This is a genomic window from Acidimicrobiales bacterium (assembly GCA_035546775.1).
GTDB lineage: Bacteria > Actinomycetota > Acidimicrobiia > Acidimicrobiales > JACCXE01 > JACCXE01.
Map to the genome: position 1 here is coordinate 1 of DASZWD010000020.1, position 88952 is coordinate 88952.

The window sequence follows — 88952 nt, forward strand, 5'->3', positions numbered from 1 at the left end:
GTGCTCGACATTGCCGCCGCGGTCGCCGCCGTCGAGCAACTGTCGGCGCACCCCGAGCCGGCCGCGCCGACGCTCACGGCGGACGAGGACGCGCTCGGGGAACCGGCGTCGGACGCCGACGCTGTCGTGCTCGCCGCGACCGCCGCTGGCACGGCGCCGTCGGGAACGCACGAAGAAGCCGACGCAGGCGAAGCCGACGAAGACGAAGCGCCCGAGGCGCCCCGCTTCGAGCCCGCCGACCTGCGCGCCCGCATCCACGAGTTCGCCACGGAGTCCGACGAAGCCGAGCCCGAGCCCGAGCCCGAGCCGGAGTTGGCACTGCACGCGGAGACGGAGACCGAGCCGGTCGAAGCGGAGCCGGTCGAAGCCGAGCCGCTGGAAGCCGAAGCGGACGAAGCCGACGCGGAGCCGCCCACCTGGCAACGCAACCTCGGCGACACCGCGCTGCCCTACTTCCTCGTCGAGAACGACACCCCCGAACCGGAGGAGCCGGTCCTGCCGGCGGTCACCGCCACCTCGAGCGTCGAGGACCTCCGCGCGACCCTCGTGCGCCCGATGCCCAAGGCAGCGGCGGAGCCGAAGCCGCCGGCGTCGATCGCCCGCACCCTCGCCGAGATTCCCGTCCTGCTCGTCGTCGCCGCGGTTATCGCGTTCTTGGTCAAGACGTTCCTGGCGCAGGCGTATTACATCCCGTCGGGTTCGATGCTGCCGCAGCTGCAGATCAACGACCGCGTCGTCGTCACCAAACTGGCCTACAAGGCACATGACCCGCGGCGCGGCGACATCATCGTGTTCGACGACCCGCGCCCGGGTGCGTCGAACGGCAACGGTGACGAAGGGTTGCTGCGCAAGGTCGGCGAAGGCATCGGCATCGTCCAGCCGTCCACCGACGAGTTCATCAAGCGCGTCATCGGCTTGCCGGGCGAGACCGTCGAAGGCAAGCACGGACACGTCTACATCAACGGGCATCGCCTTATCGAGCCCTATCTGAAGCCGAGCGTGGTCACGTCCGACTTCGCCCCGGTCAAGGTCCAGCAAGGCAAGTTGTGGGTGATGGGCGACAACCGCACCGGCTCGGCCGACAGTCGGGTGTTCGGCCAGATCAAGATCAACACGATCGTCGGCCGCGCCATGGTGAAGGTGTGGCCGTTCGACCACATCTCGTTCCTGTAGGTCGCGTTACACCGCCGTCGTACACTCCGTAACGATGAGTAGCTCACCCGAAGATCTCGAACGGTACGAAACCGAGATCGAGCTGCAGCTGTTCCAGGAGTACCGAGCGGTGCTCCCGATGTTCAAGTACGTCGTGGAGACGGAACGGCGCTTCTATCTGGCCAACGAGGTCAAGCTCACACCGATGGGCGAGGGCGATCGCGGCTGGATCGAAGTCGAACTCTCCGACGCCTGGGTGTGGGACATGTACCGCCCGGCCCGCTTCGTATCGTCGGTGCGCGTGGTCACCTTCAAAGACGTCAACGTCGAGGAGCTTCCCGAAAAGGAGCTGTAGTGAGTCACGGCGGCATCGCGCTGGGCAAGCGCGGCGAGCGCCTGGCGACTGCGTGGTACGAGGCCAACGGCTTCACCGTGGTGGCGCGCAACTGGCGCTGCGACATCGGTGAGATCGACCTCGTCGCCACGCGCGGCGCCCAGGTCGTCATCGCGGAGGTGAAGACACGGGCGAGCGACCGCTTCGGAGTGCCGGCGGCCGCCGTCGGAATCGCCAAGCAACGCAAGCTGCGCCAACTGGCGACCACGTGGCTGGCGACTCGCGGCGAGTACTACGACGAAGTGCGTTTCGACGTGGTGTCGATCATCGGGAACGCCGTCGAGGTGATCCCGGCCGCCTTCTAGTGCGTTGGTGCCAACACGCCTTGTGCCAGTGGCGGCGCTGCTCCGGCACGTCGAGCGGTACCACCACGAAATGAGCGACGCCGACGGCGATGTCCTGGTTGCAGCCGGGGCAGAGGTACTGCTTGCGCGCCTGGAAGGGGTGGACGAGGGCGACTTCGAGGTTGTCGTCGTCCTCGTCGCTCAACCCAGCAGCGCCCACAGCACGAGCAGGATCACCACGACGAAGGCCGCGATCACCATCGCGTAATCCGACGTGCGGCGCTTCTGCGCCCGGAAGGGGTTGAGGCCCATACCTCCAAGTATCGTCCGAGCGCATGGAGACCATCGAAGTCGCGCGGGCGGACGGGATCGTCACGGTGACGATGAACCGGCCGGAACGCAAGAACGCCGTCGTCACCCAGATGTGGCATGAGCTCACCGCCACCTTTCGCGAGGTGAGCGCGTCGAAGGACGACCGCGTGCTCGTGCTGACCGGCGCCGGCGGCGACTTTTGCTCCGGCGCCGACCTGTCGCCCGGCGCCGGGGGCGCCGACGAGTCGACCGGCCTCGACGGGATGCGCCTCGCCACGGAGTGCTGCCTGGCGCTGCACCGCGTCATCAAGCCGACGATCGCCAAGGTGCCCGGCGTCGCCGTCGGTGTCGGCTGCAACCTGGCGCTCGGCTGCGACCTGATCGTCGCCGGTGAGTCGGCGCGCTTCTCGGAGATTTTCGTGCGCCGCGGCCTGGCTATCGACGGCGGCGGCTCGTGGCTGCTGCCGCGCCTCATCGGCCTGCACAAGGCCAAGGAGCTGGCGTTCTTCGGCGACGTCATCAGCTCGGCCGAGGCCGAGCGCATCGGCATCGTCAACCACGTCGTGCCCGACGACCAGCTCGACAAGTTCGTCGGCGAGTGGGCAACGCGCCTGTCGCATCTGCCGCCGATCCAGCTCTCCGCGATCAAGAACCAGCTCAACAGCTCGTTCCTGAACACGATGGACAAGGCGCTCGAAGACGAGGGGTGGGCGCAGTCGGTCAACATGAAGACCGACGATTTCCGCGAGGCGGTGCGGGCGTTCCTGCAAAAGGACACGCCGGTTTTCAAGGGCCGCTAAGGCGTTACACCGTCTCGCTACTGTGCGGGACGTATCGCGGTTTCGGCCGTCCTAGGTAGTCCGCCTCCCGTGAGGAGTCGGCCGTGCTTGCCGCAATCCCATCAGCGACGCTGCTCGGCGTCGACGGTCTTCCCGTGCGCGTCGAAGTGCACGTATCGGTCGGGCTTCCCGGCTTCACCATCGTCGGTCTTCCCGACACGGCGTGTCGCGAGTCGCGCGACCGCGTACGTGCCGCGGTGCTGTCGTCGGGGTTCTCGTGGCCCCAAAAGCGCATCACCGTCAACCTCGCGCCGTCGGGGCTACGCAAGACGGGCGCGGGCCTCGACCTGGCGATCGCCGTCGGTGTGCTGGCGGCATCGGGCGACGTTCCCCTCGAAGCGCTCGACGGTATCGGCTTCATCGGCGAGCTCGGCCTCGACGGGCGGGTGCGCCGTGTACCCGGCGTGGTGTGCATGGCGCCCGCGCTGGCCGGCCCAGTCGTGGTCGTGGCCCACGAAGCGGCCGCCGAAGCCTCGGTCCTGCCCGACCGCCCAGTGCGCAGCGTGGGGCACCTGCGCGAACTCGTCGACGCATTGCGCGGCGACGCGCCGTGGCCCGATGCGCCGCCCGCTCGGGCAGCGCGCTTCTGCGTGCCCATCCCCGACATGGCCGACATCCGCGGCCAACAGCTTGGGCGCCACGCCATCGAGGTCGCGGCCGCCGGTGGGCATCACACGTTGCTCCTCGGCCCGCCGGGCGCCGGCAAGACGATGCTGGCGCGTCGTCTCATCGGGTTGTTGCCGCCCCTCACCACCGAGCAAGCCCTCGAAACCACGCGGGCGCATTCGGCCGCAGGGCTGGAGCTGCCGCCCGAGGGGTTGATCACCCGCCCACCATTTCGCGCGCCGCACCACAGCGCGTCGACGGCCGGCATCGTCGGAGGCGGCGGGGCGCGTCTGCGGCCGGGCGAGATCAGCTGCGCCACCGGTGGTGTGCTGTTCATGGACGAACTGGCCGAATTCTCGACGTCCGTGCTCGAAGCGCTGCGCCAGCCGCTCGAAGAGGGCGTCATCCGCGTAACGCGCGCCGCAGGCTCGGTCACGTTTCCCGCCCGGTTCTTGTTGATCGCCGCGATGAACCCGTGCCCGTGCGGTGCCGGCGGCGTACTCGACGCCTGCCGATGCAACGAGCAGGCGTTGACGCGGTATCAGCGTCGCCTGTCGGGGCCGCTGATCGATCGATTCGACATTCGCTTGGCGATTCACCGCCCAGAGCCCAAACAGCTGATCGCCGACGAGAAAGGTGAACCCACCGCGAGCGTTGCGGCACGCGTGGCCGCGGTGCGGGCGTTGGCGTACGCCCGCAGCGGCGGCACCAACGCGGAGTTGACCGACGACGGCCTGGCGCGATTCGCCGCGCTGCACCCCGATGCCAAGCGACTCCTCGAGTTCCGCCTACGCGCCGGTTCCCTCAGCGCCCGCGGTCTCACGCGCATTCGGCGCGTGGCGCGCACGCTGGCCGACCTCGACGGTCGCGAGGGCCAACTCAACGAGGAAGACGTCGCCACGGCGCTCGAAATGCGCCATGACTTCACCGAACTGCGGTCGCTGTCATGAGCGACGACGTGTGGTCGCGCGATGACCCGCGGTTGCCCGGCGCACTGGCCGCCGATCCCGATCCACCGCAGCAGTTGTACGTGCGCGGCGACCCCTCCGCCCTCGAGCTGCGGCGCGTCGCCATCGTCGGCACCCGCAACTGCACGGCGTACGGGCGCACGTTCGCGCGCCGTCTCGGCACGGAGTTGGCCGAGGCCGGTGTGGCCGTCGTGTCAGGGTTGGCCATCGGCATCGACGGCGCCGCGCACGAAGGTGTGCTCGACGCGCGGGGTGTCCCCATCGGCGTCGTTGCCACCGGCCTCGACGTCGTCTATCCGCGTCGCCATCGTTCGTTGTGGGACCGCGTCGCCCGCAGCGGCCTACTCGTGTCCGAAGAACCACCGCACACGCGGCCAACGCAGTGGGGCTTCCCGCGCCGCAACCGCATCATCGCCGCGCTCTCCGAAATAGTCGTGGTCGTCGAGTCGTCGGCAAAGGGGGGTTCGATGCACACCGTCGACGCCGCGCTGGCGCGGGGCATCAACGTGATGGCGGTGCCGGGCCCGGTGGGTGCGGTCACCTCCGACGGGACGAACCGCCTGCTCGTCGACGGCGTACCGCCCGTGACGTGTACCGACGACGTCCTGCTGGCGCTCGGACTCGAGACCTCACGCCGCTCATTCGAGTTGCCCGCGCCGCGCCGGAGTCGGCTGTCGGCGCGGGCGCGCGCGGTGCTCGACGTCCTCGACTTCGTGCCGATGCCGACCGATGCCCTGATCGAGGCTTCGGGGTTCACCCGTGGTGAGGTGCTGGTCGCGCTGCAGGAACTGGCGGCGGCGCGCCAAGCCGAAGGTGGGGGAGGGTGGTGGCACCGCATGCCGACGCGCCGGTAATTGCCTCTTTCGGCGGCCGGGAGTGATCGCTACGTTCGGCCAACCGCTTCCCCCTCGGTCTTCCCGTGACCAAGGAGCATGCCCGTGCGCCGCTTTGCTGCGGCGCTGGCGATGGCTGCGGCCATCGCCGTCCTCGCTGGGTTCGCGCCCCCAGCCTCCGCCGCGCCCGTCACGTATGTGGCACCGGTCAGCGGCCCTGTAACCGATCCCTTCCGCCCTCCGTCGACGCAATACGGCGCCGGCAACCGCGGCCTCGAATACAAGACCAACCCCGGCGACGGCGCCCGCGCGTCGGCCCCCGGTCGCGTCACCTTCGCCGGCCAGGTCGGCGGACAGCTGCACGTCGTCATCCAACACAGCGACGGCGTGCGTACCAGCTACTCGTTCCTGCGCTCGATCACGGTGCGGGTCGGTCAGGTGCTGCGCCAAGGCGACGCGCTCGGCACGACCAACGACACGTTTCATTTCGGCGCGCGTATCGGCGACGCCTACGTCGACCCTGCGATCTTGATCGCCAGCGGCCCGGCGCGCGTGCATCTCGTACCGGACGGCGAGTTCAGCGAACAAGGCGCCCATCGCGACGGGTGGGCGCTGGCACAGTCCGTCGTCGACCACTTCGGCGCCGTCAGCGCCAGCGCCTACGACTGGATGAAGCCCGGCGTCGCGGTGGGATCCACGACCGTCACGCAGATGGCCGACGCGCTCGAGAGCGTGGGGCGCGCCGCCGTCGCCGCAGCCGGCTCCGCGTCGGGCTCGGCGCGCGACGCGCTGGCGCGCTTCGGCCATCAAATCGTCGCCGTTGCCGGCCAGGTCCGCGCCGGGACGTTCGATCTGATGCACGACTCGGCGCAACCTCTCATCGGTCTCCTCGACCGAGTCGTGAACCTCGGAGAGTGGGCCGGACCCTTCGCCGCGCTCGCCGCCGCGCTCGCCGACATCATCGAGGCGTGGGCGCAGCCGTGCACGCCTACCGACGTCGACCCGCCCCCGATCGTCGCGCCGCAGAACCGGATCGCGGTGTTCGTCGCCGGGCTGGGCTCGCACTCGAGTGGTCCCCACGCGCCCGAGAACCTGTCGCGCGAGCTGGACTCGACTGCACTGGGCTACTGGCCGCAGAACGTCTACGACTTCTCGTACCGCGGCGGTCGCGACCCGGCGCCGTACAAGCCGCGTGACACGACGCAGCCGCTGGAGAACGACGCCCGTCACCTGCGCGACCTGCTCGACCAGATCGCGAAAGACCACCCCGGGGCACAGGTCGATCTCATCGCCCACAGCCAAGGCGGGCTGATCGTGCGTGAAGCCCTGGCACACGACTACGACGGGCCCGGCCACGAAATGCCCACGATCGACCACGTGGTAACGCTGGCGACGCCGCACCACGGCGCCGATGGCGCCACGGCTGCCGCCTGGATGCGGTGGTCGGTCGAGGGTCGGGCCATTCGGCGACTGGCGCACCATGGCTTTAAAGGGTTCGACGTCACCGGACCGGGCGTGGCCGAGCTTTCGGAAACATCGGACTTCATCAAGCGGATCAACGCCCGGCCGTTGCGCGACGACGTGCAGTACACGTCGATCGCGTCGGCGGCGGACCTCACCGTGCCAGCGGTGCGGGCGCGGTTGGCGAACGCGACCAACGTCATTGTGGACGCCCGGCCGTCGTCGCCCGTCACCGGCAGTCACAGCAGCATCAAGCAGTCGCCGGCGGCGCGGCGCGAAGTCGAACTCGCAATCGCCGATCGCCCGCCGACGTGTCAGCCCGCCGTCGCCACGGCGACTCGCGCCTTTACCGGCGCCGCCATTGCCACCGGCGAAGACATTGCCGGCTTCGGCGCCAGCGGAATCGTCCCGTGAAGAAAGGACCCGCCATGCGTCTCGTGCGCACTATTGCGATCGGCATCACGTTGGTGTTCGTCGCGCTCGTCACCGCCGCGTTCGCCCTGCAACGGTCGGCACCGCGGCCACGGGTGCGCCCGGTGGTCGCGGCGCGCAGCATTCATCCCGCCGTCGAAGAGCGCTGGCGCGTATCGATCGACGGCGACGTCGTCGGTCTGCCCGCCACCGACCAAGCCGGGGTCGTCGTCACCGCGGGCGAGTCGCAGGTGCTCGCCGTGTCTCGCGACGGCGTGGTCGACTGGCGCGCCGCGCTTCCGGGTGCGTTGGCGGACGCACCACGCCTCGACGGCGATGCAGTGTTCGTAGCGGCCGCGCGTGCTGTGGCCGCGTTCGCCCGTTCCGACGGTCGCCCGTTGTGGTCGGTGGCGACGACGGCGAGCGACGACGAGAACCGGGCCAACCGACCGGCGGTCGTCGGCGACACCGTGGTGGTCACGACTGCTGATGGGCTTGCACTCGGCCTCGACCGCTCGACGGGCGCGGAACGGTGGCGCACGGTGCTGCCGACGGCGATCACCTCCGAACCGGCTGCCGGCGCGACCGCCGGCGGCGACCCCGTGGTGGTCGTCGTCGGCGTCGGCGAGTGGTGGGGGATCGATCCGATCACGGGCTCGACTCTGTGGAGCGGCGACCTGGGGGTGTACGGCACGTCGTCACCGGTCGTGTATCCCGAGGGCCTCGACTTGGTCGCCGCGGTTGCCTCGAACGAGCGAATGGTCGCGGTCGACGCTCACACGGGTACGCCGCGATGGTCGTCGCCCGCCGAACAGAGCGAGTTGTTCCAGGTGCCGGTCATCGCGGACAACGGCAACGAACTGCTCGTCCCCGACCACTGGGGTCGCCTGCGCGCCTATAGCCCTGACGACGGCCACCGCACGTGGGCGGTGAAAGGGGCTGACACCGCCGCCGAATTCGGCGCACCGGTGTGGCTGTCCGACCAATTCGTGGCCTTGCCGCTCGACGGCCACGGCCCGCGGCTGGCGTCGCCCCGCGGCGCGTTCCGCCTGCGGCCGCCCGCTGACGGTTGGGGGGTCGCCGACCTGCCGGGGGCGGGGCTCGTGGTGACGACGGCCGGCGCGAAAGGCCCGAACTACGTGCTGCTTTATTCGGTCCGCTACCATTGAAGGCCGCTCAATCGTTGGGCGTATCCATAAACCATCACCTGCCGCACGCGCACATTCGGTCACCGACGGTCAACACGATTGGCTCGGTGCGACGCCTGCGGATCGTCAACCGAACAAGGAGCACACAAACGTGGCTGTTGTCACCATGAAGCAACTGCTGGAGGCCGGAGTCCACTTCGGTCACCAGACCCGGCGCTGGAACCCGAAGATGAAGCGGTTCATCCTCGGCGAGCGCAACGGCATCTACCTGATCGACCTCAACCAGACGCTCGAGCGCACGGCGGTCGCCTACGAGTTCGTGCGTGACCTCGTGTCGGAGAACGGCACGATCCTCTTCGTCGGCACCAAGAAGCAGACGCAGGACCCCGTCGCCCGCTACGCCTCGGAATGCGGCATGCCCTACATCAACGAGCGCTGGCTCGGCGGCATGCTCACCAACTTCCAGACGATCCTGGCCCGGGTCAAGAAGATGCAGGACTACGAGCGCATGCTCGCGGCCGGCGACTTCGACAACATGCCGAAGAAGGAAGCTCTCATCCTGCGCCGTGAGCTCGTCAAGCTGCAGCGCAACCTCGGCGGCATCCGTGGCCTTTCCCGGCTCCCCGACGCCATCTTCGTCATCGACACGAAGAAGGAGCACCTCGCCGTCACCGAGGCCAACAAGCTCAAGTTGCCGGTTGTCGCCGTGGTCGACACCAACTGCGACCCCGACGTCATCCAGTACGTCATCCCCGGCAACGACGACGCCATCCGCGCCGGCAACCTGCTGTGCCGCGTGATCGCCGAGGCCGTCGAGGAAGGCCGCTTCATCGCCAGCCGCCGCGCCCGCGCCGCCGCCGATGCGGCCGGCCCCTCCGTGGTCGAGCGCAGCGAAGAAGAAGAGGCTCGGCGCGCGCAGCAGCAGGCCGAAGCCCGTCGCCAGGCGGCTCTCCAGGCCCAGGAGCGCGAGGCCCGCCTCGCCGCGCAAACGGCGCAGCCCGACGCGGCGCCGGCCGCGGCGCCCACCGAATCCGAAGCAGACGTGAACGCAGACAAAGGACCCGATCCCTCGTAATGGCTATTTCCGCGAAAGAAGTGCAGGCGCTGCGCCAGGCCACCGGCGCCGGGATGATGGACGCCAAGCGCGCCCTCGAAGAAAGCAACGGCGACCACGAAGCGGCCGCCCTGTGGCTGCGTGAGCGTGGCCTCGGCAAAGCCGCAGAGCGCTCCGACCGCGAGAACGCGGAGGGCGCCATCGCCATGGCCCGCAACGGCAACGTCGCTGCCCTCGTACAGCTCAAGTGCGAGACCGACTTCGTCGCCAAGTCGCCGGACTTCGTGAACCTCGCCAACGATCTGGCCCAGGCCGTCGTCGACAAGGGCGAAGGGGCGACCACCGATCTCGGCGACGCCATCGACGACCTGAAGGTGACGCTGAAGGAGAACATCGAGCTCGGCCAGGTCGTGCGCTTCGAGGCGCCCGAAGGCCACGTGCTCGACACCTACCTTCACATCCAGAACGGTCGCGGTGTCAACGGCATCCTCATCGAGCTCGACGGCGGTACCACCGAACTCGCCCACGACATCGCCCTCACCGCGGCGTTCAGCCGCCCGGGTGCCGTCACGCGCGACGAGGTCGACGCGGCGCTCGTCGCCGCCGAACGCGAGCAGCTCGAGAAGGAAACGCTGAACGAGGGCAAGCCGGAGAACGCCGTCGCCAAGATCGTCGAGGGCAAGCTCACCGGCTGGTTCAAGCGCATGCCCGGGGGCGTCTTGATGGACCAGCCCTTTGCCAAGGAGCCGAAGCAGTCGATCGCCCAGACGCTGGGCGACGTCAAGATCGTTCGGTTCGCCCAAGTCCTGATCGGCGAGTAAACACATAACCGTGGCCCCAGCCGAGCGAAGCGAGGCGTCCCAGAGTGATGGACCACGGTGGGACCGGGTCGTTCTCAAGCTTTCAGGTGAGGCGTTCGCCTCCTCGTCATCCGTCGACACGATCGACATGGACATCGTCGACCGCATCGCCGGTGAGTTGGCCGACGCGCGCGAGGAACTCGGGATCGAGATCGCCGTCGTCGTCGGCGGCGGCAACATCTGGCGCGGCGCCATCGGCGCCGGCGAGGGGATGGACCGCGCCCAGGCCGACTACATGGGCATGCTGGCCACGGTCATCAACGCCCTGGCGCTTCAGGATGCCCTGGAGCGCAAGGGGGCTGAGGTGCGGGTCCAGTCGGCCATCGGCATGGACCAGATCGCGGAGCCGTATATCCGGCGCCGCGCCATCCGGCACCTCGAAAAGGGCCGCATCGTCATTTTCGCCGCCGGGATGGGCAATCCGTTCTTCACCACGGACACGCCCGCGGCGCTGCGCGCCGTCGAGATCGAGGCGGGGGTGCTGCTCAAGGGCACCCACGGCGGCGTCGACGGGGTCTATTCGGCCGATCCGCGCCGCAACCCCGACGCCGTGAAACTCGACGAAGTGTCCTTCATGGAGGTCGTCAACCAGGACCTTCGCGCCATGGATCTGACCGCGATCACCTTCTGCAAGGACAACGACCTGCCCATCCTGGTCTTCGACGTGATGACCCCCGGCAACGTGCGTCGCGCTCTTGTGGGTGACTCCATAGGTACGCTCATTACCAATGGAGGATGATTCGCTCATCGGCCTCACGCTGGCCGAATGCAAGGACAAGATGGCCCATACGGTCACGCACGCCAGTCACGACTTCGCGACGGTGCGCACCGGGCGGGCGTCTTCGACCATGGTCGAGAACCTCCGGGTCGACTACTACGGGTCGCCGACGCCGCTGCAGCAGCTCGCCAACTTCAGCGTGCCCGAGCCGCGGCTGCTCGTGATCTCGCCCTTCGACAAGGGCGCGCTCAAGGAGATCGAGAAGGCGATCACCAACTCTGACCTGGGCATCCAGCCCAGCAGCGACGGCAGCGTCATCCGGCTCACGTTCCCGGAACTGACCCAGGAGCGACGCAAGGAAATGGTGAAGCTGGTCCACGCCAAGGCCGAGGACGCCCGGGTGGCGGTGCGCAACGAGCGCCGCGCCGCCCGCAAAGCCCTCGAGAACCTGGAAAAGGACGGCGACATCACGAGCGACGAACTCGATCGAGCCGAGAAAGACCTCGAGAAGATCACGCAGCAGGCGGTCGCCGACATCGACCGTCTGCTCGCGACCAAAGAGCAGGAACTGCTCGAGGTCTGATCGCCCGACAGAGGGGGAGCGATGGACGAGTGGGATGACAACTTCGACGAAGAGGGCGACGCTCCTCGGCCGCGCGCCGAGGGCGTGCGCATTCTCGGTGCCGAGGAGGCGGCGGCCGCCGTGTCGGCCCAGCGCGCCGGCGACGCCGCTCCGCCTCCCGAACCGCTGAAGTTCGCCCGGGCCAGTGAACCGTCGCCGGCACCACCGGTCGAGACCCCGCTGTTCCCCCGTGACGACAACGATCCGACGCTGAGTGCCGTGCCGACGCCGGCGGCGCCGCCGAACCTGCCTCACTGGACGGAGCCGCCTACCGGCGAGGTGCCGGCGGTGCTGAGTGGCCGCTTCGGGGAAAGCGACGCCGACCTCGACCTCACCGAGGCCACCGACGACGACGATCTCGCCGCCTGGTCGGCGCTTTCCGGCGGTGCGCCGCGGTGGCGCGACCAGCACGACGATTGGGACGACGCCGGCTACGACGACGCGTCCGTCCTCGCGGGCGGCGACCGCCCGCTCGGCGCGCTCGACGAGAGCCGGACCGGCTCGATGTTCGACTTCGACGACGATGACGACGCCGACTCGTTCGGCAACTTGGGCGTCGACGACGAGATCGCTCCCATCCCGCTCAAGCCCGCCGGTGTCGGCGGAGGCGGCGGGGGAGGCGGCCTGCCGCCCCGGCCTCGCCCGCCGCGCCCGACCCGTGCGGGCCCGGCCGGTCGGCGCATGGCGCCGGGTCCCGCGGCCGGCGCGCCCCGCGACCTGCAAGCGGCGCTGTTGCTTGCCGGTGGCCTCGGCGCCGTCGCTCTGATCCTGTTCAAGCTCGGCCCGGCGTGGTCGATGATCCTGGCCACCGCCGTCGTCTTGATGGCGTCCGCCGAGCTCTACGACGTGTTCCGCCGCGCCGGCTACCAGCCGGCAACGCTCGTCGGCCTCGTGGGCACGCTGGGGATCATGATTGGTGCGTACCAGAAGGGCGAGACCGCCCTGCCGCTGGCGCTGGTGCTCGTCACCGCGGCCACGTTCGCCTGGTACCTGATACGCGTGGTGCACGCGCGTCCGATGGTGAATGTCGCCACGACGCTCCTCGCCTTCGTATGGACCGGTGTGCTCGGCAGTTACGCCGCGCTGCTGCTCGGCGTGGGCAAGGGGCACGACCACACCGGCGTTGCGCTGGTACTCGGCGTCGTGATCGCGGTGGTCGCCAACGACACCGGGGCGTACTTCGTCGGCAGCCGCATGGGCAGCCGGCCCTTGGCGCCCGAGATCAGCCCCAACAAGACGGTGGAGGGCGTCATCGGCGGAGCGGTGATCTCGATCGTCGTGACGGTGCTCATCCTCGCCTACGTCCCCCACGTGCATCCCTGGGACGGCGGCAAGGCGCTGTGGCTGGCGGTCGTCGTGTCGCTCGTCGCCCCGCTGGGCGACCTCGCCGAATCCATGATCAAGCGCGACCTCGGCATCAAGGACATGGGCCACCTGCTGCCGGGTCACGGCGGCGTGCTCGACCGCTTCGACGCGCTGCTCTTCTGCCTGCCGGCGGCGTACTACCTGCTGCGCGTCATCGCGTAGCGATGCAAAGACGCATCGCCTGACCATGGACGTAGCCGTACTCGGCTCGACCGGGTCGATCGGCACGCAGACCCTTGACGTCGTCGAGCGCAATCCGGACCTGTTCCGGGTCGTGGCCCTCGGGGCTCATCGCTCGGTGGGCGCGCTCGTCGAACAAGCGGCGCGCTACCAACCGGCCGTCGTCGTGTGCGACGCGTCGGTCGCCGACGAGGTGCGGGCCAACGTGTCGGCGCGCGTGCTCGTCGGCACCGAGGGTTTGGCGGAGGCTGCCGCGTCGGCCGACGTCGTGCTCAACGCCGTCGTCGGCTTCGCTGGCCTGCCGGTGACACTCGCCGCCCTCGAAGCCGGCAAGCGCCTGGCGCTGGCCAACAAGGAGTCGCTGATCGCGGCCGGTCCCGTCGTGCAGAAGGCGCGGCGGACGCCCGGTGCCGAACTTGTCCCCGTCGACTCCGAACACGGCGCCATCCATCAGTGCCTCCGCGCCGGACAAGCAACCGAAGTGGCCAAGCTCGTCCTCACCGCCAGCGGCGGACCCTTCCGCGGCCGCACGCCGGCCGAGCTCGAAGCCGTCACTATCGACGACGCCCTGGCGCACCCCACGTGGAACATGGGTCCCAAGATCACGGTTGACTCGTCCACGCTGATGAACAAGGGCCTGGAAGTGATCGAAGCGCACGAGCTGTTCGGCATCGGGTACGACCAGATCGACGTGGTGGTCCACCCCCAGTCGATCGTGCACTCGATGGTGACCTTCCGCGACGGATCGACGATCGCCCAACTCTCGGATCCCGACATGCGCCTGCCGATTGGCTATGCGATGGGGATGCCGGACCGCTTGCCGACGCCGTTCGGTGCGCTCGACTGGAGCGTCACCCGCCGCCTCGACTTCGAAGCGCCCGACCGCGACGCCTTTCCCGCACTCGGTCTCGCCTACGAAGCGGGACGCCGCGGTGGTGTCGCCCCGACCTGGCTGAGCGCCGCGAACGAAGAGGCCGTTGATGCCTTTTTGCACGGTCAGATCCCATGGGTGGCGATCTGTGCAGTCATACAGGAGGTCCTCGCGGCGGCACCGAACCATTCGCCCAGTACCGTTTCTGACGTGCTGGACGCCGACGCTGAGGCTCGGCAACTGGCACGCCGAGCTATCCAGGCGAGGAAAAACCAATGACAGCCACGCACAGCCGGCCCGAATCCGATGTCGACACGACGAATCCACCGTCAAACGGCGTCGACGCGCAGGGGCTGATGCGTCTCGGCATCATCGTGGCGCTGCTGACGGCGCTGAGCATCGCGCTGCACATCGGCGGCGGCGTGCTGGTGGTAGTCGCCATCCTGGCGATGATCATGATGCACGAGTTCGGTCACTTCATTACGGCGCGCTGGGCCGGCATGAAGGTCACCGACTTCTTCGTCGGCTTCGGCCCCGTGCTGTGGTCAGTGCAGAAGGGCGAGACCCGCTACGGCGTGCGGGCGCTGCCCGCGGGCGGCTACGTCCGAGTCATCGGCATGAACAACCTCGAAGAGGTGGCGCCCGAAGACGAGTCGCGCACCTACCGGGCCAAGAGCTACTTCCAGCGTGTCCGCTTCGCCGTCGCCGGCTCAGTCACCCACTTCCTCATGGCTTACCTGCTGATGGTGGCGCTGCTCGCCGGCGTCGGCGTCGCGGCCACCACGACCACGCTCGACCGCGTGATTCACCGCAACACCGACGGCTCGTTCTCACCCGCCTACGCGGTGGGCATGCGCGCCGGCGACAAGATCGTGGCGCTCAACGGCACCCCGATGTCGAGCACCGACTTCGACAAGGTCGCCAAGGTGATCCAGAACTCGGCGGGTCGCTCGATCGACGTGACCGTCGACCGCGCCGGGCGCCGCGTCAACTTCATCGTCACCCCGACCGACACCCGCACGGCTGCGGAGATCGCGCAGGGCGCGCCGGCCGTGGGCCACATCGGCATCGAGGCCAAGGAAGCGACCGTCCGCAAGCCGCTGCCGGTCGCCATGTGGCACGGCGCCACCGAGGTCGAGCACGTCACCGTCGACTCGGCCAAGGCCCTTGTCGGGATGTTCAGCAAGTCGAACGTCAAGAACTACGGCAAGCAGCTGACCGAGACCGGTCCGGCTGACCCGAAGAAAGACGGCAACCGTCTGCTCAGCCCCGTCGGCCTCGCTCGCATCGCCAACGCCTCGGCGAAGGAAGGCGTCGGCTCGACGCTGTTCCTGCTCATCGCCATCAACGTGTTCGTCGGCATCTTCAACATGCTGCCGCTGCCGCCCTTCGACGGTGGCCACGTCGCCGTGGCGACCTATGAGGAGATTGCGTCGCGCATCAAGGGCCGCCGCCACACGATGGACATGAACAAGATGCTGCCCGTCGCCTACGTCGTGGTGGTGGCGCTCGCACTGCTGAGCCTCAGCGCGCTGTGGCTCGACATCGTGCACCCGTTCAAGCTGGGATAATCCACTCCATATGGAGTTCAACGGCACGGCGGCCGCGCGCCGCAGCACGCGTCAGGTCAACGTCGGCGGTGTGCTGGTCGGTGGGGGAGCACCGATCAGCGTGCAGTCGATGACGATCACCAAGACCGCCGACGTCGAAGGGACGCTCCAGCAGATCTACGCCCTGGCGGCCGCGGGCGCCGACATCGTGCGCTGCACCTGCAACGAGGTCGAGGCGGCCGAGGGCCTGGCGCAGATCGTGCCTCGCTCGCCGGTGCCGCTGGTGGCCGACATCCACCACCAGTACAAGATGGCGCTTGCCGCCCTCGACGCTGGTGTGGCGTGCCTGCGGTTGAACCCCGGCAACATCCGTAACCCCGAGCACATCAAGACCGTCGCTCGCGAAGCGAAGGACCGCGGCGTGCCGATCCGCATCGGCGTCAACGCCGGATCGCTCGACAAGGACCTGTACGACAAGTACGGCGGCGCCACACCTGAAGCGCTCGTCGAGTCGGCGCAGCTCGAGATGCGGTACTTCGACGAGGTCGACTTCCACGACGTGAAGATCTCGGTCAAGGCGAGCAACGTGCCGTTGATGATCGAGTCGTACCGTCAGCTTGCAGACGTCACCGATGCGCCGCTGCACCTCGGCGTGACCGAGGCCGGTCCGCCACCCGCCGGGTTGATCAAGGGCACCGCCGGTATCGCCACGCTGCTCGCCGAGGGTATCGGCGACACGATCCGCTACTCACTGACGGCGGATCCGGTCGAAGAGGCCCGCGCCGGCCGCCAGCTCCTCGAAGCGATGGGGTTGCGCGAGCGCAAGAATGTCGACCTCATTGCGTGCCCGTCATGCGGCCGCGCCGAGATCGACGTGTACAAGGTGGCCGGCGACGCGCTGGCGGCGTTCGGCGATCGCGAGATCCCGCTCCAGGTGGCGGTGATGGGTTGCGTCGTCAACGGTCCGGGTGAGGCGCGCGACGCCGACATCGGCATCGCGGCTGGGCGCAACAAGGGGCACCTGTTCGTGAAGGGCGTCAACGTCGCCGTGGTGCCCGAGGCTGAGATGGTCGACGCGCTCGTCGAGTGGGCCGAATACATCGTCGAGCACGGCGCCGACGCGGCGATCGCCAAAGCCGACGTCGCCAAGGCGACGCGCGAAGCCGAACGCGACCGCGCCGCGTTGCTCGACGACAAGGGCGCCGACGCGAACAACAGCGCGCAGCGGATCGATTTGATCCGCAAAGACACCGCCTGACCGATTCCGATGTGGCACTTGTCATGGCGTACGCGTGAACGCGGTGATTGACTGAACCTCGCGGCGCGGGCACAACCGAAGGGGGAGGGATTCATGCGAACGACGCGTGTGTTGCCGATTGCCGTTGCTCTATTCGCCTGGCTGGCGCTGTCCGCGGTGGTGGCGCCTCGGGCGTCGGCCGACTCGGTGCTCTACGACCAGTTTCCCGTCGACCCCGCAGGCAACGCGGCGATCTCGGTCGACAGCCCCACCGACGCTTTCGACTCTGAAGGTGCCGCCGACTTCGTCGTGCCGAGCGGTCAGACCTGGAACCTGTCGCGCGTGGTCGCGGCGCAATTCGACAGCACCACCGCGGGCGTCGACACGATCCGCGTACGGATCTATACCGACGCCGCCGGCACGCCGGGTAGCGTGCTGTTCGACCAGACCGACGCCAGCACCGGCACCGGGACGCCGCAGGGGACCGAGACAATCACGCTGAACCCCGTGATCGCGTTGTCGGCGGGCACCTACTGGTTGTCGCTCCAGGCGATCGCGACCCAACCCTCCTGGTACTGGGGCTCGGCGGACATCACCGCCGGCAGCCTCGGGATGTGGCGCAACCCACCTGACGGGTTCGGCACCGGGTGCACCAACTTCAGCGCGACGTCGGGTTGCCTCAGCGTGGGCGACAATTCCCTGCGCGACTACGAGTTCCAACTCGTGGGGACGGCGGGCACGGGTGCGTTGTGCGACGGGCTGACGCCGACGATCACCGGGAGCGGCACGATCAACGGGACGTCGGGCGCCGACGTGATCTTGGGATCGAGCGGTCCGGATGACATCAGTGGTGGTGGTGGTGCTGACACGATCTGCGCGGGCGACGGTGACGACGTCGTCCACGGTGGTGGTGGTGCGGACCGGATCGACGGCGGCGCGGGCAAGGATCAGGTGTTCGGTCAGGCGGGTGACGACGTGATCTCGGGTGGCGGCGACAACGACACGTTGAAGGGTCAGGACGGCGCGGATCAGATCGCGGGGGGTCAGGGCAACGACAAGATTGCCGGGGGCACGGGTGACGACTTCTTGTCGGGCGGCGACGGCAACGACCACCTCTTCGGCAACGACGGTACCGACTCGGCCAACGGCAGCGCCGGCAACGACACGATGATCGGGGGCGCGGGCGACGACGACCTGCACGGCAACGCCGGTGATGACTCGCTCGACGGCGGGAGCGGGAGCGACACCTGCAAGGGCGGCGGCGGGACCGACACGCTTTCGGAGTGCGACAACTAGCCACCTAATCTCGGCCGCATGGCCGCTCCCGTACTCACGCCTCAGGGCGAGGACTTTCCCCGCTGGTATCAGGACGTCATCACCAAGGCGGAGCTGGCCGACAACGGGCCGGTGCGCGGCACGATGGTCATCCGCCCGACGGCGTACGCGATCTGGGAGCGCCTGCAGTCCGAAATGGACGCCCGCATCAAGGCCGTCGGGGTCGACAACGCCTACTTCCCGCTGTTCATCCCCGAGAGCTACCTGCGCCGTGAAGCCGAGCACGTCGAGGGGTTCTCGCCCGAACTGGCCGTGGTCACCCACGGCGGCGGGAAGGAGCTCGAAGAGCCCGTCGTGGTGCGCCCGACGAGCGAGACGATCATCAACTCGTACTTCTCGAAGTGGGTGCAGAGCTACCGCGACCTGCCGCTGCTGATCAACCAGTGGGCCAACGTCGTGCGCTGGGAGCTGCGGCCGCGGCTGTTCCTGCGCACGACCGAGTTCCTTTGGCAAGAGGGGCACACGTGCCACGCCACCGAGGCCGACGCGCACGATTTCGCGTTGCGCATCCTCAACGAGGTCTACGAAGCCACGGTGCGCGACGTGCTGGCCATTCCCGTCCTCCTGGGGCGCAAGACCGAACGCGAGCGCTTCGCCGGTGCCACCTACACGTGGGCGATGGAAGCGATGATGGGCGACGGCAAGGCGTTGCAAATGGGTACGTCGCACGAACTGGGCCAGAACTTCGGACGCGCCTTCGACACGACCTTCCAGACTTCGGAGGGGAACACCGACTTCGTGTGGCAGACGTCGTGGGGTTCCTCGACGCGCATGCTCGGCGGCTTGATCATGACCCACGGCGACGATCGCGGGTTGCGGCTGCCGCCGTCGGTGGCGCCGACGCAGTGCGTGGTCGTCGTCGTGCGCGACGAGAACGGCGCCGGCGATGCGGCCCGCGCCCTCGTGGCCGAGTTGGCCGACATGCGGGTGAAGCTCGACGACCGCGTGGACGTCGCCTTCGGTCGTCGCGCCGTCGACCACGAGTTGAAGGGCATTCCGGTCCGGGTGGAAGTCGGACCGCGCGATCTCGCCGACGGCAACGTCACCGTCGTGCGGCGCGACACCGGGGACAAGACGACCGTCGCCGTTGCCGGCGCCGCCGCCGCCGTGCGCGACGCGCTCGGCGCCGTCCAGGCGTCGCTGTTCGCCGCCGCGCAGGAACGGCTCGCGGCGCGCACCGTGGAGGTCTCGTCGATTGCCGAAGCGATCGAAGCGGCCCAGACGGGCTTCGCCGTGCTGCCCGGCGCGCTGGCCGACGAGGCCGGCGAAGACGCCCTCAACGCCGCGTCCGTGTCGATTCGCTGCCTGCGCCGCGCTGACGGAACGCTGCCGGATACCACGGACAACGTCGAAGACCTCGTAGCCATCGTCGCGCGGGCGTACTAACGTCCTTCTCGCGGGTGGGGCACAACTCGCAAGGGGGCGGCGATGCGGCAGGCGCGCACGTTTCTCATGGTCATCCTCGCGGTGACCTCGGTTCTGGTCGCGATCGGCGCCGACACGCCCAAAGCCGCCGCCGACAGCTGCAGCGACTGCGGCGAGAGCGACACTGACCTGCTCTTCATCTACAACAACAGCAACGTAACGTCGGCTCCCTACGGCCAGCCCGTCATCCTCGACGCGATCGTGAGCGACGTCAGCGGATCGTGCGACATCGGCGACTGCAATACGCCGTCGGGCAAGGTGTACTTCTTCGACAACGGCGACACGGGTTACTTCGCGCTCGCGCCCGCCGATCCCGATGACTACACGCCTGACGACTCGACGGATACGAACGCCGGTTTCGAAGCGACAGTGGCCAACCTGGCGGTCGGTACGCACTCGATCCGCGCCCTGTACCAGAGCCCGATCGAAAGCCTCGAGAATCCGCATCACTTCGACAACAGCGAGGACACGAAGTCGCTCGAGATCACGCAGGCGAGCAGTTCGATCTCTGGATCCGTGAGCGCCAGCTCGTCGGCCTACGGCAGCGGACTCCTCTTCGGCGCCCACGTCGCCCCGAACCCGGCGGTCGACCCGTCAGCGTCGCTGCCGACGGGCAACGTCGAACTCGTCGACGTCACCGGCGGCGGAAACACCACCCTCCAGACCAAGGCCATCAACGCGTCCGGCGACGTGTCCTTCACCGAGTCGAGCCTCAGCGTCGGCGTGCACAAGATCGTCATGGTCTACGACGGCGACACGAACTACAACGCCCACTCGACGGACCAGTTCACCCAGACCGTGACGCAGGCCAACACGACGACCGGCGTCGCCGTCACGCCGAATCCCTCCACGTACAACACCTCGGTAACGATGACCGCCACCGTGTCGCCCACCAACGCGACCGGCAGCGTGACCTTCACCGTCGACGGCGCCTCGACGTTCACCGCGACCGTCAGCGGCGGCACCGCGACGGCGATGCACGCCGGCTTCGGTGCGGGCCCCCACTCGATCTCGGCCGCGTACTCCGGCGACACCAACTACGTCGGCAGCACGGGCACGAGCAGCTTCACCGTCGACAAGGCCGGCACCATGACGGGCCTCTCTTCGTCGCCGAACCCCTCGGTCTTCGGGCAACCCGTCACGATCACTGGCACCGTGTCGCCGTCGACGGCACCCGGGTCGGTGCTGTTCTCCGACGGCGCCTCGTCGCTCGGCTCCGGCACGCTGAGCAGCGGCACGGCCAGCGTGACGACGAGCGCGCTGTCTGTCGGCTCGCACACGCTCAACGGGCACTATGCCGGCGACGACAATTACGAGTCGAGTGACGCGTCACCGATCACGCAGGTGGTCAACAAGGCGGACACCACCACCGTGCTCACCGGTCCTGCGCACGCCGTCGACTTCGGCGGTAACGCCAAGCTCACGGTGGCGGTGGGCGCGGTGGCACCCGGAGCGGGCACGCCGAGCGGAACCGTCACGCTGCGGGAGGGACCGGCAGTGCTCGGTACCTCATCGCTCCACAGCGGCGCCGGCGCCTTCACCGTGGCCAACCTGCTGCCCGGAAGTCACTCGATGATCGCCACCTACAGCGGCGATGGGAACTTCAACGGGAGCACTTCGTCGCCCGTCGTTGTGAGCGTCACCTGCAAGACGAACAAGACCAGCCCGAGCGGCAGCTTCACCGCCGGTAGCGGTTCGACGTGCGTCACCGGCGACGTCAACGGGTCGATCAACCTCTCTTCGGGGGCGCGGCTGTTCATTTCCCACGCCACCGTGACCGGCGACATCGTCGGGTCCAGCGCGTCGCAACTGGCGCTGTGCGGCGTGACGATGCGCGGCAACCTGAACCTGGCGAACACCAAGGGCCCGATCGTGATCGGCGACGCCGTCAACAACCGCTGCGCCGGCAACACGATCAGCGGCATCGTGAGCATCATGAGCACCGCCAAGGGCCTCATCGTCGGCGACAACACGCTGGCGAAGGACCTCAACCTCAACAGCAACCACAAGGGCACGGCGGTGGAGAACAACCTGATCACGGGCCAGTTGTCGTGCAGCAGCAACCAGCCGAAACCGACGAACAACGGCCGCCCGAATCACGCCGGTGCCCGCTATGGGCAGTGCGTGACTCTCTAAGGCGCGTCGAGTTGCTTCTGGGTGGTGATCGTCGTCGTCGGTGACGTGTTGCCGGCGGCGTCCGCCTGCGACACCTTGGTCGTCAGTGTGCCGCGGTTGATCTTCGACACGTCGAGCTTCGTGTCGTACGTGCTCGCCACACACTTCTGCGTCCGAACCTGATTCTGCTGGCGGTTCGACCCGCTGACCTCGACAGTCACCTTGGCGTCGGTCTCGCACGTGCCGCGTACGTGAATCGCCTGCGCCTGGGCCAGGGTCCGGATCGGATCGGGGGTGAACGCCGCCGAGGGGGCGGTGGGCACGACCGTGTCCTTCTTGAGTGCGAACTCGGTGAAGCCCATCACCGCGCCCGACTTGTTCTTCTCCGTGGCGCGGAACAGGACCTTGGCGCCATCCTTGAAGCCCGATGCGTCTGCCGTGGTGCGCAGGAACCCACTGGCTGCGGGACAAGCAAACGCAGGACCGTTGTTGGCGGCGTTCGGCTTCTTGCTGTCGTAAAGCGTGATGCTCACGTCGGTTCCGGTGCTGCACGAGACGGCCAGCGGGATTTGCGTCTGGTTCGCCGCGTTGATGGCGTCCGCACCCGGCGAGACGAAACGATGGGTGCTCTTGGTCGTGGTGACGACGCGGTCCGGGCCCGCCGTTCCCGACGCGTCGAGGAAGTGCGCGGAGACGGTGATAGTGCCGGGGACGAGCGTGCGCAGGTCGAAGCTGCGGTCGTAGCCCCCAGTGTTGGGGCAGGCGAAGAGTTGCGGCACCGCGTTGGTCGCCGGATCGTCGTCGTTGACGGCTAGCGACACCTGGTATGGCGCCACGCAGGTTCCTGCGATGTGCACGGCCGAGTCCGTCCCGTCGCTCGGGATCGTCGTCGGGTTGATTGTGGGCGCGTCCGGCTGCGGAATGCTCGCCGTCGCCTTCGTCGCCGTGTCCTTCTCAACCACGCCGGTGTTGCCAGCGGGGTCGACCTGGCGGGCCTTCAGTTCGACTCTCTCGTCGTTGAACGCCGAGGCGTTGAACGTGCCGGAGAACGTGCCGTCGTCGCCGCACACGATGTAGGCGACGGACTTCGAGTGCTGGTGCTGATCGACCGCCTTGATCGCGGTGATGGTGTTGCCCGCCACGCACGTGCCCGTGAACGGAACCGTCGCCTGATTCGCCGGCGTGATGACGCTCGGTGTGATGTCGATCGAGCCCTCCGCGTCGGTCGGCGCGACAGTGTCCTTCAAGGGGCGGTTCGGATCGGTCGCCGGAGTTCCGCGGTTGCCGGCGGCGTCGAACTCGACGGCGGCGATGGTGATGAGGTCGCCCTCGGCCATGTCGCGGGCGTCGAAGGAGAGGTGGAAGCTGTTCGACGCGCACGTGAAGGAAACGAAGCTCTCGTGGCCGTGAGCGTCTCCAATGGCCACGTTGACGGGGTTGCCCGTCGTGCACGTGCCGATGTAGGGCACGGCGGCCTGGTTCGAGGCGGCGTTGATGTAAGCCGGGACGATGTTCACCGTCGTGCCTGTGGGCCCGAGGGTGTCCTTGATCGCCGTGTCGGTGTCGGGGGAGTGGGCGACGTTGGCCGCGTCGGTCTGTACCGCGGCGGCCGTGATCGTCGCGTCGTCGGACAACGTGGACGCGTCGAACGTCGCCGAGTAGGCACCCCCGACGCAGGTGAACTGGGGCACTGTCACGGTGTGGTCGTGGAGGTCGGACACGGTGATGTCGACCCTGTTCCCGGTGACGCAGGTACCCGTGTACGGGACCGCGGCCTGGTTGGCGGCGTTGATGTATGCCGGCGTGATGTCGATGCTGCCCTCCGCGTCCGGCGGTGTCGTGGTCTTCTGCGCGGTGTCGGCCCCCGGAGTGCTGGTGTTGCCAGCGCCATCGGTCTGCGTAACCGCCGCAGCGATCGTGCCGTCGGCGAGCGCCGACGCGTCGATGGTGATGCTGTACCCGCCGGCTACGCAGGTCTGCGAACCCGTCACGTCGTTCGTCGCCGAGGATGCATCCACGACGAGAAGAGACACGGTGTCGCCCGTCTCGCAGGTGCCGTCGATCGACACCGCGGTCGCGTTGTCAGCGGTGACGGGATCGGTCGTGATCGTGACGGTGGGCGCGCCGGGCACGACGGCGTCCTTGCTGGTGGTGTCCGTTCCAGCCGGGCCGGTGTTACCCGCGGTGTCGGTCTGGGTGACCGACGCGGTGATCGTGCCGTCGTCCAGCGATTGCAGGTCCAGCGTGAACGACGCGAGGCCGCCGCCGGGGCACGTCATGGACGCCGTGACGTCATTGGTGCTCGCGTTCGTGTCCGCCGCGGTGAGGTTCAGGGTCGCGCCCGACTCGCAACTGGCGGTCACGCCAACGGCGCTGGCGTTGCCTGCGTTGATTGGTGCGGTCGTGATCGTGACGGTCGACGCCGCCGGTCCGGCCACGTCGCCGAAGGTGAGGTCGACGAAGGTTGCGCCGTACACGGGTTTCCAGCCGCGTCCGTCGGCGAAGGGAGTCTGGGTCACGGTGGCGAACGTGCCCGTGACCGACGAGCCCGTCGCGATCCGAATGGTCGTGCCCACTGCCGGTTCGACGTCGGGCTGTGCCGCGATGTCGAGCGTTCCGCCGATTGCGATCGTCGACGTCGAACTCAGTTGGTCGAAGTCGGACGTGGTATCCCAGATGTGCTCGACCCACGATCCCGCGCTCGCGCCGGTCTGGTCGAAGGGCGCGGACTGTGCGAGGCGTTGGGCGCCCGTGCCGGGTTCGAAGTGGCCGTGGTTCACTATCGGCATCACGGAGCTGCGATGCGCGGGACCGGTGACGACGATGAACCTTCCGTTGTTGGTGAGGGTGAAGTTGGTGTTCAGCAGGGCGTCGTAAATGCCCGACGACCGCAGCGCCAACTCACCGTTGTTGGTGAACGGCGCGGTCGCGTTCAGCTTTGCCGGATCGCCGTTGTTGCCTTCGATCGTAAGCACTTCGAGCGGGTCGATGTCCCCGGTGAAGGTGAGGTTGTAGTGCGAAGTGAACAGCCCGGAGCCGACGAGACCGGGCGTCATCGTGAGCGTGGCATTCTCGAGCAGGACCGGGTTGCTGCCGGTCACCGAGCCTGCGCCCTGCACGAAGGTGCCGGCCCCGCTGACCAGAGTCTGCCCACTGGTGAACTGGCGGATCTCGCCTGAAGCGTTGTTCAGCGTGTCGCCGACATGGACGGTGAGCGTGGCGCCGTCGCGCACAAAGATCTGACCGCTCGCTCCCGTGTTGGTGATCGTGTGGCCCGTGAAGTCGGTCTGCGCGGAGCGGGCGATGTCCAGGCGGCCGGGGTTGACGATGTCGGCGGCGAGTTGCAGGTTGCCCGTGCCGCCGCCGACGGACTCGCTGCCGACGCCGGTCACCGAACCGGTGGTGATGATCGAACCGAAGCCCGAGCCGTAGTCGGCGTTGGTGATCTTGGCTCCGTTGATCGTGCGCAGCCGGGCGTCGTAGATGTTTTCGGCGACCAAGTCGATCGTGCCGTTGTTAACCAGGTCGGCTCCGATGGTGAGGTTCGCCGGGTTGCCGTTGTTCGCCGCGAGCACGACCACGTCGTCGGGACGGAGGTCGCCCGACAGGTTCACGTCGTAGCGGGCCAGCACGTCGGTCTTGGTGCGCGTGCCGCCGCCGACGAATTGCAGGTTGCCGGCGTTGAGTTCGATGGGGAAGCGCGTGAAGGTGCGATCGGTCTCGCCGCCTTGCTTGAGCGTGCCGCCGTTGATGACGAAGTGGAGCTTGTCGTGCACGCGGATGAGGCCGTCGCTGTTGTCGAACGTGTCCGGGGCAAACATCGTGAAGGTCGCACCGCTGGCGACGTCGAACACGCCGGTTGCTGTGTTCGTGATCGTGCGGCCCAGGCCTTCCGTCCTTGCATCGCGCGCGATTGAAATGGTGCCGGAGTTCTTGATGTTGGCGTTCAGGTTCTCCGCGCTCGAACTGGACGGGGCGGGTGACGCCGTGATGGTGCCCGTGTTGGTCAACACTGCGGCGGTCGCAGTCTTCAGCGTGGCGCCGTAGATGCCATCGGGGAGCAGGCGAATCAGGCCCGCGCTCGACGAGTCGGCGTTGAGCGTCAGCGTCGTGGGATTGAAGGTGCCCGGTCGGATGTCGAGCACGGCACTCGGATTCGAGATGTCGAGCGCGTTGACGAAGTAGTCACCGGAGGGGATCGTCACGATCACCGCGGCGGGGATGCACGCGTTCGTCACCCCCGTCGGCACGCCGTTGTTCCAATTCCCGGCGTCGGTCCAGATGCCGTTGGCCGTCGATGTCCAGGTCGTGTCGCACGGGATGGAAGCGTCGGCCGAGCTGTGGGTGGTCCACCACCCCGCCAACGCCAACCCGGCGACGAGCGCCGCCCGAACGAATGCGCGCCGCGCGAAAGGATGAATTGACCTTTGCCCCGTCATGCATTCGAGGGTAGGGAGCGGAAGTGTCGGGAGTCTGTCCCCTAAACGGGACATTGCTGTCCCATTACGATGCATCTCGTGCCAACCTACATCGAGGCCTGGCAGCCCTCGGGGCCGGAGCGTGCGTCGCTTGACGGCGAGCGACTGTCGATCGGCAAGAGCCCGGCGAACGATCTCGTCGTGCGCGATGCCACGGCGTCGCGGTTGCACGCCGTCATCGAGCGCCTCGGCCCAGGCTGGGTGATCCGCGACCTCGGCAGCCGCAACGGCACCTTCGTAAACGGCGAGCGCATCGTGGCCGATCGCGCCCTGCGCGGTGGGGATGAGATCCGCGTGGGCGCGGCGCGGCTGATCCTGCGCACCGACAATGTGGCGGTCGGCGAGTCGTCCACCGCCGTGGTGAATCCCGCGCCCAACCTCACCGCACGCGAGCGCGAGGTGCTGCGCGCCTTGTGCCGCCCGCTCCTCGCCGGCGACCTCCTTACTGCACCGGCGCCGGCGCGGGTCGTGGCCGACGAGTTGTTCCTGTCCGAAGAGGCGGTGAAGAAGCACTTGCAGCGGCTGTACGTGAAGTTCGGCATTGAAGGCGGATCGCCGGCCGAGCGGCGCACCCGGCTGGCAAACGAGGCGTTCCGGCGCGGCGCCGTCGGCATGGGGGATCTCGACCGTTGAGCTTGGTGGCGGGCCGGTACGCGCTTCTCGAACAACTCGGTGCCGGTGGACAGGGAACGGTCTTTCGCGCCGACGACACGCACACCGGTGAAGCGGTGGCACTCAAGCGACTCGACGGTCCGAGCGTCGCGCCCGTCGTGCCGCCGCATCCCGGCGTCGTTGCTCGGCGCGGCGACGCGGTGCACGACGGTGCTTCATGGGCGGTCATGGACTGGATCGACGGCCGCAGTGCCGCGACGGACCTACGTGCGAACGGCCCATTGTTGGCCGACGAGGTTCTGCGCCTGCTCGCGGCGGTCGCCGACGCGCTCGAGCATCTGCACGCTCACGGTGTCGTTCACGGTGACGTGAAGCCGGCGAACATCGTCGTGCGCCGCGACGGCGCGCCCGTGCTCGTCGACCTCACGGCGCCGCGGCCTGGCCACGGCACCGACGGCTACCGCGCGCCGGAGGTCGCCGCGGGCGCCCTGCCGGGCGCTTCCGCCGACACCTATGGTCTCGCGGCGACCGCCGTCGCGCTGCTGACCGGCGACCCGCCGGCGGGCGCCGGCGCCGCGCTGAACTCGATCTCTCCCGTGTGGCGGCGCGGTCTCGCGACGGATCCGGCTCGGCGGCCGCGACCCACCGAACTCGTGGCCGCCGTCGCGGAAAGCACACCGTCCAACCTGCCCCCACCGCTGACGGACGGCGACCGGCCCGACGAATTGGCGCGCCTGTTGGAGCTGCTCGCAGCGCACCGGTTGGTGTCGGTGACGGGACTGGCGGGCGTTGGCAAGGCGCGGCTCGTCGTAGAGGCCGGTAACCATCTGCGGCATCGCTACCCCGGCGGAGTGTGGCGCGTGCGCGTCGATGACGGACTGGTCCCCGCGTCGGTACGCGCGCTCTCCATGCCGGCGACGGCGGCGCTGGAGGACATAGCAGTGCGCCTCGGTGCTCTGCCCACGCTGTTCATCGTCGACGGCGCTGCGACGGCGGCGGAGGTCGACGAACTGCTGGCGGCGTGTAAAGGCATCGCGATGGTGCGCGCTGGCAAGGAGCCGCTGGGAATTGTGAACGAGGCCGTCGTTCCTTTGGTGCCCCGAGGCGAGGTTGTCCGCTTCGCGCTCTCCAAGGACGACCGGGCCGCGCTCGTGCGTTTGTCGACGTTCCGTGCGCCGTTCGACTCCGCCTTGGCCTGCGAGTTGGCATGCGTCGACGGTCCGCAGCTCTCCGATTTCGTGGCGCGCGGGCTGATCGAGGCGCTGGCGTCGGACACGTTCAGTGTCGCGTTCGAAGTCGGAGACGAAGACCTTGCGGTGCTGGCGGCCCTTCGCGCCTGGACGGCGAGGCGACTCGGGCACGGTGACATCCGGGCGTTCGAGCAAGCCCGTCCGCTGGTGGGTCGCGCCGTCGTGACGGGTGACGACGAATGGCTCGCCGAAGTGATCGCTGGATACGCCGACGAGGGGGTCTGCCGCGGTTTCGGAACGGAGGTTTACGCGGTACTCGACGCCGTTCGTGCCGCGCCCGGGACGTTCCCGCAGGCGTTCCGGCCTGCGTGTTTCGCCGAGGTGAGCAACCGCCACCTTCATCTCGAGGACATCACGGAGTGGGCGGCCCGCACCGGCGACGACGGAATTGCGGCGATCTGTGCGCTGCGCCATCTGGCGCGCCTCGACGACGACGAGTACACCGCGACGGAACTGCGCGGCCTGATCGCGACGTTTGTGGAAGTCGGCGACGAGTACACCGAAGCAGTGGCATGGGCTGACCTCGGCATCACGCTCGCCGGCCGGGGCGACACGGAAGGAGGCGTCGCCGCGTTGCGCCGATCGGCCCATCTCGCGCAGGCTGCGCCCAACCCCTGGACAGCGGGTATGGCGCACAACGCGCTGTCGACGCTCGTCGGCGTCGACCTGCGAGCGCCGGCGGCCGCGGCCGAGCACGCGCGCGAAGCGCTGGCGTGGTTCGAGCGCGCCGGCCATGCGATGCGCGTCTCCCAGGCGCGGGCCAACCTTGCGCTGTACACGTTTGACCTGGGTGCGCACGACGAAGCTCTTGACATCGCCGAGCGCGCCCTCGTCGACGCCGCCGCTTTAGGCGCACCCAGGTACGTCGTGGTCCCGCTGACGGTGATCGCCCTTGCCCATGCGAGCACGGATCCGGAGCGGACGCTGATGCTCATCGCCGCCGCGGACAACCTCGACCCTGGTCTCGGGACACGTCCACCCGACCGGGAACGTCTTGGTGCGGCGCGCATCGCTGCTCGCGCTGCGCTGGGTTCGGCGGCGGACGAAGTCGAGGCGCGGGGCGCGGCGCTCGATCTGCCGGCAGCGGTAGAGATAGCCCTTGCGCCCTAAAACGCTCTATAATCGAACGCCGCAGTTCAAAACGTTCGACACCGGTTGAGCGTGGACTCCTTTGGGGTCCACGCTCTTTTATTGCACCTTGAAAGGAGAGGGGATGGAGTTCGCCGACACCGTGCGCACGCTCGTCGAACCGGCCCTCGCCGCCAAGGGCTACGAAGTGTTCGACGTGGAATTCGGTGGCGGTCGCCTCGTCGTAACCGTCACTCGGCCCGGCCAGGCCCTCGACCTCGAGGCCCTCACCGAGGCCAACCACGTCGTGTCGGACCTGCTCGACGAGCACGACCCGATCCCGGCCGACCACTACCTGCTCGAGGTGTCGAGCCCGGGGCTCGAACGGGCCCTGCGCACGCCCGCGCACTTCCACGGCGCCCTCGGCGAGACGGTCAGCATCAAGACGAAGCCACACGTCGAAGGGGAACGTCGGCACCAGGGCCTGCTCGAGGCCGCCGACGACACCGGCGTGTCGGTTGGCGGCCGCAGGTTCAGTTACGCCGACATCGAGAAGGCCCGGACCGTGTTCGTCTGGGGCCCCGCACCGAAGCCCACGACCAAGAAGAAGAAAGTCGCCTCCACATGAACGCTGATTTCCTCGACGCTCTGCAATTGCTCGCCCGCGAAAAGGGCATCTCGGTCGACACGCTGCTCGACGCGCTGGCGAACGCCCTGGTCGCCGCCTACAAGCGGCTCGACACCGCGGCGGAAGAAGCCGTCGTCACCATCGATCCCGACACCGGCGAGATCAAGGTGTACGGCCAGGAACTCGACGAGGACGGCAACGTCGTGCGCGAGTGGGACGACACGCCTGAGGACTTCGGCCGCATCGCGGCGCAGACGGCGAAGCAGGTCGTGCTCCAGCGCATCCGTGAAGCCGAGCGCGACATGAAGTACGAGGAGTACGCCGGGCGCGAGGGCGACATCGTCACCGGCATCATCCAGCAGTCCGACAACCGCTACACGCTCCTCGACTTGGGCAAGGTCGAGGCGCTGATGCCGCAGGCCGAGCAGGTGCCCTACGAGCGCTACGAGCACGGCAGCCGCCTCAAGGCCTACATCGTCGAAGTGCGCAAGACCACCAAGGGTCCCCAGATCGTCGTGTCGCGCACCCACCCCGGTCTGATCAAGCGCCTGTTCGAGCTCGAAGTGCCCGAGATCGCCGGCGGCGTCGTCGAGATCAAGGCCGCGGCGCGCGAGCCGGGGCATCGCACCAAGATCGCCGTGTGGTCGAACGACCCCAACGTCGACCCCGTTGGTGCGTGCGTCGGCGCTCGGGGTGCCCGCGTGCGCATGGTCACCAACGAGCTGCGCGGGGAGAAGGTCGACATCGTGCCGTTCAGCGAGGACCAGCAGGAGTTCGTCATGCGCGCCCTCCAGCCGGCCAAGGTAAAGGAAGTCCGCCTCGACGAGGAGACGGGCACGGCCACCGTCATCGTCCACGACTTCCAGCTCAGCCTCGCCATCGGCAAAGAAGGCCAGAACGCCCGTCTGGCGGCGCGTCTGACGGGCTGGCGCATCGACATCAAGTCCGAAACCCAGATCGCCGAGGAAGAAGCCGGGTACGGCGGCGAGGAATGGGCCGAAGGCGAGTGGGTCACCGACCCGGATACGGGCGAAATGGTCTGGAAGTCCGCCGAGGGTGACGTGGTCTCGGCCGCCGAGTACGCCGCGGCGGAGGAAGCCGTCGAGGAAGACGAGATCAAAGAGCTGATGGAAGAGCCGGCCGCCGTCGAACTGTCGGGGGCGACTGAAAGCGAGGCCGACGCATAACGCCGCGGCGGACCTGCATCGGCTGTGGACGAGTCGATGCGCCGGGCCCGCTCGCCCGGATCGTGGCCACGCCTGCGGGCGAGGTGCGCTGGAGCGAGGTGTCGGCCGGGCGAGGTGCGTGGCTGTGCGTTGACTCGCCGGACTGCATCGAAATAGCCAAACGGCGCAAAGCGTTCACAAGGGCGCTGCGCACCGAAATCACGGGCGATCCGGCAATACAACTCAAGGCACCTGGCGAAGTTATGAGAAGCTAGAAGGCCGCATTTACAAGAAGGAACGATTTGCCTCAGAAGAAGATTCGAGTGCACGAGCTCGCCAAAGAGCTCGGGATGACGAACCAAGAGACACTCGATTTGGCGATCGCGCTCGGAATCGGGGTCAAGACCCACTCCTCGAGCATCGAAGACGCCCAGGCCGACCGCGTCCGTCGTCGCGCCGATGCCGACGGCCTACGCCGCGAGGTCCAGCCCGAAGAGCCGGCGCCCGTCAAGAAGACCTCCGCCAAGAAGGCCGCCGCGGCGAAGAAAGCTGCGCCCAAGGAAGAGGCGGCTCCGGTCGAGCCGGCCGCCGAGGCGCCTGCCCCGGTCGAGCCCGCGCCGGCCCCCGCACCCGCCGCCGTCGAGCCGGCCGAGGAGCCGCTGGCGCCGGCTGCTGCTGCGCCGCCGGCTCCCGAGCCATCGACGCGGGTCACCACCGGCCGCGTCGTCACGTCACGCCCCGCGAGCGAAGTCATCGCGCCGCGTCCGGCGCCGGTCGAACCGCCGCGTCCGCCAGCCACGCCGCGGCCGTCGGGTCCCGGCAGCCTCGATGGCCCGCCACGCCCGCGTCCAGTGGCCCCGGCCCAGCAGCCGGCCGCGGCTGCGCCGGCGCCGGCCCCGATCGCGCCGCCTGAAGGCGACACCCCACTTGCGCCCGCGGCTTCCGCGGCGCCTGCCGGCGCGCCGACTGCGCCCGCCACGCCGCGCCCGCCGATGTCGTCGAGCGGCAAGCCGATCCCGCCGCCTCCCGGTCCGCCCCGTTCGGCCAGTGGCAAGCCGATCCCGCCGCCTCCGGGCGTGCGGCGTCCGCTCGGCGCCGGCGGTCCCGGTGGTGGCCCTGGTGGGCCCCGCACGGGCGCACCTGGCCGTGGCGGTCCCGGGATGGGTGCCGGCCGTCCCGGTGGCCCTGGTGGCGCCCGCACCGGTGGTCCCGGTGGTGGCGGCGGTGGCTATCGCGGTGGTCCCGGTGGTGGCGGGGGTGGCGGCGGCTTCGGCGCCGGCTTCGGCACCCGTGGTGGCCCCCAAGCCGGCGGCCCCGGTGGCCGTCCCGGTGGCGGTGGCCCCGGTCAACGTGGGCGTCAGGGAGGCGCGCGTCGCCGTCGGCGTCGTCGCGATATGGAGGAGCTCGGGCCCAGCGCGGTAACGAGTTACACGCCGTCCAACGCGCCGGTCCCCGAAGGCGAAGTCATCATCGAGCGCGGCTCGTCGGCCCAGGAGGTCGGTCCCAAGCTGAACCGCACCGCCGGCGACGTCGTCCGCTTCCTGTTCCAGCAGGGCGAGATGGTCACGGCCACGCAGTCGCTCAGCGACGACGCCATCGAGTTGTTCGCCGTCGAACTCGGCGCCACCATCCGTCTCGTCGACCCCGGTCTCGAGCGCGAGGCGGAACTGACGGCCAAGTACTTCGACGACGAGGACGAGGACGAGGCTGATCTGCGGCCGCGCCCGCCGATCATCACGGTCATGGGTCACGTCGACCACGGCAAGACGCTGCTGCTCGACCGCATCCGCAACGCCAACGTCGTCGCCGGTGAGGCCGGTGGCATCACGCAGCACATCGGTGCGTACCAGACGGAGAAAGACGGCCGTCTGATCACCTTCATCGACACGCCGGGCCACGAAGCCTTCACGGCCATGCGCGCCCGCGGCGCGGACGTCACCGACATCGTCATCCTGATCGTCGCCGCCGACGACGGCGTCATGCCGACCACCATCGAGGCCATCGACCACGCCAAGGCGGCCGAGGTGCCGATCGTGGTGGCCATCAACAAGATCGACCGCGAGAACGCCAACCCCGATCGCGTCATGCAGCAGCTGTCCGAGCAAGGCCTCACGCCCGAAGCCTGGGGCGGCGACACCATCGTCGTGCAGATCTCGGCGCTGCAGAGCCTCGGCATCGACGACCTGCTCGAGCAGATCCTGCTCGTGGCCGACGTGCAGCTGGCCGACGAACTCGTGGCCAATCCCGAAGGCGCCTGCCGCGGCGTGGTGCTGGAGGCCAACCTCGACACCGGACGCGGCCCGGTCGCGACCGTCATCGTCGAGAACGGCACGCTGCGGGTGGGCGACACGCTGCTCGCGGGCGCAGCGTGGGGCCGCGTGCGCGCCCTCGTCGACGACAAGGGCGACAACGTGAAGGAGGCGTTGCCGTCGACGCCGGTGCAGGTGCTCGGTCTCAACGACGTGCCCGCGGCGGGCGACGACTTCCGCGTCGCCGACGACAAGGCGGCCAAGATTCTCGCCGAGCATCGCGAGCAGCGACAGCGCTTCGCCGGCCTCGCATCCAGTGCGGCGGCGACGGGTGGCGGCGCCAAGCTCGAGGACATCTTCGAGCAGATCCAGCGCGGCGAGACCGCCACGCTCAACGTCATCCTCAAGGCCGACGTGCACGGCTCGATGGAGGCGGTCACGGCGTCGCTGCGCAAGCTCGAACGCGACGAAGTGAAGCTCGCTTTCGTGCGCCGCGCCGTCGGCGGCATCACCGAATCCGACATCACGCTGGCGGCCACGTCCGGTGCCACGATCATCGGCTTCAACGTGCGTCCGGACCGCAAGGCCCGTGAACTCGCCGAGAACCTCGGCGTGGAGATGCGTCTCTACGAGATCATCTACAAGCTGCTCGAGGATCTCGAAGCCGCCATGGTCGGCATGCTCAAGCCGGAGTACGAGGAAGTCGTCACCGGCGAAGCCGAGGTCCGCGAAGTCTTCTCGACGCCGCGGGGCAAGGTGGCCGGTTGCTACGTCCAGTCGGGCGTCATCACCCGCAACTCGAAGGTGCGCTACCTGCGCGAGGGCACGATCATCTGGAAGGGCACGCTGCCGTCGCTGCGGCGCTTCAAGGACGACGTGCGCGAAGTGCAGGCCGGCTTCGAATGCGGCATGTTGCTCTCCGACTTCTCCGACCTTCAGGTCGGCGACGTCATCGAGACGTTTGAGGAGCGGGAGATTCCTCGCTCGTAGGCCGCGGGTCGAGGCGGCGGATGCCAAGTCCGCTCGCCACGGCGATACCGACTCCCAATCCGAACGACGCCGCCACGATCGGCCGCGCCACCGCGGCTGACAGGGCGAAGGGCACCTGTGAGCGCGAGAGCACGCTGAAGTCGGCGAGACCGCCGACCACGGCGACGATGAGGCCGCAGAACACCGCGGCGAAGAAGCCGTCGACACGCTTGCGCGCCAGCAACCACACGCCGAGCGCGCCCACGGCCCACGCCGGGATCGACACGATCGACGACGCAAACGTCTGGGCGATGTGCACGCCGAGCCCGCCGGCGTTGGCGAAGCCGATGGCGAGCGAGTGCACGATGTCGATGACGACGAGCGCGGCGGTCGCGAGCAGCACCGGCACGAACGGTGCAACGAGCAGCGACACCCCTATGACGACGACGAGCAGCACCAGTGCCAACAGCAACATCGGCGCCGGCGACGGCCCGGGCACCCACACCAGCGAACCGTGGGCGATGGCCGTCGTCGTCAGGTCGGTGACTTTGATCTGCCAGTCGTCCTGAACCACATGGCGTTCCCCCGGGTGTTGCCGGATCGGCAGCGGATTGATGCCGCCCATGAAGTGGATGCGATGGTCGTGCCAGCGCGCCACCTGCCCGCTCGCCACCTTGTGCCACACCGGCTGCTTGCGCGGATCGACGTCGGCAGGTGGGTTCGTGGTGCCCTGACGTGTCTTGTTGATGTAGGTGGCAGGGGAGTTGAGGTTCTGGAAGACGCCGCGCTTGTCGATGCGCAGGTACTGCTCGTCGACGTAGCCGAGCACGTAGATCGTCTTGGTGCCGGTGTAGCGCACCTCCACGCGGCTTCCGGCCTCGATGACCTTGATGTGCAGGCCCGGCAGCGTCGGCGACACGCGCGTGAGCGTCGTCTTGTAGTTGGTGGCGCCCGTGCCCGCGACGGTGTGGGCGAACGCCGGTGACGCCCCTGCCATCAGGAAAGACGCGGCGATCACTACGGTCACGATGATGCGGCGCATGCGAGTCATCCTCGCGCTCCTGGCCACGCTCACGGTGGTCACCATCGGCGCGGGCGCGCCGCGCGCCGACGCCCACTTCTGTTCGATCCCGGCGACGATCAAGGTCGGGCAGGACACGATGGTCAACATCGGGGTGGCCGCGGAGGAGGTGGCCGTCGAGGCAGTCGACATCCAGATCCCTGCCGGGTTCGCCCTGAAGGAGCCCGTCGGTTACCTCGGCTACACCGGCACCGTGGTGGGCAACTACGCCCACTTCGTCGGTGGGGAGATCGAGCCGTACACCTGCCACTACTTCGGCTTCTCGGGTCATGCCACCAAGCGGGGCCGTCTGGTCGCCGACATCATCACCACCGACAAGAACGGAACGAAGACCCGGTACTTCGACACGCGCACGATCTCGCAGTTCCCGGCCGAAGTTATCTACGCCGGCGTCGACCCCGCCGATTACGCGCCGAAGGTGCCGACGTCGTCCGGTGGGGTCAGCATCTGGGTGGCGCTGGCGGTGGCCGTCGGTGCCGGCGTGCTCGTCGTCGGCGGCGCCGTGCTCGTCAACCGTCGCCGCGCATGAGGCGTCTTGTCGCCGGGCTGTGGTTCGGCCTGGCACTGGCGGTGTTGGTTCAGACCGCGCCCACTCGTGGCAGCGCCCGGCCGCTGCCGGCCGTCGGCAAACCGTTCGTCCGGATGGAGTTACGCGACAGGGAGGTGATCGTCGCCGCCGCCCGCCGCTTCTTCGGGCCGCGCTACGGCGGCGCCTGGGTCACCGAAACGTCGCTCCACATCGGAGTCGTCGCCGCGCGCCCCGTCGACGGCTGGCGACTGCGGGGCCACGTGCACTCGAGCGCGGTCGTCGTCGACGCCACACCCCTGAATTACACCGCCCTCTCACGGCGCATCGACGGCGTCCGGGCGCTGCTTCCGGACAGTCCCAACTCGTTCGTCTTCTGGGAACCGGTCGACGAGCTCGACGTCGTCACGCCCTCAGCTGACGGCATGTTGCGCGCCCAGATCCGGGCCCAGGCGGCGCCCTTGCGGGTGCGGCTTATCGTCTCGGGCGCCTAGATGCTTCACAATGGAGGGGTGGCAGCGCGGGAGAACACTCGGCGGTACCCGCGAACGGCGCGGGTGGACCGGCTCGTGCAGGCCGTGGTCGCCGACTCGTTGGAGCGCAATGACGACGAGCGCCTGGGCATGGTCACGGTCACCGGGGTGCACGTCGACCCCGACCTGCGCCACGCCGTCGTGTTCTATGCCACCCGCGGCGCGGCGGACGACGACGTCGAGGAGGCGCTCGAAGAAGCGCGGATCGGCGTGCAGCGCGACATCGGCCGCGAGGTACGGATGAAGCGGACGCCCCAGCTCCGATTCGAGCGCGATCCGGCGATGGATGCAGGATGGCGGATCGAAGAGATCTTGCGGCAGCAGCGGGAAGGACGCGGTGACCAGTAGCGACCTCGACCGGGCAGCGGCGGCGATCCACGCCGCCGACTCCGTGGCGCTGGCGTGTCACGTCGCGCCCGACGGCGATGCCCTCGGCTCCATGCTCGGCCTCCACCATCTCTGCCTCGCCCACGGCAAGCCCTCGATCGCGTCGTGGCCCGCGCCGTTCGTGGTGGCGCCCCACTACGCCTACCTGCCCGGCCTCGAGATCGCTACGCCGCCCGAGGAGTTCCCCACCGCCCCCGACGTGATGATCACCTTCGACTGCGGCTCGCTCGCCCGCCTCGCCGAGTTGGGCGCCTCCGCAGTCAAGGCGCGTGAGCTGATCGTGCTCGACCACCACTTGTCGAACGACCGCTACGGCACCATCAACGTCATCGACATCGACGCCGCGGCAACCGCAGTCGTGGTGCGCCGCCTCGCCGAGCGATTGGGGTGGGCGCTGACGCGCGACGCGGCGATGTGCCTTTACACCGGCCTCGTCACCGACACCGGACGCTTCCAGTACCAGTCGACCACCCCCGAGGTCTTCGCCCTCGCCGAAGAGCTGGCGCGCTTCGACCTGCCGATCCCGGCGCTGTCGCGCCAGCTGTTCGAGGAGCATCGCCTGGCGTATCTGAAGCTCGCCGGCGCCTGCTTGGCGCGCGCCGAGCTCGACGAGCGCGACGGGTTCGTGATGGCGTGGGTCACCGCTGACGAACTGCACGACAGCGACGTCACCATCGAGGAGACCGAAGGCCTCATCGACCTCGTCCGCCGCACGAAAGAAGCCGAGGTGAGCGCGGTGCTGAAGGAAACGCCCGAAGGCATTCGCGTGTCGCTGCGCTCGGTCACCGAAGTCGACGTGTCGGCCGTCGCGGCCGGGTTCGGCGGTGGCGGGCACCGTTACGCGGCGGGCTTCACGTCGACGGCGTCGCTCGAGTCGGTCAAGGCCGCGCTGCGCGAAGCGGTGGCGGTCGCCGTCAAGGCTGTCGCTAAGGGCCAGTGATCGACGGATTCGTCGTCATCGACAAGCCGGCGGGGTGGACGAGCCACGACGTGGTGGCGCGCAGCCGCAAGGTCTTCGGGCAGAAGCGCGTCGGCCACGCCGGCACACTCGATCCCGACGCCACCGGTGTGCTCCTCGTCGGTCTCGGCCGCGCCACGCGTCTGTTGAAGTTCGTCGGTGACCTCGAGAAGGCCTACGTCGGCGAAGTCGTGTTCGGTGCGACGACGACCACGCTCGACGCCAGCGGTGAGGTCACCGCCACTTTCGACATGAGCGGGTTGACCCTCGACAACGTGCGCGCCGCCGCGACCGGCTTCGTAGGTGACATCGAGCAAATCCCGCCGATGGTGTCGGCCGTGCAGATCGACGGGCAACGGCTGCACAACCTCGCCCGCCAGGGTGTCGAGGTCGAGCGCAAGCCGCGCCCGGTCACCGTGCACTCCTTCGACGTGCGCGACTTCGTGGAACCGGGCGTCGTGCTCGTAGACGTCGTGTGCTCGACCGGCACGTATATCCGCACGCTGGCCGACGACTTGGGCCGCGCCCTCGGCGGGGGTGCGCATCTGCGCAACCTGCGCCGGCGGGCGGTGGGCTCGTTCTCGGCCGACGACGCCGTCCCGCTCGACGCGCTGTCACCCGACCACGCCCGCCCGATGGCTGACCTCGTCGTGCACCTGCCGACGATCGTCGTCGACGACGACGGTCTCGACGCCGTGGCGCACGGTCGGGCGCTGTTCGACGACACCTTCCTTGGCCTGGTCGCCGATCGCGTCGGCGTGCTCGACGCCGCGGGCCAACTCGTCGCCGTGTACCAGCCCGTCGACGAACGCCTCGTGCCCGATGTCGTGCTTGTAGGCAGTTAGCGTCTCGGTCGTGGACGTCGTAACCGAGCCGGGGGCCGCTCGCGCCATCGTCGGTGACCGCGGGTCAGTCGTCACGATCGGCGCGTACGACGGCGTGCACCTCGGACACCGCGCCGTGATCGACGAGGTCCGCCACCTGGCCGAGACGCGGGGCGCGCTCAGCGCCATGGTCACCTTCGATCGGCATCCGGCGACGGTGGTGCGGCCCGAGTCGGCGCCGTGCCGGTTGACGTCGCTCGAGCAGCGCCTCGAGTTGCTGGAGACGACCGGTCTCGACCTCGTGCTCGTCATCCGGTTCGACGAGGAGCGCTCGCACGAGACGGCCGAGGCGTTCGTCAACGAAGTGCTGCTCGACGGTTTGCGCGCCCGCGCGATCGTGGTCGGTCACGACTTTCACTTCGGCGCCAAGCGCGCCGGCAACGTCGAGATGTTGCAGCGCCTCGGCGCGGTGCACGACTTCGACGTGCTCGGTATGCGCCTCGTCGCCACCGGTGACGCCGCGGTGTCCTCGACCCGCATTCGCGGCTTGCTGCACGACGGCGAGGTCGTGCGCGCCGCCGCCCTGCTCGGCCGGCCCCACGAAGTGCGCGGCACGGTGATGCACGGCGACGCCCGTGGGCGCGAACTCGGCTTTCCGACGGCGAACGTGGCGGTGCCCGATGGCGTGTGCCTGCCGGCCGACGGCATCTACGCCGCGCTGTACACGACGCCCGACGGTGTCGCCCGTCCTGCGGCGGTATCCCTCGGTCGGCGCCCGACGTTCTACGTCGACGCCAAGGCGTCGCTGCTGGAGGCCTACGTCCTCGACTTCGACGGCGACCTGTACGACCAGCCGGCGGCGGTCGCGTTCGTCGAGCGCCTCCGCGGGGAGCAGCGGTTCGACCACGTCGACGACCTGATCAAGCAGATGCACGCCGACGTCGCCGCCACCCGAGCCGCGCTGGGCTTCTGAGCGCGTCTACGCAAACGCGGGGTAGGGCGGCAACACGTCGCAACCGGGCCAGCGCGCACGCATCGCGCGGGCTATCGCGGTCGCCAGCGTGGCGATCGAGGGGTACGTGTCGGCGTAGCCGGCAAGCATGGCGATGCGGTCGTGCACGTACTGGCGGCCGCGGGCGGGCGCCGTGATGCCGGCGGGCGCCATCGGCCGATCGGTCTCGGCCAGCCACTGCAACACGTGTGCCATCTGGAACACGTAGGCCACGACCGCCGCGCCCGTCGCGGCGCGGAACGCGTCCGCCTCGGGCGGGTCGAGCACGGCCATGAACGCGTCCTCCATCTGTTCGGTCGTGCCGCCGGGGAGCGCGGCGACACACCAGCACGTGCAGAACGGTGCGCGGGTGTAGGCGGCTTCGCTCGCCGCGTGGCGCCACCCCGCGCCCTCGAAGTCGAACAGCTTCATGGTGCCGTCGGCGAAGAGCCGGTTGTTGTCGGGACAGGCGTCGCTCGGGCCGAAGGCGAACCACGGCGTGTGCGCGCTGAGTGCGTCTTCGATCGCCGCGATGTCGCCGTCGACGTCGCCGGCGCACCCGAGCTCGCCGGCGAATGCGAGCAGCGCGTCCACGTTGCCGGCCAAGCTCAACCGCTCTGGTCGCGCGCCCTCGCTCAGCGACGGCTTGAGCGCCGCGGCCAGCGTTCGGGCCCAGAGCCGCAGTGCGTCGTGGGCGCGCGCCGGGTCGTCGCCCAGCAGCACGTCGGCCAGCGACTCGCCGGGACCGAAGTCCTCCATCACGACCACCCGCGGCCCGACCGCCACGAGCCCGGGTCGGAAGGCCTGAGGCAGCGTGCGCAGCGCTTCGACTTCGTTGCGGAAGCGTTCGACGGTTGCGTGCCGCTTGGCGATGTAGGTCTCGCCGTCGATCGCGACCCGGGCCAGCGCGGCGCGCCCGCTGTTGGTGAGGTCCTCGACCAGCACGGCGCCGGGCAGGACCTCGGCCACCTCGGCGAGCAGCTCGTCAGTCGTCATAGCGGCCCCGGCGTCCCGCCTTGATCTGCGACGTCCGGCGCTTGGCATCGAGACGGCGTTCCTTCGACGCCTTGGTCGCCCGGGTCGCCACCCGCGGCTTTTCGACCCGCAGCGCGCCCGCCAGCCGCTCGGCCAGGCGGGCGAGTGCGATCTCCTTGTTCCGCAGCTGGGAACGCTCGTCGCTCGCCACCACCCGCACGACCGGACCGAGCTTCTCCAGCAACCGGGCCTTCTGGCGGGGACCGAGGGCGGTGGAATTGGCCACGTCAAAGGTGACTTCGACCCGGGAATTCGAGGTGTTCACGTGCTGCCCGCCCGGTCCCGACGACCGCGACACGCTGATCCGCAGCTCGTGATCAGGGAGAATGCAGCTGCCGGAGACCCGCAACATGCTGCAAAAGGTACTGACCTGCTATCTTTGAACCCCGGTTACCGGACGCACGCGTCCGCTTCCCGTCGATCGAGAAATTCAAGGAAGCCCTGCTCCATGCCCACCACCGCTGAGGTCATCGCCCAATATGGCAAGCACGAGAAGGACTCGGGTACGCCCGAGGTCCAGATCGCGTTGCTCGAAGGACGCATCAAGCACCTCACGGAGCACCTGCGCACCCACAAAGGTGACCATCACACCCGCCGTGGTCTGATGCAGCTGATCGGTAAGCAGAAGCGCATCAAGGCGTACCTTGAGAAGACCGACATCGAGCGGTACCGAGCGATCGTGGCCGCCCTCGGCCACCGCCGATAACCGAAGCACTACTGCGAGCGCCCACCTAGGGCGCTCGTTGCACAACTGGCGACCAGCAGAAGCCAGCTGCCAGTTGCCGTTCCCCGAACACGTGGTTCGGAGGATGCCAACTGGGAACTGGCTCACCGTGTCGCCTCACACATAGAGGAGACAACCCAACGTGGGTTCCAAATTCGTTTCAGTGTCGGCGCCGATTTCGGGCACCGACAAGACGTTGTCGTTCGAGACGGGCAAGCTGGCGCAGCAGTCACAGGGCGCCGTCGTAGCCAAGATCGGCGAGACCACGGTGCTGTGCACCGCCAACGCCGCCAAGTCGGTCCGTGAGGGCACCGACTTCTTTCCGCTGACCGTCAACGTCGAAGAGCGCATGTACGCCGCCGGCAAGATCCCCGGCAGCTTCTTCCGCCGTGAAGGCCGTCCGACGGACAACGCCATCCTGACGTGCCGCCTCATCGACCGTCCGCTGCGCCCGTCGTTCCCCGACGGCTTCCGCAACGACGTCGACGTCGTCGCCACCATCATCGGCAACGACCAGGAGAACCCGCACGACGTGCTGGCGATCAACGCCGCGTCCGCCGCGCTGCGCATCTCGGGCATCCCGTTCGAGCACGCCATCGGCGCGGTGCGCATGGGCTTCAGCCAGGAAGGCGAGTGGCTCCCGCACGTGTCCTACGACGACGGCGACGAGTGCACCTTCGAGATCGTGGTGGCCGGTCGGATCGTCGGTGACGACGTCGCCATCATGATGGTCGAGGCCGGCGGCACCGAGAAGGCGTGGGACTACTACCAGGCCGGCGCCCCCAAGGTCACCGAAGAGCGCATCGCCGAGGGCCTCGAACAGGCCAAGACGTGGATCCGCGAGTCGTGCCTGCTGCAGGATGAACTGGTCAAGCAGGTCGGCGAGGTCGAGCCGCTGCAGTTCACCGTCGGCGTCGACTACGAGGACGACGTGTACGAGCGCGTTGCCGCCATCGCGTCCGACGACATCGCCAAGGCGTGCACCATCATCCAGAAGGCCGAGCGCAACGATGCCCTTGACGCCATCGCCGCCAGCGCGCAGGAGACCCTCGCCGAGGAGTTCCCCGACCGCGGCAAGGAGATCAAGGCTGCGGTTCGCTCGCTGACCAAGAAGGCGGTGCGCGCCCGCATCGTCAACGACGGCGTGCGCATGGACGGCCGCGGTCCGGCGGACCTGCGCCCGATCTCAGCCGAGGTCGGCCTCATCCCCACGGCGCACGGCACTGGCCTGTTCCAGCGTGGTGAGACCCAGGTTCTCAACGTCCTCACCCTGGGCATGCCGAAGATGGACCAGATGCTCGACAACATCGCCGGCGAAGACAAGAAGCGCTACATGCACCACTACAACATGCCGCCCTTCGCCAACGGCGAGACGGGCCGCATGGGTTCGCCCAAGCGCCGCGAGATCGGCCACGGCCTGCTCGCCGAGCGCGCCCTGCTCCCGGTCGTGCCCCACGTCGAAGAGTTCCCGTACGCGCTGCGCCTGGTGTCCGAAGTGCTGGCGTCGAACGGCTCGACGTCGATGGCGTCGGTGTGCTCGTCGACGCTGTCGCTGATGGACGGCGGCGTGCCGATCAAGGCGCCCGTCGCCGGCATCGCCATGGGCCTCGTCTACGCCGAGGGCAAGTACACGCCGCTGACCGACATCCTCGGCGCCGAAGACGCCTTCGGTGACATGGACTTCAAGGTCGCCGGCACCGCCGACTTCGTCACCGCGCTTCAGCTCGACACCAAGATCGACGGCCTGCCCGCCGAGGTGCTCGCCCAAGCACTCACCCAGGCCCGCGACGCCCGCCTCAAGATCCTCGAGATCATGGCCAGCGCCATCGCCGAGCCGCGTGAGGAAGTGGCCGACAGTGCCCCGAAGATCGTCAGCTTCGAGATCCCGATCGACAAGATCGGCGAGGTCATCGGCCCCAAGGGCAAGGTCATCAACGCCATCCAGCAGGAAACCGGCGCCGACATCGGCGTCGACGACGACGGCATGGTGGGCACGGTCACCATCGGCTCGACCGACGGTGGCGCCGTCGCCGAGGCCCGTCGCCGCATCGAGCTGATCCTCGACCCGCCCCGGGCGCACGTGGGTGAGACGTACAAGGGCCGCGTGGTGAACATCACCAAGTTCGGCGCGTTCGTCAACATTCTCCCGGGCCGCGACGGCCTGCTGCACATCAGCAAGCTCGGCCAGGGCAAGCGCATCGACAAGGTCGAAGACGTCGTCGATCTCGGTGACGAGGTCGAGGTGCGTGTCGACGACATCGACCAGCAGGGCAAGGTCAGCCTGTCGATCGCCGGCGACGCGCCGGCGGCCAAAGAAGGCGGCGCGTCGACTGAGGCGTCGTCGGAAGGTGGCGCCGTCGCCACGGCCAGTTTCGAGGAATTCCTCGACGAAGAGCTGGGCGATTCGCTCGGTGATCTCGGCCCCGCCGAGGAGCGTGCGCCGCGCAGCGAGGGGGACCGCGGTCCGCGTCGCAACCCGCGTCGCGGTGGCGGACGCCGCTAGCGCGCTTGCTGAACTCCACCCGTCTTGACTCGGGCCTAACCGTCGTTACCGAGCGCGTCCCTGCGGCGCGCTCGGTGGCGTACGGGGCCTGGGTGGGCACCGGTTCGCGCGACGAGTCCGCCGAACTTGCCGGGGCGTCGCATTTCCTCGAGCACCTGCTGTTCAAGGGGACGGCGACTCGTTCGACCGCCGACATCGCCGAGGCGATCGACGCCATGGGCGGTGACATGAACGCCTTCACGTCGCGCGAGCACACCGGCTTTCACGTCAAGTGCCTCGACGACGACGGCGCCGAAGCCCTCGACATCCTCGTCGACATCATGGCGGCGCCGGTGATCGCGCCGGCCGACGTAGAAGTCGAGCGGGGCGTGATCGTCGAGGAGATTCTCGAACGCGACGACGAACCCGCCGATTGGGTGCACGATTTCGTTCTCCAGTCGACGTATCCGCACAACGCTCTGGGCAATGACGTCCTCGGCTCGCAAGAGTCCATCGAGGTGATGCCCCGCGACGCCATCGCCGAGTTTTTCGCCACCAACTACACGCCGGCGAACATCGTCGTCGCCGCGGCCGGCGCCGTCGACCACGACGCGGTGTGCGCCGCCGGTGAGGCGATCGCCGCGGCGCGGGCCGCAGCGCCCGCAGGCAAGGCGCGGCCGACGCCAGCGCGCCCGGCGGCCGCGGTGGCCGTCGACGTGCAGGACACCGAACAGGTGCATCTGTGCATCGCGCTGCCCACCGTCGACCAGCACAGCGACGACCGTTACGCCCTCGCCGTCGTCGACCAGCTGCTCGGCGGAGGGTTGTCGTCGCGGCTGTTCCAGGAGGTGCGCGAGAAGCGGGGCCTGGCGTACACGATCTACAGCTACCGGTCGCTGTTCAGCGACGCCGGCCTGCTCGTTATCTGCGCGGGCACCGCGCCGGCGAAGGTGTGCGACACGCTCGACATCATCGGCACGGAGTTGGCGCGCGTCGCCCACGACGGTGTCGCCGCCCGCGAGCTCGACATCGCCCGGCGCCACCTCGTCGGGGCGTTCCACCTCGGTCTCGAAGACACGGGGTCGCGCATGGCGAGCATCGCGTCGTCGCAACTGGCGCTCGGGCGCGTCGACGAGGTCGACGTGGCGGCGCAGCGCATTCGCGACGTGACGGCCGAAGACGTGACGCGCGTCGTCCAGGACCTCGCCGCTGCACCCCGCGTCGTGGCCGTCGTCGGCCCGGTGAGTGAAACCGAGATCTCCGAACACGTCGCTCGCTGGTAAAAACAGCGGATGGCAGATCCCATTCGCGTTGGCGTGTTCGGGGCCGCAGGTCGCATGGGTCGCACCATCTGCGCCGCCGTAGCCGCTGACGGCGCGCTCGAACTGGTGGCGGGCGTCGACCCGTACGCCGAGGGCGAGTCGGTGCAGGGCATCACGGTGGCCAAGGAGGCGCACGCCTTCGCCGACGCCGGCGTGCAGGTGGCCATCGACTTCACGGTGATCGACGCGGCCCGCGTCAACGCCGCGTGGTGCGCCACGCACGCCACCCACGCGGTGATCGGCACCAGCGGCTTCGGTGACAAGGACATCGACGACTTGCGCCACTTGTTCACCGGCGACGGGGCGCCCAATTGCATCGTCGCCGCCAACTTCGCCGTGGGCGCGGTCCTCGACGGCTACCTGGCGGCCAAAGCGGCGCCGTTCTTCGACACAGTCGAGATCATCGAGATGCACCACGACGGCAAAAAGGACGCACCGTCGGGCACCGCCATCGACACCGCGCAGCGCATCGCAGCGGCGCAGGGGGAGTGGGCGGCGGACCCGACGACCATCGAACACATCGCGGGCGCCCGCGGCGCCAAGGGCGCGGCCGGCATCCCGATTCACTCCGTGCGCATGCGCGGCATGATCGCCTCGCAAGAGGTGATCTTCGGCACCACCGGCCAGTCGCTCACGATCCGCCATGACACCTTCGACCGCACGTCGTTCATGCCGGGCGTGCTGATGGCGACGAAGGCGGTCGTCGACCGCCCGGGGCTCACCGTGGGTCTCGCCGACCTGATGGGGCTGAGCTGATGCGCGCCGTCACCGCCTACGCGACCGCGGCTCCCGGCGCGCCGTTCGAGAAGACGACCATCGAGCGCCGCGACCTCGGCGCCCACGACGTATCGGTCGCCATCAAGTACGCCGGCATCTGCCACTCCGACATCCACACCGCGCGGGGCGAATGGGGTGAGACGATCTACCCGCTGGTGCCGGGCCACGAGATCACCGGCGTCGTCGACGCCGTCGGTTCCGCGGTCACGCGGCACAAGGTCGGCGACCGCGTCGGTGTCGGTGTCATCGTCGACTCGTGCCGCGAGTGCGCGTCGTGCGTCACCGATCGTGAGCAGTACTGCGAGGTCGGCGCCACCGAGACCTACGGCGCCATCGGCCGCGACGGGCGGGTCACTCACGGCGGCTACTCGACGCACGTCGTCGTCGACCAGGACTTCGTGTTTCGCATCCCCGACGCGCTCGCCCTCGACGCCGCCGCGCCGCTGCTGTGCGCCGGAATCACGCTGTACTCGCCGCTGCGGCACTGGGGCGCGGGAAACGGTAAGTCGGTGGCCATTGTGGGCATGGGTGGGCTCGGTCACCTCGGGGTGCAGCTGGCCCACGCGATGGGGGCGGAGGTGACGGTGCTGTCGCACAGCCTCGCCAAGCAGGACGACGGCGCGCGGCTCGGTGCCAGCGCGTACTACGCCACCAGTGACGCAGCGACCTTCGACGCGTTGCGGGGCCGCTTCGACCTGATCGTGAGCACGGTGTCGGTGCCGATCGACCTCGAGGAGTACCTGTCGCTCCTGCGGGTGGACGGGGCCTTCGTGCTCGTCGGGCTGCCGCCGGAGAAGATGGAGTTCAAGGCCGGGTGGGTGGCAACCGACCGCCGCACCCTCGCCGGTTCCTGCATCGGTGGTCTCGCCGAGACCCAGGAGATGCTCGACTTCTGCGCGCGGCACGGCGTTGCCGCCCTCGTCGAGACGATCCCGGCGTCACAGATCGACGAGGCATGGGACCGCGTCGTCGCCAGCGACGTGCGCTACCGCTTCGTCATCGACGCGTCGACGATGTAACTACGCCGTGATCGTCCAGTGGCGCGTGGCGGCGGGGCCGGCGGTGCCGTTGGCCGTGGCGCGCACCGCGAAGGTGTGGTCGCCGATCGCCTGGTCCTCGTAGACGACCGGACTCGAACACGGCGTGAAGGCGGTGCTGTCGAGGGCGCATTCGAACGTCGCTCCCTTGACGTCGGCGGTAAACGCGAAGCCCGACACCTCGTTGGTGGTCGTGCCCGACGGGCCGGCCGTGATCGTGGTCGTCGGCATGCCCGAGGCGCGCACGGCGCCGCCGCTCGGTGCGCTGCTCGACTGCGTCCAGGTCTGGGTGAGGATGGGCGACAGGTTGCCGGCGGCGTCGTAGGCGCGCGAGCGCAGCACGTGCGGCCCGTCGGCGAGCGAGTACAGGATCATGAACGTCGGGTCGCCGTCGAAGTACGGCCCGCCGTCGACGGAGAACACCCACTTCACGGTTTCGTTCGCACTGACCTTCACGAAGGGGTCCGGACCCATCGTCCCCGCCGGCGACGTGCCGCTGATCGTCGGCGCGGTGCGGTCGATGACCCACTGGTAGTTGGTCGTCGCGGCGTTACCGACGGCGTCGACGGCGGTGACGCCGAGAACGTGCGTGCCGTTGGCCAGGGTGCCGGTGGTGAGTGTGCCGCTGTCGCACGGCGACTGAGCCCCGGTGTCGATCCGGCACATCACCGGTGCGCCGACCGGTTCACCGAAGCCGAAGGCGAACGACGCCGTTTGCTGCTTGGTTTGCCGCGCCGGCGCGCTCGTGAACGCCGCCGTGGGTCCGGCGTTGTCGACGCGGAACCACGCCTCGCTCGGTGGGCTCGTCTGCACCCCGCCCGGCCCGGTGCCGCGCACGCGGAAGATCCAACGACCGTCGCGCAGGTTGCTGTAGGCGTATCCGGTGTCGGGCGAGCACGGCTTCCAGGCGCCGACGCCCGTCGCGCTGAGTTGGCACTCGACGTTGGTGGTGGCCACGGCCGGCCGGAACCGGATCGTGCCCGAGCGCTGGCGGCTGGCAGCGGGCACGCCGCTGATGCCATACGACGGCCCGACGCGGTGGATCGAGAACGTGCGCGTTTCCGGCGTCGGGTCGGCCGTGCCGTTCGGGGCGACGGCGGCCACGCGGAACGTGTAGTCACCGTCGGCGAGCGGGCCGGCGGCGAAGCCGGCGGCGGGGCACGGGCCGTCAGACACGACGACGGCGTCGCGCAGCAAGCTGCAGGTGAAGGTCGCGGTGCGTGTGTCGGCGAAGTAGGTGAAGCCGACGGTGCGCACCGCCACCAACGACCCGTTCGGTCCCGTGGTGGCGCGCAGCAGCGTCGTGTTGGGTGTGTGGGGTGCCGTGCGCTGTTGTAGTTCGGTGTCGAGCCGCGCCTGTTCGGCCGCCCACGTCGGGTTGCCGGCCAGGTTGTGCAGTTCGTTCGGATCCGCGCTGAGGTCGTACAGCTCGCGCTCACCGGTCGCGTAGGCCACGTACTTCATTCGGCTCTCGACGACACCCAAGAACGACGGGGGCGCGAACGCACCGAGGCTCCAGTACAGCGGGCGCGTCACGCCGCACGGGTAGCTCGGGCCCTCGCAGTGCTCGATGATCGCGGCGCTGCGTACCGTGGCGGCGTCGCCGCGCACGAGCGGCATCAGCGACGTTCCGTCGACGTTCCACTGAATGCCCGCCTCGTCGGCGAAGGTCGGGGCGAAGTCGATGTTCTGCACGAGGGCGTGCGACGTCGTGCCGACGAGCGACGCCTTCATCTGCGCCGGGTAGCGGATCGCCATCGGCGTGCGCACCGCCTCCTCGTAGGCAACCTCCTTGAAGTGGCCGCGGTGCTCGCCGTAGAGGTAGCCGTTGTCCGACACGTAGACCACGAGCGTGTTGTTCGCCCGCGCGCCGAGGCCGGCGAGCAGCGTCTTGACCGAGTCGTCGAGGCCGCGCACGGCGCGGGTCATCGACACGAAGTCGTTGTCGAGCCGAGCGGTGAGGCCGGCGTCGAAGGGCGGGATGCGCGTGTAGTTCGGCTTGTTCGCCGCTGTGGTGTCCTCGTTCCATGACGGGCCCCGCGGCGGCGTCACCGGCAGGGTGGCGTAGCGCGGGTCGTTCGCCGGCATGTGGGGCGACGTCGGCGTGTACATGGCGAAGAACGGCTTGTCCGCCGGCGTGGACCCGATGAAGTCGGTCAGGTAGTCGGCGAGGATTTCTGGGGCGACGCCGGTGCGGTTCGTCCACGTGCCGTTGACGTTGAGCTTCGGGTCGACGAGCGAGTACGACGAGCCGCCGTTGCCCTGACACACCCACAGGTCGAACTCGGGCTTGGGGCTGGCGCACGCGTGGCTGTTGAGGTACTTGCCGGCGATGGCCGTGCGGTAGCCCGCCTGGTGGAGGGCGTCGACGATCGTCGGGCGGGTCATGTCGAGTTCGTTGCTATCGACGCCCGTGTTCTGTTCGAACAATCCGGTGAGGAGCTCGCTGCGCGACGGGCAGCACAGGCTCGAGGCGACGTAGTGGCGGTCGAACAACTCGCCCCGGTCGACGATCTGGCTGAACACCGTCGGCATGAGCGACCGGTTGAACGTCGAGTTGGCCTGGTCGTCAGCGACGATCATGAGGATGTTCGGCTTCGGCGGCGTCAGTGCGGCCGAGTGCGCCGGCGCGGTCGACAGCGCAACCGCGAGCGTGGTAACGAGCGCCAGCACCGTCGCGAGATGCAGGAAGCGCCTCACTCGTTCTCGTTGGCTTCGATCGACGCTTCGAGCTCGTCGGCCATGGCGCTGACGCCGCGCATCTCGGCCGGTTCCGTCCCCTTCTTGCGGTTCATCGCCCACTGGAGCGCGAACAGCGCGATGGAGATCGCGACCAGCGGCCACTGGTAGTGGTGGATGAAGCGCAGCACCGGGTCGAGCACCGGCTTGAACAGGTTCGCCGTCTTGCGGATGAAGATCAGTCGGGCGACGGTGCCGGTCACGTTGAGGGTGACGAACCACGGGATGTTCATGCCCGATGCGCCCGCCAGTAAGCACACGTAGGCGTTGGGCGCCAGGAACACGATGACCGGCCCGGCGCGCGTGAACCACTTCTTGATGAACGGCACGGTCCCGCTGTTGCCGGTGTTGCGTTCGATCCAGTCGAGGGCGCCGTCGCCGAACCAGCGGCCGAGGAGGAAGTAGAGCGGGTCGGTGAGCACCAGGCGGAAGAACGACACGCCGTAGAACACGACGGGGTTCACGCGGTTCGACGCCAGGATCAGGTAGCGGTTGATCGGGTTGAAGAAGATCACGACGACCGGGTGGCTGTTGATCAACGCCGGCGAGGCGAATCCGACGATGGTGCCCGACGCCCAGAACGCCACGATCGGGACGAGCAGGATCGTCAGTTTCTTCCGACGAGCGCGGCGCTCCTCGTCGGTGCGCACCGGCTCGGTCATCGCGTGATCGTACGATGCCTCCATGCGGGCTCGCGAGCGCGGCGTGTCGACCGAGCGCTTGCTCCAGGCGACCTTCGCCTGCGTGGCGCGCTACGGGATCGCCAAGACGACGATCGAAGACGTCGCCCGCGAGGCCGGGATCAGCCGCGCCACCGTCTACCGCCAGTTCCCCGGCGGCAAGGACCAGCTCATCAGCGAGACGATCCGGTGGGAGACAGCCCGGTTCTTCGCCGAGTTGGCCGAAGCCATCGACCACGCGCCGGATTTCGAGACGACATTGGAGGAGGCGATCGTGTTCGCCCGCGCCGCGCTGGCCCAACACGCCGTGTTCCAGAAGGTGCTCGAAACCGAACCCGACCTCCTGCTGCCGCGGATGAGCGTGGACGACTCGCTGGTGCGGGCCATGGTCGCCACCTTCCTGAAGACCCACCTGGCGCCCGAGGCCGAGCGCCTGGCCGACGGCGTGACCGTCGACCAGGTCGCCGACCACGTTTCGCGGCTGCTTTTGTCGTTCTTCAACGCCGAGGGGAGCTGGGACCTCACCGACCGCGATCAAGTGAATCGCCTGGTCAGAACGCAGCTTTTGGCCGGAGTGTTCCGATAAGACGCTGAGACACCATTGACAGTGAGACAGATCTGTCGTTATCGTCTCACGTGATGCCCGTCATCGATTTGCGCGCCAGGGAAGAAGTGACGGGTGACGACCGCATCGTGGATGCGACGCTGCGCTGCGTCGCGCGTTGGGGCTTGGCCAAGACCACGCTCGAAGACGTCGCCCGCGAGGCCGGCATCAGCCGGGCGACGCTGTATCGCACCGTGCCCGGCGGCAAGGACAACCTCATGGCGCTGGTGTCGGCCGTCGAGCTGAACCGCTTCTTCGGCGAACTGCACGCAGCTGTCCAGTCGGCCACCACGCTCGAAGACACGATCGTGACCGGCGTGGTCACCGCGGCACGCCACCTTCAGCACCACGGCGCCCTCAAGTTCATGATCGAGCACGAACCCGAACAGATCCTGCCCCAGTTCGCCTTCGGCAACCTCGACCGCCTGCTCGCCAACGTGCGCACGTTTGCCGCGCCCTATCTCGAGCCGTGGCTCGGCGCCGACGCCGGCCGCGGCGCCGAATGGCTGACGCGCATCGTGTTGTCCTACGCCTGCGCGCCGTCGGCCGAGTTCGACCTCACCGACGAGGCGTCCGCCCGCCGCCTCGTGCGCACCTTCGTCATGCCCAGTCTCTCGTCGTCATCCTCAACAAAGGAATCCGTGTCCCATGTCAGTCACTGAAAACCCAATCTCCGAGAACGCCGCCATCATCGGCCGCGAGGACATCAACGACCTCGAAGCCATCCTCTCGGTCACCAACACCGAGCGCGACGCCATCATCAGCAACGTCGCCTCGAACTACGACTCGATCTTCACGTGGGACTACGAGAAGGGCCACCGCCCGAAGCTCGACCGTCTCTACGAGAAGGCGAAGACGTCGATGTGGAACGGTCAGACCGACCTGCCGTGGGAGACGCCCGTCGACCAGGAAGAGGTAGCCCGCAACAACGCGGCGGCCAACAGCACCGGCCTGAGCCAGAACATGGACCTCGCGGGCACGCCGTTCGAGAAGTGGGGCGACAAGGAATTTCTGCAGGTCGCCATCGAGTCGCAGAACTGGACGCTCAGCCAGTTCATGCACGGCGAGCAGGGCGCGCTGATCTGCACGGCCCGCATCGTCGAGTCGGTGCCGTGGATCGACGCCAAGTACTACGCGTCGACGCAGGTGATGGACGAGGCCCGCCACGTCGAGGTCTTCGCCAAGTACCTCGACGAGAAGCTGTCGGGGCACTACCCGATCAACGCCCACCTGAAGATGCTCCTCGACGACATCATCCAGGACAGCCGCTGGGACATGACCTATCTCGGCATGCAGATCATGGTCGAGGGCCTCGCCCTCGCCGCCTTCGGCTTCATCCACCAGCTCACCACCGAGCCGCTGCTCAAGCAGCTGCTGCGCTACGTCATGAGCGACGAGGCGCGCCACGTCGCGTTCGGCGTGCTGTCGCTGCAGGACTACTACCAGGAGCTCACGGCCGCTGAGCTGCGCGAGCGCCAGGAGTTCGCCTTCGAGGCTGCCGTGCGCATGCGCGACCGCTTCCTCCAGCAGGAAGTGTGGGAGCGCATGGGCATCCCGGTGAAGGACGCCGTGCAGCTCGTCATGCAGGCGCCGGAGCGGCAGGGCTTCCAGTCGATGCTGTTCTCCAAGATCGTGCCGAACTGCAAGAAGCTCGGCCTGCTCGACGCCGGCGCCGACAAGGGCAAGCCGGGCTGGCTGCGCGAGAAGTTCACCGAGCTCGGCGTCATCGCCTTCGAGGACTGGGCCGACACCGGCGAGGAGTACGAGATGTTCGCCCTCGCCAACGGCGAAACGCAGGGCTCGTCCAAGACCGCGTAGTTCCCCCCACTACGCCCCAACTGGGCGCGTCAGCTCGTGGTTTTCACGGGTTGACGCGCCCAGTTCGCGTTCGGGGCGAGGTTCGGTGTCAGTTGAAGACGATGACGTCGCGGGCGATCTCGCCGGTCTTCATGGCTTCGAAGCCGTCGTTGATCTCGTCGAGGCTGATGCGGGCCGACACCAGTTCGTCGAGCATGAGCCGGCCGTCCATGTAGAGGTCGACGTAGCGCGGCATGTCGAAGCGGAAGCGGTTCGAGCCCATGTTCGAGCCCTGGATCTTCTTTTCGGCGAGGAAGTCGAAGCCGTTGAGTTCGACCGACTGGCCGATCGGGATCATGCCGACGACCGTGGCGGTGCCGCCCTGCGCCAGCATCTGCCACGCCTGCTCGGCGGTCGCCTTGAGCCCGATCGCTTCGAAGGAGAACTCGACGCCGCCGCCGGTCAATGCCTGCACCTGCGACACCGCGTCGCCGTTCGACGCGTTGACGAGGTCGGTGGCACCGAACTGCTCGGCCATCTTCAGCTTCGTCTCGTTCATGTCGACGGCGATGATGCGCGACGCACCCGCGATGCGGGCGCCTTGCACGATGTTGAGCCCGACGCCGCCGCAGCCGATGACCGCGACCGTCGCCATGGCGGGCACCGCCGCGGTGCGGAACACGGCGCCGAGGCCGGTCGTGACCGAGCAGCCGATGAGGGCGGCGCGGTCGAGCGGCATGTCCTTGCGGATCTTCACCAGCGCGTTCTCGTGGATCAGCATGTTCTCGGCGAAGCTCGACAGGTGCAGGAACTGATGGCACGGCGAGCCGTCGGGCATCGAGAGGCGCTGCGGGCCGGTGAAGTCGCGGGTCAGGCCTTCTTTCGTGCAGCGGTTCGGGAAGCCGGACAGGCAGTACTCGCACTTGCCGCAGAAGACCGACAGGCACGTGATGACGTGATCGCCCGGCTGCACGTAGGTCACGCCGGGTCCGACAGCCTCGACCACGCCGGCGGACTCGTGACCGAGCACCGTGGGAGTCGGATACGGGTAGGCGCCCGTCATGAAGTGGAGGTCGCTGTGGCACAGCCCGGCGGCCGCGGTGCGCACCAGCACCTCGCCGGGGCCGGGTTCGCCGATGGTGACCTCGTCGATGTCGAGTTGTCCGGGAATCGTCTTGAGAACGGCAGCACGCATGGGTCGACTCTTGCACTTCTGACCACGCGGTGCCCGTAGTCTGCGCAGGTGGCTGTCGCATCCGATCCGGCGTTTCTCGCTCTGCACTTGGTGCGCGTGCGCGGCGTGACGCAGAGCGCGGAAATCGCGGCGGCGACGGGCCTCGACGAAGCGACCGTCGACGCCGCTATGCGGCGTCACCAGGCGGACGAGTTTGTGACGTTGCGCACCGGCGCCCTCGCCGGGTGGGCGCTCACAGCCTTCGGCCGCGACGAAGACGCGCAGCGCGCCGCCACCGAACTCGACGGGGCCGGACTCCGAACGACGGTCGACGCGCTGTACCGCCGCTTCCTCGTGCTCAACCCGCAGTTGTTGCGGCTGTGTACCGACTGGCAGCTGTTCCCGCCCGTCGACAACGCGACGCCGCCCGAGCGCAACCGGCACGAAGATGCCGACTACGACGCCGAGGTGCTGGCCCGTCTCGCCAAAGTCGATAGCGCCGCGCAGCCGATCTGCGCTGAACTGGGCGATGCCCTCGCACGCTTCGGCAACTACGGACGCCGGCTCGCCGCAGCGCGCGCCCGCGTCGAAGCCGGCGAGCACGACTGGATGACGAAACCGATGATCGACAGTTACCACTCCGTGTGGTTCGAACTGCACGAAGATCTTCTCGCCACGCTCGGCATCGAGCGGGGGAGCGAACCGGCACAGGTGGAGGAACAAGCGTCGTGAGGAATGCAGGCCGGTGGGGACAGATCCTTACCGCAATGGTCACGCCGATGCACGCGGACGGATCCGTCGACTACGACGGCGTCGCCACGCTGGCGCGGTACTTGCAGGACAACGGCAACGACGGACTCGTCGTCACCGGCACGACGGGTGAGTCGCCCGTGCTCACCGACACCGAACGCGTCGAGGTGTGGCGCGCCGCCATCGAGGCGGTCACGATCCCGGTCATCGCCGGGTCGGGCACCAACGACACCGCCCACTCCGTCGAGATGACCAAGGAGGCCAAGCGCGTCGGCGCCGCCGCGGTGCTGGCGGTGACGCCGTATTACAACCGGCCCTCGCAGTCGGGCCTCTACGGCCATTTCAAGGCGATCGCCGAGTGCACCGACCTGCCGGTGATGCTCTACGACATCCCGATTCGCTCGGGCCGCAAGATCGCCAACGAGACCTTCCTCAAGCTGATCGCCGACTGCTCCACCATCGTGGCCAACAAGGACGCGGCGAAGGACCCGTCGTCGACCGCGATGCTGCTGCGCGACGCGCCCGACTACTTCGAGGTGTACTCGGGTGACTCGTCGCTCACGCTGCCGTTCCTGGCGGTCGGTGCCTGCGGCGTCGTGGGCGTCGCCAGCCACTGGACCGCCGCGGCGCAAAAGGAGATGATCGAGGCGTTCTCCAAGGGCGACGTCGACCGCGCCCGCGAGCTCAACGCCGCGCTCGCCGCGTCCTACGACTTCGAAGGCAGCGACGCGTATCCCAACCCGGTGCCGACCAAAACGGTGATGCGACGGCTGGGTTTGCCCGTCGGCCAGTGCCGGCTGCCGATGGGTCCGGGGTCGCCCGAACTCGACGCCGCGGCCGACGCGTTGCTGGCATCGCTCGGGTCGATGGCCGCGCCCAAGTACAAATAAGGGATGGCAGCACCGGTTCGAGTCATCTTTCTGGGCGGACTCGGGGAGATCGGGCGCAACTGCGCCGTGGTCGAAGTCGACAACCGGCTGCTGCTCATCGACTGCGGGCTCATGTTCCCGAGCCTCGACATGCCCGGTGTCGACCTCGTACTGCCGGACTTCACCTTCCTGCGCGAGAACGCCGACCGGGTCGAAGCGTGCGTGCTCACCCACGGCCACGAGGACCACGTCGGCGCGCTGCACTTCCTGCTGCGTGACCTGTCGTTCCCGCTCTACGGCTCGGCGCTCACGCTGGGCCTGGCCCGCAACCGCATCGACGAAGCCGGCCTCACGAAGCGCACCGACTTCCGGCCGGTCAACTCCGACGGCGACCGGGTGCAGATCGGCCCCTTCGACGTCGAGTTCATCCCCGTCACCCACTCGGTGCCCCACGCCTTCGCCATCGCGCTCCACACGCCCCAGGGGATCATCCTGCACTCGGGCGATTGGAAGCTCGACCTCACGCCGGTCGACGGGCGCACCACCAACATCGCTCGCATCGGCGCGCTGGCATCCGAGCACGGCATCCGCCTGCTGCTGGGTGACTCCACCAACGCCGAGAGCGCCGGCCACACCGTGTCGGAAACCGTGATCGGCGAGGCGCTGCGCGACCTGTTTCGCGACAACGAGGACAAGCGCGTGATCGTTACGTGCTTCGCCTCCCACATCCATCGCATCCAGCAGGTGATGGACGCGGCGGTCAAGCACGGGCGCACGATTGCCACCCTCGGCCGCTCGATGGGCAAGAACGTGGCGCTGGCCCGCAGCCTCGGCTTGCTCGACGTGCCCGACAACGCGGTGGTCGACATCGACGATCTCGGCGACCTGCCGCCCGAGAAGGTGTGCGTCGTGTCGACGGGGTCGCAGGGCGAGCCGCTGAGCGCCCTGGCGTTGATGGCGGCGGGCGAGAACCGGCGCATCAAGGTGGGTGAGGGCGACGTCGTGATCCTGTCGAGCCACGCCATCCCCGGCAACGAGAGCAACGTCGGCAAGGTGATCGACGGCCTGCACCGCCTCGGCTGCGACGTGGTGCACTCCGGTATCGCCCAGGTGCACGTGTCGGGCCACGCCAAGGGCGAGGAACTCAAGACGCTGCTCACGCTGGCCCAGCCCGAGTTCTTCATCCCCGTGCACGGCGAGTTCCGCCACCTGACGCACCACGCGCGCTTGGCCAAGATGCTCGGCATGTCGGACAACCACGTGCTGCTGTGCGAGGACGGCGATGTGATCGAGTTGTCCGACGACGGCATCGACTTCGCCGACACCGTGCCCGCCGGGTACCTCTACGTCGACGGCATCGTCGGCGACGTGGGCGAGTTCGTGCTGCGCGACCGCAAGGTACTGGCCGACGAAGGCGTCGTGATCGTCGTGGTGACGGTCGACGCGCAGACCGGTGAAGTCGTGAGCGGTCCCGAGATCATCACGCGCGGTTGGGTCTACGCCCCCGAAGCCGAAGGCCTGCTGGACGAAGCGCGCGAGGCGGTGCGCGCCCACGTCAGCAGTGTGCAGACCAACGACGCCGACACGCTGCGCAAGGCGGCGCGCTCGGCGCTGGGCAAGTTCGTGAGCGAGCGCACGCGGCGCCGCCCCATGATCGTGCCCATCGTCATGGAAGTGTGACGGCGGCGACGTAGCCGTCCGGGCGGATCATCACCGCCTGCGGCAGCGGCACCCGGCCGATCACCGGCAACTCGCACGTCGTCGCCGTGCACTGCGCCGCCAGGTCGAGCTCGACGGGTTGCGCGGCGTGGAGCCGTTCGTAGACGCGATCGTTACGCAGGTCGAGGTCGGGCATGCGCCGTCCGACGAGCGGGTGGTCGCCGCCGAGGTCGTAGAACACGTCGAGGCCCGTCACCATGCCGGCGACGTAGCGGCGCGGCTCGTCCATCGCCAGCAGTTCGATCGTGATGTCGCGCATGGCGTCGTGGCGTTCGTCGGCGATGCTGAGCGCCACCTGCGCCATCGTGTTGTGCAGCACGCGGGCGGCGACGGGATGGCGCTCGGCGTGGTACGTGTCGAGCAGTGCGTCGGGCGCGGCGCCGCGCAGCACCTGGCCGAGCTTCCAGCCGAGGTTGACGGCGTCCTGCACGCCCACGTTGAGGCCCTGGCCGCCTTGCGGCCCGTGAATGTGGGCGGCGTCGCCGGCGACGAACACGCGCCCGGATCGGTACGTCGCCGCCTGGCGGGTGGCGTCGCCGAAGCGCGAGATCCACGTGGGGTTGCGGAGGCCGAAGTCGGTGCCGTACTTGGCCACGAGCAAGGCGTGGGCGTCCTCGAAGGTCGGTTCGCCGTCGTGGCTGACCGCATCCTCCTTCAGTGCGAAGCGGTAGCGGCCGTCGTCGACGCCGGGGTTGGCCGGCCCGAGTCCACCGCCCTCGCGGCGCATCCCGACTTCGGGGTCGGTCATCTCCGCTTCGCAGATGAGGAAGGTGGCGGTGGCGTCGTAGCCGACGAAGTCGATCCCCGCCGTCTTGCGCACCACGCTGCGGCCGCCGTCGCAGCCGACGAGGTAGGTGGCGCGTACGGCGTCGCCGTCGTCGAGGGTGACGGTGACGCCGTCGTCGTCTTGCACGAAGCCGCGCACGTCGCGGCGGCGCATGATCGGCGCCCCGAGTTCGTCGAGCACCCAGCCCGCGAGGATGCGCTCGATGTCGCGCTGCCACAGGCCGAGCAGGTAGTTGTGGCGCGTCGGGAAGTCGGAGATGTCGAGGAAGATCCCGGCAAAGCCGGCGGCGGGATGCTTCTGGCCGGCGTCGACGAACCGGTCGACCACGCCGCGCTGGTCGAGCACCTCCAGCGTGCGCGGGTGCAGCCCGCCGGCGCGTGAACCATCGAGGTCTTGGGTCGCCCGGCGTTCGACGATGACGGCGTCGACGCCCGCCAGTCGCAGTTCCGCCGCCAACATCAACCCGGTCGGTCCGCCGCCGGCGATCACCACATCGTGCGCGTTCATCGGCGGCATGGTGAGGACTCGAGGGTCCTTGCCGCAAGCCCCCCACCTCGCGGTAGGTTGGTAGTGCCGGGGGAGTGATCCGCTAGAAAGCGCCCATGGCGTTCACCGGAATCGCAGGCAAGGTCGCACTCGTCACGGGAGCGGCGCGCCCGAGGGGGATTGGTCGGGCGACGGCGCTGATGCTCGCTCGCGAAGGTGCCGACGTCATCTGCGTCGATCTCGGCGCGCCGATGGCCGACTTCCCGCACCACGGCGTCGCCGAGCCGACCGATCTCGAGACGATCGTGCAGGAGATCGAAGCGATGGGCCGGCGCGCTGTTGGCATCAAGGCGGACTGCACCGACGAAGCGCAAGTCGAAGCGGCGGTCGCGGAAGGCACCGAGGCCCTCGGTGAGATCTCGCTGCTGGCCAACGTCGTCGGCGGCGGCGGCTTCGGCATGGGCGCGGGCCCGCTCACGTACCTGCCGACGGATCAGTTCGACAAGATGATCTCGCTCAACTTGCGCAGCATGTTCCTCATGACCCGCGCCGTTGCCGCGCGCATGGTCGCCGCCGGGACGAAGGGGCAGATCTGTTCGGTGTCGTCGCAGGCGGGCAAGCGCGGCATGCCGCCGCTCGGCGCCTATTGCGCGGCGAAGGCCGGGATCATCATGCTGACCCAGACATGGGCGATTGAGCTGGGCCCGTCAGGCATCACGGTCAACGCCGTGTGCCCGGGCACGGTCGACACCGACCTGCTGAACAAGGACCATCAGATGGAGAACATCTTCAGCGGTCAACCCGGTGGGTTCGACGCGTGGCTGCAAAGCCAGATCCCGCTCGGGCGCATGCAGACCGCCGAGGACGTCGCCAACTCGATCGTCTTCCTCCTCAGCAACGAGGGCAACTACATCACCGGCGAGGCGCTCAACACGAGCGGCGGCCAGACGATGGTCTGACGTGGCGGGATCCGTCACCATCCCGCCGCCGGTCATGACGGCCGGCGAACTCGACGACTTCCTCGTCAAGGCGTTCTTCAACCAGCGCGCCTATCACGTGTCGGAGGTGACCGACCGCGGTGTCGTGCTCACGATCCCGATCGGCCCCGAACACGAGCGGCCCGGCGGCACGGTGAGCGGGCCGACGATGATGTCGCTGAGCGACGCCGCCGCCTGGCTGGCGACGCTGTCGCGCATCGGCCCCGTCGCCCTCGCGGTCACCACGAATCTCAACATCAACTTCCTGCGCAAGCCGTCGCTCGACCAGGACCTGTTCGCCGAAGCGAACCTGATCAAGCTGGGCAAGCGCCTGTCGGTGACCGAGGTCGGTTGCTATTCGGGCGACCACCTCGTGTCGCACGCAACGGTGACGTACTCGATCCCTGCCTAGCACCGGCTACCCTCCACCTCGGGCGGACCGAACGTAGGTACGGTTTATCTGGCCATGGCCACAACGAAGCGAGGCCCCGCTCGCACTCGGAAAGCCCCGGCGACGACGCGTCGTCCCGCGGCAAAGAAGAACGCGTCGACGCTCGAACGCGTCCGCAAATCACTCGCCACCCACCTCGGCCGCCAGTCCGACGACGTGTGGGGACTCCTCCTCGTCGCCTTCGGCGTCGTGTGCGCCCTCGGCATCTACGCCGACCTCACGGGGCCGGTCGGGCGCTTCCTGCGCGACCTCGCCGGCCTGCTGTTCGGGTGGGGCCGACTCGCGCTCCCCGTCGCCGTCGCCGGCGTCGGCGTGGCGTTGCTGCAGGGCCGGCCGCGCCAGGAACCGGCGCGGGTCGTCATCGGCACGACGTTCATGGTGCTGGCCGGGACCGGTCTCATCCACTTGGCCCAGGGCGCGCCGGCGTGGACCGATCCCGCCGACGAGCTGCGCAACGCCGGCGGTCTCGTGGGCGTTGCCATCGCCGAGCCGCTGCGCAGCCTGCTGGCGGTGCCGGGCGCGGCGCTCATCTTGGTGGTCCTCGGCCTCGTCGGCCTGCTCGTCGTGTTGAAGTTGTCGGCGCGCGAGGCGTGGGGCCATCTCGTCCACGGCCTCAAGAAGGCGGTCGACGTGCTGAGCGGTTCGGCGCGCCACATCGCGGCGGCCACGACCACCGACGTCGAGGAGCGCATCGACGCGTCGCGGCGTCATCCGACGCGCCAGAAGAAGCCGGCGCTCGAAGTCGTGCCGCCGCCCACCGAAGACGACGCGCCGGAGGTAACCGAACCCGAGCCCGACCCCGAGATCACCGTGTCGGTGCCCGAAACCACCGAGCCCGTCGCGGCGGACCAGCTGGCCATCGACCTGGGCCCCGCGCACCGCGAGGGTCCCTGGCGCCTGCCGCCCCTGGCGCTGCTGAAGCGATCGAAGGCCGTCGAGATCGACCGCCGCCAGATCGAAGCCGGCGGCCGCACGCTCGAGCACGCGCTGGCGGCCCACGGCGTCGAGACGCGCCTCGTGGGCATGACCGTCGGGCCCACCGTCACCCGCTACGAACTCGAACTGGGCCCGGGTGTGAAGGTCGCCAAGGTCACGAGCCTCCACAAGGACATCGCCTACGCGATGGCGTCGCCCGACGTCCGCATCCTGGCGCCGATCCCGGGCAAGTCGGCCATCGGTGTCGAGGTGCCCAACCGCGATCGCCAGCTCGTCGCCCTTGCCGACATCCTCGGCTCTGAGGAAGCCCGCAAGTCGACGCATCCGCTCGAGGTCGCGCTGGGCAAGGACATCGCGGGCCGTGCGGTCATGGCGAACCTCGCCGAGATGCCGCACATCCTCATCGCCGGCGCCACCGGCGCCGGTAAGTCGAGCTGCATCAACAGCCTGATCACCTCGGTGCTGGTGCGCTCGACGCCCGACCAGGTGCGCATGATCCTGATCGACCCCAAGCGCGTCGAGCTCGGTCAGTACAACGCGTTGCCGCACCTGCTCACCCAGGTCGTCGTCAACCCCAAGCGCGCCGCCAACGCGCTGAACTGGGCGGTGAAGGAAATGGAGCGGCGCTACGAGTTGCTCTACGAGGTCGGCGTGCGCGACATCACCGGCTACAACGCCGCGTTCGATCGTGGCGATCTGCAACCCGAGCCGGGAGAGGACAAGGAGTACAAGCGCCTTCCGTTCATCCTCGTGGTGGTCGACGAGCTGGCCGACCTGATGATGGTGGCGGCCCGCGACGTCGAAGAGTCGATCTGTCGTATCGCGCAGATGGCCCGCGCCGTCGGCATCCACCTCGTCATCGCGACGCAGCGCCCGTCAGTCGACGTCATCACCGGCGTCATCAAGGCCAACGTGCCGTCGCGCCTGGCCTTCGCCGTGTCGAGCCAGACCGACAGCCGCGTCATCCTCGACCAGCCCGGTGCCGAGCGTCTCGTCGGCAAGGGCGACATGCTGTTGCTGACGGCGAACTCGTCGAGCGGCCGGCGAGTGCAGGGCGCATGGGTGGGCGAGGACGAAGTGCGCAAAGTGGCGGGGCACTGGAAGCGCCAGGCGCGCGCCGAATACGTCGAAGGCGTCGAAGGCGAAGACGCGGGACCGGGGGAGCGCACCTTCGGCGGCGCCGGCGGTGATTCCGACGACGAGCTGCTGCGCGCTGCCCGTGACCTCGTCGTGCGCAGCCAGCTCGGTTCGACGTCGATGCTGCAGCGCAAGCTCAAGGTCGGCTTCGCCCGCGCCGGTCGCCTGATGGACTTGCTCGAAGAAAATGGTGTCGTCGGACCGTCCGAAGGATCGAAGGCACGCGCCGTGCTGATGACGGTCGAGGAACTCGAGGCGCTCGACCAGGCCTCCTAGGCGCGAGAACCTACGGCGCGGGGCGTTATCTATCTATGCCCAGCACCCTTTCCCGCGCGCTGCGTCGCGCTGCAAATCGACTTGATCAGCGCGGCGTCGACCGCCGAGCCGTTGCCCGTCAGATCGTCGGCGGCGCTTGGGAGGAGATGGGCCAGCACCAGTTCAACTTCCTCGTGGAGCAGGGCCTCCAGCCGAGCGACTGGATGCTCGACGTCGGCTGCGGGGCGTTGCGCGGCGGTGTGCACTTCATCCGCTACCTCGAGCCCGGGCATTACTGCGGGATCGAGCGTGAGCAATGGATTCTCGACGTCGGCGCCGAGGAACTCGCCGACGCCGGTCTGACCGACCGGGCGCCCGTCCTGCTGTGCAACCGGGACTTCGAGTTCGACAAGTTCGGTCGGCAGTTCGACGTCGCCCTCGCGCAGTCGGTCTTCACCCACATCCCGCTCAACAACATCCACCGGTGTCTCGTGCGCATGTCCGAGGCACTGCGCCCCGGCGGCGTGTTCTACGCCACCTTTCTCGACAACCCGGGTGACCCCAACGATCTGTCGCCGATCGAGTTCCCGCAGAAGGACGGACCGCCGTCGGTCACGTATCCCGACCGCGACCCGTTCCGCTACCACGTGCGGTTTTTCGAGGATCTCGTCAACGGCCTGCCCCTGAAGCTCGAGCACATCGGCGACTGGGGTTCGCCGCGGGGCCAGTCGATGCTGGCGTTCCACAAGGTCTGAGTCTCACCCGCCGCCCAGACGCGCAAGAGGGCCGGCGCTTCGTTGCACCGGCCCTCTTTGCTCAGTAGAGCGAGGTTGTTGCTACGCCGCGAGACGCATGTGCGACTTGCGCTGCTGTCTTTCTGGTTAGCGAAGCGCTGTTACGCAGCGAGACGCATGTGCGACTTGCGCTCTTCCGGCTCTTCGCCCTCGGACGCGCCCAGCCAGTGGTGGAGACCACGCCACACGCTGGTGGTGCCGGCGAGCGCGACGCCCGTCAGCAGATGGCCCACGGTGGCGTTGCGCACGGCGATGTGCCAACCGGTGAACATGCTGTAGTCCATCCAGTAGGCGACGCCGATACCCATGGCCAACATCACGAAGCCGTGATAGCGCCGGAGCATCGGCACGAGATCCTCGAGGAAGTTGGCGACGGCGAAGATGCCGAGACCGACGAAGGCGAGGGTCAGAAAGTCATGCATGAGTACTGCCTCCTGACGGGAGGGGAAGTTGTTTCCCGTCACTGCTTTCGACCACGCCGTCGACGAAAAAGTGACAACTAGGTTGTTGCAATGCGCGCCAGATGTCCGTGTAGTTCAGCCAACTTGGGACCCGGCTTCGACGCGCTCGCGCTGGCGCTGAGTCTCTACGTCGACGTCTCCGTGGAGCCGGCGGACGCGCTGTCGATCACGGCCCACGGCGAGGGCGAGGACTTCCCGGTGGGTCCCGATCACATGGCGGCGCGCGTGGTGCGGGATGTGCTGGGTCACGACAACGTCGCGATCACCATCCGTTCCGAAATCCCGGTGGCGCGGGGCCTCGGGAGCAGCGCGGCGCTGGCGGCTGCCACCGCCGCCGCCGCCGGCGCCGCCGAACCACTCGCGGTTGCCACCGCCGTGGACGGCCACGCCGAGAACGCGGCGGCGTCCGTACTCGGCGGCCTCGTCGTGGGCACCATGGTCGGCGACACACCCGTCGCCGAACGCCTGGCCGTCGACGACCGGCTGGCGTTCGTCGTCGTCATCCCCGACCGGATGCTGTCGACGCGTGACGCCCGCGCCGCCTTGCACCAAGAGGTGTCGTTGCACGACGCGGCGACGAACCTCGGACGCCTCGGATTGCTCATCGCCGGATTCGCCGACGCGTCGCGGTTCTCGGCCTATGCGATGGAAGACACCCTGCATCAGCCGTACCGCATCCCGCTGTTTCCGGAATCGGCGCCGATCATGCGCGGCCTCGTCGAGGCGGGCGCGCTCGGCGCCTGCTGGTCCGGCGCCGGCTCGACGCTGCTCGCCGTGGCAATGGAGGGCGACGCCGACGCAGTGTGCGCCGCCGGTGTCGACATGCTGACCGAGACGAACGTCGCGGGGCGCGCCGTGCGCCTTGACGTCGACCGGACCGGTCTCGTCGTCACTGACTAAGTTCCGTCGCCGTGCCCAGCGAGCCATCCCGCGACCTCGTCGCCATCGACAACCCGCATCCGGGACGCGTGTACGAGGTCACGTGCGAGACGCCGGAGTTCACCTGCGTGTGTCCGATGACGGGCCAGCCCGACTTCGCCACCGTCACCATCAGCTATGTGCCCGGCGACAAGATCGTCGAGTTGAAGAGCTTGAAGCTGTACCTGTGGTCGTTCCGCAACGAGGGCGCGTTCCACGAGGACGTCACCAACCGGATCCTCAACGACCTCGTCGCCGCGTTGTCGCCGGTCTCGATGACGGTGACGACCGATTGGCTGGTGCGCGGCGGGATCCACACCATCGTGAAAGTGAGTCACCCCAATGGCTGATATCGAGATCGTCACCGAAGGCTTGGCCTTTCCCGAAGGACCGGTCGCGATGCCCGACGGTTCGGTGATCGTCGTGGAGATCAAGACGGGCAAGCTGACCCGCGTCGCCCCCGACGGCACCAAGACCGAGGTCGCCGACGTGGGCGGCGGGCCGAACGGCCTCGCGGTGGGCGCCGACGGTGCGCTGTACGTGTGCAACAACGGTGGCTTCCAGTGGACCGAGCTCGGCGAGATCAACCTGCCGCTCGGACCCGGTGGCGTGTCGCATCACGCCGACTACACGACGGGCTCGCTCCAGCGCGTCGACATCGACAGCGGCGAGGTGACGACGCTGTACACCGAGTGCGACGGCAACCGCCTCAACGGTCCGAACGACATCGTGATCGATAAGGACGGTGGCATCTGGTTCACCGATCTCGGCAAGACGCGCGAGCGCGACGTGGACCGCGGGTTCATCTACTACGCCAAGCCTGACGGCTCCCAGATCGTCCAGGTCGCGCGGGGCAACCACGGCTACAACGGCATCGGTCTGTCGCCCGACGGATCGCGCCTGTACGCCGTCGAAACCGCCACCGCCCACCTCTACGCCTGGGACGTGGCCGGCCCGGGTCAGCTCACCGGCGGCAACCCCGTCACCGGCGGTGGCATGTACCTCGGCGCCGGCCATCCACCGGCGCTGTTCGACTCGCTCGCCGTCGAGGAAAACGGCAACGTGTGCGTCGCCACGCTGGCGCACGAGGCCGGGATCACCGTGTTCGCTCCCGACGGCCAGATCGTGGAAAACGTGCTGTTCCCCGACCCGCTCACCACGAATATCTGCTTCGGCGGCGACGACATGCGCACCGCGTGGGTCACCCTGTCGGCCACCGGAAAGCTGGCCAAGACCACCTGGGCGCGCCCCGGCTTAAAACTCAACTACTGAGTTCCGTACCCTTAGCGGTGTGAAGTACTGGGTCGAGACGCTCGGCTGCCCCAAGAACGAGGTTGACTCGGCCAAGTTGATCGGCACGCTCGAGGCCGACGGCTACGTGGCCGCCTCCTCCGCCGCCGACGCCGACGTCGTGGTCGTCAACACCTGCGCCTTCATCGACGCGGCGCGCCAGGAGTCGGTCGACACCGTGATCCAACTCGGCGAGGTGAAGCGAGCCGACGCCCGCCTCGTCGTGACCGGCTGCATGGCCGAGCGCTACGGCGCCGAACTGGCCGACGCGCTGCCCGAGGTCGACCAGGTGGCGGGCTTCGGCGTGCCCGTGACGCTCGGCGCCAAGCCGGCCGTGCCGAGCTTCGACCTGCTGAACCTGCCGCGGCCGCGCTCGCCTCGGCCGTGGGCCTACGTCAAGGTGGCCGAGGGCTGCGACCGCAACTGCGGCTTCTGCGCCATCCCGTCGTTCCGGGGCAAGCAGCGGTCGCGCACCCGCGAGTCGATCCTCGAAGAAGTCGAGGCACTCGACGCCCGCGAGATCGTGCTCGTCGCCCAGGACCTCGCCAGCTACGGCAACGACATCGGCGAGCGCCGCGCCATCACCGCCCTCGTCGAGGCCGTGGCGGCGCGCACCGAGCGTGTCCGGTTGCTGTACCTGTATCCGTCAGACCTCACCGATGGTCTGATCGACGTGATCGGTGCGACCGGGGTGCCCTATTACGACTTGTCGCTCCAACACGCGTCCGCGCCGCTGCTCAAGCGGATGCGGCGGTGGGGCAACGGCGACAAGTTCCTGACGCGCATCGACGACATTCGGGCGCGGTATCCCGACGCCACCATTCGTTCGAACTTCATCGTCGGCTACCCCGGCGAGAGCGAGGCGGACCACGACAACCTCCTCGCCTTCATGCAGGCGGCGCAGTTCGACTGGGTCGGGTTGTTCGCGTACTCGCGCGAAGAAGGCACCTACGCCGACACGCAGGACGGCCACGTCGACCCGTCGTTGGTGCAAGAGCGCCTCGCCGAGGCCAGCGAGTTGCAGGACGGCATCACGCGCGCCCGGCGCGCCGCCCACGTCGGCACGACCCAGACGGTCCTGGTCGACGCGCCGGGCGTCGGTCGGTCGCATCGCGAGGCTCCCGAGATCGACGGCGTGGTGCGTATCCCCGACGATCTCCCCGTCGGCACCTTTCAGACGGTTACCGTCACCGGCGTGATCGGCGTGGATCTCGAGGCGTCGCGGTGAAGACCGAGTCGTCCTTCGGGTCCTCGGCGCTGGTGACGCCGGCCAATCTCGTCACCGTTCTGCGCCTGCTCGTCAGCCCGTTCCTGATCGTGACGATCGCGTCGGGTGGGGCGTCGTGGCCGGCGGTCGCGTGCTGGGTGTTGCTGACCTCGACCGACGGCGTCGACGGGTATCTGGCGCGCCGCCACGGTACGACGAGCTCGGGTGCATTTCTCGACCCGCTGGCCGACAAGGTGCTCGTGCTCGGCGCCCTCGCCGCGCTGGTGTCGCGCAACGATCTGTCGGCGCTGCCGGCGATCCTGATCGGCGTACGCGAGGTGGCGGTGTCGATCTATCGCTCGTGGTTGGCGCAGCGTGGGATCAGCGTGCCGGCGCGCTGGTGGGCGAAGGTCAAGACGGTGCTGACGGAAGTCGCCATCGGGTTCGCGCTGTTGCCGCTCACCACGAACGTCAAGTGGTTCTACCGCGATCTGATCTGGCTGGCGGTCGTGCTCACGCTCGTGACCGGCGCGCAGTACTTCCTCGAAGGAGGACAGCGGGTTCGTGCGAGTTGAAGTCGTCGCGGTCGGCACCGAGCTGCTGCTCGGCCAGATCGTCGACACGAACTCCGCCTGGCTCGGCGAGACGCTGGCGGCCGCCGGCATGGACCGTCATTTTTCGACGGCGGTGGGCGACAATCTCGGCCGCATCGTCCACGCGTTGCGCTGTGCGCTGGCGCGCGCCGACGCCGTCATCGTGTGCGGGGGCCTCGGCCCGACGCAGGACGACATCACGCGGGAGGCCATCGCCGAAGTGATGACGGTGCCGCTGCACCGAAACGCCGAGGTCGCGGCGCGCGTCGAAGAGATGTTCCGGGCGCGGGGCCGCGAGATGGCGGCCAATAACCTGCGTCAAGCCGACGTGCCTGCAGGCGCAACGGTGATCGACCAGACGATGGGCACGGCACCGGGCCTCATCTGTCCGGTCGGCCACAAGGTCATCTACGCGGTGCCAGGCGTGCCCTACGAGATGCAGGACATGGTGACCCGCGCCGTCATCCCCGACCTGCTGGCGCGCTCGGGGGAGACGGCGACGATTCGCAGCCGCGTCCTGCGCACGTGGGGAACGTCGGAGAGCATGCTCGCCCAGCAATTGCACGCGCGTTTCCTGCATCACGAATCGAATGCGACCCTTGTCACGATCGCCTTTCTGGCGTCGGGCATCGAGGGCATCAAGGTGCGCTTGACGGCGAAGGCGGCCACCGAGGCCGAGGCGCTGAGCGCGCTGGCGGACGAAGAGGCAGCGGTGCGGGCGCTGCTGGGCGACCTCGTGTTCGCCGTCGACAACGACACCATGGAATCGGTAGTGGGCGACATGCTCGTGGCCCGCGGCGAGACGCTCGGCCTCGCCGAATCGCTCACAGGCGGCCTCGTCGGTTCGCGCTGCGCGGCGGTGCGCGGCGCCACCAACTGGTTCCGTGGGTCGATCGTGTCGTATGCGTCCGACGTGAAGTTCTCGGTGCTCGGCGTGCCCGAGGGGCCTGTCGTCTCGGCCGAGGCGGCCAAGGCGATGGCGGTCGGCGCGGCCAAGGTGCTCGGTGCCGACATCGGCCTGTCGGTCACCGGCGTCGCGGGGCCCGACGAGCAGGAAGGTCAGCCCGTCGGCACTGTGTTCTACGGCATCGCTCGCAACGGCACGGTCGACGCCGTCGAGGTGCGGCTGCCGGGCGATCGCGACCGGATCCGCCAATTCAGCGCCATCTCGCTAATGGACCTGCTGCGGCGCCGACTGCGCGAGGAGGGCTAGTGGACGAACGCGAGGCGCACCAGTACTTCGCCGTGCAGGCGTTCAACGCGGCGTGGGAGTTGATCGACAAACCCGATCGGACGCCCGACGACGACGCCGCGATGCTCGAGCGCGCGTTCGCCTCGCGGTGGCACTGGGGATTCGTGGGCGGCCCGGAGCAGACCGCAACGGGCGACTGGCAGATCGCGCATTGCGCGTCGCTCCTCGGCTATGGCTGGATGGCCCAGCAGTATGCGCAACGCGCCTTCGACGTGTGCGAGCGCGAAGGATGGATGGACTGGCAGCGGGCGTCGATGCTCGAAGGCATGGCGCGGGCCGCCGCGGTCGCGGGTGATGCTGCGGCCCATCGCAAGTACTACACGCTGGCGGAGGAAGCCGTCGCCGCCATCGCCCAAGAGGAGGAGCGGAACGTGATTGCATCGCAACTGGCAACGGTGCCCAAGCCCTAATGGCACGCGAGGGTCTCACCGCGTTTCAGGCGGTCAACAAGAACTTCGACGAGGCGGCGGCGATCATCGACCTCGACGACGAGATGCGGTCGATCCTCACGACGACCTACCGGGAGATTTCGGTCCAGATTCCCCTGCGGCTCGACAACGGCGACCTCGTGGTGGCGCAGGGCTACCGGGTGCAGCACAACGGCGCCCGCGGGCCTTACAAAGGCGGCATCCGGTATCACCCCAACGCGGATCTCGAAGAGGTGCGGGCGCTGGCGTCGTTGATGACGTGGAAGACGGCGCTGCTCGACATTCCCTTCGGCGGGGCCAAGGGTGGCGTCACCATCGATCCGTCGGGCATGAGCCCGGGCGAACTCCAGCGCCTGACGCGGCGCTACGCCAACGGCATCAGCCACGTCATCGGCGTCTACCGCGACATCCCGGCGCCGGACATGAACACGAACGCGCAGACAATGGCGTGGTTCATGGACGCGTTCTCGGCGTCGCACGGGTATTCGCCGGCGTGTGTGACGGGCAAGCCGCTCGGTCTCGGGGGTCAGCCCGGCCGGGAAGGTGCGACGGGCCTCGGCGTGGCCTACGTGCTCGAGGCGTACGCCCGCGAGCACAGCCTCGACCTCAACGACCTGCCGGTCGTCGTTCAGGGCTTCGGCAACGTGGGTTCGTTCGCCGCGCTGGCGGCGTCGACGCGGGGCTGCCGTATCGTCGGCGCGTCGGACATGTGGGGCGGCATCTTCTGCGCCGAGGGCCTCAACGTGCCGGGCCTGTTCGCCCACGTGAAGGCGGGCGGCAAGGTCAACGAGTTCCCGGGCACCTACGACAAGGTCACGAACGAGGAACTGCTCGAGTTGCCCTGCGCGGTGCTGATTCCTGCGGCGCTCGACGAGCAGTTGCATCAGGGCAACGCCGAACACATTCAGGCCGAAGTCGTGATCGAAGCGGCCAACTATCCGACGACGCCGAACGCCGACAAGATCCTCGCCGACCGCGGCATCACGCTCGTTCCCGACATCCTCGCCAACGCCGGCGGCGTCACCGGCTCGTACTTCGAGTGGACCGCCAACATCCAGCAGATGCCCTGGAGCGAGAACCGTTTCAACGAGACCCTTCACGACTACATGACCCGCGCCTACGACGCCGCGTCGGCGTTCGCGCGTGAGAGGGACTGCACGCTGCGGCAGGCGGCGTTCGCCATCGGCATCCAACGCGTCGCCGAAGCCGAGCGCATGCGCGGCTACATCTAAGCGCGCCGCGCTTCGATGAGAAAGCGCGTCGATGTGGCGTGGAACGGGAACGTCATCGCCGCGAGACGGTCGCGATATTTCGCCACCGTGAAGTCCGGGACGATCCACACCACGAGGCGCAGGAAGTAGATCACCGCGCCGACGTCGTAGAAGACCATCGGTAGTTCCTCGTAGCGCAGGTCGAGAACCTCGAGTCCGACGCCCTCGGCCTCCCGTCGCGCCCGCTCGGGAGTGCGAGCGTCGGAGGCGGGCCACGGTCCGACGAACCACTCACCGACTGCGGCCGCGCTGCGCGCCCCGACGTGTTGTGCAACGTAGGTGCCGCCGGGCGTGAGGACGCGGGCGATCTCGTCCCAGTGCGCGGCGACGGGGTGGCGCGAGATCACAAGATCGAACGACGCGTCGCGCAAGGGAAGCGCCGCGCCCGTCGCGCAAACCATGCCGGGCCGCGGTTGGTAATCCTCGACGCCGACGACCAGCGGCGGCAGATGCGGAATCGAGTCCAGCAGTCGGCCGTCGCCGCACTCGATGTCGAGCAGCGCGTGCGCGTGCGCGGCGCGTTCGGCGACGCGCTCACGGAAATGCCACGACGGCCGCGCCTCGGTCGCCCGCCCGTCGAGCCACGAGAAGTCCCATCCGACGGTCGGCGCCGCGGCGGCTTCGTCGATCAGGTCGTCGACCTCACTCATATGCGTTGTCAGGCAACCACACGCTCCGACGAGTGGCGACGGAATTGGCGGCGTTTGGATCGTGATCGCGGTCAGATCACCGTCCGAACTCCGCCAAACCTCGGGCGAATGCTTGTTCGAACAGTTGTTCGGAATTACACTCGTGTTTGTTGTTACACCCCTTCCGTAGGGTGGCGCCTGTCAGACACAAGACGAGAGAGAGGGGCTCCGGTGGAGCGCGAAAAGGCACTCGAGACGACGCTGGGTCAGATCGAGAAGCAGTTCGGGAAGGGCGCAGTCATGCGCATGGGTGAGAAGCCGTCGATGTCGGTGGAGACCATCCCGACTGGTGCATTGGCCCTCGACTTGGCGTTGGGTGTGGGCGGTCTGCCCCGCGGGCGCGTAATCGAGATCTTCGGCCCTGAGTCATCCGGTAAGTCGACCCTGGCGATGCACGTCGTGGCCGAGGCGCAGCGCAACGGCGGCACGTGCGCCTACGTCGACGCCGAGCACGCCATGGACCCGGTGTATGCCGCGGCCATCGGCGTCAACACCGACGAGCTGCTCATCAGTCAGCCCGACACCGGTGAGCAGGCGCTCGAGATCGCCGACATGCTGATCCGCTCGGGTGCGCTCGACGTGTTGGTCATCGACTCCGTCGCGGCCCTCACGCCCCGCGCCGAAATCGAAGGCGAGATGGGCGACACCCACGTCGGCCTCCAGGCCCGCCTCATGAGCCAGGCGCTGCGCAAGCTCACGGCCAACCTCAACCGCAGCAACACGATCTGCATCTTCATCAACCAGCTGCGCGAGAAGATCGGCGTGATGTTCGGTTCGCCGGAAACGACGCCCGGCGGCCGTGCGCTCAAGTTCTATTCGTCGGTGCGCCTCGACATCCGTCGCATCGAGGCGATCAAGGACGGCACCGAGGTCGTGGGTAACCGCACCCGCGTCAAGGTGGTCAAGAACAAGGTGGCGCCGCCGTTCCGGCAGGCCGAGTTCGACATCGTCTACGGCAAGGGCATCAGCCGCGAGGGTTCGGTCATCGACATCGGTGTCGATCTCGGCATCGTAAAGAAGGCAGGCGCTTGGTACACCTACGAGGGCGAGCAGCTCGGCCAGGGTAGGGAGAACGCCAAGACGTTCCTGCTCGAGAACCCCGAGCTGATGGTCACGCTGTACGACCGCATCTGCAAGGCGTCGGGCATCGGGCAAGACGACGTTCCGCTCGGTGAGGGCGAGGGCGACGACGAACCGATCGAGCTCGCCGAACTCGACTGAGTTGAAGACGGGGCTCGGTCGTTACCCTTAGGCGGGTAATGACCGAGCCCCGTTCGTATTTCGTGCGCACCTTCGGGTGCCAGATGAACGAGCACGACTCGGAACGCATCGCGGGCCTGCTCGAGGCCGACGGGCTGGTGGCGGCGACCTCCGCCGACGACGCCGACGTCGTCGTGCTCAACACCTGTTGCATCCGCGAGAACGCCGACAACCGGCTCTACGGCACCCTTGGGCACTTGGCGTCGACCAAGCGCAACCGGCCGCAGATGCAGATCGCGGTGGCCGGCTGCCTGGCGCAGAAGGACCGGGACCTGATCCAGCAGCGGGCGCCGTTCGTCGACGCGGTGTTCGGCACCCACAACGTCGGCCGAGCCGCCGAATTGCTGCACGAAGCGCGCCGTCACGGACCGATCACCGAGATCCTCGAAGAGTCCGACGCGTTCCCCTCGGCGCTGCCGGTGCGCCGCGACGTGTCCTACGCCGCCTGGGTAACGATCCAGATCGGTTGCGACAACGCCTGCGCCTTCTGCATCGTGCCGTCGGTGCGGGGCAAGGAGATCAGCCGGCCCCTCGCCGAGCTCGTCGGCGAGGTCGAGGGTCTTGTGGCCCAGGGCGTCACCGAGGTGACGCTGCTCGGCCAGAACGTGAACTCCTACGGGCGTGACCTCACCAAGCGTCGCCCGCTGTTCGCCGAGTTGCTGCGCGGCGTCGGCGCCGTCGACGGGTTGCGCCGCGTCCGCTTCACCTCGCCGCACCCGAAGGACATGCGGCCCGAAGTGTTCGCCGCCATGGCCGAGACCGACGCGGTGTGCAATCACTTGCACTTTCCACTGCAGTCCGGCAGCGACCGCGTCCTCGCGGCGATGCACCGCGGCTACAACGCGTCGCGCTATCTCGACAAGGTTGCCCAGGCCCGCGCCGTTGTCGACGACCTCGCCATTACGTCCGACATCATCGTCGGCTTCCCGGGCGAGACCGACGACGACTTCGCGCGCACCCTGGAAGTCGCCGCCGAGGTCGGCTACGACTCCGTCTACCCGTTCATCTTCTCGCCCCGCACCGGCACCGAGGCGGCGACCATGGTGGACCGGTTCGTACCCGAAGACGTAATCGCCGACCGCTTCGAGCGGCTCAAGATCGTGCTCGATCGCTCGGCGCAGCAACGCCACGAGGCTCGCGTCGGCCGGGTCGAGTCCGTCCTGATCGAGGGGCCGTCGAAGCGCGACGACGCCCGCTGGTCGGGCCGCACCACGCAGAACAAGCTCGTGCACTTCGCCCATGCGCCGGGCGTCGCCGTCGGCGCCTACGCGGACGTGCGCGTCACCCACGCCGGCAAGCACCACCTGGTGGGTGAGCTGGTGGCCGTGACCGCGCCGCCGCGGCATAAGACGCGCATCCCGGTTGCCGCGCTCTAAGGGTCGCCACGTCGCGCTGGTCGGGCCGACGGGTTCGGGCAAGTCAGCCCAGGCCATGGCGATCGCCGGCGCGATTCCCGAGTTCGAGATCGTCTCGGTCGACGCTATGTGCGTGTACCGCGGCATGGACATCGGTACCGACAAACCGTCGGCTGCCGACCGCGCCGCCGTCCCGCACCACCTCGTCGACACCGTCGACCCGTCCGACGACTACACCGTGGCGCGCTTCCAGTCGGACTGCGCCGCGGCGGTGCGGACCATCGAGCAGCGCGGCAAGCGGGCGCTACTCGTCGGCGGCACGGGTCTGTACGTGCGCGCGGCTGTCGACGGGCTCTCGGTGCCGCCGCAGTTCCCGGCGGTGAAGGAGCAACTCGAAGCCGAGCCCGACACCGCCTCGCTTTACGCCCGTCTCCGGGAAGTCGACCCGGACGCCGCGACGAAGATGGAACCATCGAACCGCCGGCGCATCGTGCGCGCCCTCGAGGTCTGCATCGGATCAGGCCGCCCGTTTTCGTCGTACGGTCCGGGGCTCGACATCTACCGGCCGGCGCCGTTCCGGCTCGTCGGCGTGTGGCCCAGCCGCGACGCCACCGCGGTGCGAATCCGGACTCGGTTCGAGCGCATGCTCGCCGCCGGGTTCGTGGCCGAGGTCGAGCGCCTGGCGGCGACCGCCGTGTCACGCACCGCCCGCCAAGCACTGGGTTACCGGCAGCTGTTCGAACACGTCGAAGCCGGCCGGCCCCTTGACGAATCCGTCGCCGACGCCGTCGGGGCGACTGTCCGTTTTGCCCGGCGCCAGCGGGCCTGGTTCCGACGCGATCCGCGCATCGCGTGGTTTCCGCCCGATATCGATCTTGCCACCGTCGCCGGTCGGCAAAACTGGTGACGTGCGGCTGACCAAACACGAGGGATGGGGCAACGACTTCCTCGTGCTGTCCGACCCGCAGAACGCCACGCCCGGCACGCCCGAGTTGGCGCGCCGGCTCTGCGACCGCCGCTACGGCGTCGGCGCCGACGGCCTGCTCCACTTGTCCAAGCAGAACGTGCGCGCCGACCTGACCATGACGCTGCACAACGCCGACGGGTCAGCGGCGGAGATGAGCGGCAACGGCCTGCGCTGCCTCGTGCAGGCGGCCGTGCTCGGCGGCTGGGTCGGAGGCGGCCGCCGCATCACCGTGTCGACGGCCGCCGGGTACCGCAGCGCGGATGTCACCAAGACCGACGATCCCCGCGTGCACTTCATCCGCGTCGACATGGGCGCGGTACAGATCGTGGGTACCGACGAGGACGACATGCTGCTCGACGTCGGTAACCCGCACCGCGTGCGCCGCGTCCCCGAACCCGACGCCTACGACCTGGCGGCGGCGGGCGCCGCCCACCCCGACGTCAACCTCGAGGTCATCGCCGACGCCGGCCCCGACGCCGTGAAAATGCGCGTGCACGAACGCGGCGCGGGCGAGACACTGGCGTGCGGTACCGGTGCCTGCGCCGTGGCCGTCGCCGCTTCCAAGTGGGGCCTCGTCACCGGCACGGTGGTGACGGTGCGCCAACCCGGCGGCGACGCCGAGGTCGACATCACCGATATCGACCACGTCCAGCTCGCCGGACCCGTCACGTACATCGCAACGATAGAAGCGCCCTGACCTCATGACCCTGATCGACCGAAGTTTCCGCGAAAAGATCGTCCTCGTCGGCGTGGCGTTCGGTCGGGCGAACCCCGAGGAGGTCGAAGATCACCTCGACGAACTGGCGCTGCTGGTCGACACCGCCGGCGCCGACGTGGAGGCGCGCGTATTGCAGCGTCGCGACGCGCCCGATCCGGCGACCTTCGTGGGCAAGGGCAAGGCCGAAGAGCTCCACGACCTCTCCGAGCAGGTCGACGCCGACACGGTGGTGTTCGACGACGAGCTGACGCCGGCCCAGCAGCGCAACCTGGAGAAGATTCTCGGACGCACCGCCATCGACCGCACCGACGTGATCCTCGACATCTTCGCCCAGAACGCCCGCACGCTGGAAGGCAAGGCGCAGGTGGAGTTGGCCCTGCTGCGCCACCGCCTGCCGCGGTTGAAGGGGCGGGGCAAAGCGCTGTCGCAGCAGGGCGGCACGAGCGGCTTCATCGGGACGCGTGGTCCGGGTGAAACCCAGCTCGAGGTGGACCGTCGCCGGTTGATGCGGCGCATCACCCAACTCGAAGGCGAGTTGAAGAAGCTCGCCAAGAAGCGCGGCGTGCAGAGCGCGCAGCGCCTCAAGTCGCGGCTGCACAACGTGTCGATCGCCGGCTACACCAACGCCGGCAAGTCGACGCTGCTCAACGCCCTGACCGACGCCGGGGTGCACGCCGAGAACCGGCTGTTCGCCACCCTCGACGCCCGCACGCGCCGTCTCGATCTCCCCGGCGGCGAGACGATCCTCGTCTCGGACACCGTCGGGTTCATCCGCAAGCTGCCCCACCAACTCGTCGAGGCGTTTCGCTCGACGCTCGAAGTGGTGGTCGAGTCGGAGCTGATTCTCCACGTCGTCGACGCGTCGGCGCCGAATCCCGAAGCGCAAATGGCCACGGTGCGCGAGGTGCTCGGCGAAATCGGCGGCGGTCACATCGCGGAGTTGCTCGTGTTCAACAAGGCCGACCTCAATCCCGAAGAAGCCGACCGCCTGGTGCGCGCCCACCCCGGGTCGGTGGCGGTGAGCGCCAAGACCGGCGCCGGCATCGCCGACCTGCTCGAGGCGATCGGTGCGTGGCTGCGGGCACAGTCGAAGGTCGTCGAGCTCGAGATCCCCTTCGCCCGCGGTGACGTGCTCGCGGCGGTGCACCGCGAGGGCGAGGTGCTCGAGGAGACGCACGGCGAGCGCGGCACGCGCGTGCGGGTGCGCGTCGACAACGCCGGCGCGGCGCGCTTCGAGAACTGGATTGTCAGCTGACCCGCACCCCCTTCGTGCCGCCGGTGTATCCCTACGACCGGCTCAACGACGCCAAGGCGGCGGCGGAACAGTTGCCGGGCGGCGTCGTCGACCTGTCGATCGGCACGCCGTGCGACCCGCCGCCCCAGGTCGTGCTCGACGCGCTGGCGACGAGCAACACCGAGCGTGGGTACCCGCAGTCGGTCGGCTCGCCGGCGCTACGCGACGCCGCCCATGCATGGATGCAGCGCCGCCTTGGCGTCGACGTGCCGGCAACCCAGATCGCGGCGTGTGTGGGCACCAAGGAGTTCGTCGGCACGCTGCCGCAGTGGTTGGCGCTGCGTACTCCTGGTCGCGACACGGTGCTGTATCCGGAGTTGGCGTACCCCACCTACGAGATGGGCGCGATCCTGGCGAGCTGCCGCGCCGTGCCCGTACCGGTGGCGGCGGACTTCACTTTGCGCCTCGACGCCATCTCCGAGGAGGATGCGGCGCGCGCCCTGTGCCTGTGGGTGAACACGCCGGGTAACCCGGCCGGTCAGCTCGACGACCTCGGCGCGGCGGCCGCGTGGGGCCGGGCGCACAGCGTGCCGGTGTTCAGCGACGAGTGCTACGTCGAATTCACGTGGGACCGGCGCAGGCGCACCATCCTCGAGCACGGCAGCGAGGGCGTCGTCGCCGTGCATTCGCTGTCGAAGCGATCGAACCTGGCGGGCGTGCGCGTCGGCTTCTACGCCGGCGACGCCGAGTTGGTGCACTACCTCTCCGAGGTGCGCAAGCACGTCGGGCTGATGGTTCCGGGCCCGGCGCAGGCGGCGGCGGTGGCGGCGTTGGGCGACGACACCCACGTCGACGAACAGGCGGCGCGTTACCACCACCGCCTCGAACGCACCGCCCAGATCCTCAAGGCCGTGGACCTCGACGCGTCGATGCCCCAGGGCGGCTTCTACCTCTGGGCCGAAGCGCCCGGCGGCGATGCCTGGGGCTTCACCGATCGCCTCGCACGCGACGCCGGCTGCCTCGTCACCCCGGGTGACACGTTCGGCCCCGCCGGCGCGCGCTACGTGCGCGTCGCCGTCGTGCAGCCCGACGATCGCATCGAGTTAGTCGCCCACCGCCTCGGCGTTTAGCCTCGACTCATGGCCGACCTCCAGGCGACAATCGAGGAACTCTGGGAACGGCGCGACGAGTTGTCGCCCCAGGACACCGACGCGTTGGCGTCGGTGAGCGAAGCCATCGATCTGCTCGACAACGGCGAGGCCCGCATCGCCGAGTTGCGGGGCGACACCGTCGTCGTGCACGAATGGCTCAAGCACGCCGTCCTGCTGGTGTTCCGGCTGCGGGGGATGGAGACCGAAGAAGTCGGTCCCTTCGAGTACCACGACAAGGTGCCGCTGAAGCAGAACTACGCGGCTGCCGGTGCCCGGGTCGTGCCCGGCGGCATTGCTCGCTGGGGCAGCTATCTCGGTCCGGGCGTGATCGTGATGCCGGGCTACGTCAACATCGGTGCCCGCGTCGAAGCCGGCTCGATGGTCGACACGTGGGCGACGGTCGGCTCGTGCGCCCAGATCGGCAAGAACGTGCACCTGTCGGGAGGCGTGGGCATCGGCGGCGTCCTCGAGCCCGCGCAGGCGGCGCCGGTGATGATCGGCGACGAATCGATGATCGGCAGCCGTTCGATGATCACCCAGGGCGCGCGCGTCGGCACCGGTTGCGTGGTCGGCGAAGGCACGATCCTCAACCCGACGATCCCGGTGTTCGACGCCGAGACGGGCGACGAGGTGTCGCGGGGCGTCATCCCGGACTGGTGCGTCGCCGTGCAGAGCTGGCGCATGAAGGAGTTCGCCGGCGGCACGTTCGGCGCGCCGTGCGTCCTGATCGTCAAGCGGCTGACCGAGGGCGAGCGCCATGACAAGGCGAAGCTCAACGACGTCCTGCGCGACCACGGCGTCAGTGTCTGAGATACCCGACCTCCTCCAGCGCACGGCGGAATTGATCGACATCCCGTCGGTCAGTCACGACGAGGGTGCGATCACCGAGCATCTGGCGACGTTCTTCGGCGCGCTCGACGGCTTCAGCGTCGACCGCGTCGGGATGAACCTCGTGGCGCGCACCAACCTCGGAAAGCCGCAGCGTTTGGTGCTGGCCGGCCACACCGACACCGTGCCGGTCAACGACAACGCCACGGCGCGGCGCGACGGCGACACGCTCTACGGGCTGGGCGCGTCCGACATGAAGAGCGGCCTCGCGGTGTTCGTCGAACTGGCCGCCGCGATCAGCCGCGGCGACGTCACCCCGGCGTGCGACCTCACCTTCGTGTTCTACGCGTGCGAAGAGGTCGCCCGCGAGCACAACGGGCTGCTCGAACTGTTCGCGTCGCGGCCGGATCTGACGGCGTGCGACGCCGCCATCCTCGGCGAGCCGACCGACGCCTGGATCGAGGCCGGCTGTCAGGGAGCGTTCTCCGTCGAGTTGACCTTCGTCGGGGCGCGGGCCCACAGCGCCCGGCCTTGGACCGGGGTCAACGCCATCCATCGCGCCGGCGTCGCCATCGACCGCGTGCGCGAGTGGCCCGGGCGCCAGCCGGTGATCGACGGCTGCGAGTACCGCGAGGCCATGCAGGTCGTGCTCGTCCATGGGGGCGTCGCCCGCAACGTCGTGCCTGACCACTGCGTCGTGACGATCAACCATCGCTTCGCCCCGGACCACTCGCTCGACGACGCCCGCGCGGCGGTGCGCGCCGTCGTCGGCGACGCCTTCGACGAAGGCAACGGTGACAGTTGGCACGAAATCGACGTGTCGATCGCCGCGCCGCCGGCGCTCGGTCACCCGCTGTTGAAGTCGCTCGTCGAGCGGTCCGGCCGGGCGCCGCGGGCCAAGCTCGGTTGGACCGACGTCGCCTTCTTCGCCGAACAGGCGATTCCGGCGGCCAACTTCGGCCCCGGTGACCCGCTGCTGGCCCACACGCAGGGCGAATTCGTCACCAAGAGCCAGCTGGACGCCGCCTGGAAGACGCTCGTCGGGGTCGTGGCCGCCGGGGCGTGATGTTTGCTGCGGCTCCTGCCGTGGCACGATGTTGCGATCATGCGGACCTCCCTGCGGCTCCTTGTCGCGCTCGCGCTCGCCCTCGCTGTGGCCGGTATGCGGCCGGCATCGGCGGCGGACGACCCGTATGGCAACCTCCAGTGGAACCTCAGCCAGATCCACGCACCGGCCGCTTGGCCGGTTTCGACGGGCGCCGGCGTCAAGATCGGCATCGTCGACTCGGGCGTCAACCGGAACCACGAGGATCTAGCCGGCAAGGTCGTCGCCGCGGCGACCTGCGTCGGGACATCGGGCAACGTGGACAAGTGCACTGGCGGCACCAACCCCGGCCCGAACGACGGTAACGACGTCAACGGCCACGGCACCCACGTCGCCGGCATCGCCGCCGCGGTCACGGGCAACGGGACCGGTGTCGCCGGTGTCGCTCCCGACGCCCAGCTCATCGTCGCCCGCGCCTTCGCGCCGTCGTCGGACGGCACCGAGCCCACGGCCAACCTCGACGACGTGAAGGCGGCGATCGAGTGGGTCGTCGCGCAGGGCGCCCAGATCGTGAACCTCAGCGTGGGCGTCGAGAGTTCCGGCGTGTGTCTGCTGTGCGGGTCGAACACGTCGAATCCACTCGGTCCCGTCGTCGAAGAAGCGTGGCAGCGCGGCGCACTGCCGGTGATCGCGTCGGGCAACAACAACCAGCAGCTCTTCGGCGGCGCCAGCGGCGGCTACTCGAAGCTCGACGCCATCGTTGTGGGCGCCACTGCACCAGACGGCAGTGTCGAGCCGTATTCGAGCGCCATCGGCAGCGCCAAGTGGGGCATCGTGGCCCCGGGTGGCGACGCGGCGGACCCCCAGGGTCTGTGCAATCAACAGTCGCCCAGCTGCGGCATGGTGCTGTCGACCTACGCGGGCACAGGGTGCAAACCGACCGACGCGCCGAACTGCTACGCCTACTTGGCGGGTACGTCGATGGCGACGCCGCACGTGAGCGGTGTCGCGGCGTTGTTGTTCGCCCACGGGCTGTCGCGCCAAGAGGTCGTCGACACGTTGCTGGCGACGGCTGACCCGATGGATTGCGGCACGAACTGCGCCGGGCGCCTCAACGCGTCGCGCGCCCTCGGGGCGGTGCCGAACGACACGGGCGACGACGGCGGCAGCAGCAGCGGTTCGCACACGACGACGACCGCCAAAAAGTCGACCCCGTCGAGCAGCGGTGACTCGAAGGCGGCGACCACTACTACGCCCACGACGTCGCCGTTCATCTTCAACAAGGAACACCCGAGCGACCCCAGCACGACGTTCCGGCGGCCCCAGGGGGCGATCGTGTTGCGTTCGACGCCCGCCGACAGCAACGGCGTGCCCGTGCTCGTAGGACTCGCCGGCATCGTTTCCCTCGCCGGCGCGGCGCTGGCGATGAGTTACAACCTGCGCAGGACGCTGACGACCTTGCCGTAGACCACAACCTCGCCGGGCCCGAACACCATCGGCTTGAGGCGCGGGTTGGCGGGTTCGAGGGTGATCGTCGAACCCTTCTTGCGGAAGGTCTTCACCGTGGCTTCGCCGCCCGGGATGCCGGCCACGACGATGTCGCCGTTGCGGGCTTCGGGTTGGCTGCGCACCACGACGTAGTCGCCGTCGAGGATGGCGGCGTCGATCATCGAATCGCCGCGGACGCGCAGCACGAACGCCGCGTCGGTGCCGGTGAAGTCTTCGGGGAGGGGGAGCAGTTCCTCGACGCGCTCATCGGCGAGCACGCCGGTGCCGGCGGCGACGTCGCCCACCAGCGGCAGGTGACGCACGCGCGCCTTTTCGACCTGCTGCTCGGAATTGGGGTCGAAGCGCACCTCGAGGGCGCGCGGCTTGGTGGGGTCGCGCCGCAGGAAACCTTGCTTTTGGAGCGTGTTGAGGTGGGCGTGCACCGACGACGACGACGTGAGGCCAACCGCCTCGCCGATCTCGCGCACCGACGGCGGGTAGCCGCGATCGCGTAGGGACGCCTCGATGACCTCGAGGATCTGGCGCCGCTTGCCCGTGAGCACCTGCTCCGACATCTACTCCACCTCCGAACGTGTGTTCAGGCACGGTACCGACGCCGCGGCGCTATTGCAAACACCCGTTCGATATCGCCCATTGACAACGAACGCGTGTTCGGTATCGTGGGAGGTCGAACGGCTGTTCGGTTTCCTTCCGGAAGTCGTTACACCCCTTCTGTACAACGTCCCCCATGAACGCACGACAGGAGCTCCCGATGCAGGCGACGATTCCTCTCCAGTACCGCCCGGCACGCGGCGCGACGGTCCGCCGCCGCCCGTCCGCCGCGGTCTATCGCCGCCGCCGCCTCGCCGTGTTGCTGTCTGCGGCAGCCATCGTCGCCCTCACGGTGATCGGGCTGCATCGGCTGACCGGCTCGTCCGGCGACGGTCCCCTCACCGGCGCCGGACAGCCGGTGAGCGTCCTGCACGCGTCGCTCGTCACCAGCACGCGCGTCATCGTGCAGCCGGGCGACACGCTGTGGACCATCGCTCGCCGGGTGCAGCCGACCGGCGACGTCCGCCCGCTGGTGGCCAGCATCGAGGCCAAGCGGCACGGCCAGCCGCTGCAGGTGGGGGAGACGATCCAACTCCACAGGTAGCCTGGCGATGTGCGTTGCCCGCATTGCTCGGCCGATGACGACAAGGTCATCGACTCGCGCGGAGCCGAAGACGGCAGCGCCATTCGCCGGCGCCGGGAGTGCCTGGCGTGCGGCCGTCGCTTTACTACCTTCGAGCGGGTCGAAGAAGTGCCGCTCGTCGTCGTAAAGCGATCAGGGGCGATCGTGCCGTTCGACCGCGCCCGCATCGTCGCCGGCATCCGCGCGGCTGCCAAGAACCGCCCGATCTCCGAAGACCAGATGGAGGCGCTGGCCTTCGAGGTCGAGGAGCAGTCGCGCCTCGTGAGCGGTGAGGTCGACACCGAGTCCATCGGCCTGGCGGTGCTCGAGGGCCTCCGGCGACTCGACCAAGTGGCCTACGTGCGTTTCGCCAGCGTTTACAAGGGGTTTGACGACGCCGATGACTTCCTCGCCGAAGTGCGGGCGCTCACCAAGGAGAGCGAGCCCAAAGCGCCGCGACGCGTAGGTGAATAACCGAAAGGAGCTTTTGTGCGACTAGGCGTGCTCACCGGCGGTGGAGACTGCCCCGGCCTCAATGCAGTGATCCGTGCTGTCGTCCGCAAGGGCGAGAAGCATTTCGGCGACGAGATCGTCGGCTTCCTCGACGGCTGGCGCGGTCTCATGGAGGACCAGACGAAGCCGCTGTCGATCGAGGCGTGCCGCGGCATCCTGCCCCGCGGCGGCACGATCATCGGCTCGAGTCGCACCAATCCGTCGGCCACCGAGGGTGGACCCGAAAAATGCCAGGAGACGCTCGCCCGCCACGGCATCGACGCTTTGATCGCCATCGGTGGCGAAGACACCCTGGGCATGGCGCAACGGCTCACCGACGCCGGCTCGCCGGTCGTCGGCGTGCCGAAGACGATCGACAACGACCTGTCGGCCACCGAGTTCACCTTCGGCTTCCAGACGGCGGTCCAGATCGCCACCGACGCCATCGACCGCCTCCACACCACCGCCGAGTCCCACGACCGGGTCATGGTCTGCGAGGTGATGGGCCGCCACGCCGGCTGGATCGCCACCTACGCCGGCATGGCCGGCGGCGCCGACGTCATCCTCATCCCCGAGGAGCCGTTCGACGTCGACGACGTCTGCGAACGGATCCGCCACCGCCACCGCCGGGGCGCCCGGTTCTCGATCGTGGTGGTGGCCGAGGGCGCCGTCCCGAAAGAGGGCACGATGGCCACCCAGGACAACGAGGTCGACCAGTTCGGCCACGTCCGGCTCGGAGGCATCGGCACGATCCTCCAGACCGAGATCGAGGGCCGGACGGGGTTCGAGACCCGGGTCACGATCCTCGGCCACATCCAGCGGGGCGGGACGCCGACCGCCTACGACCGGGTGCTGGCCACCCGCTTCGGGGTGGAGGCGATGGACGCCGTCCACCAGGGGGACTTCGGCACCATGGTCGCCCTCCAGGGTGCCCAGATCGTCCGGGTGCCGCTGGCCGACGCGGTCCGGGAGCTGAAGACCGTCGACCGCCGGATCTACGAGGCGGCCAGCGTCTTCTTCGGTTAACGCCCGCTTAACCTTCGAAGAGGATTCGGCCCGGTGGCCGTCTAACCATTGCCACCGTACGTGGTTTTTGGCGGTTTAGGCGCCCATTGATCCGGTGCCGGGCGCCCCCCGATCACGCTGGGAAAGGAACCGTGGGCCAACCTCGTGGCCTGGCGCGCCGTCGCGCCCGGCTGTCTCCCTCGCGCATCGCCCTGGGCCTCGCCATGGTGGTCATCGCCACCGGGCTGCGACTCGGAGTGAACCCGGGTCCGGTCTGGGCCGGTGTCCCCGTCTCGGGGGCCCTCCATCCGGTGGGTGACGCCACCGTGTCGGAGAAGGCCCCGACGAAGAACTTCGGCACCGCCACCATTCTGTCGGCCGACACCAAGCCCCACCTGGAGTCGTACCTCCACTTCGTGGTCCCGCCCGGGGCCACCGGCCCGGCCCGCCTCCGGCTCTACGTCACCGACGGCAGCAAGACGGGCCCGAGCGTCCGCCTCTACAACGGGGTGCTGAACGAGTCCACCGTGACCTGGAAGACCCGGGTGAAGCCCCTGGTCGGCACCAAGGTCACCAGCGGGACCCTCAAAGCCGGGACGTGGGCCGAGTGGGACGTGAGCGGCCTCGTGACCGGGCCCGGCGACGTGACGCTGGCGCTGGTCGGCGCGGCCACCGACGGCTCGGAGTTCGGCTCCCGGGAGTCGGCTCACCAGCCGGAGCTGGTGATGGGCCAGACCCCAGTCTCGACCACCACGACGACGACCTCGACGTCGACGTCCACGAGCACCTCGACGTCGACCACCACGACCACCACGACCGTGGCGTCCCCGACCACGACGTCGACCGGGCCGCCGACGACCACCACGACCGACCCCGGAACGCCGCCCGCCTGCCTGCCCCGCTGGGGTCAGGCGGCGCCGATCGGCGCCCTGGCCCACGGCATCAGCGAGATGTCGGGCATGGTGGCCAGCCCCAACCACCCCGACTGGGCCTGGGGGATCCGCGATTCGGGCAACGCCCCGTCGCTGTGGGCCATGAGGCCCCGGGCCGACGGCACCGTCGACACCCAGGAGTACCGGGCCTCCACCGTCCGCAACTCCGACTGGGAGGACATCGCCTTCACGCCGGGCTTCGCCCCCGGCTCGGGCCTGATCTGGGTGCTGGAGAACGTCGGGAACAGCGCCAGCGGGAACCGGTGGATCTACCAGTTCGAGGAGCCGGACCCCGACAACCCGCCGCCGCCTCCGCCGACCACGACCACGACGACCACGACGACGCTGCCCGGCGATCCGGGGACCCCGCTCGACGACACCACCAGCTCCACGACGACGCTGTCGCCGCCGCCCCCGCCCCCCACCGGGCCGGCCACCCTCGTCGGCGCCTACCAGTGGGCCTATCCCGACCAGCAGGTGAACACCGAGACGATGTTCACCTTCGACGGGAACCTGGCGGTGGTGTCGAAGACGTCGCCGCCCCGGGTCTACCAGTTCGACGGGCCGCTGCTGCCGTTCATCGTCAACGTCCCGAGGTTCGTGGGCTCCCTGCCGGTCGGGAGTCTCCCGTCGATCGCCGCCATCTCCTCCGACCAGCGGACCCTGGCCATCGCCAACCACTCCAAGGTCGACGTGTTCGAGAACCGCCACGACGTCCACGACCTGGCCGCCCTGATCTCCAACCCGGTGTTCCACCAGAACATGGCCTCGGACAACCGGGAGGGCGGCACGTTCTTCCCCTACGGGAGCTGCGACCTGGTCCTGGTGGCCGAGAGCAAGACCCTCTGGGAGCTCACGCACTCGGGAGGCTGACCGGCCTCCCGGGAGGCCCGCCCCAGGGCCGGGCGGCCCGCCGGGTCACTAGCATCCCGGCGGTGAACGCGCTCGACGAGCTCATCGCCCTGCTCGACCTCGCACCGCTCGAGGTCAACCTCTTCCGGGGGGTGAGCTGGAAGGACGACCGGCCCCGGGTCTTCGGCGGCCAGGTCGCCGGCCAGGCGCTGGTGGCCGCCGGCCGCACCGTGGACCCGGAGCAGAAGTGCCACTCGCTGCACGCCTACTTCCTGCGGCCCGGGGACCCGACGATCCCCATCATCTACGAGGTCGACCGCATCCGGGACGGGCGGTCGTTCACCACCCGGCGGGTGGTCGCCATCCAGCGGGGCGAGGCGATCTTCAACCTCCAGGCGTCGTTCCACCGGGCCGAGGAGGGTTTCGACCACCAGGTGGAGATGCCCGAGGTGCCCGATCCCGAGACCCTGCCCCGGGCCGACGAGATCGAGCCGCCCCGGCCCGGCCGGCTGTGGGACCGCCAGCCCGGCGACATGCGCTACGTCACCGGTCCGCCGTGGGACCGGGAGGTGTCCCCGGAGGCCCGCCAGCTGGTGTGGATCCGGGCCGACGGGACCTTGCCCGACGACCCGCTGCTCCACACCTGCGTCGTGGCCTACGCCTCGGACTACACGCTGCTCGGATCGTCGCTCGTCCCCCACGGCGTGACCTACTTCGGCGACGACGTGATGATGGCCAGCCTCGACCACGCCATGTGGTTCCACCGCCCGTTCCGGGCCGACGAGTGGCTCCTCTACAGCCAGATGAGCCCCTCGGCCTCCGGCGCCCGGGGCCTGGCCTACGGTGGGATCTTCCGCCGGGACGGCACGCTGGTGGTGTCGGTGGTCCAGGAGGGGCTGATCCGGCCGATCCGTGATCCCTCCCGGCTGACGCACTTCTACCGGTCCTGACGGGCCCACAGGAAGGAACGCTGCCGATGCCCTCCTCCGACGGACGGGTCGATCTCCGCTCCGACACCGTCACCACCCCCACCGCGGCCATGCGCCAGGCGATGGCCGACGCCGAGGTCGGCGACGACGTCTACGGCGAGGACCCCACGGTCAACCGCCTCGAGGAGCTGGCGGCCTCGATGGTGGGCAAGGAGGCGGCGCTGTACGTCGCCTCCGGGACGATGGGCAACCAGGTGGCGCTGCGGACCCTCACCCGGCCGGGGACCGAGGTGGTCTGCGGGGCCCGGGCCCACATCCGCCAGTACGAGGCGGCCGCCGCAGCCCGCAACGCCGGCGTCCAGATCCGGCCGCTGCCCGACGACGGGGGCTTCTTCGGCCCCGAGGCCGTCGACGCCGCCGCCCAGGGCCCGGCCCATCACCTGCCGCCGCTGTCGCTGGTGGCGGTGGAGAACACCCACATGCCGGCCGGGGGCGTTCCCTGGCCGCCCGAGGCGGTGGCGGCGCTGGCCGGGGCCGCCCGCCGCCACGGGTTGGCGGTGCACTGCGACGGCGCCCGGATCTTCAACGCCGCGGTGGCCCTCGGCGTCGGCGCTCCCCGCCTCGCCGCTCCGGTCGACACCGTGATGTTCTGCCTCTCCAAGGGCCTCTCGGCGCCGGTCGGGTCGATGCTGGCCGGCCCGGCCGACGTCATCGCCGCCGCCCGGGAGGAGCGGGCCCGCCTCGGCGGCGGGATGCGCCAGGCCGGCGTCATCGCCGCCGCCGGGATCGTGGCCCTGACCGAGATGGTCGACCGCCTCGCCGACGACCACGCCCGGGCGAGGCGCCTGGCCGAGGCGCTGGCCGAGCGGTTCCCCGGCTCGGTCGACCCCGGCGGGGTGCTGACCAACATCGTCTGCTGCGACGGTGCGGCGCTGCCGGCGTCGTTCATCGACGATCTCGCCGCCCACGGCATCCGGGTCGGCACGATCGATCAGGCCACCGTCCGGCTGGTGACCCACAAGGACGTGGACGACGCGGACCTGGAACGGGCGCTGTCGGCCATCGCCAAGCTCTGACGCCGGCGATGGGATCCGAGCTCACGCTGCTGGTCGACGCCTCCAGCCTGCTGTACCGGGCGTTCTTCTCCACTCCCGACTCGGTGCGGGCGCCGGACGGGAAGCCGATCAACGCCGCCCACGGCTTCTTGGGCATGCTGGCCCGGCTGGTGGCCGACCACGACCCCTCCCGGCTGGCCTGCTGCGTCGACGACGACTGGCGGCCGGCCTGGCGGGTGGCGCTGGTCCCCGAGTACAAGGCGGCCCGGGTGGCCGGGGTGGCCACCGCCGAGCAGTCGGCGGCCGACGACGAGGTCGGGCGCCAGGCGGTCTACGTCTTCAAGCTCCTCGAGGGCCTCGGCGTGCCGGTGGTCGGCCTCGAGGCCTGCGAGGCGGAGGACGTCATCGGCACGCTGGCCGAACGGGAGGCGGCCCGCCCCGGCACGCGGGTGGCGGTCGTCTCGGGTGACCGGGACCTCTACCAGCTGGTCCGGGACCCCGACATCTACGTGCTCTATCCGATCAAGGGCGTGAGCGAGCTGCTCCGGGTCGACGAGGCCGAGATCACCCGGCGCTACGGCATCCCCGGCCGGACCTACGCCGACTATGCCGTCCTGCGGGGCGACCCCTCGGACGGGCTGCCCGGCGTGAAGGGCGTCGGCGAGAAGACCGCGGCGTCGCTCGTGCGGTCCTACGGCGGTCTCGACGAGATCGTGGCCGCCGCCCGGTCGGCGCCGGGGGCCGGCGGCCTGGCCCGGGTGGCCGCCCATCTCGACTACGTGGAACGGGCCCGCCAGGTGGTGGCCATCCCCCGAAACCTGCCGATCCCCGAGGTGGACTTGAGCCGGCCCCGCCGGCCGCCCATCCCCGAGGTCCTGGCGCTGGCCGAGGCGCTGGCCCTCGATGGCGCCGTGGGCCGGCTGGCCGCCGCGCTCGAAGGTGGGGGGCCGGCGGCCCGGTAGGGTGCGGCCCATGGCCGCCAGTCCGAATCTCGACCACGACATCCCGGTGTCGGCGCTGGCCGTCTACGGCCACCCCGACGATCCCGAGATCTCGGCCGGCGGGACGATGGCCCGGTGGGCCAAGGCCGGCGCCACGGTGTGGGAGCTGATCTGCACCAAGGGGGAGAAGGGCTCGCAGGACCCGAACCAGGACCGCGACGCCCTGGCCGCCACCCGCATCGCCGAGACGGAGCGGGCGGCTTCGGTGCTCGGCCTGGCCGGCCACTTCCATCTCGACTACGGCGACGGGGAGCTGCGCGACGATCTCGAGATCCGCAGCCGGATCGTCGAGCTGGTCCGCCGGCTCAAGCCCGAGGTGGTGGTGTGCCCCGACCCGACGGCGGTCTTCTTCGGGGATCGCTACT

81 protein-coding genes are annotated in these 88952 nt (G+C 68.9%); 70 read left to right on the plus strand and 11 right to left on the minus strand.

The features are described from left to right. The 19 genes from lepB to VHC63_04390 all read left to right on the plus strand — a co-directional run. The coding region (lepB, locus tag VHC63_04300; GenBank protein ID HVV35801.1) for a signal peptidase I at positions 1-1173 on the plus strand (1173 nt) is incomplete at its 5' end. A gap of 34 nt (positions 1174-1207) precedes the next feature. Next, positions 1208-1507: a DUF2469 family protein gene (locus tag VHC63_04305; protein HVV35802.1), complete on the plus strand. Its 300-nt coding sequence runs from the start codon at positions 1208-1210 to the stop codon at positions 1505-1507. Continuing rightward, on the plus strand, positions 1507-1851 hold the full coding sequence (locus VHC63_04310; protein HVV35803.1) for a YraN family protein: 345 nt from the start codon (positions 1507-1509) through the stop codon (positions 1849-1851). Before VHC63_04305 ends, VHC63_04310 begins: the two co-directional genes overlap by 1 nt. Before the next feature lie 314 nt (positions 1852-2165). Beyond that, positions 2166-2942, plus strand: coding sequence for an enoyl-CoA hydratase (locus VHC63_04315; protein HVV35804.1), 777 nt, complete (start codon positions 2166-2168; stop codon positions 2940-2942). A gap of 83 nt (positions 2943-3025) precedes the next feature. Then, on the plus strand, positions 3026-4537 hold the full coding sequence (locus VHC63_04320; protein HVV35805.1) for a YifB family Mg chelatase-like AAA ATPase: 1512 nt from the start codon (positions 3026-3028) through the stop codon (positions 4535-4537). Then, positions 4534-5409, plus strand: coding sequence for a DNA-processing protein DprA (dprA, locus tag VHC63_04325; GenBank protein HVV35806.1), 876 nt, complete (start codon positions 4534-4536; stop codon positions 5407-5409). The genes VHC63_04320 and dprA overlap by 4 nt, the downstream gene beginning before the upstream one ends. An 84-nt stretch (positions 5410-5493) precedes the next feature. Next, the gene (locus VHC63_04330; protein ID HVV35807.1) at positions 5494-7263 is read left to right on the plus strand and encodes a peptidoglycan DD-metalloendopeptidase family protein; all 1770 of its coding nucleotides are present in this window, start codon (positions 5494-5496) and stop codon (positions 7261-7263) included. Positions 7264-7277: 14 nt separating this feature from the next. Further along, positions 7278-8429: a PQQ-binding-like beta-propeller repeat protein gene (locus VHC63_04335; GenBank protein ID HVV35808.1), complete on the plus strand. Its 1152-nt coding sequence runs from the start codon at positions 7278-7280 to the stop codon at positions 8427-8429. A gap of 130 nt (positions 8430-8559) precedes the next feature. After that, on the plus strand, positions 8560-9483 hold the full coding sequence (gene rpsB / locus VHC63_04340; protein ID HVV35809.1) for a 30S ribosomal protein S2: 924 nt from the start codon (positions 8560-8562) through the stop codon (positions 9481-9483). Further along, complete coding sequence (tsf, locus tag VHC63_04345) at positions 9483-10283, plus strand: translation elongation factor Ts (GenBank protein ID HVV35810.1); 801 nt, start codon at positions 9483-9485, stop codon at positions 10281-10283. Before rpsB ends, tsf begins: the two co-directional genes overlap by 1 nt. A gap of 10 nt (positions 10284-10293) precedes the next feature. After that, a complete protein-coding gene (gene pyrH, locus VHC63_04350) occupies positions 10294-11061 on the plus strand; it encodes a UMP kinase (protein ID HVV35811.1) in 768 nt (255 codons plus the stop codon). Next, on the plus strand, positions 11051-11623 hold the full coding sequence (frr, locus tag VHC63_04355; GenBank protein HVV35812.1) for a ribosome recycling factor: 573 nt from the start codon (positions 11051-11053) through the stop codon (positions 11621-11623). Before pyrH ends, frr begins: the two co-directional genes overlap by 11 nt. Before the next feature lie 21 nt (positions 11624-11644). After that, positions 11645-13189, plus strand: coding sequence for a phosphatidate cytidylyltransferase (locus tag VHC63_04360; protein HVV35813.1), 1545 nt, complete (start codon positions 11645-11647; stop codon positions 13187-13189). A 25-nt stretch (positions 13190-13214) separates the two neighbouring features. Next, positions 13215-14357: a 1-deoxy-D-xylulose-5-phosphate reductoisomerase gene (locus VHC63_04365; GenBank protein ID HVV35814.1), complete on the plus strand. Its 1143-nt coding sequence runs from the start codon at positions 13215-13217 to the stop codon at positions 14355-14357. After that, positions 14354-15649, plus strand: coding sequence for a M50 family metallopeptidase (locus tag VHC63_04370; protein HVV35815.1), 1296 nt, complete (start codon positions 14354-14356; stop codon positions 15647-15649). Before VHC63_04365 ends, VHC63_04370 begins: the two co-directional genes overlap by 4 nt. Positions 15650-15659: 10 nt before the next feature. Further along, entirely contained in the window at positions 15660-16886 is a 1227-nt protein-coding gene (ispG, locus tag VHC63_04375) for a flavodoxin-dependent (E)-4-hydroxy-3-methylbut-2-enyl-diphosphate synthase (GenBank protein HVV35816.1), read from the plus strand. Positions 16887-16979: 93 nt separating this feature from the next. Further along, entirely contained in the window at positions 16980-18161 is a 1182-nt protein-coding gene (locus VHC63_04380) for a calcium-binding protein (GenBank protein ID HVV35817.1), read from the plus strand. 18 nt (positions 18162-18179) lie between these two features. After that, complete coding sequence (proS, locus tag VHC63_04385) at positions 18180-19586, plus strand: proline--tRNA ligase (protein HVV35818.1); 1407 nt, start codon at positions 18180-18182, stop codon at positions 19584-19586. A 42-nt stretch (positions 19587-19628) separates the two neighbouring features. Then, the gene (locus VHC63_04390; GenBank protein ID HVV35819.1) at positions 19629-21761 is read left to right on the plus strand and encodes an Ig-like domain-containing protein; all 2133 of its coding nucleotides are present in this window, start codon (positions 19629-19631) and stop codon (positions 21759-21761) included. Here VHC63_04390 and VHC63_04395 read toward each other — a convergent pair. Continuing rightward, positions 21758-26179: a hypothetical protein gene (locus VHC63_04395; protein HVV35820.1), complete on the minus strand. Its 4422-nt coding sequence runs from the start codon at positions 26177-26179 to the stop codon at positions 21758-21760. The genes VHC63_04390 and VHC63_04395 overlap by 4 nt on opposite strands. Positions 26180-26257: 78 nt before the next feature. On the opposite strand from VHC63_04395, the gene VHC63_04400 reads away from it, so the two are divergent. The 5 genes from VHC63_04400 to infB all read left to right on the plus strand — a co-directional run bounded on the left by VHC63_04400 (position 26258) and on the right by infB (position 34181). Further along, positions 26258-26851 carry an FHA domain-containing protein gene (locus VHC63_04400; GenBank protein HVV35821.1) on the plus strand — a complete coding sequence of 198 codons (594 nt, stop codon included), beginning with the start codon at positions 26258-26260 and terminating at the stop codon, positions 26849-26851. Between the two features lie 5 nt (positions 26852-26856). After that, positions 26857-29190: a serine/threonine-protein kinase gene (locus VHC63_04405; protein ID HVV35822.1), complete on the plus strand. Its 2334-nt coding sequence runs from the start codon at positions 26857-26859 to the stop codon at positions 29188-29190. A gap of 103 nt (positions 29191-29293) precedes the next feature. Continuing rightward, positions 29294-29776, plus strand: coding sequence for a ribosome maturation factor RimP (gene rimP, locus VHC63_04410; protein HVV35823.1), 483 nt, complete (start codon positions 29294-29296; stop codon positions 29774-29776). Further along, complete coding sequence (gene nusA, locus VHC63_04415) at positions 29773-30963, plus strand: transcription termination factor NusA (protein HVV35824.1); 1191 nt, start codon at positions 29773-29775, stop codon at positions 30961-30963. The genes rimP and nusA overlap by 4 nt, the downstream gene beginning before the upstream one ends. Before the next feature lie 302 nt (positions 30964-31265). After that, on the plus strand, positions 31266-34181 hold the full coding sequence (gene infB / locus VHC63_04420) for a translation initiation factor IF-2 (protein HVV35825.1): 2916 nt from the start codon (positions 31266-31268) through the stop codon (positions 34179-34181). Here the strand turns inward: infB and VHC63_04425 are convergent. Beyond that, on the minus strand, positions 34141-35202 hold the full coding sequence (locus VHC63_04425; GenBank protein HVV35826.1) for a hypothetical protein: 1062 nt from the start codon (positions 35200-35202) through the stop codon (positions 34141-34143). The two genes, infB and VHC63_04425, sit on opposite strands and share 41 nt — an antisense overlap. Here VHC63_04425 and VHC63_04430 point away from each other — a divergent pair. The 6 genes from VHC63_04430 to VHC63_04455 are packed head-to-tail and all read left to right on the plus strand — an operon-like array spanning position 35192 to position 39442. Continuing rightward, entirely contained in the window at positions 35192-35770 is a 579-nt protein-coding gene (locus VHC63_04430; protein HVV35827.1) for a hypothetical protein, read from the plus strand. The genes VHC63_04425 and VHC63_04430 overlap by 11 nt on opposite strands. Beyond that, positions 35767-36261 (plus strand): hypothetical protein, encoded by a 495-nt coding sequence (locus VHC63_04435; protein HVV35828.1) that lies wholly within the window; start codon positions 35767-35769, stop codon positions 36259-36261. The genes VHC63_04430 and VHC63_04435 overlap by 4 nt, the downstream gene beginning before the upstream one ends. Beyond that, positions 36262-36648 carry a 30S ribosome-binding factor RbfA gene (rbfA, locus tag VHC63_04440; protein HVV35829.1) on the plus strand — a complete coding sequence of 129 codons (387 nt, stop codon included), beginning with the start codon at positions 36262-36264 and terminating at the stop codon, positions 36646-36648. Further along, entirely contained in the window at positions 36638-37627 is a 990-nt protein-coding gene (locus tag VHC63_04445) for a bifunctional oligoribonuclease/PAP phosphatase NrnA (GenBank protein ID HVV35830.1), read from the plus strand. The genes rbfA and VHC63_04445 overlap by 11 nt, the downstream gene beginning before the upstream one ends. Then, positions 37624-38490 carry a tRNA pseudouridine(55) synthase TruB gene (truB, locus tag VHC63_04450; GenBank protein HVV35831.1) on the plus strand — a complete coding sequence of 289 codons (867 nt, stop codon included), beginning with the start codon at positions 37624-37626 and terminating at the stop codon, positions 38488-38490. Before VHC63_04445 ends, truB begins: the two co-directional genes overlap by 4 nt. A gap of 10 nt (positions 38491-38500) precedes the next feature. Continuing rightward, positions 38501-39442: a bifunctional riboflavin kinase/FAD synthetase gene (locus VHC63_04455; GenBank protein ID HVV35832.1), complete on the plus strand. Its 942-nt coding sequence runs from the start codon at positions 38501-38503 to the stop codon at positions 39440-39442. 6 nt (positions 39443-39448) lie between these two features. On the opposite strand, the gene VHC63_04460 is transcribed toward VHC63_04455, so the two are convergent. Together VHC63_04460 and arfB are read right to left on the minus strand one after the other, a co-directional pair. Further along, on the minus strand, positions 39449-40456 hold the full coding sequence (locus VHC63_04460; GenBank protein ID HVV35833.1) for a hypothetical protein: 1008 nt from the start codon (positions 40454-40456) through the stop codon (positions 39449-39451). After that, complete coding sequence (gene arfB, locus VHC63_04465) at positions 40446-40844, minus strand: alternative ribosome rescue aminoacyl-tRNA hydrolase ArfB (GenBank protein ID HVV35834.1); 399 nt, start codon at positions 40842-40844, stop codon at positions 40446-40448. Before arfB ends, VHC63_04460 begins: the two co-directional genes overlap by 11 nt. Positions 40845-40943: 99 nt before the next feature. On the opposite strand from arfB, the gene rpsO reads away from it, so the two are divergent. From rpsO to VHC63_04490, 5 genes are all read left to right on the plus strand, one after another. Further along, a complete protein-coding gene (rpsO, locus tag VHC63_04470; GenBank protein HVV35835.1) occupies positions 40944-41201 on the plus strand; it encodes a 30S ribosomal protein S15 in 258 nt (85 codons plus the stop codon). Positions 41202-41382: 181 nt separating this feature from the next. Further along, positions 41383-43722 (plus strand): polyribonucleotide nucleotidyltransferase, encoded by a 2340-nt coding sequence (locus VHC63_04475; protein HVV35836.1) that lies wholly within the window; start codon positions 41383-41385, stop codon positions 43720-43722. 5 nt (positions 43723-43727) lie between these two features. Continuing rightward, positions 43728-44984, plus strand: a complete 1257-nt coding sequence (locus tag VHC63_04480; GenBank protein ID HVV35837.1) for a pitrilysin family protein — start codon at positions 43728-43730, stop codon at positions 44982-44984. Between the two features lie 9 nt (positions 44985-44993). Further along, a complete protein-coding gene (gene dapB / locus VHC63_04485; protein HVV35838.1) occupies positions 44994-45779 on the plus strand; it encodes a 4-hydroxy-tetrahydrodipicolinate reductase in 786 nt (261 codons plus the stop codon). Then, entirely contained in the window at positions 45779-46819 is a 1041-nt protein-coding gene (locus VHC63_04490; GenBank protein HVV35839.1) for an NAD(P)-dependent alcohol dehydrogenase, read from the plus strand. The genes dapB and VHC63_04490 overlap by 1 nt, the downstream gene beginning before the upstream one ends. On the opposite strand, the gene VHC63_04495 is transcribed toward VHC63_04490, so the two are convergent. Next, the gene (locus VHC63_04495) at positions 46820-49537 is read right to left on the minus strand and encodes a sulfatase-like hydrolase/transferase (protein ID HVV35840.1); all 2718 of its coding nucleotides are present in this window, start codon (positions 49535-49537) and stop codon (positions 46820-46822) included. Continuing rightward, positions 49534-50238 carry a hypothetical protein gene (locus tag VHC63_04500; protein ID HVV35841.1) on the minus strand — a complete coding sequence of 235 codons (705 nt, stop codon included), beginning with the start codon at positions 50236-50238 and terminating at the stop codon, positions 49534-49536. Before VHC63_04500 ends, VHC63_04495 begins: the two co-directional genes overlap by 4 nt. A gap of 22 nt (positions 50239-50260) precedes the next feature. On the opposite strand from VHC63_04500, the gene VHC63_04505 reads away from it, so the two are divergent. Genes VHC63_04505 through VHC63_04515 form a run of 3 tightly spaced genes read left to right on the plus strand, consistent with a single transcriptional unit; the run spans position 50261 to position 52678 of the window. After that, positions 50261-50842 carry a TetR/AcrR family transcriptional regulator gene (locus tag VHC63_04505; protein HVV35842.1) on the plus strand — a complete coding sequence of 194 codons (582 nt, stop codon included), beginning with the start codon at positions 50261-50263 and terminating at the stop codon, positions 50840-50842. Positions 50843-50895: 53 nt separating this feature from the next. Beyond that, complete coding sequence (locus tag VHC63_04510) at positions 50896-51522, plus strand: helix-turn-helix domain-containing protein (protein ID HVV35843.1); 627 nt, start codon at positions 50896-50898, stop codon at positions 51520-51522. Then, a complete protein-coding gene (locus VHC63_04515; protein ID HVV35844.1) occupies positions 51509-52678 on the plus strand; it encodes a ferritin-like domain-containing protein in 1170 nt (389 codons plus the stop codon). The genes VHC63_04510 and VHC63_04515 overlap by 14 nt, the downstream gene beginning before the upstream one ends. 88 nt (positions 52679-52766) lie before the next feature. Here the strand turns inward: VHC63_04515 and VHC63_04520 are convergent, their stop codons facing one another. Next, positions 52767-53852 (minus strand): Zn-dependent alcohol dehydrogenase, encoded by a 1086-nt coding sequence (locus VHC63_04520; GenBank protein ID HVV35845.1) that lies wholly within the window; start codon positions 53850-53852, stop codon positions 52767-52769. A 48-nt stretch (positions 53853-53900) separates the two neighbouring features. Here VHC63_04520 and VHC63_04525 point away from each other — a divergent pair, with 48 nt between their 5' ends. From VHC63_04525 to VHC63_04535, 3 genes are read left to right on the plus strand one after another with little or no spacing between them, the layout of a single operon-like run. Further along, positions 53901-54563, plus strand: a complete 663-nt coding sequence (locus VHC63_04525; GenBank protein HVV35846.1) for a hypothetical protein — start codon at positions 53901-53903, stop codon at positions 54561-54563. Then, the gene (gene dapA / locus VHC63_04530) at positions 54560-55471 is read left to right on the plus strand and encodes a 4-hydroxy-tetrahydrodipicolinate synthase (protein HVV35847.1); all 912 of its coding nucleotides are present in this window, start codon (positions 54560-54562) and stop codon (positions 55469-55471) included. The genes VHC63_04525 and dapA overlap by 4 nt, the downstream gene beginning before the upstream one ends. A 3-nt stretch (positions 55472-55474) precedes the next feature. Further along, positions 55475-57130 (plus strand): ribonuclease J, encoded by a 1656-nt coding sequence (locus VHC63_04535; GenBank protein ID HVV35848.1) that lies wholly within the window; start codon positions 55475-55477, stop codon positions 57128-57130. On the opposite strand, the gene VHC63_04540 is transcribed toward VHC63_04535, so the two are convergent. Continuing rightward, entirely contained in the window at positions 57117-58463 is a 1347-nt protein-coding gene (locus VHC63_04540; protein ID HVV35849.1) for an FAD-dependent monooxygenase, read from the minus strand. The two genes, VHC63_04535 and VHC63_04540, sit on opposite strands and share 14 nt — an antisense overlap. 95 nt (positions 58464-58558) lie before the next feature. Between VHC63_04540 and VHC63_04545 the strand changes: the two genes are divergently transcribed. The 4 genes from VHC63_04545 to VHC63_04560 are packed head-to-tail and all read left to right on the plus strand — an operon-like array spanning position 58559 to position 62953. Beyond that, complete coding sequence (locus VHC63_04545; GenBank protein ID HVV35850.1) at positions 58559-59401, plus strand: SDR family NAD(P)-dependent oxidoreductase; 843 nt, start codon at positions 58559-58561, stop codon at positions 59399-59401. A gap of 1 nt (position 59402) precedes the next feature. Then, complete coding sequence (locus VHC63_04550; protein ID HVV35851.1) at positions 59403-59831, plus strand: PaaI family thioesterase; 429 nt, start codon at positions 59403-59405, stop codon at positions 59829-59831. A 54-nt stretch (positions 59832-59885) separates the two neighbouring features. Beyond that, the gene (locus VHC63_04555) at positions 59886-62219 is read left to right on the plus strand and encodes a DNA translocase FtsK 4TM domain-containing protein (protein HVV35852.1); all 2334 of its coding nucleotides are present in this window, start codon (positions 59886-59888) and stop codon (positions 62217-62219) included. A 35-nt stretch (positions 62220-62254) separates the two neighbouring features. Beyond that, positions 62255-62953, plus strand: a complete 699-nt coding sequence (locus VHC63_04560) for a class I SAM-dependent methyltransferase (GenBank protein ID HVV35853.1) — start codon at positions 62255-62257, stop codon at positions 62951-62953. 140 nt (positions 62954-63093) lie between these two features. Here the strand turns inward: VHC63_04560 and VHC63_04565 are convergent, their stop codons facing one another. Continuing rightward, positions 63094-63414, minus strand: a complete 321-nt coding sequence (locus VHC63_04565) for a hypothetical protein (GenBank protein ID HVV35854.1) — start codon at positions 63412-63414, stop codon at positions 63094-63096. 90 nt (positions 63415-63504) lie between these two features. On the opposite strand from VHC63_04565, the gene thrB reads away from it, so the two are divergent. The 8 genes from thrB to VHC63_04605 are packed head-to-tail and all read left to right on the plus strand — an operon-like array spanning position 63505 to position 70373. Continuing rightward, positions 63505-64353 carry a homoserine kinase gene (gene thrB, locus VHC63_04570; GenBank protein HVV35855.1) on the plus strand — a complete coding sequence of 283 codons (849 nt, stop codon included), beginning with the start codon at positions 63505-63507 and terminating at the stop codon, positions 64351-64353. 11 nt (positions 64354-64364) lie between these two features. Then, positions 64365-64721 carry a preQ(1) synthase gene (gene queF, locus VHC63_04575; GenBank protein HVV35856.1) on the plus strand — a complete coding sequence of 119 codons (357 nt, stop codon included), beginning with the start codon at positions 64365-64367 and terminating at the stop codon, positions 64719-64721. Next, on the plus strand, positions 64714-65643 hold the full coding sequence (locus VHC63_04580; protein ID HVV35857.1) for an SMP-30/gluconolactonase/LRE family protein: 930 nt from the start codon (positions 64714-64716) through the stop codon (positions 65641-65643). The genes queF and VHC63_04580 overlap by 8 nt, the downstream gene beginning before the upstream one ends. A gap of 19 nt (positions 65644-65662) precedes the next feature. Next, positions 65663-66889 carry a 30S ribosomal protein S12 methylthiotransferase RimO gene (rimO, locus tag VHC63_04585; GenBank protein ID HVV35858.1) on the plus strand — a complete coding sequence of 409 codons (1227 nt, stop codon included), beginning with the start codon at positions 65663-65665 and terminating at the stop codon, positions 66887-66889. Then, entirely contained in the window at positions 66886-67443 is a 558-nt protein-coding gene (pgsA, locus tag VHC63_04590) for a CDP-diacylglycerol--glycerol-3-phosphate 3-phosphatidyltransferase (GenBank protein HVV35859.1), read from the plus strand. The genes rimO and pgsA overlap by 4 nt, the downstream gene beginning before the upstream one ends. Further along, complete coding sequence (locus VHC63_04595) at positions 67433-68674, plus strand: competence/damage-inducible protein A (protein ID HVV35860.1); 1242 nt, start codon at positions 67433-67435, stop codon at positions 68672-68674. The genes pgsA and VHC63_04595 overlap by 11 nt, the downstream gene beginning before the upstream one ends. Then, positions 68674-69123 (plus strand): hypothetical protein, encoded by a 450-nt coding sequence (locus VHC63_04600; protein HVV35861.1) that lies wholly within the window; start codon positions 68674-68676, stop codon positions 69121-69123. The genes VHC63_04595 and VHC63_04600 overlap by 1 nt, the downstream gene beginning before the upstream one ends. Beyond that, positions 69123-70373 carry a Glu/Leu/Phe/Val dehydrogenase dimerization domain-containing protein gene (locus VHC63_04605; protein HVV35862.1) on the plus strand — a complete coding sequence of 417 codons (1251 nt, stop codon included), beginning with the start codon at positions 69123-69125 and terminating at the stop codon, positions 70371-70373. The genes VHC63_04600 and VHC63_04605 overlap by 1 nt, the downstream gene beginning before the upstream one ends. Here the strand turns inward: VHC63_04605 and VHC63_04610 are convergent. Further along, positions 70370-71062: a class I SAM-dependent methyltransferase gene (locus VHC63_04610; protein HVV35863.1), complete on the minus strand. Its 693-nt coding sequence runs from the start codon at positions 71060-71062 to the stop codon at positions 70370-70372. The genes VHC63_04605 and VHC63_04610 overlap by 4 nt on opposite strands. A gap of 210 nt (positions 71063-71272) precedes the next feature. Between VHC63_04610 and recA the strand changes: the two genes are divergently transcribed. From recA to VHC63_04655, 9 genes are read left to right on the plus strand one after another with little or no spacing between them, the layout of a single operon-like run. Further along, positions 71273-72322 carry a recombinase RecA gene (recA, locus tag VHC63_04615; GenBank protein HVV35864.1) on the plus strand — a complete coding sequence of 350 codons (1050 nt, stop codon included), beginning with the start codon at positions 71273-71275 and terminating at the stop codon, positions 72320-72322. A gap of 38 nt (positions 72323-72360) precedes the next feature. Further along, positions 72361-73737 carry a tRNA (N6-isopentenyl adenosine(37)-C2)-methylthiotransferase MiaB gene (gene miaB, locus VHC63_04620; protein HVV35865.1) on the plus strand — a complete coding sequence of 459 codons (1377 nt, stop codon included), beginning with the start codon at positions 72361-72363 and terminating at the stop codon, positions 73735-73737. After that, a complete protein-coding gene (miaA, locus tag VHC63_04625) occupies positions 73724-74623 on the plus strand; it encodes a tRNA (adenosine(37)-N6)-dimethylallyltransferase MiaA (protein ID HVV35866.1) in 900 nt (299 codons plus the stop codon). Before miaB ends, miaA begins: the two co-directional genes overlap by 14 nt. A 1-nt stretch (position 74624) precedes the next feature. After that, positions 74625-75380 (plus strand): diaminopimelate epimerase, encoded by a 756-nt coding sequence (dapF, locus tag VHC63_04630; GenBank protein HVV35867.1) that lies wholly within the window; start codon positions 74625-74627, stop codon positions 75378-75380. A 4-nt stretch (positions 75381-75384) separates the two neighbouring features. Next, positions 75385-76656: a GTPase HflX gene (gene hflX / locus VHC63_04635; GenBank protein ID HVV35868.1), complete on the plus strand. Its 1272-nt coding sequence runs from the start codon at positions 75385-75387 to the stop codon at positions 76654-76656. A 23-nt stretch (positions 76657-76679) separates the two neighbouring features. Further along, positions 76680-77765, plus strand: a complete 1086-nt coding sequence (locus VHC63_04640; protein ID HVV35869.1) for an aminotransferase class I/II-fold pyridoxal phosphate-dependent enzyme — start codon at positions 76680-76682, stop codon at positions 77763-77765. Positions 77766-77774: 9 nt separating this feature from the next. Then, on the plus strand, positions 77775-78596 hold the full coding sequence (locus VHC63_04645) for a 2,3,4,5-tetrahydropyridine-2,6-dicarboxylate N-succinyltransferase (protein ID HVV35870.1): 822 nt from the start codon (positions 77775-77777) through the stop codon (positions 78594-78596). Beyond that, entirely contained in the window at positions 78589-79680 is a 1092-nt protein-coding gene (gene dapE, locus VHC63_04650; protein ID HVV35871.1) for a succinyl-diaminopimelate desuccinylase, read from the plus strand. The genes VHC63_04645 and dapE overlap by 8 nt, the downstream gene beginning before the upstream one ends. Positions 79681-79719: 39 nt before the next feature. Beyond that, positions 79720-81126 carry a S8 family serine peptidase gene (locus VHC63_04655; GenBank protein ID HVV35872.1) on the plus strand — a complete coding sequence of 469 codons (1407 nt, stop codon included), beginning with the start codon at positions 79720-79722 and terminating at the stop codon, positions 81124-81126. On the opposite strand, the gene lexA is transcribed toward VHC63_04655, so the two are convergent. After that, entirely contained in the window at positions 81090-81722 is a 633-nt protein-coding gene (lexA, locus tag VHC63_04660) for a transcriptional repressor LexA (protein ID HVV35873.1), read from the minus strand. The two genes, VHC63_04655 and lexA, sit on opposite strands and share 37 nt — an antisense overlap. Before the next feature lie 173 nt (positions 81723-81895). Here lexA and VHC63_04665 point away from each other — a divergent pair, with 173 nt between their 5' ends. The 8 genes from VHC63_04665 to VHC63_04700 all read left to right on the plus strand — a co-directional run. Beyond that, the gene (locus VHC63_04665; protein HVV35874.1) at positions 81896-82303 is read left to right on the plus strand and encodes a LysM peptidoglycan-binding domain-containing protein; all 408 of its coding nucleotides are present in this window, start codon (positions 81896-81898) and stop codon (positions 82301-82303) included. A 9-nt stretch (positions 82304-82312) separates the two neighbouring features. After that, on the plus strand, positions 82313-82795 hold the full coding sequence (nrdR, locus tag VHC63_04670; protein HVV35875.1) for a transcriptional regulator NrdR: 483 nt from the start codon (positions 82313-82315) through the stop codon (positions 82793-82795). 15 nt (positions 82796-82810) lie between these two features. After that, a complete protein-coding gene (locus tag VHC63_04675; protein ID HVV35876.1) occupies positions 82811-83839 on the plus strand; it encodes a 6-phosphofructokinase in 1029 nt (342 codons plus the stop codon). Positions 83840-83970: 131 nt separating this feature from the next. Beyond that, complete coding sequence (locus VHC63_04680; GenBank protein ID HVV35877.1) at positions 83971-85623, plus strand: DNRLRE domain-containing protein; 1653 nt, start codon at positions 83971-83973, stop codon at positions 85621-85623. A 62-nt stretch (positions 85624-85685) separates the two neighbouring features. Further along, positions 85686-86552, plus strand: coding sequence for an acyl-CoA thioesterase II (locus tag VHC63_04685; protein HVV35878.1), 867 nt, complete (start codon positions 85686-85688; stop codon positions 86550-86552). 26 nt (positions 86553-86578) lie between these two features. Continuing rightward, positions 86579-87607: a GntG family PLP-dependent aldolase gene (locus VHC63_04690; protein ID HVV35879.1), complete on the plus strand. Its 1029-nt coding sequence runs from the start codon at positions 86579-86581 to the stop codon at positions 87605-87607. A gap of 8 nt (positions 87608-87615) precedes the next feature. Then, on the plus strand, positions 87616-88548 hold the full coding sequence (locus VHC63_04695) for a 5'-3' exonuclease (GenBank protein ID HVV35880.1): 933 nt from the start codon (positions 87616-87618) through the stop codon (positions 88546-88548). 10 nt (positions 88549-88558) lie between these two features. Beyond that, positions 88559-88952: PIG-L family deacetylase (locus VHC63_04700; protein ID HVV35881.1), on the plus strand; the 394-nt coding region annotated here is incomplete at its 3' end.

Coding starts and splice junctions, on each gene's coding strand:
- VHC63_04665 (HVV35874.1), top strand. CDS start 81,896: ATGAACGCACGACAGGAGCTCCCGATGCAGGCGACGATTCCTCTCCAG.
- rpsO (HVV35835.1), top strand. CDS start 40,944: ATGCCCACCACCGCTGAGGTCATCGCCCAATATGGCAAGCACGAGAAG.
- VHC63_04365 (HVV35814.1), top strand. CDS start 13,215: ATGGACGTAGCCGTACTCGGCTCGACCGGGTCGATCGGCACGCAGACC.
- VHC63_04510 (HVV35843.1), top strand. CDS start 50,896: ATGCCCGTCATCGATTTGCGCGCCAGGGAAGAAGTGACGGGTGACGAC.
- VHC63_04605 (HVV35862.1), top strand. CDS start 69,123: ATGGCACGCGAGGGTCTCACCGCGTTTCAGGCGGTCAACAAGAACTTC.
- VHC63_04390 (HVV35819.1), top strand. CDS start 19,629: ATGCGGCAGGCGCGCACGTTTCTCATGGTCATCCTCGCGGTGACCTCG.
- VHC63_04610 (HVV35863.1), bottom strand. CDS start 71,062: ATGAGTGAGGTCGACGACCTGATCGACGAAGCCGCCGCGGCGCCGACC.
- proS (HVV35818.1), top strand. CDS start 18,180: ATGGCCGCTCCCGTACTCACGCCTCAGGGCGAGGACTTTCCCCGCTGG.
- VHC63_04695 (HVV35880.1), top strand. CDS start 87,616: ATGGGATCCGAGCTCACGCTGCTGGTCGACGCCTCCAGCCTGCTGTAC.
- frr (HVV35812.1), top strand. CDS start 11,051: ATGGAGGATGATTCGCTCATCGGCCTCACGCTGGCCGAATGCAAGGAC.
- VHC63_04655 (HVV35872.1), top strand. CDS start 79,720: ATGCGGACCTCCCTGCGGCTCCTTGTCGCGCTCGCGCTCGCCCTCGCT.
- VHC63_04380 (HVV35817.1), top strand. CDS start 16,980: ATGCGAACGACGCGTGTGTTGCCGATTGCCGTTGCTCTATTCGCCTGG.
- VHC63_04535 (HVV35848.1), top strand. CDS start 55,475: ATGGCAGCACCGGTTCGAGTCATCTTTCTGGGCGGACTCGGGGAGATC.
- rbfA (HVV35829.1), top strand. CDS start 36,262: ATGCTTCACAATGGAGGGGTGGCAGCGCGGGAGAACACTCGGCGGTAC.
- VHC63_04505 (HVV35842.1), top strand. CDS start 50,261: ATGCGGGCTCGCGAGCGCGGCGTGTCGACCGAGCGCTTGCTCCAGGCG.
- VHC63_04580 (HVV35857.1), top strand. CDS start 64,714: ATGGCTGATATCGAGATCGTCACCGAAGGCTTGGCCTTTCCCGAAGGA.
- ispG (HVV35816.1), top strand. CDS start 15,660: ATGGAGTTCAACGGCACGGCGGCCGCGCGCCGCAGCACGCGTCAGGTC.
- tsf (HVV35810.1), top strand. CDS start 9,483: ATGGCTATTTCCGCGAAAGAAGTGCAGGCGCTGCGCCAGGCCACCGGC.
- VHC63_04395 (HVV35820.1), bottom strand. CDS start 26,179: ATGACGGGGCAAAGGTCAATTCATCCTTTCGCGCGGCGCGCATTCGTT.
- VHC63_04545 (HVV35850.1), top strand. CDS start 58,559: ATGGCGTTCACCGGAATCGCAGGCAAGGTCGCACTCGTCACGGGAGCG.
- hflX (HVV35868.1), top strand. CDS start 75,385: ATGACCCTGATCGACCGAAGTTTCCGCGAAAAGATCGTCCTCGTCGGC.
- VHC63_04515 (HVV35844.1), top strand. CDS start 51,509: ATGTCAGTCACTGAAAACCCAATCTCCGAGAACGCCGCCATCATCGGC.
- VHC63_04565 (HVV35854.1), bottom strand. CDS start 63,414: ATGCATGACTTTCTGACCCTCGCCTTCGTCGGTCTCGGCATCTTCGCC.
- VHC63_04305 (HVV35802.1), top strand. CDS start 1,208: ATGAGTAGCTCACCCGAAGATCTCGAACGGTACGAAACCGAGATCGAG.
- miaB (HVV35865.1), top strand. CDS start 72,361: ATGACCGAGCCCCGTTCGTATTTCGTGCGCACCTTCGGGTGCCAGATG.
- nusA (HVV35824.1), top strand. CDS start 29,773: ATGAACGCTGATTTCCTCGACGCTCTGCAATTGCTCGCCCGCGAAAAG.
- VHC63_04560 (HVV35853.1), top strand. CDS start 62,255: ATGCCCAGCACCCTTTCCCGCGCGCTGCGTCGCGCTGCAAATCGACTT.
- dapB (HVV35838.1), top strand. CDS start 44,994: ATGGCAGATCCCATTCGCGTTGGCGTGTTCGGGGCCGCAGGTCGCATG.
- VHC63_04360 (HVV35813.1), top strand. CDS start 11,645: ATGGACGAGTGGGATGACAACTTCGACGAAGAGGGCGACGCTCCTCGG.
- VHC63_04520 (HVV35845.1), bottom strand. CDS start 53,852: ATGCGTGCTGCCGTTCTCAAGACGATTCCCGGACAACTCGACATCGAC.
- thrB (HVV35855.1), top strand. CDS start 63,505: ATGCGCGCCAGATGTCCGTGTAGTTCAGCCAACTTGGGACCCGGCTTC.
- VHC63_04435 (HVV35828.1), top strand. CDS start 35,767: ATGAGGCGTCTTGTCGCCGGGCTGTGGTTCGGCCTGGCACTGGCGGTG.
- VHC63_04335 (HVV35808.1), top strand. CDS start 7,278: ATGCGTCTCGTGCGCACTATTGCGATCGGCATCACGTTGGTGTTCGTC.
- VHC63_04555 (HVV35852.1), top strand. CDS start 59,886: ATGGCCACAACGAAGCGAGGCCCCGCTCGCACTCGGAAAGCCCCGGCG.
- rimP (HVV35823.1), top strand. CDS start 29,294: ATGGAGTTCGCCGACACCGTGCGCACGCTCGTCGAACCGGCCCTCGCC.
- VHC63_04315 (HVV35804.1), top strand. CDS start 2,166: ATGGAGACCATCGAAGTCGCGCGGGCGGACGGGATCGTCACGGTGACG.
- lexA (HVV35873.1), bottom strand. CDS start 81,722: ATGTCGGAGCAGGTGCTCACGGGCAAGCGGCGCCAGATCCTCGAGGTC.
- VHC63_04370 (HVV35815.1), top strand. CDS start 14,354: ATGACAGCCACGCACAGCCGGCCCGAATCCGATGTCGACACGACGAAT.
- VHC63_04460 (HVV35833.1), bottom strand. CDS start 40,456: ATGACGACTGACGAGCTGCTCGCCGAGGTGGCCGAGGTCCTGCCCGGC.
- dprA (HVV35806.1), top strand. CDS start 4,534: ATGAGCGACGACGTGTGGTCGCGCGATGACCCGCGGTTGCCCGGCGCA.
- VHC63_04690 (HVV35879.1), top strand. CDS start 86,579: ATGCCCTCCTCCGACGGACGGGTCGATCTCCGCTCCGACACCGTCACC.
- VHC63_04500 (HVV35841.1), bottom strand. CDS start 50,238: ATGACCGAGCCGGTGCGCACCGACGAGGAGCGCCGCGCTCGTCGGAAG.
- VHC63_04425 (HVV35826.1), bottom strand. CDS start 35,202: ATGCGCCGCATCATCGTGACCGTAGTGATCGCCGCGTCTTTCCTGATG.
- VHC63_04490 (HVV35839.1), top strand. CDS start 45,779: ATGCGCGCCGTCACCGCCTACGCGACCGCGGCTCCCGGCGCGCCGTTC.
- VHC63_04540 (HVV35849.1), bottom strand. CDS start 58,463: ATGAACGCGCACGATGTGGTGATCGCCGGCGGCGGACCGACCGGGTTG.
- VHC63_04430 (HVV35827.1), top strand. CDS start 35,192: ATGCGGCGCATGCGAGTCATCCTCGCGCTCCTGGCCACGCTCACGGTG.
- VHC63_04645 (HVV35870.1), top strand. CDS start 77,775: ATGGCCGACCTCCAGGCGACAATCGAGGAACTCTGGGAACGGCGCGAC.